96 protein-coding genes and 5 pseudogenes (1 of these 101 running past the window's edge) are annotated in these 115,343 nt (G+C 47.7%); 23 read left to right on the top strand and 78 right to left on the bottom strand.

Features of this window, described 5'->3' with window-relative positions; genetic code table 11:
* The 12 genes from BLU30_RS06655 to BLU30_RS06600 all read right to left on the bottom strand — a co-directional run.
* Positions 1-749, bottom strand: partial view of a trimethylamine methyltransferase family protein gene (locus BLU30_RS06655; RefSeq protein WP_090244737.1) — the 5' portion only. The gene continues 658 nt to the left of window position 1, outside the view; the window shows 749 of its 1,407 coding nt (coding positions 1-749); it begins with the start codon at positions 747-749; the stop codon falls past the left edge of the window.
* A 36-nt stretch (positions 750-785) separates the two neighbouring features.
* Positions 786-2,075 carry an MFS transporter gene (locus BLU30_RS06650; protein ID WP_090244735.1) on the bottom strand — a complete coding sequence of 430 codons (1,290 nt, stop codon included), beginning with the start codon at positions 2,073-2,075 and terminating at the stop codon, positions 786-788.
* Positions 2,076-2,287: 212 nt separating this feature from the next.
* The gene (locus BLU30_RS06645) at positions 2,288-2,971 is read right to left on the bottom strand and encodes a GntR family transcriptional regulator (protein ID WP_090244732.1); all 684 of its coding nucleotides are present in this window, start codon (positions 2,969-2,971) and stop codon (positions 2,288-2,290) included.
* Positions 2,972-2,982: 11 nt separating this feature from the next.
* Positions 2,983-3,708: a GntR family transcriptional regulator gene (locus BLU30_RS06640; protein WP_090244729.1), complete on the bottom strand. Its 726-nt coding sequence runs from the start codon at positions 3,706-3,708 to the stop codon at positions 2,983-2,985.
* Positions 3,695-4,339, bottom strand: coding sequence for a cobalamin B12-binding domain-containing protein (locus BLU30_RS06635; RefSeq protein ID WP_090244727.1), 645 nt, complete (start codon positions 4,337-4,339; stop codon positions 3,695-3,697). The genes BLU30_RS06640 and BLU30_RS06635 overlap by 14 nt, the downstream gene beginning before the upstream one ends.
* Before the next feature lie 137 nt (positions 4,340-4,476).
* Positions 4,477-5,412, bottom strand: a complete 936-nt coding sequence (locus BLU30_RS06630) for a CobW family GTP-binding protein (protein WP_090244724.1) — start codon at positions 5,410-5,412, stop codon at positions 4,477-4,479.
* Between the two features lie 74 nt (positions 5,413-5,486).
* Complete coding sequence (locus BLU30_RS06625; protein ID WP_090244722.1) at positions 5,487-6,842, bottom strand: uroporphyrinogen decarboxylase family protein; 1,356 nt, start codon at positions 6,840-6,842, stop codon at positions 5,487-5,489.
* Positions 6,843-6,879: 37 nt separating this feature from the next.
* A complete protein-coding gene (locus BLU30_RS06620) occupies positions 6,880-7,773 on the bottom strand; it encodes a DMT family transporter (RefSeq protein ID WP_090244719.1) in 894 nt (297 codons plus the stop codon).
* 94 nt (positions 7,774-7,867) lie between these two features.
* Positions 7,868-8,491 (bottom strand): cobalamin B12-binding domain-containing protein, encoded by a 624-nt coding sequence (locus BLU30_RS06615; RefSeq protein WP_090244716.1) that lies wholly within the window; start codon positions 8,489-8,491, stop codon positions 7,868-7,870.
* A 20-nt stretch (positions 8,492-8,511) separates the two neighbouring features.
* The gene (gene panB, locus BLU30_RS06610; protein WP_090244714.1) at positions 8,512-9,363 is read right to left on the bottom strand and encodes a 3-methyl-2-oxobutanoate hydroxymethyltransferase; all 852 of its coding nucleotides are present in this window, start codon (positions 9,361-9,363) and stop codon (positions 8,512-8,514) included.
* A 24-nt stretch (positions 9,364-9,387) separates the two neighbouring features.
* Positions 9,388-10,605 carry an NAD/NADP octopine/nopaline dehydrogenase family protein gene (locus tag BLU30_RS06605; protein WP_090244708.1) on the bottom strand — a complete coding sequence of 406 codons (1,218 nt, stop codon included), beginning with the start codon at positions 10,603-10,605 and terminating at the stop codon, positions 9,388-9,390.
* 373 nt (positions 10,606-10,978) lie between these two features.
* Positions 10,979-12,652: a BCCT family transporter gene (locus BLU30_RS06600; RefSeq protein WP_090244706.1), complete on the bottom strand. Its 1,674-nt coding sequence runs from the start codon at positions 12,650-12,652 to the stop codon at positions 10,979-10,981.
* A gap of 474 nt (positions 12,653-13,126) precedes the next feature.
* On the opposite strand from BLU30_RS06600, the gene BLU30_RS06595 reads away from it, so the two are divergent.
* From BLU30_RS06595 to BLU30_RS06580, 4 genes are all read left to right on the top strand, one after another.
* A complete protein-coding gene (locus BLU30_RS06595; protein ID WP_090244704.1) occupies positions 13,127-13,906 on the top strand; it encodes an aspartate/glutamate racemase family protein in 780 nt (259 codons plus the stop codon).
* 51 nt (positions 13,907-13,957) lie between these two features.
* Positions 13,958-15,388, top strand: coding sequence for a trimethylamine methyltransferase family protein (locus tag BLU30_RS06590; RefSeq protein ID WP_090244700.1), 1,431 nt, complete (start codon positions 13,958-13,960; stop codon positions 15,386-15,388).
* 50 nt (positions 15,389-15,438) lie between these two features.
* Positions 15,439-16,854 carry a trimethylamine methyltransferase family protein gene (locus tag BLU30_RS06585; protein ID WP_090244698.1) on the top strand — a complete coding sequence of 472 codons (1,416 nt, stop codon included), beginning with the start codon at positions 15,439-15,441 and terminating at the stop codon, positions 16,852-16,854.
* A gap of 107 nt (positions 16,855-16,961) precedes the next feature.
* The gene (locus BLU30_RS06580; RefSeq protein ID WP_090244695.1) at positions 16,962-18,404 is read left to right on the top strand and encodes a sigma-54 interaction domain-containing protein; all 1,443 of its coding nucleotides are present in this window, start codon (positions 16,962-16,964) and stop codon (positions 18,402-18,404) included.
* A gap of 4 nt (positions 18,405-18,408) precedes the next feature.
* Here BLU30_RS06580 and BLU30_RS06575 read toward each other — a convergent pair whose 3' ends face one another.
* The 5 genes from BLU30_RS06575 to BLU30_RS06555 form a co-directional block, all read right to left on the bottom strand.
* Positions 18,409-19,059 carry a DUF1638 domain-containing protein gene (locus BLU30_RS06575; RefSeq protein WP_090244692.1) on the bottom strand — a complete coding sequence of 217 codons (651 nt, stop codon included), beginning with the start codon at positions 19,057-19,059 and terminating at the stop codon, positions 18,409-18,411.
* A gap of 15 nt (positions 19,060-19,074) precedes the next feature.
* Positions 19,075-20,796, bottom strand: coding sequence for a vWA domain-containing protein (locus tag BLU30_RS06570; RefSeq protein ID WP_090244690.1), 1,722 nt, complete (start codon positions 20,794-20,796; stop codon positions 19,075-19,077).
* Between the two features lie 9 nt (positions 20,797-20,805).
* The gene (locus BLU30_RS06565; protein ID WP_176770848.1) at positions 20,806-22,047 is read right to left on the bottom strand and encodes an MFS transporter; all 1,242 of its coding nucleotides are present in this window, start codon (positions 22,045-22,047) and stop codon (positions 20,806-20,808) included.
* A 106-nt stretch (positions 22,048-22,153) separates the two neighbouring features.
* The gene (locus BLU30_RS06560) at positions 22,154-22,810 is read right to left on the bottom strand and encodes a hypothetical protein (RefSeq protein ID WP_090244685.1); all 657 of its coding nucleotides are present in this window, start codon (positions 22,808-22,810) and stop codon (positions 22,154-22,156) included.
* A 122-nt stretch (positions 22,811-22,932) separates the two neighbouring features.
* The gene (locus BLU30_RS06555) at positions 22,933-23,586 is read right to left on the bottom strand and encodes a DUF1638 domain-containing protein (protein WP_176770847.1); all 654 of its coding nucleotides are present in this window, start codon (positions 23,584-23,586) and stop codon (positions 22,933-22,935) included.
* Between the two features lie 169 nt (positions 23,587-23,755).
* On the opposite strand from BLU30_RS06555, the gene BLU30_RS06550 reads away from it, so the two are divergent.
* Complete coding sequence (locus BLU30_RS06550) at positions 23,756-25,549, top strand: ASKHA domain-containing protein (RefSeq protein WP_090244678.1); 1,794 nt, start codon at positions 23,756-23,758, stop codon at positions 25,547-25,549.
* 334 nt (positions 25,550-25,883) lie between these two features.
* Here BLU30_RS06550 and BLU30_RS06545 read toward each other — a convergent pair whose 3' ends face one another.
* Positions 25,884-27,287 (bottom strand): sigma-54 interaction domain-containing protein, encoded by a 1,404-nt coding sequence (locus tag BLU30_RS06545; protein ID WP_090244676.1) that lies wholly within the window; start codon positions 27,285-27,287, stop codon positions 25,884-25,886.
* Between the two features lie 245 nt (positions 27,288-27,532).
* Here BLU30_RS06545 and BLU30_RS06540 point away from each other — a divergent pair, with 245 nt between their 5' ends.
* The 3 genes from BLU30_RS06540 to BLU30_RS06530 all read left to right on the top strand — a co-directional run bounded on the left by BLU30_RS06540 (position 27,533) and on the right by BLU30_RS06530 (position 32,040).
* A complete protein-coding gene (locus BLU30_RS06540; protein WP_090244673.1) occupies positions 27,533-28,993 on the top strand; it encodes a trimethylamine methyltransferase family protein in 1,461 nt (486 codons plus the stop codon).
* Positions 28,994-29,097: 104 nt separating this feature from the next.
* Positions 29,098-30,408, top strand: a complete 1,311-nt coding sequence (locus BLU30_RS06535; protein WP_090244670.1) for an MFS transporter — start codon at positions 29,098-29,100, stop codon at positions 30,406-30,408.
* Between the two features lie 96 nt (positions 30,409-30,504).
* A complete protein-coding gene (locus tag BLU30_RS06530; protein WP_090244668.1) occupies positions 30,505-32,040 on the top strand; it encodes a BCCT family transporter in 1,536 nt (511 codons plus the stop codon).
* Positions 32,041-32,129: 89 nt separating this feature from the next.
* Here the strand turns inward: BLU30_RS06530 and BLU30_RS06525 are convergent, their stop codons facing one another.
* A complete protein-coding gene (locus tag BLU30_RS06525) occupies positions 32,130-32,762 on the bottom strand; it encodes a cobalamin B12-binding domain-containing protein (protein ID WP_090244667.1) in 633 nt (210 codons plus the stop codon).
* A gap of 271 nt (positions 32,763-33,033) precedes the next feature.
* Between BLU30_RS06525 and BLU30_RS06520 the strand changes: the two genes are divergently transcribed.
* Positions 33,034-33,837, top strand: a complete 804-nt coding sequence (locus BLU30_RS06520) for a methyltetrahydrofolate cobalamin methyltransferase (protein WP_090244665.1) — start codon at positions 33,034-33,036, stop codon at positions 33,835-33,837.
* A 45-nt stretch (positions 33,838-33,882) separates the two neighbouring features.
* On the opposite strand, the gene BLU30_RS06515 is transcribed toward BLU30_RS06520, so the two are convergent.
* The 7 genes from BLU30_RS06515 to BLU30_RS06485 form a co-directional block, all read right to left on the bottom strand.
* Complete coding sequence (locus BLU30_RS06515) at positions 33,883-34,560, bottom strand: cobalamin B12-binding domain-containing protein (RefSeq protein ID WP_090244663.1); 678 nt, start codon at positions 34,558-34,560, stop codon at positions 33,883-33,885.
* Positions 34,561-34,668: 108 nt separating this feature from the next.
* The gene (locus tag BLU30_RS06510) at positions 34,669-35,364 is read right to left on the bottom strand and encodes a response regulator (RefSeq protein WP_278286241.1); all 696 of its coding nucleotides are present in this window, start codon (positions 35,362-35,364) and stop codon (positions 34,669-34,671) included.
* A complete protein-coding gene (locus BLU30_RS06505; RefSeq protein WP_090244661.1) occupies positions 35,354-38,044 on the bottom strand; it encodes a sensor histidine kinase in 2,691 nt (896 codons plus the stop codon). Before BLU30_RS06505 ends, BLU30_RS06510 begins: the two co-directional genes overlap by 11 nt.
* Positions 38,045-38,107: 63 nt before the next feature.
* Entirely contained in the window at positions 38,108-38,713 is a 606-nt protein-coding gene (locus BLU30_RS06500; protein ID WP_422717893.1) for a potassium-transporting ATPase subunit C, read from the bottom strand.
* A 25-nt stretch (positions 38,714-38,738) separates the two neighbouring features.
* Positions 38,739-40,805 carry a potassium-transporting ATPase subunit KdpB gene (kdpB, locus tag BLU30_RS06495; protein ID WP_090244657.1) on the bottom strand — a complete coding sequence of 689 codons (2,067 nt, stop codon included), beginning with the start codon at positions 40,803-40,805 and terminating at the stop codon, positions 38,739-38,741.
* A gap of 11 nt (positions 40,806-40,816) precedes the next feature.
* Complete coding sequence (gene kdpA / locus BLU30_RS06490; protein ID WP_090244653.1) at positions 40,817-42,628, bottom strand: potassium-transporting ATPase subunit KdpA; 1,812 nt, start codon at positions 42,626-42,628, stop codon at positions 40,817-40,819.
* Between the two features lie 192 nt (positions 42,629-42,820).
* Positions 42,821-43,315, bottom strand: a complete 495-nt coding sequence (locus tag BLU30_RS06485) for an HD domain-containing protein (RefSeq protein WP_090244651.1) — start codon at positions 43,313-43,315, stop codon at positions 42,821-42,823.
* A gap of 368 nt (positions 43,316-43,683) precedes the next feature.
* Between BLU30_RS06485 and hflX the strand changes: the two genes are divergently transcribed.
* Both hflX and BLU30_RS06475 read left to right on the top strand, forming a co-directional pair.
* Entirely contained in the window at positions 43,684-45,525 is a 1,842-nt protein-coding gene (hflX, locus tag BLU30_RS06480; RefSeq protein ID WP_090244649.1) for a GTPase HflX, read from the top strand.
* On the top strand, positions 45,494-46,132 hold the full coding sequence (locus tag BLU30_RS06475; protein WP_090244647.1) for a YigZ family protein: 639 nt from the start codon (positions 45,494-45,496) through the stop codon (positions 46,130-46,132). Before hflX ends, BLU30_RS06475 begins: the two co-directional genes overlap by 32 nt.
* A 3-nt stretch (positions 46,133-46,135) precedes the next feature.
* On the opposite strand, the gene BLU30_RS06470 is transcribed toward BLU30_RS06475, so the two are convergent.
* From BLU30_RS06470 to BLU30_RS06455, 4 genes and pseudogenes are all read right to left on the bottom strand, one after another.
* Positions 46,136-47,296, bottom strand: a complete 1,161-nt coding sequence (locus tag BLU30_RS06470) for a PP-loop family protein (RefSeq protein ID WP_090244645.1) — start codon at positions 47,294-47,296, stop codon at positions 46,136-46,138.
* Positions 47,297-47,357: 61 nt separating this feature from the next.
* On the bottom strand, positions 47,358-48,623 hold the full coding sequence (locus tag BLU30_RS06465; RefSeq protein ID WP_090244643.1) for an MFS transporter: 1,266 nt from the start codon (positions 48,621-48,623) through the stop codon (positions 47,358-47,360).
* A gap of 74 nt (positions 48,624-48,697) precedes the next feature.
* The gene (locus BLU30_RS06460) at positions 48,698-49,345 is read right to left on the bottom strand and encodes a TetR/AcrR family transcriptional regulator (RefSeq protein ID WP_090244641.1); all 648 of its coding nucleotides are present in this window, start codon (positions 49,343-49,345) and stop codon (positions 48,698-48,700) included.
* A gap of 103 nt (positions 49,346-49,448) precedes the next feature.
* Positions 49,449-50,825: pseudogene (locus BLU30_RS06455) on the bottom strand (solute carrier family 23 protein).
* A 470-nt stretch (positions 50,826-51,295) separates the two neighbouring features.
* Here BLU30_RS06455 and BLU30_RS06450 point away from each other — a divergent pair.
* From BLU30_RS06450 to BLU30_RS06440, 3 genes are read left to right on the top strand one after another with little or no spacing between them, the layout of a single operon-like run.
* Entirely contained in the window at positions 51,296-52,171 is an 876-nt protein-coding gene (locus BLU30_RS06450; RefSeq protein WP_090244639.1) for an FAD binding domain-containing protein, read from the top strand.
* Between the two features lie 7 nt (positions 52,172-52,178).
* Positions 52,179-52,652, top strand: coding sequence for a (2Fe-2S)-binding protein (locus BLU30_RS06445; protein WP_090244637.1), 474 nt, complete (start codon positions 52,179-52,181; stop codon positions 52,650-52,652).
* Between the two features lie 7 nt (positions 52,653-52,659).
* A complete protein-coding gene (locus BLU30_RS06440) occupies positions 52,660-54,945 on the top strand; it encodes a xanthine dehydrogenase family protein molybdopterin-binding subunit (protein ID WP_090244635.1) in 2,286 nt (761 codons plus the stop codon).
* A 73-nt stretch (positions 54,946-55,018) separates the two neighbouring features.
* Here BLU30_RS06440 and BLU30_RS06435 read toward each other — a convergent pair whose 3' ends face one another.
* Positions 55,019-56,629: an FAD-dependent oxidoreductase gene (locus tag BLU30_RS06435; RefSeq protein WP_090244633.1), complete on the bottom strand. Its 1,611-nt coding sequence runs from the start codon at positions 56,627-56,629 to the stop codon at positions 55,019-55,021.
* A gap of 4 nt (positions 56,630-56,633) precedes the next feature.
* On the bottom strand, positions 56,634-57,197 hold the full coding sequence (ahpC, locus tag BLU30_RS06430; RefSeq protein ID WP_090244631.1) for an alkyl hydroperoxide reductase subunit C: 564 nt from the start codon (positions 57,195-57,197) through the stop codon (positions 56,634-56,636).
* A 210-nt stretch (positions 57,198-57,407) separates the two neighbouring features.
* Between ahpC and BLU30_RS06425 the strand changes: the two genes are divergently transcribed.
* Positions 57,408-57,932 carry a DUF308 domain-containing protein gene (locus tag BLU30_RS06425; RefSeq protein ID WP_176770846.1) on the top strand — a complete coding sequence of 175 codons (525 nt, stop codon included), beginning with the start codon at positions 57,408-57,410 and terminating at the stop codon, positions 57,930-57,932.
* Positions 57,933-57,971: 39 nt separating this feature from the next.
* Here BLU30_RS06425 and BLU30_RS06420 read toward each other — a convergent pair whose 3' ends face one another.
* The gene (locus BLU30_RS06420) at positions 57,972-60,050 is read right to left on the bottom strand and encodes a helicase-related protein (protein WP_090244627.1); all 2,079 of its coding nucleotides are present in this window, start codon (positions 60,048-60,050) and stop codon (positions 57,972-57,974) included.
* Positions 60,051-60,224: 174 nt separating this feature from the next.
* Here BLU30_RS06420 and BLU30_RS06415 point away from each other — a divergent pair, with 174 nt between their 5' ends.
* Positions 60,225-61,484 (top strand): redoxin domain-containing protein, encoded by a 1,260-nt coding sequence (locus BLU30_RS06415; protein WP_090244625.1) that lies wholly within the window; start codon positions 60,225-60,227, stop codon positions 61,482-61,484.
* Positions 61,485-61,626: 142 nt separating this feature from the next.
* Here BLU30_RS06415 and BLU30_RS06410 read toward each other — a convergent pair whose 3' ends face one another.
* From BLU30_RS06410 to BLU30_RS06380, 7 genes are all read right to left on the bottom strand, one after another.
* Complete coding sequence (locus BLU30_RS06410; RefSeq protein ID WP_176770845.1) at positions 61,627-63,666, bottom strand: PTS sugar transporter subunit IIABC; 2,040 nt, start codon at positions 63,664-63,666, stop codon at positions 61,627-61,629.
* A gap of 34 nt (positions 63,667-63,700) precedes the next feature.
* The gene (locus BLU30_RS06405; RefSeq protein ID WP_090244624.1) at positions 63,701-64,594 is read right to left on the bottom strand and encodes an ROK family protein; all 894 of its coding nucleotides are present in this window, start codon (positions 64,592-64,594) and stop codon (positions 63,701-63,703) included.
* Positions 64,591-65,040: a NanQ anomerase/TabA/YiaL family protein gene (locus tag BLU30_RS06400; protein WP_090244622.1), complete on the bottom strand. Its 450-nt coding sequence runs from the start codon at positions 65,038-65,040 to the stop codon at positions 64,591-64,593. The genes BLU30_RS06405 and BLU30_RS06400 overlap by 4 nt, the downstream gene beginning before the upstream one ends.
* A 2-nt stretch (positions 65,041-65,042) precedes the next feature.
* Entirely contained in the window at positions 65,043-66,584 is a 1,542-nt protein-coding gene (locus BLU30_RS06395) for a sodium:solute symporter family protein (protein ID WP_090244620.1), read from the bottom strand.
* Positions 66,585-66,604: 20 nt separating this feature from the next.
* Positions 66,605-67,474, bottom strand: coding sequence for an N-acetylneuraminate lyase (locus tag BLU30_RS06390; protein ID WP_090244618.1), 870 nt, complete (start codon positions 67,472-67,474; stop codon positions 66,605-66,607).
* A gap of 67 nt (positions 67,475-67,541) precedes the next feature.
* Entirely contained in the window at positions 67,542-68,240 is a 699-nt protein-coding gene (locus tag BLU30_RS06385; protein WP_090244616.1) for an N-acetylmannosamine-6-phosphate 2-epimerase, read from the bottom strand.
* Positions 68,241-68,406: 166 nt separating this feature from the next.
* The gene (locus BLU30_RS06380) at positions 68,407-69,228 is read right to left on the bottom strand and encodes a MurR/RpiR family transcriptional regulator (RefSeq protein WP_090244614.1); all 822 of its coding nucleotides are present in this window, start codon (positions 69,226-69,228) and stop codon (positions 68,407-68,409) included.
* A 169-nt stretch (positions 69,229-69,397) separates the two neighbouring features.
* Here BLU30_RS06380 and nagB point away from each other — a divergent pair, with 169 nt between their 5' ends.
* The gene (gene nagB, locus BLU30_RS06375; protein WP_090244758.1) at positions 69,398-70,144 is read left to right on the top strand and encodes a glucosamine-6-phosphate deaminase; all 747 of its coding nucleotides are present in this window, start codon (positions 69,398-69,400) and stop codon (positions 70,142-70,144) included.
* The gene (gene nagA / locus BLU30_RS06370; protein ID WP_090244612.1) at positions 70,134-71,258 is read left to right on the top strand and encodes an N-acetylglucosamine-6-phosphate deacetylase; all 1,125 of its coding nucleotides are present in this window, start codon (positions 70,134-70,136) and stop codon (positions 71,256-71,258) included. The genes nagB and nagA overlap by 11 nt, the downstream gene beginning before the upstream one ends.
* 56 nt (positions 71,259-71,314) lie before the next feature.
* Here nagA and BLU30_RS06365 read toward each other — a convergent pair whose 3' ends face one another.
* Genes BLU30_RS06365 through BLU30_RS06355 form a run of 3 tightly spaced genes read right to left on the bottom strand, consistent with a single transcriptional unit; the run spans position 71,315 to position 73,700 of the window.
* Complete coding sequence (locus BLU30_RS06365) at positions 71,315-72,049, bottom strand: ABC transporter permease (protein ID WP_090244610.1); 735 nt, start codon at positions 72,047-72,049, stop codon at positions 71,315-71,317.
* A 2-nt stretch (positions 72,050-72,051) separates the two neighbouring features.
* Positions 72,052-72,789: an ABC transporter permease gene (locus BLU30_RS06360; protein WP_090244608.1), complete on the bottom strand. Its 738-nt coding sequence runs from the start codon at positions 72,787-72,789 to the stop codon at positions 72,052-72,054.
* Positions 72,789-73,700 (bottom strand): ABC transporter ATP-binding protein, encoded by a 912-nt coding sequence (locus BLU30_RS06355; protein ID WP_090244606.1) that lies wholly within the window; start codon positions 73,698-73,700, stop codon positions 72,789-72,791. Before BLU30_RS06355 ends, BLU30_RS06360 begins: the two co-directional genes overlap by 1 nt.
* Before the next feature lie 162 nt (positions 73,701-73,862).
* Between BLU30_RS06355 and BLU30_RS06350 the strand changes: the two genes are divergently transcribed.
* Both BLU30_RS06350 and BLU30_RS06345 read left to right on the top strand, forming a co-directional pair.
* Positions 73,863-74,561, top strand: coding sequence for a response regulator transcription factor (locus BLU30_RS06350; protein ID WP_090244605.1), 699 nt, complete (start codon positions 73,863-73,865; stop codon positions 74,559-74,561).
* Entirely contained in the window at positions 74,554-75,786 is a 1,233-nt protein-coding gene (locus tag BLU30_RS06345) for a sensor histidine kinase (RefSeq protein WP_090244603.1), read from the top strand. Before BLU30_RS06350 ends, BLU30_RS06345 begins: the two co-directional genes overlap by 8 nt.
* Here the strand turns inward: BLU30_RS06345 and BLU30_RS06340 are convergent.
* Positions 75,783-76,484: a CpsB/CapC family capsule biosynthesis tyrosine phosphatase gene (locus tag BLU30_RS06340; RefSeq protein ID WP_090244600.1), complete on the bottom strand. Its 702-nt coding sequence runs from the start codon at positions 76,482-76,484 to the stop codon at positions 75,783-75,785. The genes BLU30_RS06345 and BLU30_RS06340 overlap by 4 nt on opposite strands.
* Positions 76,485-76,491: 7 nt before the next feature.
* On the bottom strand, positions 76,492-77,205 hold the full coding sequence (locus BLU30_RS06335) for an alpha/beta fold hydrolase (RefSeq protein ID WP_090244598.1): 714 nt from the start codon (positions 77,203-77,205) through the stop codon (positions 76,492-76,494).
* A 705-nt stretch (positions 77,206-77,910) separates the two neighbouring features.
* Between BLU30_RS06335 and BLU30_RS06330 the strand changes: the two genes are divergently transcribed.
* From BLU30_RS06330 to BLU30_RS06320, 3 genes are read left to right on the top strand one after another with little or no spacing between them, the layout of a single operon-like run.
* The gene (locus tag BLU30_RS06330; protein ID WP_090244756.1) at positions 77,911-79,566 is read left to right on the top strand and encodes a SpaH/EbpB family LPXTG-anchored major pilin; all 1,656 of its coding nucleotides are present in this window, start codon (positions 77,911-77,913) and stop codon (positions 79,564-79,566) included.
* A gap of 35 nt (positions 79,567-79,601) precedes the next feature.
* On the top strand, positions 79,602-80,426 hold the full coding sequence (locus tag BLU30_RS06325) for a class C sortase (RefSeq protein ID WP_090244597.1): 825 nt from the start codon (positions 79,602-79,604) through the stop codon (positions 80,424-80,426).
* A 40-nt stretch (positions 80,427-80,466) separates the two neighbouring features.
* Positions 80,467-84,759, top strand: coding sequence for a SpaA isopeptide-forming pilin-related protein (locus tag BLU30_RS06320; protein WP_090244595.1), 4,293 nt, complete (start codon positions 80,467-80,469; stop codon positions 84,757-84,759).
* An 82-nt stretch (positions 84,760-84,841) separates the two neighbouring features.
* On the opposite strand, the gene BLU30_RS06315 is transcribed toward BLU30_RS06320, so the two are convergent.
* The 33 genes and pseudogenes from BLU30_RS06315 to istA form a co-directional block, all read right to left on the bottom strand.
* A complete protein-coding gene (locus BLU30_RS06315; protein ID WP_090244593.1) occupies positions 84,842-85,657 on the bottom strand; it encodes a MerR family transcriptional regulator in 816 nt (271 codons plus the stop codon).
* A gap of 108 nt (positions 85,658-85,765) precedes the next feature.
* Entirely contained in the window at positions 85,766-86,407 is a 642-nt protein-coding gene (locus tag BLU30_RS06310) for a DedA family protein (protein WP_090244591.1), read from the bottom strand.
* A gap of 84 nt (positions 86,408-86,491) precedes the next feature.
* Positions 86,492-86,908 (bottom strand): YjdF family protein, encoded by a 417-nt coding sequence (locus tag BLU30_RS06305; RefSeq protein WP_090244589.1) that lies wholly within the window; start codon positions 86,906-86,908, stop codon positions 86,492-86,494.
* Between the two features lie 184 nt (positions 86,909-87,092).
* Complete coding sequence (locus BLU30_RS06300) at positions 87,093-87,905, bottom strand: MBL fold metallo-hydrolase (protein ID WP_090244587.1); 813 nt, start codon at positions 87,903-87,905, stop codon at positions 87,093-87,095.
* A 17-nt stretch (positions 87,906-87,922) separates the two neighbouring features.
* Complete coding sequence (locus BLU30_RS06295; RefSeq protein WP_090244585.1) at positions 87,923-89,083, bottom strand: aldo/keto reductase; 1,161 nt, start codon at positions 89,081-89,083, stop codon at positions 87,923-87,925.
* 36 nt (positions 89,084-89,119) lie between these two features.
* Positions 89,120-89,761: a GyrI-like domain-containing protein gene (locus BLU30_RS06290; RefSeq protein WP_090244583.1), complete on the bottom strand. Its 642-nt coding sequence runs from the start codon at positions 89,759-89,761 to the stop codon at positions 89,120-89,122.
* Positions 89,762-89,803: 42 nt separating this feature from the next.
* Complete coding sequence (locus BLU30_RS14675) at positions 89,804-90,697, bottom strand: low molecular weight protein-tyrosine-phosphatase (protein ID WP_090244581.1); 894 nt, start codon at positions 90,695-90,697, stop codon at positions 89,804-89,806.
* A complete protein-coding gene (locus BLU30_RS06280) occupies positions 90,694-92,112 on the bottom strand; it encodes an ATP-binding protein (protein WP_090244579.1) in 1,419 nt (472 codons plus the stop codon). Before BLU30_RS06280 ends, BLU30_RS14675 begins: the two co-directional genes overlap by 4 nt.
* 57 nt (positions 92,113-92,169) lie before the next feature.
* Entirely contained in the window at positions 92,170-93,405 is a 1,236-nt protein-coding gene (locus BLU30_RS06275; RefSeq protein WP_090244577.1) for a Wadjet anti-phage system protein JetD domain-containing protein, read from the bottom strand.
* Between the two features lie 3 nt (positions 93,406-93,408).
* Positions 93,409-96,711: an SbcC/MukB-like Walker B domain-containing protein gene (locus BLU30_RS06270; RefSeq protein ID WP_090244575.1), complete on the bottom strand. Its 3,303-nt coding sequence runs from the start codon at positions 96,709-96,711 to the stop codon at positions 93,409-93,411.
* Entirely contained in the window at positions 96,708-97,352 is a 645-nt protein-coding gene (locus tag BLU30_RS06265; RefSeq protein ID WP_090244573.1) for a DUF4194 domain-containing protein, read from the bottom strand. Before BLU30_RS06265 ends, BLU30_RS06270 begins: the two co-directional genes overlap by 4 nt.
* The gene (locus BLU30_RS06260; RefSeq protein ID WP_090244571.1) at positions 97,353-98,777 is read right to left on the bottom strand and encodes a Wadjet anti-phage system protein JetA family protein; all 1,425 of its coding nucleotides are present in this window, start codon (positions 98,775-98,777) and stop codon (positions 97,353-97,355) included.
* Between the two features lie 91 nt (positions 98,778-98,868).
* Positions 98,869-99,351, bottom strand: coding sequence for a VOC family protein (locus BLU30_RS06255; protein ID WP_090244569.1), 483 nt, complete (start codon positions 99,349-99,351; stop codon positions 98,869-98,871).
* 303 nt (positions 99,352-99,654) lie between these two features.
* A complete protein-coding gene (locus BLU30_RS06250) occupies positions 99,655-100,317 on the bottom strand; it encodes a helix-turn-helix domain-containing protein (RefSeq protein WP_090244567.1) in 663 nt (220 codons plus the stop codon).
* Between the two features lie 204 nt (positions 100,318-100,521).
* Positions 100,522-100,803, bottom strand: a pseudogene (locus tag BLU30_RS14500) (iron chaperone); the annotation flags it as partial.
* 75 nt (positions 100,804-100,878) lie between these two features.
* Positions 100,879-101,142: pseudogene (locus tag BLU30_RS14495) on the bottom strand (DUF1905 domain-containing protein); the annotation flags it as partial.
* A 496-nt stretch (positions 101,143-101,638) separates the two neighbouring features.
* Positions 101,639-102,337 carry a flavodoxin family protein gene (locus BLU30_RS06235; protein ID WP_090244563.1) on the bottom strand — a complete coding sequence of 233 codons (699 nt, stop codon included), beginning with the start codon at positions 102,335-102,337 and terminating at the stop codon, positions 101,639-101,641.
* A gap of 159 nt (positions 102,338-102,496) precedes the next feature.
* Positions 102,497-103,081, bottom strand: a complete 585-nt coding sequence (locus BLU30_RS06230) for a sugar O-acetyltransferase (protein ID WP_090244560.1) — start codon at positions 103,079-103,081, stop codon at positions 102,497-102,499.
* A 353-nt stretch (positions 103,082-103,434) separates the two neighbouring features.
* The gene (locus tag BLU30_RS06225; RefSeq protein WP_090244558.1) at positions 103,435-103,782 is read right to left on the bottom strand and encodes a hypothetical protein; all 348 of its coding nucleotides are present in this window, start codon (positions 103,780-103,782) and stop codon (positions 103,435-103,437) included.
* 105 nt (positions 103,783-103,887) lie between these two features.
* A complete protein-coding gene (rhuM, locus tag BLU30_RS06220; protein ID WP_340148135.1) occupies positions 103,888-104,277 on the bottom strand; it encodes a RhuM family protein in 390 nt (129 codons plus the stop codon).
* Between the two features lie 286 nt (positions 104,278-104,563).
* Positions 104,564-105,103 carry a DUF1697 domain-containing protein gene (locus BLU30_RS06215; protein WP_090244557.1) on the bottom strand — a complete coding sequence of 180 codons (540 nt, stop codon included), beginning with the start codon at positions 105,101-105,103 and terminating at the stop codon, positions 104,564-104,566.
* A gap of 24 nt (positions 105,104-105,127) precedes the next feature.
* Entirely contained in the window at positions 105,128-105,559 is a 432-nt protein-coding gene (locus BLU30_RS06210; RefSeq protein ID WP_090244556.1) for a DUF3795 domain-containing protein, read from the bottom strand.
* Positions 105,560-105,605: 46 nt separating this feature from the next.
* Positions 105,606-105,791, bottom strand: a pseudogene (locus tag BLU30_RS06205) (VOC family protein); the annotation flags it as partial.
* A 26-nt stretch (positions 105,792-105,817) separates the two neighbouring features.
* On the bottom strand, positions 105,818-106,036 hold the full coding sequence (gene rhuM / locus BLU30_RS06200) for a RhuM family protein (RefSeq protein ID WP_340148133.1): 219 nt from the start codon (positions 106,034-106,036) through the stop codon (positions 105,818-105,820).
* Between the two features lie 245 nt (positions 106,037-106,281).
* The gene (locus tag BLU30_RS06195; protein ID WP_090244553.1) at positions 106,282-107,139 is read right to left on the bottom strand and encodes a KilA-N domain-containing protein; all 858 of its coding nucleotides are present in this window, start codon (positions 107,137-107,139) and stop codon (positions 106,282-106,284) included.
* 362 nt (positions 107,140-107,501) lie between these two features.
* On the bottom strand, positions 107,502-107,981 hold the full coding sequence (locus tag BLU30_RS06190) for a hypothetical protein (protein WP_143024210.1): 480 nt from the start codon (positions 107,979-107,981) through the stop codon (positions 107,502-107,504).
* Between the two features lie 53 nt (positions 107,982-108,034).
* Positions 108,035-108,293: pseudogene (rhuM, locus tag BLU30_RS14715) on the bottom strand (RhuM family protein); the annotation flags it as partial.
* A 317-nt stretch (positions 108,294-108,610) separates the two neighbouring features.
* Positions 108,611-110,542 (bottom strand): hypothetical protein, encoded by a 1,932-nt coding sequence (locus BLU30_RS06180; RefSeq protein ID WP_090244549.1) that lies wholly within the window; start codon positions 110,540-110,542, stop codon positions 108,611-108,613.
* A 52-nt stretch (positions 110,543-110,594) separates the two neighbouring features.
* Complete coding sequence (locus tag BLU30_RS06175) at positions 110,595-110,825, bottom strand: 23S rRNA methyltransferase (protein WP_242873530.1); 231 nt, start codon at positions 110,823-110,825, stop codon at positions 110,595-110,597.
* Positions 110,826-111,066: 241 nt separating this feature from the next.
* Positions 111,067-111,735, bottom strand: a complete 669-nt coding sequence (locus BLU30_RS06170) for an alpha/beta fold hydrolase (RefSeq protein WP_278286242.1) — start codon at positions 111,733-111,735, stop codon at positions 111,067-111,069.
* Positions 111,736-111,871: 136 nt separating this feature from the next.
* Positions 111,872-112,360 (bottom strand): GNAT family N-acetyltransferase, encoded by a 489-nt coding sequence (locus tag BLU30_RS06165; protein WP_090244545.1) that lies wholly within the window; start codon positions 112,358-112,360, stop codon positions 111,872-111,874.
* 593 nt (positions 112,361-112,953) lie between these two features.
* The gene (gene istB, locus BLU30_RS06155; RefSeq protein ID WP_090244541.1) at positions 112,954-113,733 is read right to left on the bottom strand and encodes an IS21-like element helper ATPase IstB; all 780 of its coding nucleotides are present in this window, start codon (positions 113,731-113,733) and stop codon (positions 112,954-112,956) included.
* Entirely contained in the window at positions 113,733-115,274 is a 1,542-nt protein-coding gene (gene istA / locus BLU30_RS06150) for an IS21 family transposase (RefSeq protein WP_090244539.1), read from the bottom strand. The genes istB and istA overlap by 1 nt, the downstream gene beginning before the upstream one ends.
* Positions 115,275-115,343 lie beyond the last annotated feature (69 nt).

The raw sequence follows: 115,343 nt of genomic DNA, 5'->3' as shown, positions 1-115,343 counted from the left end.
TCTGCATTATTCTGGATGATGGTTCCAAGAACCGATGCCGGGCTGGTAAGAACCGGCAATGAGCAGGTGGCCAATTGCATGGGTTGATTTAATGCACAATAAGCAAACAGCGCATCCAGGCTATCTTTAACCCATGCCAACGGGGAAATGGGACTAATACATCCCACTGCAACATAACGATCCTGTACGCCTGTGAAATTTTGAATCATTTGGACCACATTGGTTGCCACGGTCCCGGAATCATGAAGCTTCGTCGCCAGTGCCGTCAATGAAATCGGCAATGTGGTGTAGTTCAGCAAAGCTGCCGTCATGTTATAGGAACGTTCTTCCCGGGGCACATCATAGGTATCACACAGCAGTAAATGGGTCATATCAATGCAATCACTGGTTTGTACCAGCTTACAGATATCGATATAATCATGCATCTCAGCAAAGCGGAACTTTCCATCCTCCATGACATAGGGTGGACTTCCCGCCGTTGCCATCGTCCGACTGCCGTCACCCATATGGTAAAGGGTCCCGTCGGGTCTTAAAATATCAAAGGCTGCACTGACTGTCGACAGCCCTTTATGAATCAATTCATCTGTGAAATGGACGGTATAGCCATCCACAGTTGCCCCATTTTGTTTGAAAATCTCAATGGCCCGGTCATCCTCAAACACACACCCGGTTTCCCTTAAGAGCTTAACCGATTGTTCATGGATGAAATCAACATCCCTGGCCTTTAAAAAAAGTTTTTCGAGTTCCATATCATCTCTCCTTCAATTCCTGTATCATATTGACGATTAAGCCTGAATTTCTTCCCCATCGGTTTGAAGGGATGCCCGGATTTTCTTGTTGTAAAGAAGCACCAGCAAGGCACACCCCATGGATAGGATCGCACTAACACCCAGGGCAATAAATATATACGTGTACGCTTGATTCCCATAGGTGTCAAGCCATTTTCCTGCAATCGGCGAAACAAACATATCCGGTAAAAATCCAATCAATGATAGAATCCCTGAAGCCGACCCGAAGATGGCTGCGGGAACTTTCGTCTCTGTAAAAAGAGAGGATTCCACCCCATAGGCACCACTCATAAAGAAAGAGAGAATCATAATCAGGATAATCGCAGGAATCATGAATCCAGCCGTCTGGGGTGCCAGAACAATAACAAACAGGCAAATTGCCGTAATTGCCATGCACAATACAATGGTCTTTGCCGGTGATTTAATCTTCGTCGCCAACGCACCGATAACCGGTGAAGAAAAGAGGGAGGTCCCATACATCCGGATATTCCCCATTAGCGCAGCCATGGTGACACTGGCGCCAAACACGGCTTGAACATAGGGCACCGTATAGCTTAATGATGTATAAACCGTATAGGTAAAGAACATACATAAGGTCGTCAGCCATACCCCCGGATGCTTTACAGCAGCTACCAGCTCAGATAAATCAAAGGCCTTCTTTTTCTTGACAATTTCATCCTTAAATTTAGGGATAAGCAGAAAGGATGCAATGGCAAAGACAATATTTAAACCCGCATAAAACATCAAAACCATATTAAAGCCGGAAGCTGGATCACTAAAGCAGTTGAAAATCCACATCGAAATGAAATTCACAACCAATCCCAACACACCAACAATACCATAACTAATGCCAATATTTCTGGAATAGGTATTATCGGTACTCACCAAGCGAATTCCCTTATAACGGACCCCCCAATAGATGAAGGTTGTACAAACTCCCATCAGTAAGAAAATGACCTTCAAGGTTTCATAGCTTGGCAATGTCGCATACCAGAATGTCAAAACAGCAGAAAGTCCAAATCCGGCTGTCGCCAAATACTTGATTCGTATTTTATCTGCTAAAATTCCCCCGGGAAGATACGAAATCATGGCCGTTGTCCCATAAAGTCCATAGAGCACCCCCAATTGTTCATTATTTAGGGCAAGACTTTGTAAAACCGGCTCATAAAACACATATCGGACTAAAAAAGTCAGAAATACCACCACTGCACCAGAACTAATAATCCCAATCACCGCATTTCGGGTGAAACCACTGATACTTTCATTGGTTACTTCATTTTTATTCATTTTTTCTCTCCATAGAAATTGACAATACATTGATCCGGATCGTTTGTCATATTCAAGTATATAACAACTATAGCATGTGTAACCGTTTCTGTCAAGTAAGTAACCGATTTTTATATATAACAGTATATATATATGTATATATCAATTTTTCTTATTCTTCCTCTTTCGTTCTCTTCAACTAAAAAAAGATGCCCAGGGGCACCTTTTAATCATCAATATTTCATTTTTAACTGGATTTCCTCACAGGGCACGTAGGTTTCGGATACCCCGACCAGCTGCCCGTTCTCTGTCCGATACGTTTGTTTAAATTCAAATACACCATCATCTTCACCAAGGAATAACGTATCGCGAACTGGTGTATTATCGGTCATCATTGTCATTTCGAGCTCTTTATGAATATCATAGTTTCCTAAAACTAAATTCAAAAGCTCTAAAAAGCGCTCTGGATTCCGAATCAGTAAATCACTTCGGGCATTGTGGATGATATACTTCTTATCAATCCCAATGGGCATATCACAATCATAAAGAATCCGGGTAATCCCCAGACACCGGGTATGCTCCGGTACCTCTAAACCAAAACGTTTTTTAATATCTCCACCGTTGGTTTCGTTGATTTCTTCAAGCCGGATATCCGTCACGTGATCAATCCCTTTAATTTCATGGAAAATCATGGTATATGCCTTATGCGTCCCTGAGCTTACAAAAAAACCCTTTCGATCCACCACATAAACATATCCCTCTTCCTCGAGGATTGCCAAACTTTTTTTAACCGTAACCGGTGTTGTCGTGTAAATCTTAGAAAACTCCCGCAGTGATGGCAGCTGTTCTTCCGGTTTATAAATCCCACTTTCAATTTTTGATTGAATATCATTTAAAATAAACTCGTAGGTTTTCATGACCCGCCCCCTTATATAATCGACGTACCGTTGAGGCGGCAGAGATCACTCTCCACATACAACTTGCCGTAGCCCAGGGGAATATCATCAGAATCATAAACCTTCTGTTCAAAAAGCATCATAAATTTCTGTTTTCCAGTCGTTTCTTCTGTCATTTCTTCAAAATAGGCACGAACTGCCGCATCCGTCTTAACCCCAGTAATGGAAATTTCCTCCCAATATCCAAAGCCATAATTCTCTCCAAAGATAATACTCACCATATCCCGATAACTAAAGCTATCCTCTTTGATATTCATTCCTGGAAAATAGGGGATGTATTTCTCATCCAAGGCCACAGGCCGATCATTCTTAAAAAGCATGGAACGGATACATACAATTTTTGTTTGGGGCGCGGTCTGTAAATGATAGACTAATTCGATGGTTGGGGCCATTATTTTAGCATGAATCAGCTTAGCATGGGTGTACCCACCCTGGATGATTTCCTCGATTTTAAAGCCGATTTCAAATTTATTCAGAGAATACTCCCGCACATAGGTCCCCTTTCCTGGGGAAGACATCAGATATCCCTCTCCCACAAGGACCTCAATGGCCTTACGCACGGTCATCCGGCTAACACCGTACTCCTCACTCAAATTATTTTCTGAAGGCAGCAAATCTCCGGGCTTAAAAATCTTACTCAGGATTTTGATTTTAATTGAATCTGCAATCCCCAGATAGCGGGCTTCATTCTTGCTCATCTTTTAACCATCCCTGACAGATTTCAACCCCTTTAATGGCAGATTTTGTATAGGCATCAGCCCCTACAAAGTCACTGACGGTTTTGTTCGCCACACAGCCACCGATGATGATCTTAACCTGATCCCGAATTCCAGCGGCTTTAAAAGCATCGATAACCTCCTTAATGGAGATGATACAATCTGTCAATACGGCACTTAATCCGATAATCTCACACTGATAGCGTACCGCCGCATCCACAAAATCCTGGGCTTTTACATCAACACCCAGATCTTTGACAATGAATCCGCCGGCCTGCATCGCGCCTTTAAAAATTGACTTCCCGATATCATGGAGATCGCCCTCCACTGTACCCAGCAGCATGGTTTTACCAAACGCTTCAGTCTCAATATCATCGTATATATCACACATATTGGTATATTCTAATACATTTTCAAAAATGATCCCGACAACCATCAAATCGGCAATGGAATATTCACCGGTCTCATATCGCATTCCCACCTTTTCAAGCCCTTTGTTCAGCGCCATCCAAATATCCTTGGGTGCGGTACCTGCTGCAACGCACCGCTTTACGATTTTTAACACCTTTTCTTCATCCAACTCTTCGATGGCATTGATCAACATTTCAAGCATCTTCCATTCTCCTCTTCCTTAAACACTTTGATAAAAACACCTCGTCGCTGTTCTATACATGTTTTGGAAAATTATATCACAGAATGGTTTGAAATGGATCAAAAAATTTACCTTATCCTATCGTGTTTAATCCTTTTTTATGGACTGGTCGGCTCCAAATCCATTTTACAGTCAGGTAAAAAATGCTGCCAGGACCCAATGATTCGGCTGATAATCGATACCCCAATGGCTGAGATGATCACCAGCTCATTCCCTTCCACCCTTGTGGCCCATGGCGTACTTTGTATTTCTTTCCCCACTGCGCTAATTGCCATATTCCCCTGCTCGGTCGCTAGAAATCCCTTGATTCTAAAGGTGTATGGTGCTATGTCCACAAGAAAATTCTGCAAGCCTCCTAAGGGTAAAGGGGTTGATTCTACCTTTAAAACAATGGTCTTTGGACGACTTTCCCAGGTATTGGTGGTTTCCGCCTCCACCGCTGGTGTATGCTTGAATTTTTCCAAAAAAATAGTGGGATCCAGCTGGCAATAGGTTGTCTGGATACAGGGCATCTCCGGATGGATGCTTTGAATTTCCCCTTTAATACATTCGAGAGCCGCCTCTGTCTGCCGGTCACATTTATTAATAATGGCCAGATCTGAATGGACAATCTGACGCTGAATCGCCGGCAGCACTTCATACTGATTGAAAAATCCCACTGCATCCACCAGACAAACCGCACCATTATAATCATAGGATTGCCCCGACACCTTAGAGACGGTCCCAAGAATGGTTTGCATATTAGAGGGATCTGAAATACCAGAGGATTCAACGAAAACAATTTCCAAATCCAATTTGAGCAAGTCAATCAGACCTTTTATGAAATCCTGCTTCAGGCATGCACAGAATACAGACCCATTGGTCAGGGAAACCATCCTGGAATCTTTCGTTTGAATCAGCCGGCTGTCAATATCGATAGCCCCTAGTTCGTTCATCAAAATGCCCACACGCATTCCCTGGGTTCCTGTTAAAAGCATATTTAACAACGTCGTCTTTCCGGCCCCTAAAAATCCCGTTAACAGCACCAGCTTCATGGCTTTCTCCCTTCTGCTTCAAAGGCCCGGAGGTTCACCCCGGGCCGTTTTTATTCCTGCAATCTTATTTTTTCCTATTTCAGCAGCGCTTCAATGACCCCGCAGATTTCTTCCTTACTAGGGATAATGGAGGACCATTTCAGCTCCCCATTGATGTACACCGAAGGTAAATGGGCCACACCCATCTTCTGGGTTCTGGCAATGTCTTCCTTGACACAGTATTGATACACGGCAATATCGATGGCATCCCCAAATTCGTCCTTGGCCAGCTGGACGGCCCGTTCCATGTAGGTGCAGGCGGCGCATTGTACCGGATCCAGGGTGAAGGCCTCAATAAAGGGCCGCTTAAGATGGTCGTAATCCGGCAGCTCAACATCCCCAAAGGTATCCACGGCTTCATAGTTTTTAACCATTTCCCGGGCTTCTTCGGGGTGCTTAATGGCCTGGGCGCAGGCGATGGTGTTTTCCATGGGGACCGCATAGGGCATATCGCACCCTGGGCTGACAATGAGGTTATGGTGATCAATGGAATCCAGCATTTCAACAATGTATTTCATATTATCCTGCTGGGTTCCGTAGTACATCACCGTGGTCAGGGGGATATTCCCGCAGATGGTGATATTGTACTCATCCGTTACTTTTTTGGCTTCGACAATGTTGACATTTTCATCCACAGATACGCCGTCGGGTCCGGTCTGGCACATCACATTGATCTGATTGGTGGCATCGCCACAGACAAAGAAGCAGCTCAATGCACCCTTACTGCGGATAAAGTCGTAGACCACCTTGTAGGATTCCAGGAAAAGTTTTTTCTGCATCCGGGGTGAGACCTGGCTGACCAGGGGGTCCACCACTGCGATGACGTCCATTCCAGCCTCAATATAGTAGGATGACATGGCATTGCAGACCTCAACGCAGAAATTAAACAGCCCCTTGGCATATTCCGCATTGGCAATCATATCCGTAAAGAAATCACTCCCTCTAAGATGAGAGGCCAGGGTCAAAGGCCCACAGATCAGCCCGTAGAGGGCAATATCCTCACCAACAGATGCCTTCATACGCCCCATAACATCTAAGATCATGGGGATTCGGCCATCGGTCTTCTTTGGAATCCGGCAGCTGCAGGGAATCTTCAGCTCTTCCCCTGCCAGGGGATGGCTCATAACAGAGGGCGGATTATCCTCTGCCCAAAGCAGGTCACAGCCCAATATTTCGGCTTCCACCTGCAGATCGAACATGATCGGCATCCCATCGGGCATATAGAGCTTGGCTACCTCCATGAGGGATTCATACAGCTTATCCCCGTCGGTGAGCAGCTCCTTGGCCGTGTAGCCCTTAAGAGTCCCGGCGTGTACCCCTGCAAAGGGCACCCATGGCACCTCGCTTGTCCCTTCGTGCCGCAGTGTTTGCTTGATTAATTCCTTACCCATTCTGTCTCCTCCATAATTTTTGAACGCGCAATGCGCCTTATCCATTGACGCCCGGATCATCATTTCCAGACGGCGATATTTTCTCCCGGGTCACCAGGATGACGGCCCCCAGCATAAGGGCTGATCCAATAAGGGTAAAGCCTGTCCAGGCTTCCCCAAAGATCAGGATTCCCAGGACCAGGGAAACCACTGCCTCAAAGGCAATAATCAGTGATGTCCGGGTTGATCCGATGGATTTAGTGGCATAGGCCACCACCACCAGCACAAAGACGGTAATCAGCCCCATTACCATTCCCACTCCCCAAGAGGTGGGTGTCAGGGTCATAAAGTCCGCTACCCCCATGGCCCATCCCTGGATTAAGAACAGGGGCCAGGAAATCCCAGCTAAATAGAAGGTGATGACCATATTATCCAGCTGACAGACACAGCTTTTTTGAATTCCCACCAGGTAGATGCCATAGGTCAGTCCAGCCCCCAGGGCCAACACACTACCCATATTAAAGACTGAAAAATCAAAGCCCATCAGTGCCGCGATGCCCAGGATGGCCAGGGCCAAAGCCACCAGCTTCCGGCCGGTTGGCTTTTCCCGGAACACAAGGGTCATCAGCAGCATGGTGAACAGGGGATAGGTAAAATACAGCATGGTCACCATCCCCACCGGCAAAAAATTCAGGGCGGCCGCCAGCAGATAACAAGCACCGGCATAGCCAAACACCGTTAATAACACCAGGGTAAAAAACTGTCGGCCAGTAATGCGAAGCCCTTGTCCTCTGAACATCAGACCCATTCCTGCAAATAAGAACACCCCCAGATAACGCACCACCATCACCTCGACAGCGGTAACCCCGAGGTTCATCATCACCTTAGTGAAAACCGGCAGCAGGCCCGCCGTCAATGCCGCGGAAACCGCTGCCCAAATCCCCCTTGACACCCACTGACCTCCCCTTTTTAAAAAGCCCTCCCATCGGAATGCTCCGAAATCAGAGGGCTATGCTTCATCTTTTCACGCCAGGCCGCCAGGGGTACTAGCTCACTAATTCCTTGGCATTTTCAACAGCAGCAGAAGCATCTGCGGCATAAACAGCCCCAATCTTTTCACTAAAGATGGTGGATACAGGTGCGCCGCCAATGAGGTATTGCGCTTCGACACCGGCGTCCTTACAGGCCGCCACAACCTTGTCCATCATCTGCATGGTGGTGGTCAGCATGGCAGACATGGCCACAATATCCGCATTATTCTCCACCGCTGCCGCCACGAAATCCTCGGGGGAAGCATCCACACCAACATCCACAATCTTAAAGCCAGCGCTTTCTAACATCATCACAACAAGGTTTTTTCCAATATCGTGGAGGTCGCCCTTCACCGTCCCAATGACGATGGTCCCGAGGGTTGGCATATCCGTATCCGCAATGAGGGGCTTGACCATGTCCATCCCAACATTCATGGCCCGGGCCGCCATGAGTACTTCGGGAACGTACATTTCCCCGTTTTTAAACTCTTCACCAACGATGTTCATCCCCGCCAGCAGGCCATCATTGATGATGGATACCGGATCCACCTTTTCTTCCAATGCCTTATTAACAGCATTTTGAACGGCTTCTTCATTGCCATCGACAACAAATTCGCCCAATTGAATTAAATCAGCCATCGTATTACCCCTTTCAAACTTTACTTTTTCAATGCCGCCTGCAATGCAGCGACCTCTTCATCCGACATGGTATAGGCGTGCTTATCGTTGTTGGGGAAGTTCCCATTTCGGACTTCTTCAGTATAGGTGGTGAAGCCCTTTAACAATTCAGCACCAACATTAGCATATTTTTCGACAAACTTCGGCGTAAAATCATCGTAGTAGCCCACCATATCTGCATAGATAATAAGCTGTCCATCGGTGTAGCTCCCTGCGCCGATGCCATAAACCGGAATGGTCAGCTCATCGACGATGGCCTGACCCACAGCTGCTGGCACACCCTCCACCAGGATAAAGGCAGCCCCGGCGGCTTCGATCCGCTTGGCCTGATCAATGAGGGCCAAAGCGGCATCAGCATTCTTGCCCTGGGCGCGGTAACCACCCATTTGTGCCGCAAACTGGGGGGTCAGACCAATATGACCCATAACCAGGATCCCCACCTCTGAAATCGCACGGATGCGATCACAGACGCTGTCAGTGCCACCTTCAAGCTTAATGGCATCGCAGTCGGCTTCCTTCACAAAACGGCCGGCATTCATGACAGCTTCTTCATTGGAAACCTGGTAGGACATAAAGGGCATATCCCCTACCACAAAGGTATTGGGTGCCCCCCGGCGTACGGACTGGGCATGGGAAATCATATCGTCCATGGTGACTGGATAGGTGGTATCGTAACCCAGGGAAACCATTCCCAGGGAATCCCCCACCAGGATCATATCCACCCCGGCCCGTTCTTCGTATTTTGCGGTTAAATAATCATAGCCGGTGATGTAGACGACCTTTTCGCCGGCAGCCTTCATTTCTCTTAATTTAATAATGCTCTTTCTTGCCATTAATCTGCTCCTTTGTATGTAAACTTAGTTCAATTCACCGGTTCTGAGGTAGGTGTTCAATGCTTCCTTAGACATACCGTCAATACCGAGATAGTCTAAGGTGTACCCATTTTCAGTGAGGTTTCTGCCATGGATGGCATTGGCCAGGTAAATCATGGAGTCCACCACCGGGGTGTCTACGCCAAAAACATCACCCAGCTGTTGGTATACGTAGCAGCCTACAGGAATATCTTCAGTGATGTAGCGGTTGTTCATGTCGAAGGGGCCGGTACCGTACTGGATAGGATCCTGCTTGTCGAAGGGAATGAGATAGTCAAGGCCCATGTATTCCTGACCTAAAACATTTTCCCGGGAGAAGAAGTGTTCCTTTTCATAGGGCTGAATGCCAACACCCAGGGTATCTGCCAGGGTACATTCTTCCTGATAGAAGGTGTACTGCACCTGGGAGATGGAGGGGCAATAGGCGTGGGAGTAAATGGAGAATTTGTATTTGTCTTCCCCAAAGATGGTCCCAAAGTTTTCCATAGTGGATACCCCAAGGATCGCACCAGGGCAATGGAGCACTGGGTTAACATTCGAAAAGCCAGTATCCAATACAGTATCCCCAGCCACTGCACCGTCGCCATAGGTCACAGCGTCCATGGAGGGCAGGTATTTGGAGCTTTCGATGAAGGCATCGGTGTCACAGGCTGGCATCGCCGCCCCACGGAGGGTGATGGCCCGGTAGTAAACGCGAATCTTATGGGTAATCACGCCACCAGGCATTTCTACACGGCTGCCATAGGTAGAGCTGGACCAGCCCCCAATAATAACTTTCGTCGTACAACCTGCTTCCCGCATCATCTTGCGCAGGAGTAACGTACCGTAGTTATCCGGGAAGATATGAATGACCTGGCCTTCTTCCAGGCAGGGAATCAGTTTTTCAAAGAAGGGCTTATGTCCGAAGGTCGGAGTGGCAACAACGATGATCCCAGCTCCTTTAACCGCTTCTGCCACATCGGTGGTGACCTTATCCATCTTTGCAAAGCCTTCCCGTTCAAAGCCGTAGAGGTTCACCTGATCGCCATAAAATTTTATTCCCACACGCTCAATATTCGCCAGGGTCTTTGTGGCGAAGGGTTCCATATCACAAATACGAACCTTAGCGCCACCCAGGGCACAGTCTCCGGCAATTGCCTTACCTACGGCACCAGCACCCAGTACTGCAATCGGTTTGTCCTTCAAATAACTCATGTCTGCCATTATTTTCGTTCTCCTTTGATCTTAAAAGATTAATTTAACTTCTTGGCTGTATATAAAGCAAGGAGCGTGCCAATTTCTGTTAAACTTAAAAATTAATACAGGCCCCCAAAAACCACGGTTCCTTTACCCTTTGTCTATCGATTTCTACTCTACTCCCAAAAGCCTGCATCTTTTTTTGCACCCCTTTAAACCCCTTCTATTTCCTTGGTTTGCCTAATTCACGCCCTTCCTGCACGCTTTAGACAGAAGCAAATCCTTTTGCACCTGCCCAAATTATGGCACCCTTCTGTTATAAAAACTTTTTTGCTTCCCTTCCCTTGTGCCTATAAAAAAATACGCTGCCCCAAGGGGGCCGCGCATTTTAGGGTGAAGATCAATCCTCCGTTGATTCTTTTCCTTCCTTTTCAGCTTTTTTAGCTGCCTTTTTCCGTGCTTTTTCTTCTCTTTTCTTAATGGTTCCAGCCATTTCCTCAGCGTAGGAAGCATCAAGCTCGGCATTTCTTTCCTTTACCAAATCGGCATATTCAACTTCGTCCCGCTTATTCCGTTTTTTTACCATATGGTAGATAAACCCAAGCATCATGATTAATTCGAGGAATACGATGGGGAATCCGGCGATGGTTTTTACAATTTTAATGCCTTCAATTCCTCCACTCAAAACGAAGATCAACGAAACCGCACCAATTAAGATACCCCAGAACAGCTTAACGGCCAGAGGTGCTTCCGCACCATCCTTGGCATGCTTTAAGGACATGGATGACAGGGTCTGGGTCATGGAGTCACAACACGTCACAATAGAGAGAATGATGGTGATAAGCATGACTATTTGGACGATCAATGTTCCCGGTACATAATTAAAGAGGTTCATCATGAAGGCTTCCGGCCCAAATTCATTTAAGAAGGATACCATGTCGGCCACACCGGCAATCTGAAGATGGATCGCAAAGCCGCCAAACACACCAAACCAGATGACCCCGAAAAGAGCTGGCATAAACAAATTGACAACAATGAACTCTCTTATAGTCCGCCCGTGAGCCAGTTTGACAAAGAATAAACCCATCAGCGTTCCAAAGGACATCCAGTCCACCATCCAGTATTCATCCCACCACTGGGCCCACTGGGTTCCGCCCACGACCGGTGACGTAAAGGTGGACAGCTCGATAAAATTACTGATATAATTTCCAAAGGATTGCGTGGTTAAGTTTGCAATGTAGGATGCCGGTCCTACCAAAATCATAAAGACTAAAAGAACCATATAAATCCAGGCATTTTTATCCGCTATCCAGGCAAGCCCCTTATTGAGCCCCGTCGCACTGGAAATTGTATAAAACGCAATGATGCCAACCGCTAGGATCGTCCACATCATGGGACCCGTTCCGAGCCCAAAGACGCTGTCCATACTGGATCCCATCTGCATAACCGTATACCCCAGAGAGCCAGCAACCCCACCTACCAGGGCAAACATGGTGAAACCATCAATGATGTTCTGAAGCTTGGGATTTAAGTCCTTCCCATTATTGAGAAAGACCAAACCAGAGCTAACAGAGTAAGCTTTATGCATATTATAGTAGGCATATCCAATGACCACTCCTGGAACCACGTAGATGGCATAGGGTGACAAGCACCAATGGAGAAAAGATTTGCTCATCCCCCAGACAATGGCCTCGGTTGTCCCCGCCACAACCCCCGCTTCCAAAGGAGGATTAAAGGAGTGCATCAGCGGTTCCGTTGCCCCCCAGAAAACAATTCCCGATCCAATCCCAGCACACAGAGAGATGGCGAACCACATCCATGTTTTATACTTAGGTTTCGCATCCGGGCCACCAAATTTAGTATTACCGATGGGATGCACAAAGAGGACAACCAAAAAGATCACCATTGATAGTACCACCAACAGCACAATCCATCCAAATCCACTCATTAATCCTACAAAGAAGTTCGTCATGATGTCAATAAACTGTTCACCACTAATGAAAGAAATGATTATAATCGCCCCCATAATCACTAGTGGTATTGCCACAGGAACCATTCGAAGTTTTTTAAACATGTTAACTCCTTCAATTTTTATTTCCGGTCCGCCTCTCTCCTTTAGCGATTCCAGATTGTTATCACTTATATAAAGCAATTTTCATGCCATTCTTAACCCTCTCAAAATTCCGCCACTTTGGAAGCTAACATCCCCTTTCCATTGCAAATATATTTGCACCCTCTAGATGATTAACGTTTTCGATTCCCGTTTTCATCCGTTCTTTGCGCAGATATGCCCATATTTTTGCATGGATTATTTTTTGCATTCTTTTCCATACAATTTATATAAAGGTTTTGTACTCCGATTTTTTTATCTTTTAAAAATTCAGCTCTTGCCCCTTTTATATATAGTATACTTCATTATATCGAATAATTTAGACCTTTTGCCGTACTGTCCATTTTGATTCTTAAATTATTCAATTCGTTCAATTTTTGGCACAAAGCTTGCTTTTAATTATCCAATAAAATTAATTTTATCGTGGAGGATAATATTATGCAAAGAGATTTAAACATCAATTACATGACCACCCGGAAGAACCATACCTGCTACGGCATGGGGATCGGCATCATGGTACTGGATGATGCCTATCCAGGATTCCCTGGGGATGTTCGTAACGCCAGTGCCTGGGGCTTCCCGATCCAATATGAAATTGCTAAGGGTGTGGATAACTACACCCTAGTATGGGAACAGGATAAAACCCCCTGCCGTGCCCCCATCGTCCAGGCCGCTAAAAATCTGGAACGCATGGGTTGCCGGGCCATTGCTGCTGAATGTGGCTATTTCGCTTACTTCCAACAAGATGTTGCCGCTGCCGTGGATATCCCCGTATTCATGTCCAGCCTGCTCCAGGTTCCCTTCATCCAGCAGCTCATTGGACCCACCAATGCCGTGGGCATCATCTGTGCTCAGAAACGATTCCTGACGGACACCCATCTGGAAAAGGTCGGCATCGACTTAAAGAGCAACTTCTACATTGCCGGTGCCCAGGATGAATATGGATGCCCACAGTTTGATACCCTTTGGGATCATGAAAAACGTCCGGAAATCCCAGAAAGCTACTATGATGAATCTGAAAAAGATATGATCCGTATTGCCAAGGAATTCATCGCAAAGCATCCGGATATTAAAGCCATTATGTTGGAATGCACCGGCATGCAGCCCTTTGCCCGGGCCATCCAGCGGGAAGTCGATCTGCCCGTATTCAGCTGGGGCACCCTTCTGGATTATGCCTGGTCCTGTGTCGCCCATCGCGATTACTACGGCCATATTTAAGGGTATACTAAACCCATTGTGTAATAAAAGTCAAATGAAAGAGGAGTCATTATGGAATTATATGAACATTATATTTCGAAAGCAGACATCCAAAAAATCCACGAAACCTCACTGAAAATTCTGTCTGAGGTTGGTGTCAATTTTGAAAATGAAGCGGTCCTCGAAATATTCAAGCAGCACGGTGCCCGTGTGGACGGTACCACCGTCTTTATGGACGAAAAAATGGTAATGGCTGCTCTGTCCACCATTCCCCCCAGCTTCACCGTGGAAAATTCCAAGGGTAACCATACCTTTGGCGGCGGAAGCCTGGTTCTCATGCCAGCGGTCGGCAGCATCTATCGCCTTGAAGACGGTCAAATCCACAAAATGACCAATGACGAAACCGTGGATTTATTCAAGCTCTCCGATACCAGCGACGTCATCGACGCCAACTATTTCAATATCTTCCTGGATGATAAAGAACTCAGCCTTGATGAACGGGTCTACAGCCCTGTCGCCATGCTCTTGAAATATTCCCATAAAACGGGTATTCATCTCATGCCCAACACCTTCCCCCTCCAGGGAGATATTCGGGAACCTTTCAAAAAAGGATTGGAGCTCATTAATCAATTTGAAGGCCGCAGCAATGTCTACAATAATATCGTCCATGTGAATTCCTTGTCTCCGCTGTGCTACGATCACGACCCCTTGGTAAAATTCCTGGTGGCTGCGGAAATGAATCAGCCCCTCTGGTTCTCACCCTGCGCCATGCCGGTCCTCACCGGTCCTCCCTCCATTGCCGGACTGGTGGCCATGACCAATGCGGAAATCGTAGCTGGTCTGGTCATGGCCCAGCTGGTACGTCCGGGTATTCCCGTGGTTTACGGTCAAACCTCCGCCTCCACCAACCTGCGTGAAATCCAGCTGTCCATTGGCGCCCCGGAAACCGCCCTCATCGGCTATGCCACCCGGGGACTGGCAGATTTCTACCAGGTGCCCTTCCGGACCTGCGGCGGCCTAAGCGATGCCAAGGATTTCGATGCCCAGGCTGGTTACGAATCGGATATGATGATTCGTTCTACCCTGGAAATCAAGCCTGACCTGGTGCTCCATGCCTGCGGGATCATGGGGAGCTTTAACATCACCAGTTTTGAAAAATTCCTGATGGATGAAGATGTCTACCGGATGCACCGCCGGATGCAGGAAGGGATTCGCGTGGACGATGAAACCCTAAGCTACAAGCTCATCGAAAAAGTTGGGCCCCGGGGTAATTACCTCCAAGGCCGGACCCCCAAGCTCTTTCGCCAGGAATTCTTCGCACCCAAGCACTTCAACAAAGGAGATCCTGGCCAATGGCAGCAAAAGGGCAATCCCGCCATCATCAGTACCCTCAAGAAGGCCGTCGATGAACGTTTGGCCTCCTATACCCCGCCGGAAATCACTGCAGAGCAGGCCGCCATGCTGGATCCCTACATCCCCGCAAAATACCGTGAACGAATTTAGTCTCAGAAGAATATAAAATCCCCTCAAAATAAAAATTAGGAGTATTTTTAATGGAAACCAAAAAAAGAAATATTAACTTTAATGTCTTAGATTCCCAAGGGATCCAACAGATCCATGAAAAAAGCCTGGAGCTTTTATCCGATGTCGGCATGAGAATTTCCGGTGAAAAAATGTTATCTGCCCTGGCTGCCTACGGCTGTGACGTGGATGGCGAAATGGTTAAAATTCCAGAAGCCATCGTCCAGAAAGCCCTGGGCACCATTCCCAAAGAGCTAACCCTCTACAACCGGGACGGCAGTGAAAGCATGGTCATTGACAGCCGAAATAACGTGTACTTCGGCACCCACTCCGACCAATTGGAATACCTGGACTATAAGACCAACACCGCCCGCATTTTCAACAAGGCAGACATTAAAACCATGTGCACCATTGCCGATGCCCTGAAGAACATCAGCTTTGTGCTCTCCGTGGGAATGTGCGGGGATGTAGACCCGGCAGTCCAATCCCAGGTGACCTTTTTAGAAACGGTGAAAAACTTCAATAAGACCATCAACTTCTCTACCAACGATATTGAATCCCTCCAGGAAATCATTGATATCGCTGCGGTGGTGGCGGGTGGCCACGATAAACTGGCAGAAAAGCCCTTTATCTTCAATTACTGCGAACCCATCCCACCACTGACCCACCCCATTGAAAGTACGGAAAAACTGCGCATCTCCGCAGAAAACATGATCCCCGTGGTGTATATGCCCTACTGCATGATGGGTGGCACCGCTCCCATCACCATCGCCGGTGCCCTGGTCCAGAATAATGCAGAAATCCTGACGGGCGTTGTCATGACCCAGGCCATCAAGCCCGGTGCCCCCATGATCTACGGCTCCATGCCCACCGTATTCGATATGAAGACCACCGTCGGCTCCTATGCTGCCCCGGAATTCCACCTTTCCGTGGCCGCCGCCTCCGAAATGTGCGACTACTATCACCTGCCCTTCTTTGGCACCGCCGGTTGTTCCGACGCTAAAACCGTCGACCCCCAATCCGTGGCAGAAGTTCAGATAGAGCTGTTCTCCACCCTGTTGAGTAAGGCCAATATCGTCCACGATATCGGTGTTCTGGATCATTGCAACAGCGTGGCCCCCGCCATGGTGGTTCTGGCCAACGAAATGATCGATCAATTGGAAGCTTACACCAAGGGCGTGGTGGTTAGTGAAGAAACCATGGCCATGGATGTCATCAAGCAGGTGGGACACGGCGGACATTACCTCAACGAAATGCATACCTTATCCAATTTCAAGAGCGTCTGGTATCCCAAGTTTTTCAATCGTCCCATGGTCAATGCCGACGAATCCACCATTATGGATGAGGTTATTGCCAAAATCGACGATATTTTAGACAATCATGTTGTCGCCCCTCTGGATGCGGCAATTCTTCAGCAACTGAACACAATCGAAGAAAAATACAACTAATCCTCTCTTTTATTTCTCTATCCCCCTACAAAGAAAGCGATCCCCAGGGTTGCTTTCTTTTCTTTACCGTTGTAAAATAATGTTATATCTTCAGGAGGTGTTCCATCATGAAGGCAGCAGTTGAAAAGGATTTTGAAAACGTAACGGATGCTTTGCAGCACAATGCCATCCCACTATCCGCTCTGGAAGCTGTGGAAGATGTCTGTATTCATATTAGCGACATTTCAGGAAAAACGATCTGCTATTCAAAGGGATGTGAAGTCATTGACAACATGCAGCGTGAAGACGTTATTGGAAGGACGGATTGGGAGATTAATGAGTATATTGATGAGTCCATGACGAAATATGTTCTCCGAACTGGAAAAAAAGCCCTGGATAAGCATGTCCGTTATCGAACACCATCGGGAAAAATTGCCGATGTTATCAGCAGTACCTATCCCATTTTTGCATCCGATGGCAGTAAAAAAGTTGAGGCCGCCCTCTGTATCTATCGGGATGTCTCAGATTATTTACAGATGTCAAATACCATAAAAAAACTTCAAGCCGATTTAAAACCCATCAACAGCAATGGAACACAATATACCTTTAAAGAAATTATCGGAAAAAGTTCGATTATGCAAGAGTGTATCCGCCATGGCAAAATTGCCGCAGAATCTTTGGCTCCTATTTTGATTGCCGGCCCCACAGGAACGGGGAAGGAGCTCTTTGCCCAGAGCATCCATAACAACAGCCAGCGGGCCGAAAAGCCCTTCGTTGCCATCAACTGCAGTGCTATTCCGGAAAATTTAATGGAGAGCACCCTTTTCGGAACGGTCAAAGGGGCCTATACGGGTGCGGTCAACGCTGACGGTCTTCTGGAGGAAGCCCGGGGCGGAACCCTTTTCCTTGATGAAATCAACTCCATGGACATGGGCCTCCAATCCAAACTGCTTCGAGTCCTTGAAACGAAACACTATCGAAAGGTGGGGAGCAATAAGGAGCTGGTCATGGATGCCCGTATCCTTTCTGCCATGAACCAGGACCCCATGCAGGCCATTGAGCAAGGTCGCATACGATCTGACCTTTATTACCGTCTGGCTGTTTTCTGCATCAGCCTCCCTGGACTTTCTGAACGGAAGGAGGATATTGAGGATCTGGTTTTATCCTTCCTCGCCAGTGAAAGCATCCCCATGGGAAAGGATCTTTATCGCATATCTGACGAAGCCCTGAAGGTTTTAAAAAAACACAATTGGCCCGGCAATATCCGGGAACTCAAACACGCCATCACCCATGCCATCTTTATGGCCCAACGACGGGATACTGTACTGGACGTCAGCTTGCTTCCGGATTATCTAAAGAAGATCAGCAGCTACCACACCATTCAAACGAAGCACCTGACAAACCTCGATGCAAACCAAAGCTTAAAGGACACCCTATCTATTATTGAACGCTCTATTATAAAAGAAACCCTGGAGGACTGCGACTACAACATCAGTAAGAGTGCCCGGAAGCTTGGTCTGTCCCGGCAAAATCTGCAGTATAAGATGAAGCAGTATGGGCTGGGGCGGTAAGCATTTAATCCAGGCGGCGAAACATTTCCTCCACAATCTCCCCATCCGGCAGTACCCTAATAAACCGATCATCCTCCGCCCCGTCTAGCATATCCGTCAGCAAGGTGACGCTGCCAGGAAGCTCAGAAAGCTCAAGGCCCAAAACCGCCGCAATGTGGGCACACTTTTTCCGATCCTCCGGGGTTTCCACCCCGGTTGAAAGAAATTGGATATATTTATAATTTCGATACATGGCCTGCACCATGCGCAGGGCCCGCTTCTCTCCCCGGGCTGCCTTCATCCGGTCGTATTCGTAGCCCAGACCCTCTTCACCCCAGAGCCAGCCCTGGGAAACAAAATAGGAGGTCCGGCGCAAATCTGAAACAGATGGATTGCCATAGAGCATCACGTCAATACAATCCTCCACCCGGGGCAGCACCAGGGGGCAATGCCGGGCCCGCACCCCATTAAGGGCCCGGCCGCAGTGTCCATAAAGCAGGTAGATAACCTCCGCATCCCATGCGGCATCAATGGCGGCCTGAACCTTCTGGTGCAGGGTTTCCGGCACATTGTGAAGCTGGTCCTCCAGCCAAATACAAACAAAGTCTTCCCGGGACCCTAAAGCCACTTCGATTTCTCTACGCAGCACTGAACAGCCAATGATTACTTTTTTCATTTTTCGCCTCCTTGCTTATCCCGCAATCACACGTTTTAAATAAACCGAAACCACATCCGCAAAGCAGCGTTTATCCCGGATGTAGATAAACTGGTTCCCGTAGATCTTCTGCTCCGCCGCCAGGTCCTTTGGCTCTCCGCAATATACCCCCAACACTGAAATGCCCTGCTGCCTGGCTCGGCGTACGGCCTTTGCTGTATCCCCCACAGCCGCCTCTCCGCTATATACGCCCATTCCCCGGAAAGGTCCGGCACGCCCTCCCAGGTGGATATCATTAGGGCGGCCGTCACTTAAAACAATGAGGATCTTATTCTCCTCAAACCGCTTTAAAAGGGCATCGCAGATTCCTGGAATGGCCAGTCCATCCCGATTACTGCCCACACAGTCGTACTCAAAGATATGGTCCGTCTCCGGGATGGGGTCCTCGTAATCCCGAAACCGCTGAAGTACGGTATAATCCAGGAAGCCACAAAAGCTGGTAACCCGACAAGGAATGCCGTTTTCCACCAAGGCCCGGGCAATGATATAGGCCTGTATGGCCGTGACGCTTCGCTTATTCACCTGGGAAAAGCTGCCGTCGATTAAAAGATCCACCACATAATCCCCCTGATCATCTCCCTCCGGCCGACGGAAAAGCCGGGGCGCTGGCACCCTCCCCAGTCGCCACAAACGTCTTACATCGACGCTGCCATAGTCACTTTGAACCTCGTAGCACTCCCGCTTATTCATCAGGGCATTACAAATACTGGCCCTCAGACGCGTGATGATGGCCTCGTACACCTCCCGCTTTTTTTCATAGGCGGTTCGGTTGTGCAGGGTATTCCGTTGCGCCAGGTGCCCCCGGTTCTCCCCTGGGGTGTCGCTGTGTAAGAGGCCTCGGGTGTAGTGCAGATGACAATCCCGATGGGGGCCAATACACCATCGTGTCTCAATGGCCCGAGTCGTGTTCAGGGGCATCCAGGAAGCCCCGTAATGATGTACCACCTGCTGGGCTGCATCCTCTAATGCCCCTTCTTTCTGCTCGCAATGTTCCCTTCCAACTGAATGCCTTTGGGACTCTGCACTATTTTTAGAGCGGCTGGGACCAGGAGCCTTCTGCTTTGGCGCCTCCCACCCAAAAGGGATTATCCCGCTGCCTGAGGGCTTGGTCCAGGCATGAACAGCACTCCGGGAAAATGGAATGGCCCTGAGGCCGAAGAACTCCTGATACAGCCTGTCAATTCCCTCAAGGCAAGCCAGCTGGTCCGTAGTTTTTGCATTTTTTATTAAATCCTCGGCCAAACGACTGTATTCACCGTCCCCTTCCCCTGGCATTCCCGCCAATATGGACCCCATCCTCTGGTCCAGAGCCTCATCGAAACCGCCATTCACTGATGGCACTCGACACTGAATCAGCTCCCGGCAAGCCTTCCCCTGGATATCCACTACTCCCGGACGTATCCGTCTAAACTGATGGATGATGTAGAGATTAAGTCCCCAATGGAGCACTGCCAGAAAGGATTTCCTTTCGAAGCCCTGGGTTAGGCGCCAGCCCGTATACCCCGCCACAAAAGCTCGGTCTAAAAATCGCTGCCGTCCCCCGGCCAGCACTGCCTGGTACAGTGCCATTGCCTCTGAATCCCCGGTTATTTCAGCCTCCTGGGTTTCCATCTGGTAGTCCCCACAGATGGTCCAAAACATATTTTTTATTCGGGTGTCCAGATCCCCGCTCTTTTCTCCTACCACCTTTAAATCCATGATAGCTCCTTAATCGCCCATCAATCCAGGTTTATCCCTCTGCCGATCTGATTTAATAAACACACAAATCAACACTGCCAAAACCGCCATAACCAGCATCAGTTGATAAGACAGAGAAAAACTCCCCGTCTGGCTCTGGATATACCCACCGACATAGTTTCCAATCATCGACCCCACCCCAAGGGAAAGGTTCAGTAGTCCAAAGAATTTCGCCGTTTTTTCCGGAGGCAACACCCGGGAGACATAGGTGGGGTGCAGCCCGAAAATCCCGTTGTAGGTCAACCCAAAGATGGCACAGGCCAGCAGTGCTGCTAGACCCGTATGGAAGAAAACCACGGCCGCGATAGATAGGATGGAAATACCGTAGGTCATGATCATCGCTGCCTTGGCTGAATAACGATCCGCTAAAACTCCAGCAATAAATCCGCTGAAAATACCGATAAAGCCGAAGATGCTCCAAGCAAGTCCGGAAATCTGCTCGCTCAATCCTAAATCCTCCTGCATCAAGGGGACGATATAGCTTTGGAATGGGATTAAGTACAAGCCTGAGAGTACCAGCAGCGCCACCAGCACAATATAGTATTTCAGGTAATGCCCAGAGGAACCATAGACATAACCCTTTTCCTCGTCGTCAACGCTCTCAGCCGTTTTTGTTACCTCAACAACCGGCTCTGTCTGTTTACCACCCATCCGGTAAATCCAAAATACACCCATGGCTCCCAGAGCAAGACTGATGATTCCAAAAATAAACCATACCCCCTGCCAGGTTCCTTGGCTAAGGATTGGAGGAATGAGTAGCCCATTTAAAATCAATCCAAAGGAGGTCCCGCTGGAGATAATGCCCAAGGCCTTGCCTCGATGATCCTCTTCAATGTTTTCTGCTACAAATTCAACCATGGGAATCCAGGAAACCGCCGCAAAGATGCCCTGGAAGGTCACCACCACCAACAGTACCCAGGGGTTGTTCACAAAAGCTAAGGCAAAAACACTCACCCCACACAGGATTACCGAGGATGAAATCAGGAATCGAACACTCAGATAGCTGCAGAATATCCCCCCAAGAAGGGAGAACAGCAGATAGGCCGCCTGATGACAGGCATTGATTCGTCCCACAAACTCATAATCAATATGAAGGCTCGCCACGATGTCTGGGGTAATCATCGAAAAAATATAGCGACCAAAGGCAAAGGTGATGGTAATGAATCCGGTTAAACAAATGATATACATGAGTTCCTGATTTTTTTTCGACATGATTTTCCTCCTAATCCTTCCATTGCTCATAATTTTGCATTTCGATTATTTTTGCACCCTAAAAGCAAGGATTTTAACGCCTTTAAAGAACGTGGGCGCAAAAAATTCAGCGTGCTTCCACTTCTCCCTCCACATCCCGAAAGGGACAGTCCGTCGAATCGCAGGACGGGCAATGGTGCTGGGTGGGGTGTCCGGTAATGCCAGCATCGGCCCCAAAGTAGTAGAGCATGGAGCGCTCCGGCTCCAGCATATAATTCGAGATTAAGTTCACTTCCAACTCAGTCTCCGTCTTAAGAGCATCCAGGATGATCGCCTGGGCGGACAGGGGTACCTCTCCCTCACCGGCGGCATAACGCCTTGTCAGGTGAAGCCCTCTTGCCGAAAGAATATGCTCAAGCTTTGCATTCATTTGATTAGAAGCTTCGAAAAATACCGCATTGGCCATGTGGTTGAGCAAAAATCCATCCAATATTTCACCCTGGCCCAGCATGGTGTCAATCACTGCCTTAATCCTTTGGGTGCAGGAGCAATAGCAGAGGGCCACCTGACGGCAGCATCCCACCCCAGGAAGCCGTTCCCGGAAGTGATTGTCCTGTAAGCTGTAGCAGGTGGTCAGCTCCATGTTTTCCTTTAGCAGTTGGGTCAGCATGGGCAGCACCATTCGGGTGTGCTTCGTTACACTTCGGTTTTCCTTTAAATGGAGCTGCCGAAAGATTTTTTCTTCATTGAAGGAAAAATCAGTTTTAATAAATTTGATCATCATCTCACCTCTTTTGAATAAAATATAACGCATTTTTCATGCCAACTTTTCTTCCTTTGACAAAAATCCAATCACAAATCATTACTTCCTCCAGGGCAAAAAAAAACGACATATCTTTCAATATGTCATTCCCCAATGGGGTATTCCGGTGAAAACTCCCCGGGCTTCACTGTAATAAAAGAATTATCCTCCCGTCCCAGGAGCAGATTTTCCAAGGGAGTCAGGTCTCCGTCGGACTCCACTACCTCCACCTCCATCTCCTGGGCCAGGAGGTTAATGCGGCTGCGGATGGATTCAGGATCGTAGGCGCCGGTGCGGATGAGCATGAGATCGGAATAGTTTTCATACAAGATCTGATTAATTTGCTTCGCCCGTTTTTCGCCGTAGCGTTTTTTATTGTACGCCATCTCCCACTCCAGGCCCTTTTCACTCTCCAGCCATCCCTGGGTTAAAAAATAGGTATTGGTCCGAAGGGTGCTCATATCCTCCCGCTTCCACAAAAGCATGGCAATGCAGTCGGCAAAGGAGGGAATCACCAGGGTGGCCTGGTTCCCTGTCAACCCGGCCAGGCCATTGCCACAATTGCCGTAGGCCAGGCGGATTTCATCCACATCCCTTAGGGTGTCGATGGTTTTCTGAAGGGCCGCTTTGAGCTTCTCAGGGAAAGCATGGAGGGTGTTATCCATCCATTTTATTTCCGGGGTAATTCCCTGATCCCTGCAAATCATTTCGATTTCGTCCTGTAGGGTCTGACATGCAATCACAATACTCTTTTTCATTATCATCCTCTCCGATAGCTCTAAGACTATGCTTTTTACTGGAATTTTTCACTGGAATGGTTTGTCCACGTTTTCTTTCCCGATTTTATGGGCTTTTGCTTCTTTACGTTAATACTTGTCCTCCCATTTATTGTGCCCTATAATGGAGCTATGAAGCAAGGAGGCTATTATGAAAATTCACTTTCCGTATCTATCCCTCTCATCCATTATGGAGGCGGGGATGACCGTTGCCCAGGCTTGTCAGCGCGTCGGCCATCCCCTCAACCTCGTTTGTGGTGGGAACGGAACCTGCAAGAAATGCGAGATCGCCGTCGTCGAAGATGGAACCACATCCCTGGTGATGGCCTGCAGATATCCGATATCTGACAATATGACGATCCTGCTGGAGCCCAGCACCCAGAAGGATAAAATCCTGGAAGATGCCGCCGCCCTCCAGAGCATCCCTTTCAATCCATCGGTGGCGGTTCACAGCATTAGCCTAAAGGCCCTCCAGCCCGATCTTGGAGGCTTTGACTTTAGTGTCCTTTCCCAGGAACTGGACCGTTCCCTTAAGCCCTTATCCTGGCCCCTAATGCAGCGGTTCAATCAGCTTTTACGGGATGGCGATAAAACCGGTAAACTCCGTCTGAATGTCGTCACCCTGGGGGATGAGGTCCTTGATCTCTTTGCCGGGGATACCCCTTCCCGCATTTATGGTCTGGCCTTCGATATCGGAACCACCTCCGTCGTCGGATTCCTTTTCGACATGAATACGGGGCTGCCCCTGGCCCAGGCCTCGGCCCTCAATGGCCAGATTAGCTTTGGGGCCGATGTGATCAGCCGTATTGAGTACGCGGGTGTGGATAGCGGCCATTTGAGCAAAATCCACGACGCCATCCGCCAAACCCTTTCGGATATTATCCACACTCTGTGCGACAAGGCGGGAATCCCCTTCTCCATGATTTATACTGCGACCTATTGTGGCAACAGCACCATGGTCAATCTGCTTCTAAAGCTGGACCCCGCCCGACTGGGCCGGGTGCCCTTCATTAACACCATCCAGAACGGCATCGACCTCCGGGACAACGCGCTGGGACTGCCGGTGGCTGATGGCTGCGTCCACCGGGTGCTGCCGCTCCTGGGGGGCTTTGTCGGAGCAGATACCACGGCGGTGCTCCTGGGACTGCCTACCGATGGTGCTACCCGCCTAATGATTGATCTGGGCACCAATGGGGAAATCGCGGTGGGGGACGGCAGCCGTTATCTGGTGGCCTCCACGGCCTGCGGCCCAGCCCTGGAGGGGGCCGGACTCACCATGGGCATGCGGGGAACCACCGGGGCCATTGAAGCCGTCAAATACCAGGACGGCCGCTTTATCTGCAAGGTTATCGGGGATGGTCCGGCCAAGGGCTTCTGCGGCTCTGGTATTATCGATGCCATTACCCAACTGCTGGTGGCCGGAATCGTAGCGCCCATGGGAAATTTTTACAAGGGTGCAAAGCTTGATGGACATCCCCTGGCCCACCGGATTACCCTCTGTGAGGATGGCCAACGACAGTTCACCCTGTTAACCGCCGAGGAAAATGACGGGATGCTCCCCATTATCATCACCCAAAAGGATATCCGTGCCATCCAACTGGCCAAGGGTGCCATCCACACCGGCTGTGAGCTGCTTCTGAGCCGTTATGGCATTCAGGGAGAGGACCTTTCTGAAATTGTCATCGCCGGAGCCTTCGGCAATTATATCGACATTCAGAATGCCCAGGCCATGGGTCTGCTTCCCACCTTCCCCGGCGTTCCCGTCCGCTCCATTGGCAACGGTGCCGGCATGGGCGTCAAACGCTTCCTCTTGAATAAGGAAGAGGTGGCCCGCTGCACCGCTCTCCCCACCATCACCACCCACGTGGAGCTAGCCTCAGACCCGGATTTTGTCAACACCTATATGATGAACACGCAATTTGAAGATCTGAGCGGTGGGCGATAGCTTTTAGTTTATGGATACCGCCGTAGCAACCTCTTGTTTCCCGTTCATCTCATAAAACTGAGACGGTCCAATTCGCAAATAGAGGGAGGGGCAGCCGTTTAGATACGTGAGCGGAATGAGCCCCTGCGGGCTGGCGCTCGAAGCAAACTGCAAATTAAGACAATAAACCTGCCAACAATCAGATCAAACCCGAAGGGTTTGCGCCTTGCCGAGTGAGTGGTAACGCTCCATTCGTCAGCGCCTGGGGTCTGGAGCGAATCTTCTAAACGACTGCCCCTCCCGCGCCACCAGCAAACACAGCCGTCCCATCGCCACAAACTTTCTCCCCCCTACATCACGTCTCCCCTGGCTTGATGTATTTTTTTATGAGCCGATAGGCCGTGGCTTGACTGACCCCCAGGGCCTCGGAAAATTCTGGAACCTCGGGATAGAGGCCATGGTATTTCTCCACTGTATCCTTTTTATAGCTCTCCACCATATCCTCAAAAATCGTCTGGTGCTTTAAATGCTCTCCATTATTAATGAAACGCAGAATCTGCTCCGGCAACTTATGATCATCAATGATATTGCCGATACTGAGGACCGCCATATACTCCACGGCGTTACGCAGCTCCCGGACGTTCCCTGGCCAGTCGTAATAATTAAAGGCCTCCACCACCTCATTGGAAAACACTTTATCCTTCTTATACTTCGCATTGTACTTATCCAAAAAGAAATTGGCAATGGGAAAAATATCGTTGCGTCGTTCCCGCAGTGGCGGAATGGTCTGGGCAATGCCGTTGATCCGCCAGTACAAATCCTCCCGGAAGGAGCCCTCCTTCACCCGCTCCTCTAAATCCTTGTTCGTGGCCGTGATGATCCGGGTATCCACGGTGGTGGGCTCCAATCCCCCCACGCAGATGAACTGATGGCTTTCCAGAAATTCCAGGAGCTTCACCTGGATATTCATCTGAAGCTCCCCAATTTCATCCAGAAACAGGGTACCGCCGTCAGCCAGCTCGAATAATCCCTTCTTGCCCTTGGGACTGGCTCCGGTGAAGGCATAGGGCACGTATCCGAAGAGCTCACTCTCGATGAGATTATCCGGAATGGAGGCACAGTTCACCGAGATAAAGGGCTTATCGCTCCGGGGACTGCAGTCATGGACATACTTGGCAAAAAGAGTCTTGCCCACACCACTTTCTCCCAAAAGCAGCACCGGGATGTCCGACCGTGCTCCCCGTTTCAATTTTTCCAAAGTTGCATAAATCACGTAGCTTCGTCCGATGATATGGTTATGCACCTTGTTTTTCTCATGGAGGCTTTTGGGAACATCCGATTCCTTCTGCATACAATCCAGATCAAAGGCCGTAATGGGCTTTTCCTTGAAGGAGGTGAAGAGGATCATCTCAAGCTGCTTGTGCTGATCATAAATGGGTGTGGTGATGGTCACATGCACCTCATTGGTCAGTAAATATCGCTGGCGAACAAAAACCGTACGTTTGACCTGCTTGGCATAGTCGATGGACGGCGGTGTCCATAGGCCGTTAAAGGACGTGGCAAAATTAAATTTCGTCATTTCCTCGGGCAGCATATTATGGTATTGTACACTGGCTGGATTAGCGTAAATTACATTGCCCTCGGGGTCCGTCGCTGTGATTTCCACATAAGAGTTTTGGAGAATCTGCATATAGACCTCCTTGGGTAAGGATTCCAGGTAGTGCAAATACGCCTTATTCATTATTTTTCGATTTTCCATAGCCCTCCCCCCTTTTGTTAATGGTTTACCATTATTATAGCGCAATCACACCCTTTCGACTATGATAATTTCTCACCCTTGATTGAGTAAGGTTCATATTCTCAACTTTGATAACCAAAATCCCAGGTTTTTCCTGCTAAAATGGCATAAATCCAGGCTTTTAAGATTCTCATCATCTTGGCACGGTTATTGCTTTTATATTCATACAAAAGCTAGCTATACTATTTTAAAAGGAGAGTAAGAGGATGAGTAATACGTTAAAGGGGAATTTATTTTCAACGTTCTTTTCTAAGGAAGATATCGAATTGATGCACGAAAACGTCCTGCGGGTTTGTGGTGAAGTTGGTGTCAAATTTGAAGATGAAGAAGCTTTAGAAATCTTCCGTGAACATGGTGCAAAAATTGATGGGGATCTCGTATTTTTAGATGAAGCCCTCATCAACAAAGCCCTGTCCACCATTCCAGAATCCTTTGAAATTGTCGGGCCCTCCAGTAAGCTGGAAATCGGCATTGGCAAGGATCTGGTGATTGCCCCTACCAATGGCTGTCCGAAGCTGGAGGATTGGGACCACACCTACCGCCCGGTAAATTCCGATGATTTAGTGGATTTTTACAAAATTATTAACAGCAGCGATGTGTATGGTATTTCCAGCCAGGTGGCTGCAGATATTCCCGGCTTTGAAGATTGCCCCACAGAATCTGCCCTGGCCCAGATGGCCATGATGGCCAAGTATTCCACCAAACCGATGTACAACATCCTGGGCATTACCCCCCACAATTACAAATGCGGTACCGCTAAGGAAGGGGCCCGGGCCTGTATCCAGCTCATTAAACAGTACATGGATAATTTCGACGATTATGTGTGCTACTCCGGTATGTGCGTCCTGCCGCCGCTGACCGTTGGCTGGGATGCCGTCCAGCATTACATGGCCTTCGCCGAAGAAAATCAGCCCATTACCATTACCACTTGCTCTATGACGGCTATGACGGCGCCGCCGTCTCTCATGGGCTCCATCGTCTCGGATTTTGCCAATATGCTGGCCGTGGCGGTGCTCATCCAGTTAAAGAACCCAGGCCTGCCCGTGATTCTCAGTCCCTTCTCATCCATCGCTGACCTCCGAGAGGTCCGCCTGATGACCGGGGCACCGGAATTCCTGCTGATTATGCTGGGACATCTGGCTCTGGGGGATTATTACCGAATTCCAGTCCGCTGTAGTGGCTCCCTGGCCGATGGTAATACCTTCGACTACCAGGCTGGTGTGGAAAGTACCCTGGGTGCCCTTGCCATTGCCTTAACCAACGGCTGTATCCTGCCCCATGCCTCTGGTGATTTGTCCAACTTCAACCTGCTGAGCTTCCCTAAATTCATGATGGATGAAGAAATGCTGCGATACATGAAACGGCTGCGCCAGGGTGTAATGGTTTCTGAAAAGAAGGCCAATTTCGACCTGATTAAAAAGGTGGGCCCCCGTGGTGTCTATTTAACGGGCCGGACACCCAAGGATTATCGCCAGGAAACCTATCTGACGACCCCGGTGTTCAACCGCGGCACTTCCACTCCCGAAGGCATCGCCGCAACCCCTCCCATTGAAGAACGCGCCTACAAGGTCTTTAAGGAACGCATCGAAAACTATCAGCTCCCGGATATGACGAAGACCCAAAGGGATCTCCTGAATAAGCATCTCCCCAAGAAGTATCAGTTCTAGGTTATCCCGTCAATTTATTTTAAAAATGTGGTTAAGCGGCAGAGTGCAGGACGGTTCTGCCGCTTTCTTTCAACTCTGTCGATGAATCGACAAAAGGAATTAATATGAGAAATAAAGAAGAAATAACCTACAAACAACTGAGCAAATTCCAACGCGCCCTGATGATTTTCTTATCCGGTGCCGGAAGCGGGATTATTTACGTTCCGGTTTACCTAAAAAACGTATTTTACGAGCCTCTGCTGGTGGGCCTGAATGTCAGTAATGCCCAGCTGGGCTTCTTAACGGGGATGTATGGCATCATGGCCACCATCTTGTACATTCCCTGTGGTATTGTGGCCGATAAATTTCGCATCCGTACCCTGGCGGCCGGGGGGTTTATCAGCACCGCTGCCGTGGTGCTCTGGTATTCCTTCCTGCCATCCTACGCCATTCTGGTGCTGATTTTCGCCCTTTTAGCGGTGACTACCATCCTCATTTTCTGGGGCTGTCGGTATAAACTCCTTCGGTTTTCCGGCTCAGAGAGGGACTATCCCCTCATCGTGGGGGTCAGTTACGCCCTGTACGGTTTAGGGGGACTGGCCATCAATGCGGCTACCCTCTCGGTGTTCAATTCTACCCCGGATTATCGGACAGGGGTTCAGATTTCCCTGATCTTTTTAGCCATCGTCATTCTGGTACTGGGCATTATTTCCTGGATTGCCATTCCTAAATTTAAAGGGGAAATCGTCACGGATCCCGATAAGAAGTTTAACGTCAACGAATTCCTTCAGGCCCTGAAGACCCCGGGGGTATGGCTGGCCAGCACCACCTTGTTCTTTGTCATGATCGTTTATATGGGCATGAATTACACCACCCCCTATCTGACCGATGTCTTCCTGGCGCCATTGACCCTGGTCAGTATCGTTGGAATGATTCGCTACTACGGCATTGCCATCGTGGCCTCACCCCTTATGGGGAGTGTGGCAAAAAAAGTGGGCTCACCCTCTAAGGTGACCTTCATCGCCATGGCGGCCTCCGCCCTTTGTGTTGGGGGCTATTTAATCCTCCCCACCACAGCGACCTTCCTGACCATGGCCATCATCATTACCCTGCTGTTGGGATTTGTGGCTAACGGTGCCTATGGCGTGGCATCCTCCCTTTTAACCGAAACTCATGTTCCGGCCCATATCTTTGGTGCCGCCACCGGCCTGCTTTCTGTTATTGGATTTTTGCCAGAAAGCTTTATGGCCCAAATTTTCGGGACCTTCATTGATAACTATGCCAACACAGGATATAATTATATTTTCATCTGTCTGTTGGTCAGTGCCCTCATCGCCATGGTTTTCTGTGTAATCACCCTGCGTTATGTCAAGAAACACAAAGGGGAAAACGGTGATCCGGTCCCTGTTGAGGAGAATATCCAGGAATCGTTGTAATTCGACTGCGCTTTATTTTTAAATGATCCAATGGTTTAAAGGAAACACTGATGTCAGCTGTAATCAGTGCTTCCTTATTTTAGACGGGATGTTATTATGAAAAAACAAGTGAATGCTGTCCGTCCCTTTTCCAATGTCGCCAAGGGAACGGTCATCAGTGTATTATGCATCATTACCTTGATTTGTACCCTGCTCCTGATGTTTCCCAGTAAATCCGAAGCCATGATCGTGGATCTTAATGGAATGATCAGCAGCAATCTGGGCTTTGTGTACATCTGGCTGACCTTTTTATCCATCATCGCCTGTGTGGCATTGGGCTGCAGCAAGTATGGCAAGATTAAGCTTGGGGAAGGTAAGAAAGCCTTCTCTGAATTTTCCTGGGCCGCCATGATGTTCTGTGCCTCCATGGCGGCGGGCTTTATCTATTGGGGCAGCATCGAATGGGCCAGCCATTATATGGCGCCCCCCTTCGGAATTGAGCCTGAAAGCTGGCTGGCTGCTGAGTACGCCGCCACTATCCCCATTTTCAATTGGGGGATTTCGGCCTGGAGCCTGTACCTCATTCCTGCGGTAGCCTTTGCCTTCATCCACTTCAATAAAAAGAGTGAGAAATTTGATGTGGGCAATGCCTGCCGCCCAATCTTTGGGGCCCGTGTGGATGGATGGCTGGGCCAGGTCCTCAATGTCTTCTTTATCCTGGGTATCCTGGGTGGGGTGGGAACCGCCCTGGGCATCGGCTCTCCCCTGGTTTCGGCCTGCCTGAATAAATTGTTCAATATCCCGGATACGCCCCTGCTGCGGTTTATTGTCATTATCATCGTGTCCTGCATCTTTACCATCAGCGCCTACAAAGGGATTAATAAGGGGATTAAAATTCTCAGCGATATCAATATTTATCTCATGCTGGGCACCGTCATCTTTTTATTCATCTTTGGACCGACCACTTTTATTCTGAAGATGCAAACCACCTCCATCGGTATTATGTTGGATGAATTCGTCCGTCTGAGTACCTGGCTGGACCCCGTGGGGGTCAGCGCCGGATATCCCGAAAACTGGACGGTGTTTTATTGGGCCTGGTGGATGAGCTACTCCATCTTCATGGGGATCTTCGTCGCCAAAATCTCGGGAGGACGTACGGTGCGGCAGGTCATTTTCGGTGGCTTGGGTTACGGCTTCCTGGGCTCCTTCGTGTTCTTCTCTGTCTTTGGCAATTACTTTATGGGGGTCCAGCTCTTCGGCAGCTTCAATATTCTGGAAAGCCTTCAAACCGCAGGAGGCCCGGCCACTGTGGTGGAGGTTTTCTCCCAGCTTCCTGCCGGGACCATCTTTGTCTTTGTCATTCTACTGACCTCTATGCTGTCCATGGCGACAAACTTTGATTCAGCCTCTTACACCATGGCCATGGTCTCTTCACGAAAGATTCAGCTGGGAGGCCGCCCCAGTAAGACCTTTTGCGTCTTTTGGGCGGTGTGTATCGCTGCTATCCCCATGATTATGATGCTTTTGGGGGGCTCCTTAACCCAGCTCCAAACCCTTAGCGTTGTCATGGCTCTGCCCACCTGTATTCTGTATGTTATTATTTGCCTGGGCTGCTTTAAAATGCTCCGGGAATATTACAACACCCATTACTAATGGGTGTTACCGGGTAACTAAAAAAGCTGGAGCGGATCTTTCCACTCCAGCTTTTTTAGTTGTGTAAGGGATCGGTTTTACTTCAATAACTAAGCGACCCAATTCTGGCAAATTTTAACGCCTTCCGCTGCGTTAGTCGTATACGCATCGGCACCCACCATGTCGCAGGCTTCCTTGGTTACCGGGTTGCCACCGATGATGAATTTCTTCGTGATCCCCGCGGCCTTAAAGGCATCGATGGTATCCTTCATGGAGTCGATGGCCAGGGTTAACACGCCGCTCATTCCAATGATATCCGGATTAAGTTCCTTTGCCTTTTCAACAAAGACTTCAGGAGCCACGTCAATACCGAGATCAATGACTTCCAAACCGGCTGCTTCTGCCATACTCTTAAAGATATTCTTTCCAATGTCATGGAGATCGCCATGGACTGTACCAATGAGGAGCTTTCCGCCAGCGACATCGCCATCGGTGCTCAGGGCCGGTTTAACAATGTTAATGGCATTGGTGAGGAGTTCTCCCGCAAAGATCAAATCACCAACAAAATATTCACCCTGTTCAAACAGGTCCCCGACAATTGCCATCCCCTTTTGGCATGCGGCTACGGCATCCTGTGCTGCCGCTTCGTCAGGATTTTCTGCCATGAAGTCTTCTAAGAGTTCATTGACATCATCCTCTTCCAATTCACCGACGGCCTGGGTTAATTTTTCGAGATCCAACATTTTTAAAATCCTCCTCTTTGTGGCACCTCAGGTGCCTGCTCTTTTGATTCTGATTTAATCTTAGACCCTTTCCTCCCCTTTGTCAAAAGCTTTCCATTATAAGTATTTGTCCCCTTTTTGTGAAAAGGATTACTCCCGCATCAGTGCTTTTTTTCTCCTATCTTTTAATTGACTTCTTTTTGCCCAGAATGCTATGATTTTGATAGAAGATACAGATGCTTTTTTACGGTTAAAACCTTTGTAGGATTTTTGTAGAGAGAGGAGTTTGGTAATGATTATTATTGGTGAAAAGATTAATGGAACCATTCCGGTGGTGAAGGATGCGATTGAAAGACGGGATGCCGATTTTATTGCAGACCGGGCGGTGAAACAAGTGGAAGCAGGTGCAGACTATATCGATGTGTGCGCCAGTACTTCCCCGGACAAAGAGATTGAAGCCCTGCACTGGCTGATGGATGTGGTCCAGAACGTAACGGATGTCCCCCTGTGTGTGGATAGCCCAGACCCGCGGGTTATTGAGGCTTGCCTGCCCTATGCCCAGAAGCCTGGCCTCATTAATTCCATTTCCGGTGAAGGGGATAAATGTGATGTCCTTCTGCCCCTGATGAAGGATACCCAGTGGGGGGTCGTCGGCCTAACCTGCGATAATGACGGTATTCCAAAGGATGTGGCCCGAAAGCTAGCCATTACCCGGGACATGGTCGAACGCGCCGCCACCTACGGTGTTTCCGTTGATCGGATGTACATCGATCCCTGCGTCATGGCACTCTCCGCTGAAAATGCCGCCATGCTCAATCTCACAGAAGAAATCAAGGCGATTTTAGCTGCCTTCCCAGGAATCCACGTACTGGGCGCCATCAGCAATATTTCCTTCGGCGTCCCTGCCCGGAAGTTGATGAACACCAATGCCATGACCCTGGCCATCAGCGCAGGTATGGATGCCGCCGTCATGGATCCCACCAACCGGGATATGATGGGAACCATCTACGCCACCGAAGCTCTCCTTGGGCGGGATCGTCTGTGTCGAAATTACAGTAAGGCCTTCCGGAAAGGAAAAATCGGACCAGAAAAATAAAAGAAAAGACTGTCGTATCTCCTTGGGCGACAGTCTTTTTTTATCCTACATACCATTGGATTTCCGCTGGGATTCCTTTTCCTGCATCCATTTTTTACAAATCTCAACGCCCTCCACCACATCCTGGGTGGCGGCATCTGCCTGAATACACTGGGCCCCTTGATTGGAGACCGCCTCTCCCCCTAGGATAATGCGGTACCGGTTTCGCATTCCTCGTTCTTCAAGGGTATGGATTACCCGATTCATTTCCTCAGCCGTTTCTGAGAGCATTCCGCTCATGCCAATAATATCCGGTCGAAATCGATCGAGCTCATCCAGAACCACCTCCAGGGGCACGTCCTGCCCCAGATCCTTCACATTAAAGCCCGCTGCTTTGGCATAGCTCACAAAGATATTTTTGCCAAGGTTATGGCAGCAGCCATACACCGTGAAGGCCAATATTTTTCCCTCGTATTTTTTTTCTGACGCACTACCCATAGATTGGGCATAAGCCTGGAGCCATTCCGGCAGATTAAGAACCTCATCAAGGAGGATTCCTGCAAAAATCAAGTCTCCAATGAAATATTCCCCATTCTCATATTTCAGACCGACTCTTTCCATCCCCTGCTGCATCCAACGGATAACTTCAATGGCTGGATACCCTCTCTCCAGGGCCATGCACACTAACTCTATGGTCATTTCTTCGTGGAGTGCTTCGACTGAACGCACTATACTATTTTTCATATTACCGCCTCATTTACGCTCTTGTATTCGTTATTATTATAGCACAGTCTGTCATTTTTGTCCGCACTCCACAATACTTTACCCTCATTTTTGAGGTCATAGACAGCACTACTCCGCCCGCATCATCCGATATCCGATGCCCACATGGGTTTGAATGTTGGCCAGGGATGCCTGCAGGGCCAACTTTTTACGCAGCGTCGCCACAGTCACCCGCAGGCTGGCCATATCACTTTTCAGGGTGCTGCCCCAAACATGGTTTAAAATAAAGGTGTGGGTCAGGACCTTTCCTGTATTTTGAGCCAGAAGCACGAGAAGGCGGTATTCATTGGGGGTTAAATGGACCTCCTGGCCCGCCACCAGTACGTTACTGGCAGCGTAATCAATGGTGAGGTTTCCATTGGAGTAGGTCGCATTTTCCAGGGATTGGCCCAAGTTTGTAAGCCGTCGAATGGCGACCCGAATACGAGCCAGAAGTTCTTCCACCGAAAAGGGCTTCGTCAGGTAATCATCCGCACCGGCATCCAGGGCGGTAATTTTATCCCCATCCTCTCCCCGGGCACTAATGACAATGATGGGGACCTCGCTCCAGGTGCGAACCCGTTTGATGACTTCCAGACCATCACCATCGGGCAAACCCAAATCCAGCAATATAACCCCTGGCTCCATTTGGGCCGCTAAGCCTATGCCCTCAGCCACTGTTTGTGCCATTTGATGGAAATATCCACTGGTCTCCAGGGCTGCCGACATCAAATGCTGGAGAGCCGGATCGTCCTCTACCACCAGTATGGAATAATCATGCTTCAATTTTAACCTCCTTCAGGGTGAAATGAAAGACTGTCCCCATGGGCTTATTGGCCCGAACCGTCAATTCCCCGCCATGGGCTTCAATAATATTTTTGCACAGGGGCAAGCCCAATCCAAGGCCCCGGCGGCTATCCCCTGAGCCTCGGCCCGCTGTGTAAAACATTTCAAAAACCTGATCCATCATTTCCGGATCCATTCCCGGGCCATCGTCAGAAATTTCAATCCCGATGGTGCCCTTTCCCTCGGACTGGGCCCCGATGAGAATCGTCGATCCAGGAGCGGTGTACTTAATGGCATTGTCCACCAAGTTGATAATCACCTGTATAATCAGCCGGGCATCCATCTGGGCCATGAGCAGGGGGTCCATGGGCTTGACCTCAATATGGTGCTCCACGGCCAAACGGCTGGTGTGCTGCAGCGCTTCTTTCACAATATCCTCCACCAATTCAGCCTCCATTTTAATGGGCAGACTATTTTCCTCCAGCCGTGTAATGGAGAGCAGGTTTTCAACCAGGTTGATGAGCCAGAGGGAGTCGTCATAAATATCCACAACAAGCTGGTTTCGGCGTTCATCCTCCATTTGAGGGCCGCGGGTCATGAGCATCCGGGCATTTCCACTAATGCTGGTGAGGGGGGTGCGCAAATCGTGGGAAATGGCGCGAAGCAGGGTTCCCCGCAGCTTTTCCTGCTGGGCCTTTAGCTCTGTGGCCTGCTGTTTTTGATTGTACAAATCTTTTTCCAGGGCCAGGGCCGATTCCCCTAGAATCGAGAGAATCAGATTGTTCTCCAATACCTCTAACGCAGAGGAGACCGCAATGCCCACTACCCCAAAGACCTGATGGCCATTGCGAATAGCCAGGTACAGGCATTTCGCCCCAGAGAAGGTTTTCGTTCCCACTCCGGCGTGCTGGTTATTGACATATACCCAATGGGCCACCAGGCGTTCATGCTCAACTAAATAGGGATTACCATCAATGGACCCATCTGCTGCGTAATAGTGGGGCTCCGCCAGTTCCCCATCCGCTATCCCATAAACCACCACCGGTCGCCCCGAAAGCTTCATCAGCTGCTTCGCAGTCGTTTCTAAAATGGCGGCACTATCCGCCGCCTGTTGGAGAAGCTGGTTGGTTTCCAACAGCACCCCTGTCCGCTGGGCGGTTTGGGCCGATGCCTCCGCTTGTTTTTTGATGCTGGTCGCCAGATGACCGCTCACCAATGCCGCAATGAACATCACCACATAGGTCACAACAAAGCCCCGTTCCTGGGTAGCCAATGTGAAAAGGGGATCCACAAAAAGAAAATTGAAGACCACCACTCCCATAATGGCCATGGTCACACTATAAATACGCTCTCGAGTAAACACGGCGGTGACTAAAACCGCCAGCAGAAAAACGGTCACCACATCGGCATCATTAAAGGCCAGGGCCCGAAAAGTGGTACTCAGCAAGACCGCTAAAACAAAAATGGCGGCTGTTTTCGCGCTGTCTTTCAGGGTCAGATCCGGAAACCGGCTTTTCCAGGGGCACCATTTCTCCCGACGGCTGGTTTTCCCCTCCCGATCTGGAATAATATAGATATCCAGATTGGCGTCCATCTCCGACAGCTTTTCCACCAAGGTTCGACGGCTGCCGAAAAGTCCGCTTTTCATATTGGATTTTCCCAGTACGATCTTGGTAATCCCGGCGGATTGTGCATAGGTCATGATTTCCTCAGGCACCTCATCCCCGTAAACTAAATCCAGATGGGCATCCAGCTGCTCTGCTAATTTGAAATTTTCCCGAAGCCGGTTTTTATCCCCTGCCGAGAGTTGGGGAAAATCCGTGGTCTCCACAAAGAGGGCCGTGAGGTTGGCCTGAAAGGCTTTGGCCAGGCGGGCCGCCGCCCGGATGATTCGCGCAGAGGAGGGTGCTGAAGAAACGCAGACCAGGATATGCTCCCCACTAAAGCGTCCTCCCCCCGTCGCCAAAAAAGCTGAGCGATTGGTCTCCCGCTCAGCCATCCTCCGTAGGGCAATTTCCCGAAGGGCCATCAGATTATCGATGGTAAAGAAATTAACCACTGCCCGTTCCGCCTGAATCTTATTGTAGATTTTTCCCGCCTTCAAACGATCGATGAGCTCCCCGGGATCGATGTCAACCAGGGTAACACTATCTGCGGAATCAAAGATTCGATCGGGGATCCGCTCCCGGACCATTACCCCGGTTATCCCCGCCACAATATCGTTGAGACTCTCCACATGCTGAATGTTCACCGTGGTGTACACATTGATGCCCGCCTTTAGGAGCTCTGCAATGTCCTGATACCGCTTGGCATGACGGCAACCTTCTCCATTGGTATGGGCCAGCTCATCCACCAGGATCAGTTCGGGTTTTCTTGCCAGGGCCGCATCCAGATCAAATTCCCGGATACCAACCCCGTGGTGCTCATCCTCCAGGGGCGGCAGGATAACCAGTCCCGCCATTAAAGACTTGGTCTCCGCCCGATCGTGGGGCTCAATGTACCCTGCCACCACGTCGATTCCCTCTGCCATGGCCTGATGGGCCGCCTGGAGCATGGCATAGGTTTTCCCCACACCAGCGGCATAGCCCAGAAATATCTTCAGGCGGCCACGGTTCTCCATGGCTTCCTTGGCTTCAATTTGTTTTAAAAAGGTTTCGGGGGCTGCCCGTCCATCATCCATACCCACACCTCTTCCCTCCCGGATATCCCAGTATTTTTTCAGTATAGCACAATTTCCTTACTTTTATTTAAGAATCCCATCCAGCATGAGATTGACCTTCAGGACATTCACAGTCTTTTCCCCAAAGATCCCCAGGAATTTTCCCCGGGTGCATTTATCAATCATCTCATTAATTTCCGCGGCACTTTTTCCCGTGGTCTGGTTCAGTCGGCCCACCTGATAACGGGCTGCGGCCACCGAGATTTCAGGATCCAGACCGCTGCCTGAGCCTGTGACCAAATCCACAGGTACCGGGTTACTTCCCTGGTCCGGGTGGGCAGCGGCGATCCTTGCCACCCGTTCCTTAATTTCTGCGCCATAGGCATCATCCCCGGGGCTGATGTTAGTGGGTGCGCCGTACAGCTTTAGGGTGCCGTCATCTCCCTGGATGGCGGTCCAGGCCTCGGGCCGTCCCCATAAATGGTTACTGGCGGTAAAGGGCTGTCCGATCAAGGCACTGCCATAGGTCACCCCATCCACGGTTATAACGCTGCCCGTGGTTTGGCTGGGGAAAAGCAGACGGGTTAAGCCCGTCATGACTCCGGTGTACAATACGCCACAGATGATTATCATGATGGCCAGAAGCCCCAATGCCCGGAGCCCTGTCCCTTTTAAACTTGTATTCATCATTTCCTCCAATGTCCTGGGGTCTGGCTTATGCCACACCCAACAGCACTAAGATCATATCGATCAATTTAATACAGATAAACGGGGTAATGATTCCGCCCAAACCGTAGATGAGCAGATTCCGGGAAAGCAGCTCCCCTGCAGGAACCTCCCGGTATGCCACACCCCGTAGAGCCAGGGGAATCAACGCCACAATAACAAGGGCATTGTAGATAATGGCGGAGAGCACCGCGGTCATGGGGGAATGAAGTCCCATAATGTTGAGGGCGGCCAGCCCCGGATACAGAACCATAAACAACGCCGGAATGATGGCAAAATACTTGGCCACATCATTGGCGATGCTAAAGGTGGTCAGGCTTCCCCGGGTCATGAGAAGCTGCTTGCCAATGCGCACAATATCAATGAGCTTGGTGGGGGATGAATCCAAATCCACCATATTCCCCGCCTCTTTAGCCGCCTGGGTCCCGGTGTTCATGGCCACGGCCACATCGGCCTGGGCCAGAGCCGGGGCATCGTTGGTTCCGTCCCCGGTCATGGCCACCAGATGGCCCTTGGCCTGGAGATCCCGGATCATTTCGAGCTTGCCCTCGGGGGTTGCTTCTGCCAGAAAATCATCCACGCCGGCTTCCCCGGCAATGGCAGCTGCGGTCATGGGGTTATCCCCGGTGATCATAATGGTCCGTATCCCCATCTTGCGCAGGTCTGAGAATTTTTCCTTCACCCCATCCTTCACAATATCCTTTAAGTGGATAACGCCCAGGATGCGATGATCCTTGGCTACCACCAGGGGGGTTCCCCCCTGTCCGGCGATATCCTTAACTACCCGGTCGCACGCATCGCTATAACGCCCACCGGCCTCTACTGCATAATCCCGGACGGCCTCTGCCGCTCCCTTGCGGATTTCGATACCATCGTGGTCAACCCCGCTCATCCGGGTTTTTGCCGTAAAGCCAATGAAGGTCATCCCATCCCCGACAATCCGTCCCCGGAGACCATATTTTTCCTTGGCCAGGATCACCACGCTCCGGCCCTCGGGGGTTTCATCGGCTAGGCTGGAGAGCTGGGCTGCATCGGCCAGCTCGGCTTCACTGGCGCCATCCACGGGAATAAAGGCGCAGGCCTGACGGTTCCCCAGGGTGATGGTTCCGGTTTTATCAAGCATCAGGGTATCCACATCCCCGGCGGCTTCAATGGCCCGGCCGCTCATGGCCAGGACATTGGCCTGATTCAGCCGGCTCATCCCTGCAATCCCAATGGCCGACAGCAAAGCCCCAATGGTGGTGGGTGCCAAACAGACCAGCAGTGCCACCAAGGTGGTGACTGAGGTGGGATTATGCACCCCGATGAGCTGAGCTGAAAATGCGGAGTACGCATATAAGGCCATGGTGACTAAAATAAAGATAATGGACAGGGCCACCAGAAAGATTTCCAAGGCCATTTCATTGGGGGTCTTTTTCCGGGAGGCCCCTTCTACCATGGCAATCATCTTATCCAAAAAGCTTTTGCCGTTTTCACTGGTCACCTGGATGACCAGCCAATCCGACAGCACGGTGGTCCCGCCGGTTACTGCGCTGCGGTCCCCGCCGCTTTCCCGGATAACCGGAGCCGATTCCCCGGTAATGGCGGATTCATCCACTGAAGCCGCCCCATCGATGACATCGCCATCGGCGGGGATCTGTTCTCCGGCGGCCACGACCACCAAATCACCCTTTTTAAGCTGGGTTGAAATCACTTCTTCCCATTTTTCCCGGTGAGCCACATCCATTATGCGATGGGCCATGACATTCTGCCTGGCCGCCCGAAGGGACTCGGCCTGGGCCTTTCCCCGCCCTTCGGCAATGGCTTCGGCAAAATTGGCAAAGAGCACCGTCAGCCAGAGGATTATGGCAATGGCCAGGGTATAGCTACTGGGGGCATCTGAAATGCCAAACAACGAGAGGATAAAAAGCCCTGTCGTGAGAATGGCTGAAATATAAACCAGCAGCATCACTGGGTTTTTGGCCTGGGTGCGGGGTGCCAGCTTTGCAAAGGCATCCTTCACCGCTCCCAGAACCATCTGGCGATCCGCCAGAACACTTTTTTCTTGAGTTTTCATCATATTCACCTTTATACGGACAGACTGAAGAATTCAGCCAGGGGTCCCAGGGACAATGCCGGGAAGAAGCTTAATGCCCCGATGAGCAGCACCACAACAATGAGCAGGAAAACAAAGATTGGCCCCGTGGTCGACAGGGTCCCTGCCGTGACGGCCACCTTTTTCTTTGCTGCCAGACTGCCGGCAATGCCCAGAATTCCAAAAATCGGCACAAAGCGGACGCCCAGCATAATGACGCCCAGGCTCAGATTGAAGAAGAGGGTATCGGCTTTAAATCCGGCAAAGGCTGAGCCATTATTGCCCCCTGCGGAGGAATAGGCGTAGAGCATTTCCGACAGACCATGGGGACCGCTGTTATTTAAGCTCGCCATGGTGTCCGGGAGCAGGGCTGCAATCCCACTGCCGATCAAAATGGCTACCGGTGTTGCCAGGCAAACCAGTACCGCCATCTTCATCTCATAGGGCTCAATCTTTTTCCCCAGATATTCCGGAGTTCGCCCCACCATCAGCCCGGCAATAAACACCGTGAGAATGGCAAAGGCCAGCATCCCGTAGAGGCCGCAGCCCACACCGCCGAAGACCACCTCACCCAGCTGCATCAGGAGCATAGTGACCATGCCACCCAAGGGGGTGTAGCTGTCATGCATGGAATTGACCGAACCATTGGAGGCTGCCGTTGTAAAGGCTGCCCAGGTAGCAGAAGACGCAATGCCGAAGCGGGCTTCCTTTCCTTCCATATTGCCCCCAGCCTGGTCGGCTACGGTCAGATTCACCGCACCTCCCGCTGACAGCTGAGGGGTGGCCATCTGTTCACTCACAGCAATGCTGGCCAAAGCCACCATCAAAAGAATGAACATCGCAGCAAAAATAGCCCGTCCCTGCTTCTTATCCTTCACTGCCCGGCCAAAGCTGAAGCACAGGGCCACCGGAATCAGCAAAATAGAGATTACCTCAAGAAAGTTTGAAAAAGGTGTGGGGTTTTCCAAGGGATGGGCAGAATTGACGCCGTAGAATCCCCCACCGTTGGTCCCTAGCTGCTTAATGGCGATCTGGCTGGCCCCTGGTCCTAAGGGGATGGTTTCTTCATTGATCACGGTCGCTCCTGGCACGGGTGCTCCATCCACTGTCACCACACCATCTTTAATGACCCCGCCAGTAATCAGTGTTCCCTGGGCGTCCACAGCCACCGGTTCCACCAGCTTAACACTCTGGCCCGACTGAAAGGTCTGGACCACACCCTGGGAGGCAATGCCCACCGTTAAAATAATAGACAGGGGCAACAGGATATACAGAGTTCCCCGGGTCAGATCCGTCCAGAAATTGCCCAGGCCCTTCTTTTGAACCTTCATAAAACCACGAATCAGGGCAAAAAGCACCGCAATGCCCGTGGCCGCTGAAACAAAATTCTGGACCGTTAGACCCAAGGCCTGGGACAAGTAGCTCAGCTGGAACTCCCCACTATAAGCCTGCCAATTGGTATTGGTCACAAAGCTGATAGCCGTGTTCAGGGCCAGATCCCAGGGCATCCCCGGAACTTCCATGGGATTGCCGGGGAGGATGCCCTGGAGCATCAAAAGCCCCCATAAAAATACCAATCCAAACAGGTTAAAAACCAGTACAGCCAGCAGATATTGCTTCCAGCCCATCTGCTCATCGGGATTGATACGCAGCATCCTGTAGATCAGGTTTTCACAGGGCTTTAACACCTTGGATAAAAACACCCGTTCCCCGGACATCACCTTATTGATATAAATTCCCAGGGGGATGGCTAAGGCCACCAGGACTATTAAGATTAATGCGTATTCCAGAATTAAAGCACTCATCGTTTGTCACCTCGAATCAGTATGACACAATAATAAACAAGCAACCCCAGGGCAACTGCCCCGATAATCGGTATGACAACGGTCATTTTCATGCACCTCTTTCTATTTGATGACAAAATTTTAACACCATCCGTATAAAGATGGTGTTAGGGTTTGGGGATTGGTATTAAAATGGTATAAAAATGCGATTATCTATTCTCCCAGCCCAAACATCATGCGGCAAAGCTTCTTACCGGAATGGGTTTTAAAGATATTATGGTAGGCAGCCATCACACTCTTTTTCTCAGCCCCATCCTCATACAGGTTCACCAGGAAATCGGCCTCCACCAGGATCTGATGGTCCTTTCCCTGGATATCGGTATAGCTGTGGTGGTTGGCTACCAAATTGCTCACCCGGGTAATGATAACATCGTCGTAACCCAATCGGTCAAGCAGCGCCTCGGCTTCAGCTGGTCCCATTTCTTCCTGAATTTTACCGTCACATCGGCCGTATTTTTCTTCCCCTGCCTTTATGCCGATATCGTGGACCAGGGCAGCTACCTCCAAAACGACCTGATCCCCAGGATCGATTTTCTCCATCTGCCCAATGAGGGAAGCCAGGCTGTGTACCTTTAAAAAATGCTGGATGCGCTTGGGGTCACCGTTGTAATATTCCATCATCGCCAGTGTTAATTGATTGGTGTCCATAGGAGTCCTCCTTGAATTCTCTTTTTTGGGTTCTATTATAAGCCTACCATGCTATAATAAAATTAAATGAATAATGGCTTAAGCCATTTTTAGACTGTCGGCAAACCTAGGGAGGGGAGTTGATAAAAATACGAGAACCCCGGTGCCCTTGCGGGTTGGAGTTCTCGGTTTGTGTCAAGTTAAGAAAGCAAACCCGCCTACAACTCGATCAAAACCGTAGGTTTTGCGCCTTGGCGAGTGAGGGGGTATTCTTCATTCGTCAGCGCCTGGGGTCCGGGGTGAATCTTTTTTATCCGCTCCCCAACCGCGATATGGCACTTTTTCTACATTCTGATAATGGCTTAAGCCATTTTAATAAAGGATAAATCATGAGCGAATTAAAAGCCGAGGGTGTCCGTAAAAGCATCCTCAACGAATTAAATAACCTAAAAGGCACCGCCATGGAGGAGGGGCGTCTGCTGGATGAAACCGTCTTAAAGCTCCTTACCGATACCACCCTCAAACTGAACCGGGAGGTCCTCCTCATGCTGGACGACCACAATGTCATCCATAACGTAGCCCTGGGGGATGTGAACACGGTGGCCTTTGGAGATGCCAAGATGGAGACCACCGCCATCGGGCTGAACCGCATCCGGGTTATTCACACCCATCCCGGGGGCAATCCCCACCTCTCCGATGAGGACCTTTCTGCGGCGGTCCGCCAGCGTCTGCAATGCATGGTGGCCGTGGGCGTCGCCCCGGATGGAACCAACCGCTTCGGTATCGGCCTGCCCATGGTAGAGGATGAATCCCTGGTGTACCGCTACGCCCTGGTGGATTCCCTAAGGCGTTTAAACGCTCTGGATGTGGCGGGCTACGCTGCCTTGGCTTCCAGGGAACTGCGCCGCCTTCCGGGGGCGGGCTTCGACACCGTGGATACCGAGGAACGAGCCTTACTCCTGGGGGTAGATTTAGGCACCCGGGGCATCGGCATTGATCTGGCCTCCTCCATGGAGGAGTTGCGCCGCCTGGTGGAAACCGCCGATGGCCGGGTGGTGGATGTGGTCACCCAAAGCCGCAGCCAAATTGATCCCGTCTTTTATCTGGGGAAGGGCAAGCTTCGGGAGATTGTACGCCTCGTCCAAAATGCCGATGCCAACCTCATCGTGGCCAATGACGAGCTCAATTCCAACCAGATTGCCTGTATTGAATCCCTTACCGGGTGTAAAACCATCGACCGCACCACCATCATCCTGGACATCTTCGCCCGTCACGCCAAGACGAGAGAGGGGAAGCTCCAGGTGGAGCTGGCCCAACAAAAATATCGCATGAGCCACCTCAAGGGCCTGGGCATCGTCCTCTCCCGGACCGGTGGGGGCATTGGCACCCGGGGCCCTGGTGAGAAAAAACTGGAACCCGACCGCCGCCATATCCGCCGTCAGATTGACGAGCTTCTGAGCCGTCTGGAACGCATTGATAAGAGCAATGCCCTGGGCGCCAAACAACGAACCCGGAACCAGATCCGCACCGTTGCCCTGGTGGGCTACACCAATTCCGGTAAAAGCACCCTGTTCAACCGTCTCACCGACAGTGATGTGGTCATGCAGGACGGGCTCTTCATCACCCTGGATTCCACCATGCGTCAAATCAACCCGGAATACGGCAATTACCTGCTCTCAGATACTGTCGGTTTTATTGAAAAGCTCCCCCATGACCTGGTCACTGCCTTTCGAACCACCTTAAAGGAGGTGGATGATGCCGATTTACTCCTCCATGTGGTGGATGCCGCCGGGCCCCACGCCCAGGCCCAAATGGCTGTGGTGGACGAGGTCCTGGGGAGTATCGGTGCCGGACACCAGGATATTTTAGTGGTGTACAATAAAATTGATCTCCTGGATGAAGCAAGCGCCCTGGCCTTACAAAACCGGGCTGAACGGGAAGGAGCGGTGTGCATCTCTGCCCGGGAGGGTGAGGGCACCCACACCCTCACCGCTGCCATCTCCGCCCATCTTGGAGGCGGTACCTGCACACGTCAATTCCTTATTCCCTACACCCACAGCAAGGCGCTGGCTGCCCTCCATGAAAAGGCAGAGGTCACCCAGATGGATTATGTGGAGATGGGTACCCAGGTTACGGCCATCACCGACAAGGATTTCCCCAGCCACCGTTTTGAAGCCTATGAAATAACAGAGGAGGACCATGGAACAGGATTACCGGACCATTCTTGCTGAAACCGAATGTGAAATAGAAATAAAAAAATCCCGGTTTATTGGCCGGGTGTACCCTGTGACGGATGAAGCCGCGGTGGAAGAAATTATTTCCCGGGTGAAGAAGGAGCATTACAAGGCCACCCATGTGTGCTCTGCCTACGTCCTCCACACCCTCCCGGAGCGCCAGAAGGCCAATGACGATGGCGAGCCCTCGGGTACCGCAGGCCGACCCATCCTGGAGGTCATCCATAAGCGGGCGCTAAAAAACATCCTCGTCCTCGTCATCCGCTACTTTGGAGGCATTAAGCTGGGCGCCGGGGGACTCATTCGAGCTTACTCCGGCTGTGCCGCCGAGGTCATCGCCCAGTCCCCCATCATTAAAAAGCAATACTCCGACTGCCTTTCCCTGGAAATTGACTATCCCCAATACGGCGGGCTCCTCAACAAACTGACAGAGTGGGGCTACACCCCCATCTCCGAGGACTTTGGGGAAAAGGTTACCCTGGATTTTTACCTCCCCGTTGCCGAAACTGAGGACTTTATCCGTCTGATTCGGGATGCCACCAATGACCGGTTTGACTACGCGGTGCTGGATCGGTGCTTTGTGGATGTGCCACAGGGGGAATAAGGGCTATTCCCCTGCATACCCTTCCAAAAAACGATGCCGGACCCCACCCTGTTTATAGCCAATGACGGCGTCCAGGCAGACATTTTCCACACTTTTAAAGATATTGTTTTCCACATGGGGGTTGGTTTTCTTCAGCTCGGCGATGAGGTGCTTGATTTCCACCCGCTTCGATCCGCCATCCCCCATGCTTTTCCCCTCCAGGGAGCAGGTGTCTGTAAAATGGCAGGCGCACTGGATGAAATGGAGGTCATTGTCATCCCGCCAAGCCTTGATATCCTCCTCCCGAATGAGGTAAAGGGGGCGAATAAGCTCCATTCCCTCAAAATTCGTGCTGTGGAGCTTGGGCATCATGGTCTGGACCTGGCCGCCGTAGAGCATCCCCATGAGGATGGTCTCAATCACATCGTCAAAATGATGACCCAGGGCGATTTTATTGCAGCCCCGCTCCCTGGCGGCATTGTACAGATGGCCCCGGCGCATCCGGGCACAGAGGTAGCAGGGGGATTTTTCAATGTTCACCACTGCATCAAAGATCTGACTGTCAAAGATTTCGATGGGGATGCCCATCAGTCGGGCGTTCCCCTCAATGACCTGGCGGTTGGCCGGGCTATACCCCGGGTCCATCACCAAAAACACCAGCTCAAAGGGAATCTTATTATGACGCTTCAGCTCCTGAAAGAGCTTCGCCATGAGCATAGAGTCCTTCCCCCCGGAGATGCACACGGCAATTTTATCCCCCGGCGCAATGAGTTCGTACTCCACTACGGCCTTGGTAAAACGTCCCAAAAGCTTCTTGTGATATTTCTTTTGGAGGCTTTTTTCGATGGTCTGCTTCCGATCCGCCTTTTCCAAATCCTTCTTCAACGCCCCAAGGAGCCATTCCCGATAGCCCCCCATCAGATTCGCCGCCCGATAGCCCCGGTCCACCAGGGCTTCAACGGTCGCCTCACTCAACAGACCCTGGATACAATAGGGGATGATGCGTTTATCCCGGGGCAGCTCACAGCCCTCTGCCAACAGCTTTCCCTCATCCATACGGATGGCCCCGGGGATGTGCCCCAGAGTGTAGGCGGCCTCATCCCGAATATCGATGAGGATATATTCCTCTGGGGATAATGCTTCAAGTTCCCCCAGGGTAATGGTTGTTTCACTTTTATTGGTCATGGATTCTCCAATCCTTTCCGTGTTTTCATCTGTTTAGAATTTTCGAATACCATCATACCATTTAACCTGCATCGGAACAACGGACATCCCCAAGCTTTCCAAATATCCCTTTGGAGAACCGACAGATGAGGACGGATAGGAGAAAGGCGCCACAATAAATCATCGGCAGATGATCGGCTAATTCTTCAAAAAGTACCCCGTACACGGCCTGTCCCAGGGGTGTCGCACAAAGCACCAAACAGGTAATCAAAGCCATCACCTTGCCAATGAGCGCCTCCGGCGTTACCCGTTGGACATAGGTCAGCATCTGAATGCTGATCAAGGTGGAGAACACCATCATCAACCCACCGGTTAGGGTGATGACGCCGTAGATAACCCAGGAGCCTGCCTTAAGCCATAGGACCAAGCCCACGGGAACCAAGGCCAGGGCACACAGGAACAAAAGGCGATGGGACTGTCGGATATCCAGCCGCTGCCCCAGGCTCCCGGAAAGCAAGGCCCCAAACAGTCCTCCTGCCGCCAGGGCCCCCTGGGCGTAGCCGTACAGGGTGTTCCCCACCCCCTCTGGAAAGCCAAGGTGTCTTGTAATAACCACTGGCAGTCCGATGATGATCAGAGCAGAGAACACCAGGTTAATCACCATCAGCAGCACCCCGACCTGCCCAATTTCTGGACGGGTGTGGCGAATAAATTGCCAGCTTTCTAATAAATCCAGCTTTGCCATGGCCAGAATTCCCTGGTTCTCCCCACGTCTCTGAAAGGGAATATGGATAAAGATCTCCATCATGGCCGAAAACAGAAAGCACAGAACACTTAGGTATAATATGGGTTCCAGGCCGTACAGCCCATACATCAGTCCCCCCAGCACCGGCCCAAGAATGCCCGCCAGTGAGTTAACCCCGTTAATAACCGCATTCCCTGCCATCAAATGGTCCGAGTGCAAAAGCACCGGAAGGGATGCCTGCACCGCTGGCTGATAGGCGCCCTGGATACCATAGAGCAGCATCAGCACCACCACCAGCAGCGGAACCAGCTCCAACCGAAGATAGCTCAAGGCATAAAATCCCACCAGCACCGCTGTAAAGAAATCTAAAAACACCATTACATTGCGCTTATTCACCCGATCGGCAATAATCCCACCCACCGGGGAAAGCAAAAGCATGGGGATAAAGGATAAGCCCAGCACCATCCCGTAAAGGGTGGGGGAACCCGTTTGGTTAAGTAAATACAAGGGCAGGGCGTACCTTAAAATATTATTTCCAAATAAGGAAATAATCTGTCCCACCACCACCAGTGTAAACTCCCGCTGAAATAATTGAGTATTCATCACATTCCTCCTTTAATACCAACCGTTGGTATGTATTATTGTAAAATTTAAATCCCCGAAGGGATTTAAATAACCTACACCTTTCTTTTCTCTTTCATTTGATGCATATGCTCTGCCATGCCCTCCTCCAAGGATGGAAATCCCAGTTTATTCAGAAGGAGATTAAAAAAATCTATTTTTCGATCCACCGCCTCGCCGTCTCCCGGATAAATCAGAGGATTCATCCACACATTGGTCAGGAGCATCAGCACATCTGCCATCTCCTGGGGGTAATCACATTGGATCGATCCATCGGCAATCCCTTCCTTGATGACAGGCAGAATATAATGGGGAACCACATCCTCCATGGTGTTCGCCATGTGAATGGAGAGAAGCTGCGGATTCTGAAGGAGGTTGGGCATGGAGGCAATAAAGTCCCGCTGGGGGGTGTTCTTCCATGAGGATAAAAACATTTTCTGCAATTTTTCAGCACCATTCAACGATGAATCGTGGAGAAGGCGATCCATCTCCCGGGCCGACTCCATCCCTACCCGATCAGTTACTGCCAAAAGAATGGCCTCCTTGGACTTAAAATGATGGTAGATGGCCCCCTTGCTCAATCCTCCCAGACCATCGATAATATCCTGGATGGAGGTTTTGTCATAACCTTTCTCAAGGAACAGGCGCAGGGCCACCTCCAAAATTTTTTCCACTGTCTCCTCGGGGTATTTATTGCGTGCCATTCTTCTTCCTCCTACCATACATACCATTAGTATGTATGGATGATACCACGTCCCTTTCCCCTTGTCAAGAGACTCTAAAAAATGAATATTGCCCCACACACTTTTATTCTGCCAATTGTCCTGCCACCCCTTCACAAGGGGGCAGGCTCTGCCCTTTTTCCCAAAAGCTTTTCCAATTGAAAACAACATTGAGCACCACGGTTACCAAAGCGACCATGAACAGGCCATTGCTAAAGAGCATCGCCGCCACCTCCGGCAAACCGCTAAAGGCATCGGTGGTAAAATGTGCTCCCACCCCGGCGGCCAGACCTGCCCCAAGAATCAGGGTGTTTTTATTATCGGACAAATCCACCTTCGCCAGTATAGAAACCCCTGCCGCAGCGATGGTTCCGAAGAGGGCCACCATCGCCCCACCAATGACCGGAGTGGGAATACAGGTAATAAAGGTGGACAGCTTAGGACACAGACTAAGGATTAACAGCATCACCGCCGCAAAGGCAACGGATTGGCGGCTATCGTTCCCGGAAAGCTTTACCACGCTGACATTTTCATTGAACATCGCCGAGGGAAAAGAATTAAAGACGCCTGCCATCATCTGGGATAGGGACTGGGCCCGCATTCCCCGGGTGATGGTGACCTCATCCGTTGTCGTTCCCCGGACATTGTCCAAGAAAGCAAATACCCCAATGCACTGCACCATATTGATGACGCTAAAGAGGGTCATTATAAGGATGGCATCCAGGCGAAACTCCGGTATTCCAAAATGAAAGGGCAGGTTGAAATCAAAAAGAGCCGCCCCAGCCACCGGAGATAAATCCACCAAACCAAAGGGAATGGCCAAAAGCGTCCCGGTTCCCAGGCCAATGAGCAGAGCGGTGGACCGAAGAAGGGTGTTTCCGAATTGGTTGAGCAGAACGATGAGAAGCAGTACTCCAAAACCCAGAACCAGATTAATGGGGCTGCCGAAATTCACCGCACCGGCACCACCGGCTAAATTTTCAAAGGCCGTAGGAATCAGCGTTACGCCCACCATGGTTAAAAAGGCCCCCAGCACGATGGGCGGGAAAAATTTCAAAATCCGGTTGATCCCCATACACACCACAAAGAGGATAGCCCCAGACGCAATAACCCCACCGAAGACCGCCGGCAGACCATGGGCCTGTCCGATAATAATCATCGGTCCCAGGGGTGCAAAGGCCTAGCCCAGGGCAATGGGCAGCTTCGACCCCACAAATTTACCCACACCCACCACCTGCAATAAGGTAGCCAAAGCCGCTGCAAAAAAATTTGCTGCTATTAAAAAGGCAATGGTCTGATGGTCGAGTCCCATGCCATTACCTAAAATCATCGGGACGGCAATGGCTCCCGGACACATCGTAAGCACATGTTGCAGGCCTGCCAATAGATTCTCTGCAAGCTCCGACTTTGCCGGCACCTCTGCCTTCCCCAAAGCTGTTACCGAGACGATATCGCCATCCATTCCCTGGTAGTTTTCCATTAAAATCCCCCTAATCTTTTTCTTTCCAATTGATAAAATCGGACGCTATTTTTTTATTATAACAAGGAATGGTTTTCGTTTCAATAATTTTTTATTGATATATGATATTTTATTATCACATCGAGCATCTCATGAAAAACACCGAGGATGAAAGATATTGTTTTCCACATAGGAGTTGGTTTTCTTCCGTTCAGCGATGAGGTGCTCGATTTCCCCCCGCTTCGATCCGCTAAGCCTTAATCTCCTCCTTCCGAATGGGGTAACGGGGTCATCCCGATGATTATCCCAAAGAGACTTATATTTTAAAAAAAGTTGTTGCACATTTGTAAAAATGATATAATAATATCGTTATCAGATAACCATTACATTATTCATTCACTCAAATATAAAAGGGTGCAGACATGATAGAAACGACAGAAATTTTTTATTGAAATAAAAACAGGAGGCAATATATGGTGTATTTTCAAGCATTATCAGGGCAAGAGGCTTTAAAATTATTGACCGAGGCCCAGGGCAAGGGAATCATTCTTGCTGGTGGGAGCGATGTCATGGTCGATATCAAAGCCGAAAAAATAAACCCCAGTGCCCTGATCGATATTACAAAGGCGCCGGATTTAATCGGAATTTCAGAAGAAGAGGATTATCTCAGGATTGGTGCAGCAACGACATTGACAGACATTGCCTGCTCACCCCTTGTGCGCAGGTGCCTTCCATCCCTGGCCCAGGGCTGTGGCAGCGTAGGGTCCCTGCAAATTCGCAACTCCGCAACCCTCACCGGCAATGTGGTCAGTGCACAGCCTGCAGGGGACGGGGCCATGGCCCTTGCCGCTTTAGCACCCATATTCGTCGTTTTATCAGAGGATGGGGAACGTCGGCTGACCATGGACGAGATGTACGCTGGCTTTGGTAAAAGCGCCATTGATCCTTCCCGGGAACTCATTACTAAAATCATGATCCCTATGCCCAAGGAGCGGGAAGCGGCATCCTTCATCCGTTTGGAACTGCGAAAATCCCTTTCCCTGCCCATGCTCAATTGCTCTGCAATGCTCCACTGCGAAGGGGATGTGATTACGTGGGCCCGGCTGCGGATGGGACCTGTAGGGGTAGGCCCCGTTCAGGCAAAAGTGGCAGAAGATTACCTGGTGGGTAAAACCTTTAGCACTGCGCTAGCCCAGGAGGCCGGACAACTCGCCCTGGAAGATGCCAATCCCAGGAGCAACCCCCTGCGGGGAAGTAGGGAGTATCGTATGGATGTCCTGCCCATCATCATTTGCCGGGCTTTGGAAGCGTGTTGGGCGCAATTACAGGGAATAGAAGGAAAGAGGTAGGGTTACAATGGCAGAATTACATACAATAATAAACGGAGAACGGATTGTGGCAGAGGTTGATCCCAGCCTTTCTTTGGCGGAATTCCTGCGAAACAATCTTTACCTGACCGGAACCAAAATCGGCTGTGGTCAAGGCGAATGTGGTGCCTGCACCATCATTATGGACGGTAAGGCAGTGACCTCTTGCATTATTCCCGTTCTGCGGGCTGAAGGCGCTGTCATCGAGACCATTGAAGGCTTAAACCAAAGCGGCAAAATGCATCCCCTCCAAGAAGAATTCATCCTTGAGGGGGCCGTACAATGCGGTTTCTGTACCCCTGGGATGATTATGTCGGCAAAGGCCCTGCTGGATAAAACCCCCGAACCTGATTCCTCAGAAATCAAAGAGGCATTGGGGGGCAATATTTGCCGATGCACCGGCTATGTCAATATCGAACGCGCCATTGAAAAGGCGGCGGTTCGTTTAAAGGGAGAGGAGTAAGGCCGCTATGAAATACATTGGACAAGATATTCCACGTAATGATGGAATTGATAAAGTAACCGGACAGGGAAGGTTTACCAGTGATGTCATCCTGCCACGGATGACCTATGCAAAGATACTTCGCAGTCCCTATGCCCATGCCAAGGTACGCACCATCGATACCTCCCAGGCCGAAGCCCTGCCCGGGGTCCGTGCCGTCTGTACCTTTAAAAACACCACTCCAAAATATTGGAACGGTGCCGCACCCATGTTCATCACCCCCCTTCCCCACGTTCCCGTGCTGGACCAGAAGATCTTTACGGATGAACCTCGGTATATTGGGGATGAGGTAGCCGCCGTGGCAGCGGATACCGAAGCCATTGCCGCCCAGGCCCTTAAGCTGATTAACATCGAATGGGAAGAACTGCCGGCTGTTTACGATCCTCTGGAGGCCGTCAAGCCCGATGCCCCAAAGGTACAGCCAGAATTCGCCAATCCCCAGTTTAATAATATCTGCGGCGGCCCCATTGAGCTGGATTTTGGAGGAGATCCTAAAAAGGCCTTTGAAACCTGTGATGTAGTGGTGGATTACGATGTTACCCTCCCCCGTGTCAAACAGGCCCAAATGGAGCCCTGCGGCGCCATTGCAGAATTTTCCCACGATGGCCGCCTGGAAATCACATCCACCACCCAGGCCCCCTATGTCACTAAGATGATCTTAGCCGAAGCCCTGGATTTACCAACCAGCAAGGTCACGGTTAAAAATCCGCCCTATGTGGGCGGTGGCTTCGGGGTACGAATCGGCTTATCCGGTAAGGCTGAAATTTTAGCCGCCGCCCTGGCCATGCAGTGCCACCGCCCCGTTAAGCTAATCTACAGCCGGGAAGAAGACTTTACTTGTACGGATACCCGCCACGGCGGCTATTTGAAGTGTCGTCTGGGGGCGACGAAAGATGGAACCCTCATTGCCATCAATACAGAAGCCTGGCTTAATACCGGTGCCTATGCCACCTTCGGCACCGACCTCGTCGGGGTATGTGGGGCCTGCGGTACCGCCGGTGCCTACAGCATTCCCAACTTCCATTATACGGGCTGGCCGGTGTATACCAATCAGGTCAATTCTGGTGCCATGCGTGGCTTCGGAAGCCCCCAAGGGAATACCGTGGTAGAAAGCGCCATGGACCTTTTAGCCAAAGAGCTTAAGATGGATGCCATCGAGCTGCGGAAGAAAAACGCTACCCGTGAGGATTCTAAGAATTGGTTCCCCTTCCCACCAGGAAGCTGTGGGATGAATGAATGTCTCGACAAGGCGGCTACAGCCATTGACTGGGCCGAAAAGCGGGGCCGGGCTGATGCCCAAACTGGCCGCACCCGACGGGGCGTCGGGATTTCCGGCGGCACCCACGTGAGTAATGCCGCCCCCTTCTGCGTGGATTATAATACGGTCATGGTACGGATTGAAGGGGACGGCACACTATTTGTCAATAGTTCGATCCCTGAAATCGGGCCGGGTTCCACCACCGCGTGCCTCCAGGTGGCCTGTGACCTTATTGGTGCCCCCTTTAAAGATTCAGTGATGAAATTCGGGGATACCGATGCCGCCCCCTTCGATATTGGAAGCCACGCCACAAGGACCCTGTACACGGTCAGCCACGTCCTGACGACAGCCGCCCAAAAACTACGCATCGATATTTTTGAATATGTCAGTCAAAAATTCGATGTGGCCAGCGATGCCCTCGACATGGAAGAAGGCATCATCACCAGCAAAGGCAAGCCCGTCACCACCCTGGCGGAAGCCGCCATGAAGGCACATTTAGATGGACATCAATTTGTGGCTTCGGCCAGCCAGGCCCCCCCTAATTGCCTCCCCTTCTATGCCCAGGCGGCAGAGGTTGAGGTGGATACAGAAACCGGTATGATTAAAGTCCTGAAGATTGCAGCTGCCCACGATGTGGGAAAAGCCGTCAGCCCCAAGCTGTGTAAGGGACAAATCGAAGGCGGCGTTCTCCAGGGTGTTGGTTATGCCCTGCGGGAAGAAATGACCTACGTGGAAAATAAGGGCTTTTATAATAAAAGCTTCCACAGCTACATGCTTCCCACCGGGGATGATCGCCCTGAGATCGAATCCATACTAGTGGAAAATCCAGATCCCTCTGGGGTTTATGGTATTATCGGTATCGGTGAATGTGGGGTGAACCCGACCCTGGCGGCCATTGGCAATGCGGTGGAGGATGCCATCGGGATCCGCTTCCACGAATTCCCCTTAACACCTGGTCGTGTGTTGGCGGCATTAAAAGAAAAAGCCCAGCAATAGGCTAAATTTCTAAGCGGATAAAAATACCCATTCCCTAATAAACAGGAATGGGTATTTTAAAAGCGGTCTGAACCTAGGAAAGCAATCCAATCAACTGATCCAGATTCTTCTTGCCAAACTGGACGTCCTGGCCATCCACCACCATACAGGGGACGCTCATGATGTCATACTTGTTCTTTAGGTCTTCAAAGTGGTTGAGGTCGTAAACATCCACGGTGATGTCGGGGTTTTCTAAGCCCATTCGGGCGGCGGCCATGACCAAATCCGGGCACTGGGTGCAGGAGAGGGAGATGGCAATCTGAAGGTGATGGGATCCGGAAATCGCCTTGATGGCGGCGAATTGTTCCTCTCCCAGGGGCTGTCCTGGGCCAGCGGCGTTGTACAAGGTCACCACGAAGGAGTTGAACTCATGGCCTCCAGGGACGCCATGGAAGGCAAAGCCTAAGGGGACTCCGGCACCATCACAGATTTCAATGGCAGGGCACTCTTCCCCACCCTGGATGATTTCAGCACTCAGCAGGTCGGATAGTGCCGCTACCTCCTGGACGAAGCCGGAGACTTCCTCGGAGATGGCGGTTCCGTCAACGTGTGCCTTTAAAACCACGGGGCGTTCAAAGCGGGCAAAGACACCCGCCAGCTGAGCACGGATTTCTGCGGTAATAAAGCCGCCATCTGCACCAGCATCCGCCGGGGAGGCTTCCTCAGGCTGCTTCATCCCCTTCACCTCAAAGGCCGGAATACCCAGCTTTTCATGGAGAGTGGAGACATGGTGTTCCAGGGAGGTGGCTGCCTTTGCCCCATCGGACACGGCAGTAACCACCTGACGCAGATTTTTAATACAGATATCCCCGGCACCATAGACGCCATCAATCGAGGTCTTTTGGTTTAAATCCGTCACCAGATAGCCTTGGGCATCCAGCTCAACCTGGCCTTTAAACAAGCTATTGGCTGGTGCATATCCTGCAAAGACGAAAACACCAAAGGTGTCCCCAGCCGGAGCGTCGTAACGGGTGATTTCCCCGGTAACATCATTTTTATAAATAATATGACGCAGCTTGGTATCCCCATCCACCTCGACCACCTGGGTATTGTAATGGATGGTAATCTTCTCATGATTTTTGGCTTCATCGGCCACAGCGGCGGCACAGGTAAAGTCTGGTTCTCTGGCCAGGATGGTGACCTGACGGGCATACTTCGTCAAAAATACCGCTTCCTCAGCAGCAGCAAAGCCAGCACCCACCACAAAGACATCCTTCCCGGTGAAGAATTCGCCGTCACAGGTGGCACAGTAGGCCACACCCCGGCCCCGGAAATCCGCTTCTCCCTGGAAGCCAATCATTCGGGGAGAGGCGCCAGTGGCCAAGATCACCCCAAAGGCTTCATAGGTACCCTTATCCGTTTTAACCTTTTTAATATCTGCTTCCAGTGTCAGCTCTGAAACCTCTGCCAGTAAAAATTCTGCCCCGAAGGATTCTGCCTGCTTGCGCATATCCTCAGTAAGCTCCGTACCGCTGGTCTTTCGTACTCCCGGGTAATTCACCACTTCCGAGGTGATGGTAATCTGTCCGCCAAAGTGTTCCTTTTCCACCACCAGGGTCTTGTATTGTGCCCGGGCCATATAAATCGCGGCGGAGAGCCCCGCAGGGCCTCCGCCGACGATAATGACATCATACTGGTTCGACATGGGACTAGATAAGGCCCACTAAATCTAAGCTAGGCTTTAAGGTTTCGGCACCAGGCTGCCATTTGGCGGGGCAAACTTCATCACCGTGTTCAGCCACAAATTGGGATGCCTGAACCCGACGAAGCAGCTCATCTGCATTTCGGCCAACGTTCCCGGCGATAACTTCGTAAGCAACGATTTCCCCTTCAGGATTAACAATGAAGGTCCCACGTTCTGCCATCCCATCGGCTTCAATCATCACATCGAAATCCCGGGCGAGGACACCAGTGGGGTCTGCCAGCATAGTGTACTGAATCTTCTTGATGGTGTCAGAGGCATCATGCCATGCTTTATGGACAAAGTGGGAATCACAGGAAACGGAGTAGATATCGCAGCCAATTTTCTGGAATTCATCATATTTATTGGCTAAATCTTCCAACTCTGTGGGACACACAAAGGTAAAATCTGCAGGATAGAAGAAAAAGATGGACCAACGTCCGAGGATATCTTCTTTTTTAACTTCCTTAAATTCACCACCAACGTAGGCCTGTACTGCAAAATCGCTGACTTGCTTTTTAATTAATGACATGTTAATTTCCTCCTATGTCTAAAAAAATTCTATGAGATACGGGATAAACAATTGTGTTAGCTCTTACTAACTTGACTAAATTATAGCAATGTTAGTTCAGCCTGTCAATTGTTTTTTATAATTATTTTAAACTAAATCAGAAATGTCACAGGAATGTACACATGCTATAATAAAATTAATATTCTCTATTTCAATGAAAGAAGGACTCTGATGAAACAAGAAACTTATAAAAGAACCGATGCACTCCTCATTTTACTCAACGGAATTCTCTGTCTAATTTTCGCCAGGAATGTGACCCATCTCCTTCCCACCTTTTGCGGTGGTATCCTGGTCATCAAGGGTGGACTACAATTTTACAAAGGAATCATTAATCGGGATTACAGGATTTTAGAACAAACTGACCTGGTCAAATCCTTTTCTGCCATTGCCGTGGGCATTGGTATCTTCTTCGCCCAGGAGGATGCCCTTTTTATTATCGCCATTTTCTGGGGGCTGACGGGCCTAACCCAGGCAACGGGCTGCCTCAATACAGCCCTGTTTAAAATGGCCCGGAAGGAAAAGTTCTTTTGGGATCTTTTCAAGGGCCTGGTAGAATTTTCCCTTTCCATGGCCGTGATCTTTAATCCCTTTAACAGTGTGGAACATCATGTCCTCCTTCTGGGGATTGATATGATCTTTGAAGGAGTTATCAGCTTTTTGGCCAGGGCAGAAAAAAGTGCTAAACAATCAGATTGATCTACCGGAAAATAATAAGCAATGCACTTTTGGTGGCGCTTAGTAATCCGACCTTACCATCTCCAGGGCATGGCAGGCACTGCAAATGCCATAGGGATAATTCCAGGGCAGCCGATCCCCGCAGATTTTACATTTTTTATAGGTGTTCTTATTCTGCTTAAGCTTCGCAATGATGGCCCCGGAGAGTTCCAACTTACACTCTAGAATATAAGCCTTCTGGGCTTCTGCCTCTTCCTCATCGGAGCTGAAGCTCCGCAGGATGGAATAGAGTAAATCCAGAATCTTGTACTTACCCTCCAGGGTTTCCAGGGAATCCCCATCCTGGGCGATGACAATGGTTAGCCCATCCAGAATTGGCCTGCCTTTTAAGCGATTGTGCATGGCTTCCTTCCATCGGGAGAGGATATCGTAATTGGTTTCATCAAAGGGGATGGTAATTCCCCGGTACATTTCGTCCTTGGGCAGGGGGCAATGGGTTTCCATCCACTCACATAAATCAATGGCCCGGGTCATGCTGGCCTTTTTATAGGGAGCATGATCCGTCAGACTCTGCCAGTCCCGCATGGTTTGGGAAAGGGAACGGTCCATATTAACTAAGAACCCTGGCATGGTGGTCCGGGCTGCCTCGATGGGAGGATTTTTAGCCTTTAACTTCCATTTAACGCTGCTTTTATCAAAGCAGGCATTCACCAAACCCAGCTCCTCGTAGCCCCGCCTTCCGGCACGGCCTGCCACCTGCTTAATCTCTGCCGGCTCCAAATCCCGCTTTTTCTGACCGTCAAATTTCTGGGTTTCCAAAAAGATAATGCGCTTCACAGGAAGGTTCATCCCCATACCAATGGCATCGGTAGCCACGACCACCTTGGTTTCACCCCGGGCAAATTTCTCGGTTTCCGCCCGGCGGGCCTGATAGGGCAGGGCACCGTAAATCACGCTGACCTGCCGGCCGGCATCCTCTAAGAGGGAGGCCGCCTGGAGAACGCTGCGCCGGGAAAACACCACCAAGGCATCCCCATCCCGAACATCCTCAGGGAACATGAATTCTTCATCGTCCATGCGCAGGGGCGTCGCCCGGCGGTGGCGAACCACTTCCCAGGTATCCCCACACTCTTCAATAAGCGCAATGATCAGGGCCTCCGCCTCCGGGGCCATACAGGCGTGGACGGTCCCCGCCGTTACCCCTAAGATCGCCTGGGTCCAGGCCCAGCCCCGTTCCCGCTCTCCCACCATCTGGCATTCGTCAATGACGGCCACATCATACCAGGAAAAATCCATCATTTCCACCGTGGCCGCCACGTGCTGAGCTCCGGGCAGGATCTGTTCCTCCTCCCCGGTAATCATGCTGCAGGGAACGCCCTCCTTATTGAGACGTTCCGCAATTTCCATGGCTAAAAGCCGCAGTGGCGCTAAGTAGATTCCCCGCTTGGCGGCGGCGCAGTCCTCCACGGCATCGTGGGTCTTTCCGGAGTTAGTGGGCCCCACATGGAGGATAAAGTGCCGGGTCAGCTTTCTGGCTGCTGGAAACAGCTCCGGCATACTCCCGGGAATTTCCTTGAGCATGGCCTCCCGGGCCTCCTTGCGCTTCGTGGTGAAGGGATAATAGCCGTTATCCTCCACACAGTCGAAGATGACATCCTTGGTAAAATAATCTGCGACCTCCTGGGCCAGAACGCTTTGCCAAATACGGTTGAGCCGTCTGGCAATCATCCTGTCCACGGTTTCTACCCGGCCACTTTCTTTTACAACGGATTCAATCCCCCGAAGCTTCGGGTTATCATTATAAAAAATACCCCTGAGGAGCTTCTCGCCCTCATTGTCCGGGGGCCGCCTAAAATAGCGCATGGCCCCCATTTCCGGATGTTTTTCCACAAATTCCGATAAATCGTACTCAAAGGTACTGGTGATTTCCTTCTTCCCTCCCCGCCGGTTGCCACTAAACTGATACAGCCGCTCATGCTTGAAGCGGTTGCTGTAAAAGGTAATGGCGGTATGAGCCGCTTCTTCCCGGGTGGGGTATCGGGCTTCATTGAGCGCCTTGAGTGCGGCCTGGTTTTCCTCACTCAGAAAAGTCTTGCGCAGGCGGGCGCGCCGACTGGCTTGCTGCTTAGATCGTGCCATGGAAACTCCTTCAAATGTGATGTAATACCTTCATTATAGGATGGGCAAGCAGCCTTTGTCAAATTCTGGGGATTCCTTTAGTCCCCTGCCTTTTTCTTGACAACTGTAACTGAGCGTGTTATAAATTACCTATAACTGTAATTTTATAAAATACATTTAGGAGGTCTGACGACTATGTTTTCTCTCGATTTAAGTGTCCCGGTGCTCACCGTCTTTGCCCAGGGGCTCCTTAGCTTTTTCTCTCCCTGCGTTCTCCCCCTGATTCCATTATACATCGGCTATTTTGCTGGCGGTGCCTCGACGATGGATGCTAATGGCAACCCCCAGTATCCCCGGAAAAAGGTCTTTGTCAATACCCTGTTTTTTGTGCTGGGTATCAGTGCGACCTTCTTTATCCTGGGCTTTGGATTTACCGCCTTGGGGCAGTTCTTTAACAATAATCGCCTATGGTTTGTCCGCATCAGCGGAATCGTAATGATTCTCTTCGGCCTCTACCAATTCGGGCTTTTCCACAGTAAAAACAGTGAGCGTGAGTGGCGCCTGCCCTTTAAGCTGGATCAGCTGGCCATGGGTCCTCTGGGTGCCTTTATCCTGGGATTTGCCTTTAGCTTCGCCTGGACCCCCTGTGTGGGGCCCATTCTAGGCAGCGTCCTTCTGATGGCCGGGTCTGCAGGTACAATGGCGGATGGCTTTCTCCTCATCGGTGTGTACACCCTTGGCTTTATTTTGCCCTTCCTCGCCGTGGGACTTTTTACCGCCCAGGTCCTGGCTTTCTTTAAAAAGCATAAAAACATTGTCCGCTATACGGTAAAGGCTGGCGCCATTCTCCTCATCCTCATGGGACTGATGACCCTAACGGGCTTTATGAATGGGCTGACCGGCTATCTCTCCAATGTGGGCACCACCAACTCCACCACCCAGGAGCAAGGGGCCACTACCCCATCCCCACAGACCACCCCTGCACCCAGTCCCAGCACCAAGGCCTTAACCCCCGCCCCGGATTTTACCCTGACCGATCAAAATGGCGTCTCCCACCGTCTTTCGGATTATAAGGGCAAAACGGTTTTCCTGAATTTCTGGGCGACCTGGTGTCCCCCCTGCCGGGGCGAAATGCCGGATATCCAAAAGCTCTATGAGGCCCATGGCAAAAACCAGGGGGACCTCATCGTCCTGGGGGTCGCCTCTCCCAATGTGGGCCAGGAGGGCAGCGCGGAGGACATCAAATCTTTCCTCTCGGATAATGATTATACCTTCCCCGTGGTCATGGACGAAGGGGGGACCGCCGCCGCCATCCCCTATGGCATCAGCGCTTACCCCACCACCTATATGATTGATACCCAGGGGAATATCTACGGCTATGTCAGCAGTGCCCTGACCATGGATATGATGAAAAGCATTGTGGAGCAAACCCAGAACGGGGGAGCCCAGGAATAGTTGGATTCGCTACACTGGAGCCGCCCCCGCAACCACTCTCAACAATAAAAAGCAGGCTGTATCCATTGTTCGCAATGCAAAACCGCTTATAGCAAAAAGCCTACATCCCTGGGAATAACTCCCTCAGATGCAGGCTTTTAATTTACAGTGTAAACAACTCCGTTTTTCCGGCTTCTGCCTCACCCGTTGCCCCGGTGAGGGTAAGGGGGTGTTCCTCGGCATTGCACAAAATGACCGGGGTAATCAGGCAGACGCCCTTTTCCACAAGAAAATCTCGATCGATGGTCATGAGGCAATCCCCAGCCTTCACCTGATCGCCCTTTTTGACCATCGGGCTAAAGCCTTCGCCGCCGAGCGCCACGGTGTCTAGTCCAACATGGATTAGTATTTCTTCGTTATCCTCGGTTGACAGGGCGATGGCATGCTTGGTTTCTGCCACTAGCACTACGGTTCCATCGCAGGGAGCCACCACGGTGTTGCCCTTTAAGTCAATGGCTACCCCAGGTCCCATAATTCCTTTGGAAAATACCTCATCCGGCACCTTTTCGAGGGGCAGAATGCACCCGGACCCCGGAGCCTTGATCTGAGTACCCTTTTCAGTTGGCCAGTCATCCTTTGGTGCCGTTAACAATAACTCTTCAATTTCGTTTTTGATGACGGTGACCTGGGGACCATAAACCACCTGGACGCCGTTACCCTTATGGATGATGCCCTTACTGCCAGTGGCGGCAAAATCCGTATCCCTAACCTTACTGGCGTCTTTCACCGTTACCCGCAGACGGGTGGCGCAGCAATCCACGGTTTCCAAATTGTTTCGACCACCCAGAGCCATAACGATGCGGGTAGCTCGCGCGCTGGCTTTCAGGCCCTTTATGCCGGGTTCCTCGGTGAGTTTTCCTTCTCGGCCTGGTGTCTTTAAGTTGAACTTTTTAATGAGGAAGGTAAAGACAGCATAGTACACCAGACTCCAGGGAATCCCAATGAGTAAGACGTATAGGAAGTTGGTCTTGGCCTGGCCCTGGAGAACCCCAAAGAGAATATAATCGATGAAGCCGCCGCTAAAGGTTTGCCCAATGGTAATGGAAAAAATATGAGCCAGCATAAAGGCCAGTCCATCCAAAATGGCGTGTGCCACATAAAGGACCGGTGCCACGAAAAGAAAGGAAAATTCTAAGGGCTCAGTGATCCCTGTCATAAAGGAGGTCAGAGCAGCCGTCAGCATCAGACCCCCGACAATTTTTTTATTTTCCGGTTTGGCACAGCGGTAGATGGCAAAGGCAGCGCCCATTAAACCAAACATCATGGTAATAAAACGACCGGACATAAAGCGAGAGGTCCCTTCGAAGAATTTAACGGTGCCAGGATCAGCCAACTGGGCAAAGAAAATATTCTGGGTGCCATTATACACCTTGCCAGCGACCTCTAAAGTGCCACCCAAGGCGGTCTGCCAGAAGGGCAGGTAGAAAATATGATGCAGGCCGAAGGGTCCAAGCATCCTTAAAATAAAGCCGTAGAAAAAGGTTCCCACGTACCCCGTAGCGTTGACAATATTTCCCATGCCCATAATCAGACTTTGGAAAAAGGGCCAGACAAAGTACATTGCCACCCCCAGAAAGATGGCGGCAAAGGCAGTAATGATGGGCACAAAACGAGAGCCTCCAAAGAACCCTAAAAACTGAGGAACCTCAATATTGTGAAAGCGGTTATGCAGGACAGAAACCATGAGTCCCACTATGATTCCACCAAACACACCGGATTCCAGGGTTTGGATTCCCAGGGCCATTCCTTGACCAGCAGCCGCCATTCCCTCAGCAGATGCCAGCTCTCCGGTGATTCCCAGGATGGCGTTCATGGTGGCATTCATAACCAAATACCCCAGTAGTGCTGCAATGGCGGCAGTTCCCTTGTCCGACTTGGCCAGCCCAACCGCCACACCTGCGGCAAAGAGAATGGGCAAGTTGGAAAAGACAATGCTTCCCGCTGCGCTCATGATGGTAAAAATTATTTGAAGCCATGCCACGTTGAGTATGGGATAAGCCATTACCGTATTGGGGTTGGACAGTGCCCCACCGATACCCAGTAATAGCCCGGCTGCCGGTAAAACCGCGATGGGCAGCATAAAGGATTTTCCAAATTGCTGAGCTTTCTCAAACACTACCGACGATTTTGCTTTTAGATTCATTTTTTTCCTTTCCTTTCCCTCATTTTACTTCAATTTAAGTTTGGGCACAATGATCCTGAAGCAGCACCAGCGCCCCCAACATACCCGCATCATTGCCGTGCTGGGCCAGGGCGATCTGTGTTTCATTGAATACCACCGGGATGATTCGTTTGGATAAAGCTAACTGAATCCGGGGTTCCATATACTCCTGCTGCTCCATGATGCCGCCGCCAAGGATGACCATCTCTGGATTGAACAGATAAACCATATTGGCCAAACCATCTGCCAGGATATCCACCATTTCATCAATGGCGGTGATGCAATCCTTGGCCCCTGCCCTGGCCTCTTCGAAAATCTGAAAGCCGTTGATAGCCGATGGTGAAATCCCCCGGCCTGCGGCAATCTTTTTAACCAGCTGAATGGTGGAGGCTAAGTCCTGATAAACACCGCCAGGTACCCGGAGATAACCAACCTCGCAGGCACTGTTGCTAAAACCATGAAAGATCTCACCACCACAGATGAAAGATCCCCCAATGCCCGTTCCAACAGTGATGCACAGGCAGCTTCGGGCCTTTTGCCCCGCTCCAATTTTAGCCTCAGCCAATCCCATACAATTCACATCATTTTCTACAATACAGGGTAGGTGGAAGGCGTTCTCCACCGGTGTCTTCATCTTTGTCCCGGTGTAACCCGGCATGACCTCTGAGGCATAAATAATCTCTCCGGCCTTAGGATCGACGATCCCCGCTGTGGAAATGGCAACACCCTCAATTTCTGTTTGGGCCCGCCAATCCTTTATAATGGTGAAAACCTGCTCTAACACACCAGGCTCTGGCGCTGCCGCACTATGGGTCGGCACCTTCTTTTTCGCAATGCATTTAAAATCCTCGGAGAACAGCCCGTGCTTAATGGCTGTCCCCCCAATATCAATACAGAGATAAGGCTTCATATCCGTACCTTGAAAATCGCTTTCTTAATGACCTGGGGCTCGGATACGCAGACCCCAGGCTTATGCCCGTCCTCTGGATAACAAATCAGAAAATCTCCATGCATCATTCTGATGCCACATTGTACCGTCCCTGTCAGAGGGAGATTATCAGCATCGGGGTCGAAAGTCCCCTGTTCCATTTTTGAAATAAAAGCTATTTCAATGGTTTCTGTCCCATCCAGCATCACATGGATATCCAGATACTTCCGGTGGGCCTCCCAACTGCGTTCCTGGGATGCGCCCGTTTCATAGGAGACAATATTGACAAAGATATCCGGATCCTCAATGGGGTAGGAGCCTAAGGCCAAGGCCTTTAAATCTGTGTCCCGGCAATAATCAAAACATCTCTGAATGGCTTTGTCTAAAAAGTCATACTGATGAGCCCCGTCAATTTGTCCAAAGATCATCACTATTCACCTGCCCTTTCCTGATCAAGGGCAACATCCTTTCCCTTGTGATAAAAAATAGTGGTTCGGACATCGCAGATTTGTTGTTCAGGAACCAATTTACGGTGAACCAAGCTTGCCACATAACCCACGATAAGGGATACCAAAATGGAGATAATGGAGTAAGACCAGATGGATACGCCTGCTCCGCTGTATTTTAGGAACACCACCAGGATGGCAGAAACCGCAAAGGCAACATAAGCCCCCACATTGGTGGCTTTTTTGGTAAACGCACCAAGGACAAAGGTGCCGCCCAGAACCCCTAATACCAGTCCCATAAAGCCATTGAACCATTCGTAGGCCGATTTAATTTCCCCGTTGGCCAGGATAATCGCCACAACAATGGAGAGAATCCCCACTCCTAAAGTGATAAATTGAGCAATGCGCGTCTGGGTTTTAAAGCTCAGGGATTTTTTGGAAACCATGGTCTGGATATCCAGAGTCCAGCTGGTGGCCACGGAGTTCAGCCCCGTTGACAATGTGGACTGGGATGCCGCATAAATAGCAGCCAACAAAATCCCGGTAATCCCCACCGGCAGCTGATAGGCAATAAAGGAGCCAAAGATCTGATCCTGCTGGGCCGTTTGAGCCAAGCTTGGATTTTGACCATAGAAAACATAAAGACCGGTTCCAATTAAGTAAAATACTGTGGCAATAAAGATAGACAGTGCCCCATTGGTCAGCATCATCTTATTGAGTTTTTTCACATCCGTAGTCGTTGTAAACCGCTGGACGATATCCTGGCTGGACACATAGGATGAGAAGGTATTGAAACCCGCACCAATTAAGATAATCAAAATGCTGTCCTTCCAAATCTGAGGATCGATGAGGGACTGGGTATCCGATAGGAATTTCCCGTTGGCCAAAGTAGCGGTAATGGCACCCATCCCGCCATCAATACTGGCAACCAGGTAAACGAGTGAAAAAACTACCCCTACGATCAGCACACATCCCTGGATAAAGTCAGTCCATAACACGGATTTAATCCCGCCAGCGTAGGAGTAAATAATGGCGACAACCCCCATGAGTACAATCAAGATGTTAACATCCACATGAATTAAATTCGCCAGTACCATGGAGGGCAGGTACATAATAATGGACATCCGACCCACCTGGTAAATAATAAACATAATCGCCCCGAGGATCCGCAGCCCCTTACTATTAAACCGAAGCTGCAAATACTCATAGGCCGTATCGATATCCAAACGGCTATACATGGGCAGGAAGAAGCGAATGGTCACCGGAATGGCAATGAGCATCCCTAATTGGGCAAACCACAAAATCCAGGTCCCTGCATAGGAATTCCCCACCAGGGAAAGGAAGGAAATGGGACTTAAAAGGGTGGCAAAAATGGAAACCGAGGTGACCCACCAGGGGATGGTGCCATCCCCTCTGAAGAACTCCTTCCCCTCCATATCCTTCTTGGCAAAGGCCAGCCCGATAATGAGCACCGCCGCTAAATACACAATGAGAATGATCAAATCGATCATTGTAAAACCTTGCATAATAATTCCCCCACTTTCCCCTATTTAATATAGGTGTTATAAATTTCCACCGCTTTGGCCCGGGTTTCCTCAGTGGCACTGGCCATTGGTCTTCTGCAATACCCCGCATGGACACCCTGTTCTTCCAGGATGCACTTAATGGTGGGGTACAGACCATTGTCCAGAACAGCGGCAATGAGGTCATTGGTCACATGCTGAATGGCACGGGCTTCATCAATCTTACCCGCCTTAGCCAGCTCAAAGATCTGTCTTGCCCGAATCCCATTAATATTGAAGGTGGAGCCAATGGCACCATCCACATCCAGAACCGCAGCGGACAGCATCATCTCATCAAATCCAGCAAAGATCAGCTTATCCGGGAAGGCCTTCCGCATCCGTTCCAACAGGAAGAAATCGGCGGCGGTAAATTTCACACCAATAATCTTGGGGTTCTCAAAAAGCTCTGCAAATTGTTCCACACTCATGTCCACACCAGTCAGGAAAGGAATGGAATAGATAATCAGCTCATTGTCCACCCCTTCCATAATCATGTTGTAATATTCCTTGATTTCCGCAAAGCTAAACTTATAGTAGAAGGGGGTAACCGCTGAGATGGCATCGTACCCCAGCTTGGTGGCATACTTTGCCAGCTCCATGGATTCATAAACATTGATGGACCCTACCTGGGCGATGAGCTTGACCTGATCCCCGGCTTCATCCTTGGCAATATCGAAAATTTCTTTCTTTTCTTCGGTTGAAAGCATAAAGTTTTCACCCGTGCTCCCCCCGACGTACAGGCCATCGATTTTCATCACATCAATATTGTGCCGAACGATTTCCCGGATCCCCTGGGCGTTAATCTTGCCCTGTTCATCAAAAGAAGCTAATAATGCAGAATAAATACCTTTCATAATAAAACTCTCCTATATTTCTTTATTACTCAAAGCCACAGTTGGCTTAAAAAACGAAAAAATAGTCTCAGTCCCGGTTTTCAATGCGTTCTGAAAACCGCTTTGTAATAAGCTGAGGCCGGGTAATGATGGACCCCACCACCACACTATAGCACCCTAAATCGAGGACCCGCACAGCTTTATCTGTGGTATCAATATTCCCCTCGGCAATCACCGGGTGGGTGACACGTTCTAAGATTTCCCGAATAATCTTAAAATCATCCGCCTCAATGCGATTCCCAATACTTTGGGCGGTATACCCTACCAGGGTTGTCCCGATAAAATCGAAACCTAAACCATCGGCAAAGACCGCTTCCTCTACCGTGGCACAATCGGCCATAAAAAGCTGATTGGGGTAGCGCTGCTTCACTTCTTTAAAAAATGTTTCCAAATCCAATCCACCCGGTCGCCTGGCCGCCGTGGCATCCATGGCGATAATTTCCGCCCCGGCGGATACCAAGGCATCCACCTCGGTCATGGTTGGGGTAATATATACCGGACTATCCGGGTAATCTTTTTTGACAATCCCAATAATGGGCAGTGCCACATTTTTTTTAATTTCTTCGATATCCTCGGGTGTATTTGCCCGAATACCATAAGCCCCGCCTTCTGCAGCCGCCAGGGCCATCCTTCCCATAATAAAAGAAGAATGCAGCGGCTCATTGGGTAACGCCTGACAGGAGACAATCAAATGTCCCTTTATGTTTAAACGGTCTTCTTGACTCATTTCAATGTTCTCCATCTCTGTTTGATTTCTGTTGCACTCAGTATAGCGAAGTTTGTTTTTAATTTCAATGCTTTGGCCTATTACAGAAAGAACTTTCAGACCAGTTAAGAAAACCCGGCATACAAAAAAGCCAGCGCATCTGCACTGACTTTCAATTCTGTTTACTTTAATCTGCCAATTTCTTCAAAGCCCCGACGGTCTCTGTGTGTAGGGCGGTTTTGTTTGTAAAATCGGTATTCAAAAAAAAGGCATAGAAAATATCAACCATGATTTGGATGGGAAACTGGGGAGAAATAATGCTTCCTCCTTCTAAATTTTTAGTGAGGGCAATGGGTAAAAGCTCATCGCAGTACTGATGCTGTCCTGGAGCGGCATTCCCTGTAATCAATACGGTTTTGGCACCATGGGCTTTGGCTTCCTTTAAAGAGCTTAACACCTCCTGGGTTTTTCCTTTGATACTGATTCCGATGACCAGCGTCCGCTCATTCACCAGAACAGAATTCATTCTCATAATATGAGAGTCAACGATGGCCTCCACATCCAGGCCAAGACGCATAAAACGCATTTTCAGCTCCTGGGCTGCTAAGCCTGAGCTCCCCATGCCATAAACAAAGACCCGGGGGCTTTTGCTTAAGCGCAGGGCGATGCGGCGCATCTGGTTTTCATCCACCAGGGCATAGCTTTTATTCAGAAGCTCCTGGTACGTATTGAGAACCCCCTTGGTGAGATCGTCAATGGTCTTCTCATTTTTTGTAAAGGTACTGTCGTAGTGGTATAAAAATTCCCGATACCCTTTAAAACCACATTTTTTAGCAAAACGCGACAGGGATGCCTCTGAAACAAAGAGATGGGCCGCAATATTCTTGGCTGAAAAATCCATTTCTTCATTATTATGGATGAAGAAATCCGCAATATTGCGTTCCACCGCCGTCATCTCCCCATAGGCCTTTTCAATCACCGGAACCACTGTTTTTTTATAATCCTTCATGTGCACACCTCAATCCATGAATCCTGGTTCCATCATAACAAATTTTCTCCCGTCTTTCACCTTTTTTCTTAGCCCAATCTGAAAGTTCTTTCTGTATTGCTAAAACAATTGAAAAGCCACATCTTCTTCGCTATGCTATAGGAAACTGTTATCCATGAAGGGAGCCATTATGGAATTTTATCGTGCAGAAAATTATAAAACCCTCAGCCGCAAGGCTGCTAATATTGTATCCGCCCAGGTCATTATGAAACCGAACTGTATCCTCGGTCTGGCCACAGGATCTACTCCCATCGGTCTCTACGAGCATCTGGTGGAGTGGTATAAGAAGGGCGATTTGGATTTTTCCAGGGTAAAGTCCATCAATTTGGATGAATATAAGGGCCTAAAGGGGGATCATCCCCAAAGTTACCGCTATTTTATGGACACCCATTTATTTAATCATATTAATATTGACAAGGCCAATACCCAGCTGCCCAATGGCATGGCCACTGATGATGCTGCGGAATGCCGTCGGTATAACGCCCTTCTCCACGAATCCGAGGGGATCGATTTACAAATCCTTGGCTTAGGACAGAATGGCCACATCGGTTTTAATGAACCCGGTGAATCCTTTGAGCGGGAAACCCATTGTGTGGCTTTAACCCAAAGTACCATCGCCGCCAATGCCCGGTATTTTGACACCATGGAGGATATGCCAAAATACGCCTTCACCCTTGGAATCAAAGCGATTATGCAGGCCAAGCGCATCCTGCTGGTGGTCAGCGGCGGGTCCAAGGCTGAGGCCTTGTATCAATGCTTGTACGGCCCCATCACCCCCCAGGTCCCGGCTTCCATCCTCCAGCTTCATTCCGGCTTGATGGTTGTGGCCGATGAAGCCGCCATGGCCGTTATTGACAGAGTCCACCATGATCATTAAAAACGCAGCGGTCTTTACCCCGGATAATTGCTTTAAGCAACAGGATCTGGTTATTGACGGACCCATCATTGCCGCTGGCCCGGGGACAGCATCCCATCGCGTGCTGGATGCCCAGGGACTTTATGCCATCCCAGGACTCATTGACCTTCACCTTCATGGGGCCATGGATGCGGATTTTTGTGATGGTACCCCAGAATCCTTAGCGACCATTGCCCAGTATGAAGCCCAAAACGGCATCACCGCCTTTACTCCGGCATCCATGACCCTGCCCGAAGCCCAGCTCACGAATATCTTCTCCAACGCCAGGGACCACAAACCCCAATCCGGCGCCATGCTCCTGGGCATCAATATGGAGGGACCCTTTCTCTCCCAGGAAAAAAAGGGCGCCCAAAACGCCGATTATCTCCAAATGCCTAACTGGGAAATGTACAACCGCCTCATGGCAGCATCTGGCCGGAGCATCCGTTTAATGACCATCGCCCCGGAGCTGCCAGGGGCCATGGATTTCATTCATCACACGGCAGGTCAAACCGTCCTGGCCCTTGGCCACACCACGGCGGATTACGACATGGCCCGGACGGCCTTCGAGGTGGGCGCCTGTCACGTGACCCATCTCTTCAATGCCATGCCCCCCTTTGGCCATCGGGAACCCGGTGTAGTTGGAGCTGCCTTTGACCATCTGGATGCCACGGTGGAGCTGATCTCCGACGGTATTCACGTCAATCCCGCCATGGTTCGGGCGGCCTTTAAGCTTTTCGGCCCAGATCGGGTTATCCTCATTAGCGACACCATGCGGGCTGCCGGGCTGGCCGATGGAGATTACAGCCTGGGGGGACAGCCAGTCAAGGTTGTCCGTGGACGGGCAACCCTTTCGAACGGTACCATTGCCGGCTCCACCACCAACCTCATGGATTGCCTCCGCCAGGCTGTTTCCTTTGGCATTCCCCTGGAACGGGCCGTCCAGGCAGCGACTTTAAACCCTGCCCGCCGAATCGGTGAGACCCAGCTTGGGAAGCTGGCACCAGGATGTCTGGCCAATGTGGTTCTCCTGGACCAGGATTTAAACATCGTCACTGTCATGATTAAAGGAGAAGTCTATCCCCATAGCGCATGATGCCGCAATCCCCCCCTTTCCCCTTCTTTTCCTCCATAAATCCATCGAGGATTTACTTACTCCGACCGCACATCCTGTACCCTGGCGAAGCCCAGGGCAATGGCCCCTGGAATCAGGGTAAAGACCAGGCACAGCAGGACAAAGGGGACCACCGCCAGTTCCAGATTGGGATTATTGGCCCGCATCCCCAGACAGAGTAAGGCCCAGGGCCAGTACAAGCCAAAGCCCTTGGCTGTGATGTACAGCCCCACAATCCCCCCAAAGAGACCCAGGGCCACTGGTACTGCAAAGATGCGGATAACCATGGCCATCAGCTCCTCCCAGGCACAGATGGCCATCATGCCTAGAAATCCGAAAAACAGCCAGCCCGGCAGCTCCGGGGGTAAATCCCCCAGGGGCAGACCGATGAGGACACCACCGGCAATATAAAAAATCCCTGCTGTAACCGCCGTTCCCAGGGCAATCACTCCTGCCCAGCACAGCTTCGCCCACCAGATGGCCCCCAGTCCCAGGGGTGCTGCCATAATCTGGTTCCAGCTATGATCGGTATGCTCTAACCGCCACTGCCAGGCACACAGTACCCCCAGGGCCGCCGGGAGAAACACCGCACAGGAAAAAAGGGTGTGCTGGGTCCACAGACTCACCCACCCCTGGGTGAGGACACCCGTATTTGCTTGGTAGTTAAAGGTCCCCATAAACGCTGAAAGTCCCAACATCACCACGAAGGCCAGCCACACCGGACTGCGCCGAAACTTAACACCTTCAGCCATAAAAGCCTGTTTAAATTCCATTTTTAAACCTCCCTTCGGACAAAGATTGCCCGGAATCCACCAAAGATAGCAATAAACCACAATCCCAGCAGGGCCAGGCCCAGATAATCGTAACTCGCCCAATAATAGTGGATCACCCGGGTTGCCGGGTTCCAATCCATTCCCACCACAGCCAGCACACCGTAATACCCCCAGGGCAAGATCTTTTGGATAACCTGGGGAAAATACAGGGAGAAAAGGCCGATGAAACTGCCCACCACCCCCACTGCCAGGGGAATCATCTGGTTGGGAAAAACCATGGATAGGCCGTATTGCAGGCTGTATATGGTCAGGCTTACCGCCAGAACCGATGCACTGTAGCCAAACAAGGGGCCAAGGGGTACTGGCCGGGGAAAGCCTAAAACCAGGCCCATCACCAAAAGGAACAGGGTTTGCAGGAGAACCACAATCAATACGTGCACCACACCACACAGCCACTTAGCATCGTAGATAGCTCCAGGCTTTGCAGTGGTCTCCAGCCATTTAAAGGTCTGTCCCTTGTGCTCTGCCTCACACAGACGGCTGGCCACCAGGGCCAGGGTTAGGGGTAGGAACATGGCATCGAGAATAGGAACGGTGTAGATCACATCCATCCAGCCATTAATGGGGTCCATTCGTGCCATATCAAAACCAAAGTAAAGAAGAATGGCCAAAAGAAAACATCCCTCCACCAGAAAAAGATGACGCCGCCGGCTTTTATAAAATTCCAGGGTGAACAGCATCACAAGCTCACCGCCCCTCCGGTAATGCGCAGGAAGATATCTTCCAAACTACTCTGGCGTTCCTCCATGCGCAAAAGGCCAATCCCCTTGCTAACCAGGGTCTGACTCAGTCGGGCCACATTGTCGTCCTTTAGAAGATTGAGCAGCAGATAATCCTCAGACCGGTGCCAATCCACCTTCGCCGCTGTCAGAATCTCTTCCGCACCAGGGTTGTCCGTGGTGCGAATGGCCAGGGCCCCTTGGCTAAGGGCATGGAGGACAGAGAGCTTGTCCTCAAAAATGAGCTGTCCCTCGTTAATGACCCCCACTACATCGGCCATTTGATCGATTTCCGACAGCAAGTGGCTGGAAATCAGCACCGTCATCCCGTAGCGCGCCGGCAAACTGATAATCAGTTCCCGGATTTCCTGGATGCCGGCGGGGTCTAAACCATTGGTGGGCTCGTCTAAAATCATCAGCCGGGGCCGCCCCAACAGGGCGATGGCCAGGCCCAGACGCTGCTTCATGCCCAGGCTGTATTCCCGCACCCGACGATCCTTAGCCTCGGACAGGCGCACGGCCCCCAAAGCTTCATGGATTTCTGCCATTCCCAGCCCCCGCATCCGGGCGGCCACCACCATATTCTCAAGGCCCGTTAAATGACCATAATAGCTGGGACTTTCAATTAAGCTGCCCACATCCCGGAGAAGGGACAGTCTGTTTTTCCCATCCATAGGCTGCCCAAAAAGGGTCACCCCGCCATCGCTGGGGTGGATGAGCCCCAATATCATTTTAAGGGTAGTTGTCTTTCCCGCACCATTGGGTCCCAAAAATCCATAGACCTTTTTCTCCGGGACATGGAGGCTTAAGTCACACACCCGGTCCACCTTACCGTAGCGTTTGCGTAAATCCTGGGTTTGTACAATATCCATCGGCATACCTCTTTCTTTTTTCGTTTCTTCGATTTTACCACCTCCGGCTTACACTCCCATGACGGCATCCTGACATTTACATTAAAAACGGCCCTGATACCTTGGTCCAAAGGGATCTATGGATTATAATAGATTTATGCTAACAAATTGGAGGAACGGTAAATGGGACGAAAAATATTATTGGTAGATGATGAACCCGCCCTGGGGCAGATGGTGGCCAAGCACCTTGTCCAGGCCGGTTATGAGGTGGCCACTGCCACCTGCTGTGCCCAGGCCCTGGATCTTTTTAACGCATCCTCCCCGGATGCCGTCCTCTTAGACATCATGCTCCCCGATGGCGATGGTTTTTCCCTCTTCGGTGCACTGCGCCGTGGGCGGCCAGACCTGCCGGTGCTCTTCCTCTCCGCCCGGGACGAGGACGCCGCCCGGCTAAAGGGCCTGGGTCTGGGGGCTGACGACTACATTACCAAACCCTTTCTCTTAAAGGAGCTGGAGCTGCGCATTGCCGCTGTCTTCCGCCGGGTGTACGGGGCTGATACTGACCATCACCTGAGACTGGGGGATATCCTGGTGAATTTTGACAGCGCTACCGTCACCCATGAAGATGGCCGTGGGGAAAGCCTCACTGCCAAGGAGTATGCCCTTTTGAAAAAACTGTGGGAGAACAGCGGCAAAATCGTCACCATCGACGCCCTCTGCGCAACCCTTTGGGATGGCGCGCTCATCGGCTATGAAAATACCCTGATGGTCCACATAAGGCGCCTGCGCAAAAAAATTGAGGCAGACCCTTCCCACCCCACCCGGCTCTTAACCGTCCGGGGGCTGGGCTATAAGCTCGTCGTGGAGGATTGTCATGATTAAGCACCTCCTCCGGGGAATGGGTATCTTTTCTGGTGCTGTCATCCTGTCCCTGGGCCTCTTAATGGTGGCCTTCCTCAGTTTGGCAGGCTACGCCGGCTATCTCGCCCGTCAGGGAATGGGGGATGCCGCAGTCCCCATCCGTCTTTTGTCCCAGGGACTCACCACCGATGAGACCAGTGGCTATGCCCTGTCCCCGGAGGGCCAGGACCTGCTTTTAGAATACGCTGCCTGGGCCATTCTGATCAACGATGAGGGGGAGATTATCTGGTCCCAGAACAAGCCCGGGGATATCCCCAGCCACTACACCCTATCGGACGTCGCCAGTTTTACCCATTGGTATCTGGGGGATTACCCCGTGACAGTGTGGAATCGGGGGGACGGCCTTCTCGTAGCCGGTAGTCCCCCGGGGATGCAGTGGAAATATAATTTCACCATTTCCATTGCCATTATGGATCTGTTAATACGGGGAATTCCAATCTTTTTCTTCACCCTGCTCATCGCAGTCATCCTTCTGGTCATCCTCATTCTCCATTACGGGCAAAAAAAAAGAGACCGCGCACGATCTGAATGGATTGACGGCATCAGCCATGATATTCGCACCCCCCTGGCCATCATTATGGGCAATGCCGAATCCCTCTTTTTAAATCCCAGGCTCCAGGGCTCCGCCGCCCAGGAGGCCAATGCCATCCTGACTGCCAGCCAAAATCTCCGGGACCTGGTCTCCGACCTGAACCTGACCATGCGCCTGGATTATGCCATGGAACCTTTGGGTCTTGAATCTGTGGCGCCAGCCCCCCTTTTACGTGCCCTGGGTGCGGAGGTCCTCAATAGCGGCCTGGCTTCCTCCCTGGAAATCAACATCGCCAATGAAGCCGAGAAGCGCATCCTCCGGGCAGACCCCTCACTCCTCCGCCGGGCACTGCTCAACCTGATCCAAAACGCCCTTCGGCACGGGGCAGAAAACACCCTGACCCTGGGCCTTACCATCCATAGCCGCCAGGTGATCTTCACCGTGACCAACGCCTGGCCCGACCTCACCCCTTCCCAGCTGGCACAGCTGGGTACTGCCCCACCAGCCCAGGGGAAAAGCACCGATGGCCTGGCCCCCCACGGCACCGGCCTCACCCTGGTCCGCCGCATCGCGGCGGTCCATAAGGGGCGGCTGGTCTTTACCTCACCGGAAGCAGGGCGGCTTCAGGCCGAACTGTGGATACCATCCCTTTAGCTAATGGGGTTTCCTCCGAGCAGTCTTCCCGGAACAGTCGTCATCAACGCCTCAAATCCCTGATCTCCCACAATGCTCCGGGCGTGTTGCGCCAGCTCATCAAATTGGGCATAGGCCCCTTCATCCCGGGCACCCGTGGCCAGGCAGTCAATCTCACCCGCCCTTAGGAGCCGGGTCAGGGTCTTTCGGGCGGCACTCCCATAATGGTCTGCTAAACTTAACAGGCTCCCCTGGGCCATCATTCCCAGGCGGCGATAATGAGCCAGCTTTTCCGGGGTGCACTGGATGGTTTCATAACGCTCTGGATTGGCCAGTAGCGGGGTATAGCCACGGTCCAAAAGTGCCATCAGCACAGCATCATCCCTGGGCAGCTCCGTTAGAAAAACCTTTCCCTTCCCCAGAGGGCAGAAGGAACCATCCCCAATGCGATGAAGGAGGGCATTATCAAATAATATTTCATTTCCCGGGTGAAGTTTCAGGTGCAGTCCAGCGGCATTCACCATCTCCTGCAATGTTCTTTGAACCGCTGCATTTTCTGCCACGCTTTGGGTATACCCCAAATGGGGCAGATAGCATACCGACAGCACAATATCCGTAAAGCCCAGGGCTGCAGCACGTTTGAAAATAGACAGGCTTTCGTTGGCGGTGGCCACACAGCCATCCGCACCGGGAAGAAAATGGGTGTGGAGATCAATCATCCTATCCTCATTTCTCTTTCATAAAGTCCACCATGGCCGCCACCGCTGCATTTTGCTGTTCCTCTGGGCTAATGGTGGCCGGAGGATCCCCCTTCTGGGCACCATAATTGCCAAATTGAGCATGGTTTCCACCCTCAATAACCACAATATTTTCCGTGTAGTTAATATTTTTTTCCAGGTTAGCATTAAAGGAGCCATAAACCGTCAGGGTTTTTTCCGGCGGGTAATCGCCATAAATATAGGCCCCTAAGAGAATCAGCCCCTCAACATCCTGGGGATGCCCTGCCGCATAGCTGCTGGCCATGGCCCCGCCCATGGAGTGTCCACCAATATACCACCGGCTGATTTCCGGAACCGCCGCATAGACCCCATCCGCCGCATTGGGATTGAAAATGGCCATATTATAAGGCATTTTCACCAGCACACAGGTAATGCCCTGGTCCTTTAGCTTTTCCAAAAGGGGCAGATAGGCCTTTGCCTCAACCTTGGCTCCGGGGTAAAAGATCAGACCCGTTCCGTTGGGATGCTCCGGATGCAGGATGGTTAAATCATCCGCCACCTCAATGGTTGAATCCGTAGTCATCACTGCCCGGGCGGTGGCATCAGCATGGTAGTAGTCTGAGGTGTACGCATAAAATCCCAGAATACACAGGGCTAAAAAAATGGCAAGTCCTAATCCCAGGCCTTTCAATCTCCGATGTTTTTTAAATTGTGCTTCCATTCTATCCTCCTCTTCAATGTGTTTTTCTGGCCATTATACCCCGTTTTTCTTGAGTCTTTAGCATAAGCTGATCCCCTCTGGTAATTATGAAAATCCATTCGAGCTGCTTCCAAAGGAGAGTAACTGAAAAATTTTTCTGCGAAGTCAATTAAAACCTTATCCCCAACCTGAGTCCCTCTGATTTCATTAATTCCTTTAAGATTACGAATATTCCTATAAACAATCGTATATTGAGTCCCATTATTTGCTTTCAGCCGGTTCTCAACAGAGTATCAAAATCCAGATCAATCCAACAGCCCTGTTAACAGGTCCCGGGTAGTAACCAGGTTACTCATCCAATCCTCACTTTCAATCTTTTTCTTTGGTGTCCTGATTAAAATCATTTTCATACTTCATGGTCTTATTGTCAATCTCTTTTTTTAAGAATAACCTGTGTTTTATCTGTATCCCTCCAACAACATTCCCTTAATGTCATATTAAATTCATTAATAAAGATTGTCCTCGATTGCAAAAGGTTTTATAATGGGCCCTAATCAATCAGATGATTGTCTCTAAACAGAACCATCCTCTCTGGCCAGACTGATGGGATTCCATTGAAAGATCCGATTTTTTCTAGAAAAAGCGGTTTGCTTTCTATTCCTTTGGCTCCCGATATTTTGACGCGTTGCTATCGGGCAAGATTCTAAGTATTTTGAGAGGTCCATTATGGAAAGGAAATTTCGTTTTACCATTATCCCTGTTGCGATTACTTTTTTCATTCTTATTTTACTGTCGTATCTCCCTGTTTTAGGGGCAGCGGCAAGTCCACCAAGCACCATTGACGATTCGATGAAAGGCCGTTGCAGTATGACCATTACTAAATATGGCGGTGATGGCTACACGCCCTCCAATGCAGCGCCCGGCACCTTAACTGGCACCACCGCAGATGCCCCCACAGGGGGAGACCCTCTTGCCAATGTCATTTTCACCACCCAAAAAGTTGCAGATTTAGTCCAGGAAGATAACGCCCTCCAATACAAGGTAACCTCCTCAGATTTTGCCAATTGGGCTGGAGCAGGCATCACCGTTGGTGAGGTCTACCCCAGTGCCACACTCCAGGCTTTAATCAATGGCAAAAAAGCCGGGGATTTGCAAGATATTTCCAACTGGACCGGACACATTGATTCCGAACCCACCAATGCCAATGGACAAACCGCTTTTTCAAATTTAGATTTTGGCTTGTACATCGTCGTTGAAACAGACTATCCCAGTAATGTCACCCAAAATGCTCTTCCCGTCTTAATCTCTCTTCCGATGTCCAATCAAAATGGAGACGGCTGGCTTTATCAAATTAGTCTCTATCCGAAAAACACCACGGCTTTAACAGAACTCGATAAACGAATTCTTACCGATCATGGGATAACGAAGAATTATGCGGTCTCCATCGGAGACACCATCAACTATGAAGTCCCCTTTACCGCGATTGTACCTGCCGAGGGACTAATCAGTCTGACCATCCGGGATACACCCGATATGGCGTTAAATTTAGATCCCCAATCGGTTAAAGTGTATCGTGGCCATGGCGATGGTAAAACCGAACTCACCCGAGATACCGACTATAGTGTTACTTCCGATGGCGGTAAGCTCGCCATCGATTTAAAATCCACCCATCTCAACACGTTAACCGCAGGTACCCAGGATTATACCGTAACGTATACGGGTGTTCTAAATGACCAGGCCGTTATGGGGCAAAAGGGACATACCAATACTGTCGCCTTTGATTATGTCAAAAAGGGAGATCCTCCCACAAAGGTTACAACCGTCAATTTGGATGATGCCCATCCTTCTCCTAAGGTTTATACCTATGGTATCCAGCTATCAAAACTGGGAGATAATGGAGCCAAGCTTCAAGATGTCACGTTCACCTGCCACCGGGATGGTCAGCCAACAATGACCTTTTACCATAATTTATCGGGTGCTTACTCCCCATCTACCGCCGCCGGTGCCCAGGAAAGCCTGTCCACCAACGCAAACGGACAAATCAATATCCGTGGTCTGGCCCCAGGTACCTACTATCTGACAGAAACTAAAACCAATACCGGATATCAACTTTTAAAAAATCCTGTTAAAGTTGAAATTATTCCTGTAGAAAACAGTCTAAGCGGTGCCGTCACGGCTAAAGTTTCCGATAAAGCCGTTACCATGCTGGACGAAGGTGGTGACAACACCACCGCTCTGGTCCCTCTGACTATTCAGAATAATCGTGGTTTCAATATGCCTGCTACTGGCAGCGCAGGGACCATTACCATGGTCCTCCTGGGGATTACCTTAGTCGCCGGAGCCACGATCTTACTGATTATCTGGAAGAAAAAGCAAGTTTAACCCATTGCCGCTGAGTCGGCCGAAGGATACTTGCTATGAAGAAAAAACTTGTTCCAGCACTCCTGTTCATCTGCCTGCTCTCAGGGCTGACCCTCTTGGCTTATCCCGCCATTAGCAACGCACTGAGAGACAGACAGCAGGACCAGGTATGGGGGCAATACGACTTGGCCGTAGCAGCACTTTCTGAAGCAGAACGGCAGGCTGTCCTTTCCGATGCCCGAACCTACAACAGCACCCTGGCCGATAGTGCCGTTCTGACTGACCCCTTCGATCCTGATGTCCTGCGCACTCTGGAAACGCCCTATCGTGATTTGCTCAATCCCAAGGGTAACAGTATTATGGGAATCCTATCCATTCCATCAATCTCCGTATCGGAAGCCATCTATCATGGCACCTCTGATTCCGTGCTGTCAACGGGCGTCGGTCATTTAGAAAACACCTCCCTCCCCGTGGGAGGGAGGGATACCCATGCCGTCATTTCTGGTCACGCCGGACTTCCCGGAGCCAGGATTTTTACGGACCTTGATAGTCTGGAAATCGGGGATGTTTTTTACCTGGATATCATCGGTGAACACCTCATCTATCAGGTTCGCCAAAAGAAAGTTGTCGATCCCCAAGACCTTGGGGATCTCCGTATCCAGCCCGGAGAAGATTTAGTGACCCTGGTGACCTGTACCCCGCCGGGTATCAACTCCCAGCGTCTCCTGGTCCAAGGCAGCCGCCTTTCCGAAAGCCAAAGGATGCCAGAAGCTCAGAAAGAGTCCTTCACCCTCACCTTTTGGCAGCTTTACTCCATGGTTCTCATCCTTGGAACGATTGTATCCATTGGATGTGGAATCCTTCTTTTTCGGCGCAAGTAGTATATTCCAGGGTGACCCCTGAACAGATAAGGAAAAAGCCATGAAATCACTGGAATCTTCTATTTTACTTTCTGTCCACACAAGCGTAACGATCTTAATACTCATGGCGATTTTCTGCCTTTTTCCCGGTTCAGTAAACGCCGGTGTGGATGCCAATGGACGATTAACCGCCGCGGCACCCTCTGATTTATTTGCCATGAGTTATATAAACGTCAGTAGTGGTGATCCCCTCTATACCAAGTATAATGATGAATGGACCCTGGCCCAGCAGGAATTTCTGGACAATACCCAGGGCGCTTTTCCCCAATCCATTTCGGGCATTACCCCCTGGAATGGCCAAGCTGGCACCGTCCCCACACCCGTTTCCGATGGTACCCGCCTGTGGTACAATATCGCCACTCCAGGTGAACTTCAGGCGGTTTTCAACCTGCCTGCTGCTACTTTAAATAACAAGGGGATTCGTTTAACAGCCGATTTAGACTTTAATGGTTATCGTTTTACGGCACTGGCCAATGCCACCAGTGCCAACAATTTCGCTGCCACCAGCATCCAGTTTGACGGCCAGGGCTATACCCTCTATAATTTCTATTCCGATACCGGTTTTATCCGGGCAACCGGAAATAGTACGACCATTAAAAATCTGAAATTTAAGAATGTCGTATTGGCTTCCACCGCCGCCAACGCTGGCATCGGCACCCGCCCCCTCAGCCTCTTTGGCTCCCATGATGCCGCCAACCTTCGCAATCAGGTTTTAAGCAATATCCGAATTGATAATGCCATGACCGTGAATAATACCTATGCCTCGATCTTAACCTTTGGCGGGTACCAAATTGATCGATGTTTTTTAACCAATGCTTATGTCCTGGCTAAAAACCATGGAACTACCGTTTCCCTCCAAACCAGTACGACTGGTCAAACCATCAGTAACACCGGGGTTGTCAATGGTTATGTCATTACTGGGGGGCACTCCGGGGGGTTTGCCAGCTGTTATGGCAATGCCAACGCTATTTCAGCGACCTTTTCAAACTGTTTTGCCAATATCAAAGTATATTGCTCTGCCGATAAAGCCGGGACTTTCTTTGGCTATAAAACAACGGGCAATCTCACCTTCACCGATTGCTTTACCACCGGACGGTGTGAGGGTACCCAGGATGTCGGCGGTTTTTACGCCGGTGCAGATGGCAGCGGTACCGTCAACTTTACCCGTTGTTATACCACCGCTCAGGTCGGTGTCCTTACCGCCGGTGCCAATCTCGGTGGCTTCATTGGCAACACAACCAATTCAACCTATCGCTTTGCCGATTGCTACGCCGCTGGGGAGGTGGGTTCCTTAAAAACCTTGCCCAGTCAAACCGGAACCCAGGGTGGTTTTTCCGGAGATTATAAAAGCGGCTTAGTTTTCACCAACTGTTATTACGATAAACAAACCTCCGCCATGCGGGAAAAAGGTTTTGGGGGGAACAGCTACACCCAATCCACCCAACCCACAACAACCCTGGCCGGTATCCTGACCACAGGGGCCGATGGACAAACCGGTTTGACGGAAGCCCCAGGTACCGCTGGATTTAAAGGCTTTTCAAGCAATAACTCAGGCTGGCGTTATCGCTCGGGTTCCTACCCTCAACTGACGGCCTTCTCTGATGGGGATTCATCCCTTTGGGGTGAGGATGCCGATCTGGTTCAGGCCAACTCCCTGGCCTCGGTCACCACTGTCTATCTTGATACCTGGAACAGCGGGTACAACAACCGAACGCTCCCCACCACTGTGTACGACACCGTCCGGGATATTACGGTCCGTTTTCCCATGGCGACCATGGATAACCTCACCTGGGCTTTAGGGGTCTACACCCGCCTAAGCGACGGTTCCCTGGGCTATCGCCCGGCCCAAACCATCATTGGCAGCGGTGCCGGTGCAGCCTTTAAGCGTACCCTTTCCGTTGTCACGCTGGGACAACTGGGTGGAAAAAACTACGTTGTCGATTCGGCGCCAGGGGTGGAATGGGTCAATGCCCTGGTCACCCAAGGGGATCAAACTGCCCGGCGGGAAATTCGTCTGGTTCCCACCTGTACCCTGTCTCCCGGTGCCGATGTCGTTCAATCCATTGGTTCCACCTATGACCACCGGGGTGTTCCTTCAATAACTACGCCAGTGCTCACCTACAGCACCGCCCCCATTCTGGACACTAATGGCGCCATGGACCCCAATACTGGGGAATTTGATCCTGCCAAAGCGGTGTATACCTTTGATAACACCTACAACAAGGCCACCAATTCCAGCACCCGCCTGAACTATGCCGACGGAGCCTCCCCCCTTACCAGTCATCGGATTCATGCCCTGCTGGCTAAACTCGCACCAGATACCCTGACGGCTGGAACAGTCATCACATCCAGTACCCTCCAGGGCTGGATTCAAAACCCTGTGGATAATGGCAGTTATCTGGCCCTGGATAAAAAATGGACAGCCCAGACCCCATTTGTCAAGGGGGAGGACGGCTATTATTATATGGATTATGTCTGGGAGCTTTCTGATGGCCGTTTCATTCGAAACGGTAAAATTATTTCTTTAAAGGACAATACCCATCAGGTCTCCATTACCGTAGTCAATACTGATGGCACTCCCAATGCAGAAGCTGCCCTTATCGGCGCCTCGGCCACAGGATCCAGCCTGAGTTCTACGCCATTCTCCAATACTCAGGCTACCTTTAACGACGGCACCCCCGTGTACCTGTCCTATCGGCTTGTGCCAGGAAGCGATGGTCTGCCCCGCTATGCCGTGACGAACCTTAGCCTATCCTCGGGCAGCACCACCACCGGATGGACGACAGCCAGCCCTGTTGAATCTCCTGATGGGACCCATTACCAACTGACCAAAGCCGCTTACGATCTCTTTAAGAGCCCCGATGGCTCGGGGTATGTGGTTGAAAAGGGAAGTATCCTCCGGGATTATCTGTTGGCGACCCTATCCGGTGGAACCAAGGTCCTCACCCTGAACTGTAACGCAACCCAGCCTTTGGACAACGGGGAAGTCCTTTCCTATAAGGATTTGGCAGAGGATGCCAAGCTGCAAATTACCGTCGCACGGGTATACAACACCTTCTTCATCGATCCCATTCGAGCCACACCCCAGAATCCTTATGTCAGCATCAATTCAGGGATTCTGTCCGGTAATTCCGTCGGTGCTGCCCCGGCTCAAAATCCCGGTGCTACGGTGAATGCCCAGGGCAACTATCTGGAATTTAAAGAGTGGAACACCAAAGCCGATGGAACCGGAACCCCCTACGCACCGGAGCAAACCATTCAAAACAGCGATGCTAAATATTATGCTGTTTATCGCCCTTTGGCCATGAGCCTTCAAAAACGCTTAGACGGCAGTACCACTGAAGGAGGCACCCGCCTCAGCACCGATATTGGAAAACCTGTGGGTGTCAGCCTCGCCCTGACCATGGAGCGTCCCAGTGCCGGACTGACGGCCCTTGACATCACCGACACGGCGGATGCCGGGCTAAGCCTCCTGCCCAATACCCTGGCCATCTATAGCGGCACCAACGCCCAGGGCACACGCCTTACCCAAGGTGTCGATTATACCCAAAGCCTTGATAAAGGGACATTAACCATTCACTTTTCAAGTGACTTTTTGGCTCAGACAACACCATGGAATCCCAATTTCTATATTCATTACACCATGGTCCCCACGGCGGATGCCCTCCTTGGTCAACAGGGAAATCAAAATACAGCTGCGTTAAATTATCATGCCGGGGATGGATTAACCAGCACCATTAAAGCCCCACCCTGTGTGCTTTACACCTACGGGCTCACCATTGAAAAATTAGGTGAAGGCGCCGCCCTTTTAAGCAGTACCCAACTGGCGGGGGTTCGCTTTACCCTCACCCGGGCCGATGGCACCGTCCTCGAATTCAAACCCATTGTCAGCGGGGCCTATACCGGCAGCATGATCCCCCAAACGGGAGGAAGCCCAGTACTGGAAACCAATGCCCAGGGAAAAATCACCCTTCGGGGTATTGGACCCGGCACCTATTATTTAACCGAAACCCATACCCTCCCAGGGTATCAGCTGCTTAAACGGCCCGTCCTCCTCGTCATCACCACCGTAGATGGCTCAACGGGGAAGGTCCAGGCTACGGTCGATGGTCGAACCGCTTCCCTGGCAAATGATGGATCCAGCACCTCGGCGATTCTCCCCATGACCATTAAAAACTATCCCGGCTTTGCCCTCCCGGCCAGTGGCAGCTTCAGCCTTCTGGGAGCCATCATTGCTGGCAGTGTCCTTTTAGGCGCTTCTGCCCTATTCACCCTTCGGTACTGGCGCCACTAGCCCAATGTTTCTACCTCAACATAACCAAAAGCTCTGCCATCCCATCATCGATCGCAGAGCTTTTGATAACCAATTTTTTTATTTATTGTTTTTTCACCGGATAACACACCTCGGTAACATATTCTTCGGGGTTCTGTGTTTCGTGGGGACTGACATGGTAGATATTAAAGGCCGGACCATCATAGGCATAGCCGTTGGCCTCTACCCATGCCGCCACGGCGGTATTGACCTCATTAATCAAATCATAGGGCCCCTTATACGTTGCACTGGCAAAGGTGACTGCCGGCATTTTCTTAAAGCGTACATTGTCGGTATCGGGGTACTCACCCCGCACCGTCTTTTGGGCCTCTACATCCACATCGGATTCCTTATACTCTCCATCATAAAAGATGACACTGCAATAGCAGGGATCGCCGGGGATTACATTCATCCCGGCTGTTTCCTTCATCATGATCTCCCACAACATTCCCTCCTGGTCGTAACTGGGAATCAGCCGATGCACACTGGCAACCTGACGCTCGGGCAGGGTTTTAATACTGACATTATAGTCCATTTTTTCGTCCTTTCTCAGCCTTTTAATGGCTGTATCCAGGAGTCGCAAACGCTTGTCTGTTTCTTCTTGCAGCACGGACAGCTCCGCCCGCTTAATGTACAGACATTTTTCAAGCTGGGAGCGGTTTTCGTAACAGCCCAATATCTCGTGGATGGCCGCTAATCCAAACCCCATGTCCCGAAGTGCCACGATACGCCCAATAGTGGGGAGCTGAGACTCACTGTAATACCGATATCCCGTAAAGGTATCGGTCATCGCAGGCTTTAGCAGTCCATTATCATCGTAGTAGCGCAGCATCCGAATGCTGACCCTGGATATTTTTGAAAAATCACCAATTTTTAACATTCGATTCCTCCACACGTGTGTTTTGTTGAGCTCACCATTATCATAATGCCTCACACCATGTCAGAGTCAACGGGTTATTTTCATTTTTAATGGACCATCTCTATATCCTTAAGTAAAATCCCCTTTATCTTGACTTCCCTTGTTTTTTCTTTCTTTATGGATAAACCACCCTACCCCCACAAGTACCAGAATAAGGATAACCACCAGCACCACCATCGTATATTGCTCAAAATAGGGGATGACGCTTTCCCAGGCATTGCCCAGACTGGCCCCAATCACCACCAGAACCGTATTCCACACCAGGCTTCCCATCAGGGTAAGGAAAAAGAACCAGGGCAGCCCCATTTTTGCAAATCCCGCAGGGATGGAAATCAGGCTTCGCACAACGGGAATGCAGCGACAGATCAGGACCGCTCTCCCCTCGTAACGGGCAAACCAATGCTCAGCCTGATCCACCGCCTCGGGTTTCAGATGCAGTACCCGGCCAAAGCGACCGGCAAAAAGGCGCCGCAGACGCTCAGCCTGGAGCACATGCCCCAGACCATAAAGTACCGCAGCTCCAGCCAAAGACCCCAGGGTCGCCACTAAAATGACAAAGGGAACAGAAAGACCCGTATGAGCCGTCGCCGCACCGCCAAAGAGCAGGACCACCTCCGATGGAATGGGCGGAAAGATATTTTCTACAAAGATCAACAAAAAAATCCCAAGGTAACCAAATTGGTCAATCCAATCAATAATGTAGGCTTGCATAGCAGGTCTCCGTTCATGTTTTCCATATTATACGTTATGAAACCGGATTGCTTTGCATCGACTTTATTTTTAATTATTTCTTAATCATCGTCCCCGATGCTTGGCCTTCTTTTTTTGCTGCTTTAATTCAAATTTCCGCTGGTTCTCTGCCTCCTGACGCTGCCGTCGCTTCTGCTTCTGCTCTCCCTTGGACCGTTCCCGCTGCCTTTGTAAGGCCTGCTGGGATTTGGTGCCGATCCCCAGGGTCTGTAACTGCCTCTTCACCTCTCGTTGAATGCGTTTGGGATTCTTTCTTTTTTCTCTGACCGGGACGGTCACCGCTGGACTAAAATCCAGGCCCTCATATTGGGATAAAATGAAGGCATAAATTTCACTGTCACTGGGTTCTGCTCCAAAGACAACCTTGGATACCGATAATTCCCCATTTTCAGTGCGTTCAAAAACACCAACCCAAAAGGGTGCTTCAAAAAAAACCGTTAAGCTTCCCGTTACTTTGTCCATGACAATTCCCTCCTTGGATATGTAATGAACAAAGAATGGACGACCCGGAGGGGAAGGTTACTGACACCATCCCAAGGGATGGTACGGCCGGGCTACCTACCGGCTCTGGTACCTGATGGTACGTTGCGTTTTTATCTTTGCAATTCTATTGTAACCCAAACCCTTTCTCCGTCAAGAATTTCTTTTAAGGATCGATTTCAATCACCATGCCCACACCAACCTCCTGTACCGGCAATGCCGCCATCATCTTAGTCTTGGCCAGAAGGGAAACACAATGGCAGGGATACACTGCATCGATGCGGTTCGCCTTCAAATGGGCAATGGTCCCATCCAGCTGAGGTGAATCTTCCAAAAGATGGAAGCCGCCGAGAACACCAAGAATACGCTCCTCCCCACACACTTTTTGAGCGTAATCCACGATATTGCAAATTCCACTGTGGGAGCAGCCCGTCATGATAAAAATCCCCTCCCCGTTCTGGTAGACCAGAGCACTGTCGTCCCGAAGGGTATCAGCTGCCACACATCCATCCACAATCGTCCTTCCAATGGTCGGACAGGCTTCAAAGTCATTCTCCCGGGGAATCTCCCCTAAAAAGATCAGCCTTTCTGAGAGATGACGCACCCCGGATGTCGGAGTATACCGGGTGATCCTTTCGATCTCCGCGGAATTATAGGGTGCCCCTATAAATTCTTCCCCGTCATATTTGGGTAAGAAGCAATGGGGATGGGCACACAGCATCACCCCGGAGAGATCAATATTTTCCTGCAAAAACCGAAGCCCATTGGTATGATCATTATGCCCATGGGATAGGACAATATGGGTCAGGTCCTCCAAATGAATGCCTGCCCGCCGGGCATTTGAAAGCAAAACCTCCGAATAGCCGGTATCGAAGAGCACACGGTTTTCCCCATCCTCGATATAGTAGCTGACCCCTGGCTCCCCGAGGTAATATTCATCAATTAAGGTATGGTTATCCACCAAAATGGTCAGTTTCATTGGCTTGTTCCCCTCTTTCACTTAGAAGGCATCTTCGGGAAAAGATCACTGGATTCAAATTTTTGGGCAACTTCCTTTAGGTATTGTCGCACGGGCAAATGCTGTGGGCAGCTCTTTTCACATTGACCGCAGGCAATACAGTCTTTCGGATTACTCCCGGCAGCAATAGAAATATTGTGATAGTACAACACCTGGGAAGAAGAGCTCCCCGTAGTCCTCTCCAGACTATTGTACAATGCAAAATATGAGGGAATCATAATATTCTTCGGGCATCCGGAAGTGCAATATCCACAGGTGGTACAGCCAATCGCCGTATTTTGGCGAATGATCTCCACTACCTCTTGAATAATTTTCTGTTCTTCTGAATTAAGCGGTTTAAAATCCAGGAAGGTTTCAGTATTTTCTTCTACCTGCTCCATTCTGTTCATTCCGCTCAATACCCGGATCACACCTTCTTGTCCAGCTGCAAAACGCAGGGCCCAGCTCGCAATGGAGGCCTCTGGTGCATACGCTCGCATCCGCTGTTGTGCTGCCTCTGGAATATTGACCAGGGTCCCCCCTTTACATGGCTCCATGACCATAACAGGTTTATGATATTTCCGGGAAATCGCCAGGCAATTTCGCGATTGAATGGTGGGGTCCTCCCAATCGATGTAATTAATCTGCAATTGTACAAAATCAATGATTTTTCCATATTTGGCCAAGACAGTATCGAGTAATTCTGGTTGATCATGAAAGGACATTCCAATATATTTAATCAGCCCGGCATCCTTCTGCGCTTTTACAAAATCAAAGACATGGTATCGCTCACTTTTGGCATAAACATTACTTCCCATGTTGTGAATGAGGTAATAATCAAAGTAGTCTACACCACAGCTGGAAAGCTGCCCCTGGAAAATCCTGGAAAGATCTTCCTCGTCCTTAAAGTCTCTGAGGGGCAGCTTTGTGGCTAACTCATAAGATTCCCTGGGATGTCTTTCCACCAATGCTTTCCGAACCGCCGCCTCCGCCTGATGGTTATGATAGGTATAGGCTGTATCAAAATAAGTGAAGCCCTTTTCCAGGAAGCGGTCGAATAACACGTCTATCTTTTTAAAATCAAAGGAAGTTTGATCCTCTTTTTTCAGCAATGGCAATCGCATGCAGCCAAAACCAAATTTTTTCCCATCTGTCATCATTTATTTTCTCCCTTCCCCTCAATGAAAATAATATCCTCAGCCCTTGACTGCCCCAGTAATGGGATGACGAATCACAGTACGCCATTTTTCCGGGGCAACCCGCCGGGCATCGGAAAGGTATATTTCATGGTGACGGCGCGTTTCTGAAAAGTCACTCACATACCCCTGCTCCGCCACATAAGCATCCATAATGGCGACGGTGGCCGGCTCATCATCGTAAGGACCAACGTGGAGAATCTGGGCGCAGAGCCCTTCCTCCACTCCCAGGTACTCTGCCCTGGAGCAATCCAGCTTTTTCTTCTGCTGGACAGACTGCACCGCCCAGTCAAAATCCTTAGGGGTCACGAAATCCGGCAAGCGAATCATGGAAATCCATTGGAAGGTCGATTTGTCCCCGTAATCCACACCAGCCACGCCGTTCTGCCACCAGAATCCCTCCAGGGGCGGCACCACGTATTCAAAGAATCCCTCAATGTGATAATCACTTTTGTAGCTCATTTTTAAGGTATAGGCTAAGGGATAGAGAATTTCCATGGCCCGCTGGTACTCACCCCCTTCCACATTGGGGTCCCCTGCGCCCCGGACCGCAATGTAATGCATGGGTGGCAGGGTCAAGATTTCTGGTTTCTTTTTTGCCATATAAAATTCTTTGAATTCCTTTTTAAAATCAAAGGTCATGGGTGGATCCTCCTTTATCGATTTCCCTCATCCCGATTTTCATTATCCCTGAATCTGCTCCAACAGCACTCTAACATCCTTAGCGATCAGGGGCTGCATCGTCTCCGGATACCGTGTTCCGTCAATATCTTCGATGGCCTGGCCTACCATCTGCCCCAGTTTAGGCTGGTAGCGCACCACATCCTTAAGGGCCCCTAAGGCCTGACGCACCACTGTGGGCTTTTCATCCAGGAGGATGGACAATGCTGACGGGAGATATTTATCCAACAATCCATCCTGGTCCCATTTCCCCTGCTTGCAGAGCAGCCGAAAACCCCGTACCCGTAAATAGGTGCGTTGGTCCTGTACCATAGCGGCGAATCTTTCGGTGAAGGGATAGAGCATCCCAGATGCATCCGAAAGCTGCTCCAGGGTTTGAAGTGCTCGATAAGCCGTGGTATTATCCTTTCCCTCTAAGCAATCAAGTCCCGCCAGCACCGCCTGAAGCTTGTCCAAAAATGCCCTGCATCCCGTTACAATATCCCCATAGGTTTCATCAAAGCGGCCACTGTACCAGGGGTCCGAAATAGAGGCATCCCTTTCGGCGAAGGATAATAATTTGTAAATCTTTCCCCCGGTGTGGCCGGTGATCCGTTGGATATTTCGGATATTGGCATCATCCATCCCGATTAAATAATCGTAGGCGGCATAATCCGATGCCCTCAGCTGAACCGCCCGTTTCCCCCGACAATCTATCCCATGTTTCTTAAGAACCTCCCGGGCATTTGGATACACCGGGTTGCCCACCCCATTCCAGATTTCTTCCGAGCTGGTCGCTGCCGATTGGATCAAGACACGATCCGACATTCCCAGCCGATCCACCATATCCTTTAAGACGAACTCGGCCATTGGGGAACGGCAGATATTGCCGTGGCAAACGAAGAGTATTTTAATCATAATTCATTCACCTGCCATTTTCCGGAACGGTTATTACCGATACGAATGACACATCCACGGCTCTGTAATTCTGCCATTATTCGCTTCACTGTGCGCAATGACAGACCTGTCTGTTCTTTGATTTGGTTCTGTGTAATCCTAGGGTTGTACCGGATGAGCGCCAGCACCTTTTCCTCATCGGTTTGATTGGTGTCAATGGTGCCAGGAATGGTGTCACTGGCACCATTGACGGTCCCTGTTTCGATTCTTCGGAACATTTTTACCCGAAAATCCCCGTCATAATCAAGAAACTCTGGTTCCGGCAGACCATATTCTCTACATTCCTGAATAATACGGGGAATACCGCTCCCCCATTTTTCAATAATTTTCATGTAAGAAAAGGCATTTGCAACGGCGCGGTTACGTATTTTAGAATAGCCCTCCATCATCTTGGCGATAGAGACCCCGTTCAAGAGCATACCGGGGGAAGTGACCTCCAATCGGTCATCAAACAGTGCAATCTGGATATTGCCTGGTTCCAAGTAGCTGCGATGGGCAATGGAATTAGCAATCAGCTCACGCACACTATCCAGAGGAAGCTCGTACACATCCTGCCGTTGAACGCCCCGTATTATCATTCCACGATTGATTTTCTCTAATACATACTGGAAGGCCGCCTCCATCTGGTCTTGTACAGAATCTCCAAACTCACGCCGGTCTACAAAATAAGTCCGATCCTTACCTTTGAAAATACCACACTGCACGACAGGCTGTGCTTGTGCTATCCCAGTGAGAAGTGCATAAGCATTGGTAGGAACAATAACGCCCTCTTTTTCTGCCAGAACACCCCATGAAAGGAGTATGTTCTTAGTGACATCCCGAACTTTGGTCTTCTCGGACTCAGCTACAGTATTACGAATAGCCATTGTCTTCATATTGTCACATAGTTTCGCAATATCTTTCTCAGTTACGGTCAGACCTTCCACAGGCTCGCAGTCATAATACCGATTCTGTCCTTCGAGAATCAATTCCTGTACCTGATAGCGTTCTGCATGACGTGTGGTACCACTCACACGGATATATGTCCCATCCAGAATGCCTTGGCTCTTGATATAGTAAGGACGTGGCATACCGGGCAAGATTTCCACCTCAATAATTGCCTTGCCCTCCACCTCCTGGACACCAACACTGGGGGTGATTTTCGGCTCACAACTGTCAAAGATCGCATTGGTAATGGCATCCATCTTCTGAAAAATTTCTTCTCTGGTAAAACCCGTGATCTTCCAAGTGTTATTCTCCACACCAAAGATTAGCTTGCCACCCTTACCATTGGCAAAGGCCACAACTGTTTTCATATACTTTTCGCTTTTGACCGGAAGATCTTCTTTAAATTCCACATTATCAGATTCTCCAGCAAAGATTTCTTCTGCTGTCATTGGTCGAACCTCCCATCTTTCCTGAATATTCTATGCTAATTGCAGATATATCACTCGTCAAAAAGCAAAATCAACTTCATCGCTCTTCATTAATGACAAACTTACGATTTCCTGCTCCAACTTCACATTGTTTTCCAGCATGTAATTCACAACATTCATATACATATTCATATTTTTTAGTTCTTTGAGTCGGTTTTTGTCATTCTCTGTCAAACTTTGCAAACAGAATTTATATTTCTCATTTCGCAATTCCCCAGCGGACATACTAAATAATTGAAATACGATACCCGTAATCTCACACAAGTTATGGTGGATCCACAAACCTCCTGCATCAATATCCCCAAAGTGTATGTAATCAATATCTTGATTTGTTTGATGTATCAATTTTATAAAATCCCTTTGATATCGATTTGCATACCCACCAAGATAAAATATGACAGTATCTTTATCGTTATATCTAAGATACGCCGTACGATTCTCGATGGTCATAAACCGATTTGCTCTAATTTTAACCGACTCGATATTGGAAAAATCAGAAACCGTCATTTCAATTCCGTTGGAAAATCCACTTATATCGACGGTTTTACCCAAGACTGTCATTATCATATTACCCTTAACACATAACTTCTGTGGCTCTTTTAAAATATGATAATCCAACAATATTTCATCCATCAATTCTGTATCACAACAACTTTCATTGGCATATTTTTTGAGAATTGTACATACGGATTTCAATGTCTTATTTTCAAGAAACTTTGAGTCTCCATAAACCTTCATGGAGACTTCCCTTATGTACAGCATTTCCTTATTTTTCTCAATGAAAGCTATTGCTTTTAATATATTATCAAGTTCATCAATATTTTTTGCTATCTTTCGATTTTCAATAGACTTCGATAAAATTCTACACTCTTTTTTGCATATTAGTGATACATTTTGATATTGTTTTACAATGGATTTCATTTTCTGAAGCTGCATATCCTTCGATATATATCCGTATTGATCATACAGGTATTGCTCAATGACTGTAATCTTAGCATCCACTAAATAGATACACTTAATTTGTGTTCCAAAGCGCTCTATTTCGCTAGTAACAAAACCTTTCTTAGACAAGCCTTCCACAGTATGGTTAAGTTTTGTTATTTTTTCAAAATCACCATCATTGGCATTGTACTTATTGTAGATTTTTTCGGGATTGATCTGTGTTCTTTTATTGATTCTATTATCACCCGTATCTTTCTTGCTTTTACGGTAATTCTCTACCAAGCATTTAAGTAATTTTTCTTCGTATTCCACACCCTACACCTCTTTATGTATTTCGATAATCCCTATTTCCATAAGATCCGGCTGCGTTCTTAATACAGGTAATACTACTTCACATTCATTCCCTATAAGCTCCGTTTTATCCGGAGCACAGAAAATCATCTGGAGATTTTGTTCTTTCATAAATTTGAGCATGATTTTAACATTGGTTGGATCCATCTTTGCGAAGGGTTCATCAATAAACACAAGTCGCGTCGAACTGTTTTTTTCATTATAAATCATGAGTAATGCCGATAACAATATAAGCATGTATGGAATTTGAACCTCTGCTCCTGAGTTATATCCAGATTGTTTAGAGAGCTTCGCACGTGTAAGGACATCATTGGTCAGGAGAATTTCATACATCATATAATTACGATAGTCAGCATACCGTTTAATCCATTCCTCATCGTTACTTTCCACAATTCGATTAATAATCCCTTTAATCTCTTTTTCCAACACCTCATCCCTATCTTCAGGATTAGATGCGTTTATCCCTCCGATTATTTGTTCAGATGTGATGCCAAGTTTTTCACGTGTTTTTAAATATTTGGCATACTCTAAGATCTTCTCATAATCTGAACCATCTCTTACATATTTTACTTCAAAAGAATAGCTTGATTCAAATGCAAGATTCGCTAATTCTACATTAATTCGTTTTAAATCATCTCTGGCTGACTCACAGGACTTCAAGACGGTGAGTACAAATTCATTCTTAAAAATCGCCTCATATCGGTCGGTCTGTTTCTTCAATTTTGTTTGTATTTCTTGCCTGTCGTCCATCCAAATCCGTGATTTTCTAGCCTGATAGTCCCCGATTGAATGCTCCGTTATCGGCAATTGATTCTCCACTGTTCTAGATGCATTATATGATGCCTGTCCGCTTGTCAGATTATTCGTCGCTTCTTTTAACGTACGCTCTGCACGATTTCGGTCCTTTAAAGGGCCGCCGGTTCCTTTTTTTCCATTGGCGACATAACGATCGTAGTCATCAGTAGCCTTCATATACTCAACATTATTTTGGATTTTAAGCTTTTTTAATTTTTCTTTGTAAATATTAATGTCTTCGGATGCTTTGTCATTTTCCTTCCGGTTGGTCTCATACATTGTGTCCATCTTTGATTTATCATCATAAACATTGGCACGTTCACTATCTAATGCAGCCTGTTCTTTCTCAAGGTCTCCAACCCTCTGGGAAAGCTCCATGTATTCCATGTTGTTCTTTTGGGCCTCTTCCAAAGCATTGAGTTCGGCCTTCCTCGCAGAATATATTTTTTGTGCATTCGTATACTCCTGGCAAGCATCGAAATTATAGCGATGTACATCAAATAGTTCAATGGAACTTCCAAGGTATTCTTGCTTAGATTTCTCCCGAGCTAAGTTTTCCTGGTATTCTTCATATTCTGTGTTTAGTTTTTCAAGGGCTTTAACCGCTTTTATTCGATTTAACTCAATGGTTTCCTGACCTAAGCAGTAGAATCTGATCGTGTCAAAGTGTAAGAAAAAACTATCCATTGCAACCGATACCCGGCCCTCCTTGGACATGGCATTTTCATAATTTCTCACCTGATCCTTTGTGGTTGCATGAATTCTGCCCAACTGATAATCAAAATACTGTTTAGCCACCGGATTTTTTGTCTTAATGAACTGAACGACCGAGTCCTCTTTCAAAGTAATCTTCTTCTTCATCAACAATTTCGTATTGAATAAGTGGGCATATCTATTTTTAGAACGATTCAATACATCATCTGCGATATTATAAAATTCGGGGTCTACAAGGATAGTATACCGTCGTCTTCCAAGGTAGCTTTCAATAGCATCCCGCCAAGTTTCATCATGGAGGCCTATGACATATTCACAGGCAAATCTTGCCTCAGATTGTATCTTTTGCCTTTGAAACTCTCTATTGATTTCATCCTTTAGCGCCACATAATCCGGTATTTGAGAAAACGTCGTTTTTTTTGCGTCACAATCATCAATAATTTTCTGGTAGCGGGTTTGCCCCCTTTGATTTTCTTCTAATGAATCTTGAATCCTTGTAATTGTACCGGTAATTCCATCTCGATATGCCTCTATTCTTTTTGAAAATGCAACAATACTACTTTCCTTTTGAATTTTTGTAAATTGATCTGTTGTCAATGATGCTAAAACACTTTGCTCCAACACCACCTGATCTTCATTACAAAACCAGGCCATCAGCTCACTAGTCTGGGTTTCAAAGAGGATAAGGGCATCCTTTTCTTTTTCTAAACGTTCTTTATCTTCCCTTGCATTTTCCAAGGCTTCCTTTGCCGCTAAAATCGCCTTCGCACAATCCAGTGCATCCCGAGCATCTTTTGCTTCATTAATTTTTTTTCCTAATATTTTATTACGCCTTTCAATGGTCTCAATTTTGCTTTCGTCATCCTTTATCTGTTTTTTTGCCACTTCCATTGCACATTTTGTTTTTTCAATGGTTTCCGCACAACTTAAAGATCGTTGATATGCCTGCTTTACCTCATCTGCAAAAATGGTTCTCTGCGCTCTCTGGTGTTCTTCAAATAATTTGATAATCTTTTCAAGCTCATTAATTTCAGTATCAATATTCTCAAAATTTTCTTTAAGTCGATCGATGTTGTGCTTTGCTTCAACAAGCTTTGAAAAATCTACGATCTTTTTTTCCAGAACACTTTCTCGAATGAATTGGTCGATCTTTGCACTTGGATTGTAGGACATAATACTGCGAAGTTTTCGTCTAAAGGCCACCAACTGCTGTTTGCTCAGTCGGAGTCCCGTTCGCTGCATAAACTTTAAGAGCCCCTCGTTGACATCCATCATTTTAAGGCCATAGATTTTCTGCAATCCCTCTGAATTGTATGGAATAAGCAAACCATTTTCTTGATATGTGTGATTCATCCCCTCTAAAATTTGATTCTCGATAACATATCGACGGGGCGTACAATTATTGCCTGAATCCGTATTAATGACCGTTCCCAGGATAAAATTTTTCCCTAAATCAACCTCTTCCATTTCGAGAACGATATGGGAATAGACATTGGGCACCTTATCCGCAGGCCTCATATATGTATTGGCCGTCGCATCAAGCAATCCTCTGGTATAGGATAAAACCGTTCTTTCTCCGGATTTTTCTGTGGATTTATTGAATACAGTATCTCCATACAGAGCATATTTAATGGCATCCAAAAGAACGGATTTACCATTTCTATTTTTCCCGGCAATCAAAGTAAAGTTCCCAATGGGAACTGTCACCTGATTATAGCCGTACCAGTTGACCAACCGGATTCTTTTCAGTTTGATCATTCCACACTTTCCCCTTCACCATCAGTTTCCACAAAAGCTTCTAAATCATCCCCCATCGAATCACTCTTCAGATACTCTGCTGTTACCGTCTGTAATTGTGCAATATCCCAGCCAAATTGTAGAGATGGATACAGTGTAATAATGGCATCCTCGGTTTCCTCCTTGGGATCATAGTCAATCAGATCGTATTTTTTAAACAGCTTCATAGCTGTGAATAATTTTGCCTTATCCACAGCAACCTCGTAAGCCTTAATCTTGTCAATCAGATCCCCTCGCATGACGACATTCTCTTCTCTAAATCCAAGATTCTCCAAATAGACCTCCCAGAGTACCAAAAGAAGATGATACTGCTCAGTAGTAAAGGAGAGTACATTCGCACGCTTTAATCCCACCGTTTCCTCATCCAATTCATGGGATTTTAACATTGCAATTTTCACATTTGTATCAACAAATACATCGAACCCCATTATTCGTAGATAATCTGAAATATCCTGCCGATTTGATTCTCTCGAAATAAAGGCATAAAGCCGTTCATCCTTATCACCCACAATGAAGGTCGTGTCCAATAGCTTACGAATACAGCGTTTAAACAATATGCTGTTTTCTTCTTTTATAGAAATGTTTAATGTGATGTCGCTCATCTATCTCTTCCTTTTTATTCTTATATTGCTAATCGTTGCAATTTCCGTCTCAATGGTTCCTTCTAAAAACTCCACGTCAAAGGGAAACTCACAGCTTCCTGAATAGATAATACTGGCCGCTACCATCATAGCATCATCCCTGGTTCTGATTATCATTCCATCGGGTATTAAACTTTCCTTGTTAGCAAGCGCCTTTTCAAAGTAATTTGTTGCCTGTTTTATCCCATACCGATCGGGATATTCGTACAAAAGTTCTCTCGTAAGACGTGCCTTATCTTCATCAGATAATCCACTAACGATAATTCCAGCACTTTTTGCATTTGGCCTTCGTTTTTTTCGGCGTTCAATGGATTTTTTACCAATGTACTTATATGATTGTACTTCAAAACAGTTTGAGATTGACTGGAGTATTGTCCACCTCTCATCTTCATCGAAATTTTTAATCAATATGAGCAAGTCATTTAAATAGGTTTGTATATTAACATTGTTGCTTAAGACCATCAGAATTCGCACCGAATAAAGATTATAGTAATTATTTATTTTTTTATCGATATAGTCCATCTCTTTAATATAATGGTAGCTGATAAAACTTTTTATTTCCGCCAACTGGCCATCCACCATTTCTCGAGCTTGTATTTCATCGACAGCTTTGAGGCTATGATACTCCTTAATCATATTTTCATATACTTCTGTATCCTTAATTCTCCTGAGCATTCTCTCAATTTCCTCTATATATCCTGGAATCAATCCTCCCTTTCTTATAAAAAAATAATCATTAAAGAATGATTCCAACATCTCATCCCGAACCAGAAACTGTCCCAATTCATTGGTCTCTGTCATCTTAATAATGATACGCATAATTGATTGAATACTGTCCTTTAAGATAAGAATTTCATTCTTTAAATCCGATACACTGTCCACAACTGGCCGAAGAATATTTGAATATGGCCTGTGTGTTCTGCCATGATCCACAATGAAGGCAGAATTCAGCACATCGTAAATAGAAAAGATATGATTTGTTAGTGCCGAACTATTATCACGATTAAAGATCCGTTCAATGGCATCAATCATTTTTCTACAATAAGGCATAACGGTAGCAATATTATCCCCATTTCGACCAATCTCTTTTTCAGAAATCCATCCACAGCGCCTAAAGTACCTTAGAATCGCACTTGCATTCTCAATTTCAGACTTTTTACTGCTAATATTCTCATCGGGACCGCTGAAATTATCCTCATCCTTCAGGGCATAGGCACAATTTTTAAAATAAAGAATCAAAGCATCCCGAGCATCCGCTTCATATAGTAGTGGAACTGTCCTTGATTTTTCAATGAGCTTCGAAATACATTCGTAGTTTATTCTTTTATTCTTACAGCAAAGCGGTTTAAAAAAATGATCATATACTACATTATCAAAAAGTATCATGCGTTGCTATTTCCTCCAATACAATGTGGTGATCCCTTTCTTACTAGTATTGAATTTCTTTTTCAGATCATCGTATATATTTTGAATGCCATCATTCTATAGCTACACCATCATCCCTGGCACACCCCTCCACAAAACTGACCGGGTGCTGAATGATTTCAGAGACCGCTTCAACGGAAAGCCCCTGGTCCAGATAGCGCCTGGCTATGACCGCCATGGACTCCCCAATCTCAATCATATGGCCATCCGGATCATAAATCCGAAGGACCCGCTGCTGCCATTCGTGTTTTTTAGGGGGATGGACATAGACGATGGACTCCTGCCCTTCTAAGCGTTTTAAAAATGCATCGAAATCCTCAACCTCAAAATACAATTCCATATTATGGGATTTTGACACCACCGACGCCGGATCAATATCCGTCAGCCACGGGAAATCCTCCTGAATGGCAAAGCCCCCGCTAAAGGTGACATTCTTCCCCAAATCCATGACGACATCCTGGTCAAAGAACCTCTGATAGAATTTTTTGGATACGTCAACATTCTGTACCGCTAATAAGGGTAATTTAAATTTCACCGCATATCCCTCCCCATCAATTTTTAGTTTTTTTCATTATAGCACAAAAACAAATCCCCATACCTGTGTTTCAAGCACATTGGTAATGGGGATTTGAATGATTTTTTATGGTGAAATTTCATGGCTGCCGTTAAACCAGCCATTATCAAAATCCGATATCCATACAGAACCATTTGATTGCTATAATCGTAGCATACATATTTAAGTTTAAGGCACTTGCGTGTATACCCCTGGATTGGATCATTGACACCCACATAAAGACATGTTCTCCATAGATATCCAACTGCATCGCCCCTCAAGCAGCTAATGGCGCCAGGAACGTAAAGCTGCAATAAAACACCCGCCTCCACCGAGTATAACGGCAATCCCAAGTATTCCCGTTGAAGTTTCAGCATTGACTGCCAAAAGAATTAAGAAGCCTCCTGTACATAACAGGACCACCCCCAAACAAAGCCCTATGTAAAAGAAGCGCTGACCGCCAGTGGATTTCGATGAATCCGAAAATCCTGAAACGATATTTCGTATTCCTGTAACCAAAAATACGATAAAACCACTGAAAAGGAATAAAAACCCCATTGGCAATAAAAAGAAATTCTCATGTAAAACACCAGCCGCATCAACATACTCAACGGATACCGCCTTAATCCCAATACAGGCAATGCCTAAAAATAATAATGCAGCACCGATACTGATACTGATTAAATTCATCTTTGCCCGGCGATTTTCGCTGCCATCTTTTACTAGCTTTTTTGCCATATTTCCCATACCATCATCTCCTAAAATTAGATAATCAAGGGAAAGGTGGAAAATTTTAGTAATCGAAATTAGAATCTCGATATCGGGCAGGTTTCGATTGTTTTCCCAATTCGAAATCGCTTGTCTGGAAACACCTAACTGTTCCGCAAGTTGTTCCTGTGTCAACTCATTTTCTGTTCGAATCCGTCTGATTTGTTCACTAAACTTCATTGATTCCACCTTTTTCTTGTTGATCCAACATTACAGGATTTTTAAAAAAATGACAAGAAAGCAACACTTGCATCGCATATTTTAATGACATCGTGCCTGTCATCCCCTTTTATTCACTGGATTTTATCACTATTCTATCCTTTATCCATGGCTTTTACACTTCTACGGCCCAGGGGTAGAAAAAAGGGGATATCTTTTAGTGTATTATTTCCGTTTTTGCTCCTGTACCCTGAACTGTGTGATCTGACGGAGTAATTCATAGGGCATGGGCTTATTATAGGGCAGTTGTATGGCCCCCTTGGAATAGTTATAATCCTCCAGGCGATCTTTAAAGGCGTCAATGGCGCTGGGGGTCGGGTAAAAACCCAAGTGTCTTTTTTGACCGGAAAAATGTACCAGATTTCCGTTGAGGACAAAGGTTGCCATTCCCCAGGAAATTTTCTCGGTAATTTCCGGAGAGCACTCTAAAATAATCTGTCGCAGTATTTCCATCCGCTTTTTGATATCCCCGCTGTAGCTTGCGATATATTCCTCCACCGAGGTGAAGGCGGGCTTTGGTTTCTCACGCTCTTCCAGGGTCACATGGATCGAGTCCCCAGGCTGCTTGCCAATCTTTAAGCGGATATCCTTTCGGACCCCGATAAGATGGCTGGGTGTCCCCATCTTCACCACTTGCCCATCGTAGGGCTCTCCGTCAAAGGTTGCGTGTACCAATAGCCGGGATTTCCCAAAGATTGCTTTAATATCAAAGGGTACTTCGACATATGCTGCATCCATCTCTGGTTTTTTCAAGAGAATCGCATCAAATTCAAGGGCTTTCTTCATTTTTTTCTCACCGCCTTCATCTCCCTACACCATACCATTATTTATCTGAAATATCCAGCAAAAAACCCCACTACGCACATCCGATGCGCTCGGCATATAAATCAAAATTAACCGCCCACTTCCCGTCATCCTTTACTGTAACATCCTGTATCGCCATTCCCTCAAGAACCCATAAAAAATGCCATTCACCTTTGATTACGTTGGAATGACTATTGTCAATATAGTCAATTTTCCAAAATAATCAAGGGCTTCGGGTAGTGCTTTACGTTTTCCTTCGCTTGTCAGTGCTTCAAAGAAATATTCCTCATCAACCTCACGCTTAAATTTTTTTATATTCCATAGGAATTTTTCCTTTAACCGTATCCAATAGCGGTAACACCATCAAGACTACAAAATTTCGTCATGATTATCCATAACAAATTCTCCTCGTATCTTCCTGCACCGCATCATGTTCTAACCAATTCGTTTTAGCATTCAAATACCATGGGGGGATTTTTCATTTATGCCATGGTCTTTTCTTTCTGAGCCAGCCGCGTTCCTCCCAATATTCCTTTTCCCGGGGAGAGGAATCCCAACCCTTTTCATGGGTCATTTTCATGATGTTAAACATAAATTTTGTCCTGAGGCTGACACGAGGCGGTTTCGAACAATCAATTTTTCCGGCAAGGCGGGATAAATCATCTTCGATTTTCACTTTTCTTTCCGGTTTCACCATCCCCCAATTTGCTGCCTGTATGGCAAGACCGTAGGTTTTTATATACGGCACCCCCCAATAGAACAGTGAATCCTTAATCGGCCGAATCGCCTTCTTGCAGGATGCACCCGCTGATGCTGTCAGTACAACCGCACGTTTACTGAACATCCACTCCTTTGGACGGTGAACCATCCAACAATCAAACAGTAAATCAAGAAATGACTTCATTGCCCCTGATGGCCCAAGGCAATAATTCGGTGACGTGAAGATGAACAAGTCCGCTTCTTCCATCGCTTCAAGCATAACTATTTTCTTTTTCCAATACGGACATTTTGTTTCATCCTCAATACAGGAGTAGCAACCAATGCAGAAGTGTGGCATATCACGCGGGAGGAAAAATTCTGTGATGTTTGTGTTATCCGTCAGCTTTTCGGCAAGAATTCTTCCCATATGATAGGTACTGCCTTTATGATTTTGTCCATGTATCATTACAATTTTCATAGATCCTTTCCTCCATACATTCATATTTATCCTTTCGATTCCTTTGTTTTCTTTTTTGTTCCAACCGTGTAAACCAGGTTTTAAAAACAGGGTTCTGTTCATAGCGGAACAGGCAAAGACCATATATTCCTTAGATGAGTTGTTGTTGCCAATCTGAAGTTAGACATTTGCTTGAATTATTCTACATGGATTTCCAACAGCTACCACATTATCTGGAATATCCTTTGTAACGACACTTCCTGCTCCGATTACAACATTGTTTCCGATTCTAACTCCAGGTAAAATAACCACGCCACCACCTATCCAAACATTATCACCAATGACTACAGGAGCAGTGATTGTTTTACAAAATGCAAAGGAACCATCTTCCTTAGGCTCTCCAAATCTTGCGATTGCATTTTGGGGATGAAAAGCTGTGTATATCTGGACATTTGGGGCAATGAGAGCATTGTTTCCTATTTTAATACGATTATCATCTAAAAAAGTACAATTCATATTTACTTCGCAATTATCACCAAAAAATATATTCTTTCCATAATCGACATAATAGGGTGGTGTAATCCAAAGATTTTTCCCAAACCCACCTAATAAGTTTCTCAATAATGCCTCTTTATCCTCTAAATTTTCAGAAGGTAAGCGATTATATTCTCTTACCAAATCTTTAGCATTATGCCACATTGCCAGTAATTCTTTATCGCCACAATCATATTCTAACCCTGCAAGCATTTTTTCTTTTTCAGTCATATCTTCACTCCGTAAGCTTCAAATATATAATTTTCCGTTGGAACAATTACTATTTCAAGGGGCATCGTCCATTACACCATACTGACTGGTTGTTGCAATCTCTCCCCCCTTTCTCTACTAGTTTTGCATAAACATGTCAAAGACAAAATTTTTAGAAAATCCTCATATTTCAGTAAATCGGTCAAGGGTAATTCAGGGCATTTTCATACTGTTTTCTGTTCTTCGCTTGGTAATCGGTCAACGGCATTTTCAAAAAAAGGTCTGTTTATAGGGGAACAGGCGATGCCATTTATTGTAATAACGGTCATCACTGTAAATCGGGATTTGGTCGTGTGCCAGTTATGTTCATTTTGTCACACGATATTTTCACCTAATATTATCTTTGGCATAGTGGTTAAACATCTATTCCAACGTTTGTAAAACATCTCCAAACCAAGTTTGGAAACACACGCATGAGTTTCCTCATCTCGTAACGTCCAGTGTAGGACATAAGTTACTTTCCCTATATTACGGGTTAAACGAATAGGCAATTCACCTTCTTTTACCGCGTTAAAATCTGCTTGCCGATGTGTTCTCTTTATATATTTCACTTCAACAACCCCATCTTGAGCCATATAAAAATCAGCAACTTCTTTCATTAACTGTTCGATTTCATCTTGTTTTTCAATCTTGGCTTCATATATACAAATCTCATTAAACATTTATAGTTAACCTCCTTGAGCCTAATACCGATAATCTTGATTGACAACTTCAAATTTATCATTTTCAACCATACAGTTGTTCGGAATTCCCGAACAACTGAAATACTATTTCTTTTTGCCTTTTTTCTCCAACAGCTTTATACTATCCAAATAATCCTGCTCAACACTGCTTAATGCTTTCGCTTTGTATTTTCTATACTCCGTCTGCGCCTTCTCCATCGCCTGTAAGTGGCTGACTGAACCATTCCCAGTGAGAAGATTTTCTCCCGTGGAGGTCAAAATGCCATCGAAGTGCTTTGCCCAATCTTCCATTGTCATAGGCACTTTCCTTTCTGCCTGTCTCTCTGCAAAATCAAGATATCCGGAAACGAGCTGTCCCATTGCACGAAGCTCTTTTTCATCCAGATAATGCTTTGCACCCTTTGCTTCACGGAGTGTTGGCTGGTCTCCTGAAAAAGTCATCAAACCCATAAAATTTTTTTCAGTATCCGCCACCGCCTAATTCTTTCGGGGGGCATCGTCCATTACACCATACTAACTGGTTGTTGCAATCTCTCCCCCTTTCTCTACTGGTTTTGCATAAGCATGTCAAAGACAAAATTTTAGAAAATCCTCATATTTCAGTAAATCAGTCAAGGGCAATTCAGGGCATTTTCATACTGTTTTCTGTTCTTCGCTTGGTAATCGGTCAACGGTATTTTCAAAAAAGGTCTGTTTATAGGGGAACAGGCAATGAGTTTTATTCCCATAAATATCTCGATAAATTGGATGCCCTTAAAAATCACATTCCAACTATTTTTTTAAGCGTATTCGCCGTTCTAATGGTAATCATCTCACCAATTCCTGTGCTTGCTGTTTTTTTCCACCAGTTTGCTTTCGCATAATTCTTTCTATCAAAAGACCAGAAAATAACATTCTTACAGATGCATATCTGTTCCAGCTCTTTTGTTGGCTTACCTATTTTCTCAGCTATTATTTCAGCGACAGCAGGAAACATGACAAAAATCAGGTTATCATATATTGCTTTGTTCTCATCTCCCCACCAAACAGGGGCTTCACTTAATAAGTCCCTCAATTCTTCTTGTGAAATAACAAAGACTGGAATATCCAATTCAAAGCGTTCTTGTATCATTACCTTAATTTTATCTGCAAGAACATTTTCACTTTGTTCGTCAGTCGAAAAAACAACATTTCCACTATTGAGATATGTAAAAACATCTATGTGGCCAAGTTCTATAAAACATGATTTCAATTCTGCCATAGGAATTTTGTTTTTCCCACTTATATTAATACCTCTTAATAAAGCAATATATCTTTTCATAATTCTTCCTCACAACTTCAAATCCTATAAATCAGACGTTTCATCATCCATCTTTTCTTGACACTCGCTGCATTCCCTGTCATGAATTGAAATAATACCGCCACATTTTAAACAGGTATATTTTTCTTTCTGTTGTTCCATAAATGCTTCCAACCCATATTGACGAACAAACTCACTATTTTTCATAAGGCTTGCTTGATATCTTTTATTATAACTTTTTTCAAGATTCTTTATCAGCTTGCATGGATAATCAGAACACTCGAAGCAATAGGATAATCCTTTGTCTTTGATGCAGTCTTTTATCTTGCACTTACGACAATGTTCCGGCTTGCCTTTATCACTGTTCAAGCATCCGGCACATGGCCTTTTATGATCGCAATGTTTATAGCAAACCTTGCAGTTCATTCCACACGGAGCGAACATCATAGTATCCATATTTTCTTTCGGCATTTTCATAGACTATTACCCCTTTCAAAGTTTCGACCTCCTGACAAAGGAAAAGTTAGCTTTTCAAACACCTCTTGACATAATCCGCAGGAACATCCATCCTCTCAGAAACCTGTTCCTCCGTCATTCCATTATTAAAGAACCGTTTTACAACCATTGAAATATCCTCAGCAACCTCAATAATATGATAGTCCGGATCATAAAAACGAACAACTCTTTGTCCCCAATTATGCTCTAACAGCTTTATACTTTTCAAATAGTCCTGTTCTACGCTGCTAAGAGTTTTTCCCCTGTATTTCTGTATTCATTCTGAGCCTTCTCCATCGCCTGAAGATGACTAACTGAACCATTCCCAGTCAATAGATTTTCACCCGTTGATGCCAATATTCCATCGAGGTGCTTTGCCCAATCTTCCATTGTCATAGGCACTTCTCGTTCTGCTTGTCTTTCTGCAAAATCAAGATATCCGGAAACAAGCTGCCCCATCGCTCGCAGTTCATGGGGTCATCGTCCATTACACCATACTGACTGGTTGTTGCAATCTCTGCAACACCCCCTTGCTCTACTGGTTTCGTGACCTCAATGCGATTGTCTCAACATGTGATTGTTAGGCTTTTCTACACTTCTGCAAAATCTGCAAATATCTCCTAGCTTTAAAGGATTTCCCAACAATCTAATCAACTCAGTCAGCGTCATTTTGATTAGTCTATTTTTATTCTGAATCAGCATGGTTATTCATCTTCCTTTTTTGTAAGCATATTCAATCCCGTCATCGTTAAAGATTCCATAGTTTTCATCTGTTTAACTGCCAAATCGCGCAACAATACCAATCGCTCTGATTGTGTTTTTCCTTGTTCAATCAAAACAGAATTATAACTTTCCATGTTTGACAATACCAGCAGCTGATTAAGATTTGCATCATCACGCATATTCCCTTTTCTATCAGGATTTATTTCTCGCCATTGCTTTGCAGTTACTCCAAACAAAGCAACATTCAGCATATCCGCTTCGTTAGCATATGTATAAGCAATCTGCTCTTTTGATAATTCCGGTGGAATCAGATTCTCTTTAATTGCATCTGTATGAATACGATAATTTAATTTTGATATTTCTCTATTCAGATTCCAGTTTAAAGACAACCGACTGTTTTCATCTGTTTTTAACCGTCTGTAATCTTTCATAATGTAGAGTTGGAATTCAGGAGATAACCATGTGGCAAAAGACATGGCAATATCGCTATGTGCATAAGTTCCACCATAGCGCCCGGCTTTTGACACAATTCCGATTGCTCCTGTTTGTTCGATCCATTTTGTTGGTGTCATAACAAAACGATTTAGACCAGCTTCATTTCTAACCGCCTCGAATTGCACACGGTTAAAATCAGAATTATGTAATTCTTCCCATACAGCAAGAAACTCAACTGTATTTCTATTACGCATCCAGTTTTGAATCACAAATCGTGGATCCGCTTCATTTCGATACTTTGCAATATCTGTCAATGAAATAAATTCATTTTCAAAATCATTGGTATAAATACCTATATCAAAACCATTTGCATGAATCGTTTCCTTTATTGGTTTTTTAGCCATATCCGTCCTTCTGTATCCTTTCATCCATCTTATCTACCCGTCATTCATCTTACATTTATTGTATTGATATGTTCTCACACACCCAAAACCGCCATTAAGGTTGAGTAGTTAGTTCTGTTGTCACTCACAACACCAATAAAATTAACCCTTCTGCTTTGTAATCAAACAAACACACTCCACATGGCACGAGCGGGTGCTTTTGATAGCATAATCAGAGCCTATATCCTTATTTCTTGTGGTAATCCGTCCAAAAATACTACTGGTTTTGCATAAGCACGTCAAAGGCAAAATCCTTAGAAAATCCTCGTATTTTAGTAAATAGGTCAAGGGTAATTCAGGGCATTTTCATACTGTTTTCTGTTCTACACTTGAAAATCGGTCTTTGTAAGCTTTATGTACTCTGCAACTAAAAAGTAATTTTTCAAAGCTTCCTCATCCAATCCACGAAAGGCAAATAAATCATCGTGTATTGGCACTACTTTTTCTATATTTTCACTTTCAACATGAAATTCTCCAGAACATAAATCAATGCCGACAAGTACATTTGCCGTCTTGTAACTTTGAATATCGGGAAGTACACCTTTTGGCAACTTATTGGAATAACATTCATTTTCTGTAATATTGAGCGCCACTATTTCTTGAAACCTTGCATTGTCAAATATCTGATACAGATAATTCTCTTTGAAATATTTGTCTACTTCATATCCCGTTTTTCGGTTTGGCTTCATTTCGCAATAATATATTTCAAAAATTCGTTTCCATTCTGCAATCATTTCTGATGTTGGCTCGGATGTTAGCATTTTTTCCTCCTTCAAAACTCCAAATTTACCATCGTCAATCATAAAGTTTTTCTTCAGGATTCATGTGCACGTTCTGCCTTGAATTATTCGGAAATCCCAGTAGGAAGATTTTCACCCGTTGATGTTAAAATTCCATCGAGGTGCTTTGCCCAATCTCCCATTGTCATAGGCACTTCTCGTTCTGCTTGTCTTTCTGCAAAGTCAAGATATCCTGAAACAAGCTGGCCCACTGCGCGCAGTTCTTTTTCATCCAGATAATTCTTTCAGATAATTCTTTGCTACCTTTGCTTCACGGAGTGTTGGCTGGTCTCCCGTAAAAGTCATCAAACCCATAAAATCTTTTTCCGCATCCGCCACCACCCAGTTCTTTCAGGGGGTCATCATCCATTACACCATACCAACTGGTTGTTGCAATCTCTGCAACAACCCCTTTTTCTACTTGTTTCGTGACATCAATATGACCGTTTCTACTTGTGTATCATTGTCCAAACTTATATGTACACCGGTCTATAAAATTTATTTACATTCAATTTTATTAACAAATTCGAAAATCAATATAGTTTTTATTTTTCATTAATCAAGACTATAAGTAACGATTCGAAATGTTAAAAACTAATCATATCCCAAAATACCTTTCTATTAAGTTACAATCAATGACCATAATTAACATTCTATCTTTTAGAGCATTTTAAGCAAAATTCTTCGTTTATCTTTATAACTATAAGAATCATGTTTTGAAGAAAAATAAAATAATCCTGCATATTTTGATTTTCATTTACTCTTTGCGTACCATGAAGGTAGCTATTACGAATATCTAGTCCGTTGTCAAATTCGGACTTGTTAAATAAATAATTATAATAATCCTGTTCTGGTTTCGAAAACAGCGATGATGAAAACTGCACCATTCCTAATTTCTTTAATTCTATAATAATCAATTGATACTTTTTCAAATAATTAAAACACACTACATTGTGTTCATACAACTCATTTAGTATCTTTATCTTTTCCCTATATGGCGTTATTCTTTTTTCGTCATCAATTTTTATAATGTTATGATCAATTAACCAATCAATACTAGATGTTTGATAATCCTGAAACATATCGTAATAAACATTTTCTTTCTCTAGTAAATCATAAAACGAATTGTAAGTTTTTGATAATTTAGGGAGGTAATGAATTATTGATTGATCCGAAAATAATAAATGACTGATCATTTGATAATCATCCCCACATGGATAAATATATTTATCACTTAACATGCTTGGTATATCTTTAATAAACATATGCTCTGTTGACATATGTAATAGTTCATCGTCGATTTCTCCATCTTCGCAATAAATTTTAAATCTCTTTAAAACACTATCAATTTCAGCAGCAATATTCCTGCATTTTTCAAGATATGACGCTGTTCGTGAAGATTTATTGAAATTAAAACCTTTTGCATTGAATTCCTCTTTTAAATAAATGCAAAAGAACCAATTAATAATGTCCTCTAAATAAATATTATATTTTTCTAATTCATTACAATATCCAATCATTTGAAGTTGTGCCAATATCTGAATTTGTTGAAATGCAATTCCAGTATGATATGCTTTTCTGCCTTTAATTCCTAAAGTTTTCTCTAAAATACCCATTTGAGTCTCTCTAGAAACATGAAGAGATCTAAATTGCAAATCTGTATATCCAAATAAATATATAAAATTATTCAATAATGTTGGATAATCCAAATTTTCTTTTATCCATTTTGAACTATACGAAAATGATAGAATTCTATTATTTCCCATTTCACATTTTATTTCTTCATCCTGCTTATCAGAAAAAGCAACTTGTACACCATATTCAAATCCAGTTCTATCTTTGAATAAAATTTCCATTTGTTCATTATATTTTCGTTTCGCTTTTAATCTTAATCGATCTGGCAAACATAAATTATTTATACTATTAGATTCAAAAATAATTTTTAGATAATTACTATTCGGCGAGTTACTTGATATATAATTATCTAATATTATTATTTTTTCATCACTTGATAGTTCGGATGGGAAATATAAAGTTTCTACATCTCTATCATGCTTTTCCAAGTAATAACTTAACAATATTTCTGCACAAATCGGATTTATTTCCATATATGCAACTATTTCTTTTGAAAAATTTTTCGATAGATTTTTACATTTCAAAACATCATTTAAAATAAAATGTTTGTTCAGAATTATATCCCTAAATATCTCAACTGGAATTCTCTCATAAACCTTATATTTTTCTATAAGTTTCCAAAAATCATCTCTGTAATCGCAATTAATAGTATTAAACATGCTTTCCAGTTCATCTATATTAATATCTGAAAAAAATATACCCATTACTTTTGAAAAGCTTTTTACAATTCTACTATAATCATTCAGTTGTTGTTTAGTCCAGTATCTAGGATAGATTTCATTTTGAAAAAAATGTTGTATATTATATAATTCAATAATTTCATTAATATCTGTTATTTTTGCTTCCATCACAAAGTTACAAATAATATCTTCTATTCTCTTTACATAAAATCCTACACTTAAATCATTTACAGAATAGTATTTTACTCTTAAAACATCATTTGCATCCATAACTATCTCTAACCTTTCTTAAATAAACAACTATATTTCAGATGGACATACATTAAATCATCTGAAAATGCCTAAACGCATCTTTGATTGCTTCTTCTTTTTCCATTGGACAAATTGGTTGTTTTGAATCGTCATTTTTAGGTTTGTTATAGTTTTCTCTTTCTTTAATTCCACACTTTTCTTTTACTTGTGCTATATATAAATTTGAAACTTTAAATCCATACTTATTAAAAACATACTGTTTTATGTTGTTGTAAGTAGCTTTACATTCTGAAGAATTCAAACCTAATTCATCAGCATTTAATTCTATGTTGACATGTTTTTTAGTCTTTTTTTAGTCTTAGGTTTGGAAAGCAGTACTACCGTCTCCACATGGCTCGACAGGATAGCATGAATTTCTTTTGCATTCGGTCGTTTGTGGAAACATGTCCAACATCTCCCACCAAACATATCCACCGGAGCATATTTTGAGGGTATATATCCACTACATTATAGCCCAACATATACGGCTCACTTAATCACGTTCAATGTGCATGAAGCATAAAATCTAAAACGATTTCGTTAAATGTATCAGGAACATCCATATTTACGAGATGTCCAGCATCTTTAAAAATGACTACTTTACTGTCAGGTTCTTCTTTGTGCCACATTTCAATAGCTGTCAGCTCCATCGGAATGTCCTTATCACCACAACCAATCATCAGCGGATAGCAACGTATCCCTGTCTGTCTTTTATTAACCAGTTTATTCAGACCCGCAAGGTACATAAATGACCTCTTTGGAAATCGGATATTCATCTGGTAGAATGCTTCCTGCGCTTCTTTCGTATAAGCGGAAATCAGTTTGTTACTTTCGGCAAACCATTTGACAGAGAACATTGCTTTCAGCATCATAAGGCCTTGTGCTTTGCTGTTCTCTTTTTGCAGGGTAGAATCAAAATTGTTTATATCATAGCCGCCAAAGCATGAAAGCGATATCACCATATCGGGGTATTTATTTGCAAAATCCTGAACAAGTACCGCCCCAATGGACACACCAACGAGATGTGCCTTATATATTCCCTCTTCTGACAAAATCTCCTTCAGGTATTCGGCGGTTTTATCTATTGAATTACCTTTTGTTGTTTGCAGTGAACGTCCATGACCAATTAAATCAACAGTTATAACTGTGAAATATTTAGAAAACGATTCTATCTGTGTATCAAACTACGTATGATCAGCAAACGCCGCATGGATAAATACTGCCGCTTGTTCACATCGAGTATCTGAGATATAGTAATGCATTGGCAAATGCCCATTATTTTTGTGTATCATATCGGCTCTCCTTTGTTTAAGTTAATTTGCAAACCATCAGATATTCCGTTTCATCAGCGCCATCTCCGATGATCTCAAATCCTACATTTTTATACATACGTACAGCATAATTTTCCTTATTCACCCCAAGTGATGCCCTCTTGTATCCCTTTTCTTTCAGTAGCTGAAGCATCTTTCTCATCAAGGCCGTGCCAATTCCTTTGTTCCTATATTCTCGATAAAGGGAAATGGAGAATGATGGAGTTTCATCATCCATATGCCCATATTCGTCTGCAATTCCAACCCAAACTGCTCCGATTACTTTGTTGTCAACTTCAGCCACATAGCAATAGTCATCCGGATGGGTTCCAAAATCCTTGATTGCTGCATACATCCGAGGATTAGAATAAATGATATCTCTCGGCACTTCTTTTGTGTACCAATCCGGAATAAAAATGGCTTCATAAAGAAAGTCATCAAGCAAATGTATTTCATCTTTTCTCATTTCTCTAATCATGTAATCCATATATCTTTCTCCTAATGAGTTAATTTCTTTAATGCAAAAGCAATAGAATAATTACATCGCAAAGCCAACAATGAAGTATCTTGTTCTATCCCACCTGCATACCTAGAAATAGTGATACTCCCATTTATTCTTATACTTTGCTTTTAGAAAATCAAATTACTGTAAATTGCTTTTTGCTCTTCAATTCACTTGTAAAACAATCATACGATGCTCCAGTGCTCCACTCACCTGAAACAACAATAATTTTGTCTCGATTGTTAAAAATAGTCTTTTTCACATGGGCAAACAGTTCCTTATCTGGTATCTTTATTTGAAATGTGTATTTCTTGAGTATTCCAACCCAATAGTGCATCCTTTCCGATAATTCAGAGCACCCCTTTCCGGAAAAACAGAGCATGCTTTTCCGGAGGTCGTGCAGTTGCTTTTAGTACTCTGGTAGAACCTCGATTTCGCTATCCTGCAAGAGTTCCTACAGGATAGCGATGTAGTTGCGTAGATGCTGAATCTCTATACAGTCTTCATGACAGAATTCATCAGCTTCCTGGTGAATAGTATCATAATCCTGCCATTTGATGCATTTTTATCTTTGGTAGTTAGTCATTAGCGCCACCTTTCAGACTGGCCTTAAGCCCATGGCGCTCACGCATTGAGACACGCCCCTCAATCATGATTTCATAAGAGTTATGTACTACACGATCAATAATTGCTTCACAAATCATGATATCACCTTCGTTTCCGATACGCGTATACCATCCTTCCGGTTCGAACTGCGTGCAAAAGATAGTTGATCCACCAACGCTTCTGGCTTCACAGATTTCAAGTAACTCTCGTGCCTGATCGCTTGCCAATGGGCTAAGAAGAAACTCATCCAGGATTAAAAGATTGACTTTCTGGTAGAACTTCATCACTTTTGCAAAAGTTCCTTCACCATGAGCGACAGCAAGCTCATTTAACAAATCAGGAAGCCTGATGTAACGAACTTTTATATAATTCTTGCAAGCAGCAACACCCAAGGCACAGGCAATGTAAGTTTTACCATTTCCAGACGCTCCTTTGAGAATGATGTGATGATCCTCAGCGATATACTTGCCGGATGCTAAAGCGGTGATTTGGGATTTGTCCAGCTTCCGGTCGGCATGATACTCAATATCTTCGATGCAGGCATTCGGATAGCGAAATCCTGCATCTCGAATCAATTTTTGCAGTTTGTTACTTTTCCGTTTGTCCCATTCTCGATCGACCAACATACTGAATCGATCATCGAAGGATAAGCCGTCAAATGTTTTGTAATCCCTGCACTGATTTTCAAACGCATCAGCCATTGCCGATAGCCTCATATTATGCAGCTTATCAATGGTAGCCTGTTTCAACATTAGCAATTACCTCCTTTGAAGTAGGACGCTCCACGTGCGATACCATAGGCGCTACTCTTATCAGAGGGTTTTGATTTTACTGCTGGTGCTACCCGATCCTGCCCATTCTTAAGGATTGTAGATATATTCTTCAAACATGGGCTTGGCGTATAACTGAGTGCTTTCTCACATGCCTTTTCCAAACGCTCTGTAGAGTAGTTATCCGCCAACTTCATCAAAGATGCACATAGCTTATAGCCTTGCTGTTCAACCTTGTGCATGTATAAAAAGTTTTTAACAACCATGAGAGTGAATTCTCCAACGCTGGATCCCCATTCCAGAAATGACTCCGTATTGTATGCCAGATATTTTCTGTGAGCTTCTGGCATATGCTCCGGCAAGTAGACCGGTTTCAAAGAGTGGTCTCTTCTTACATGGGATGCGATTCGATTGTTATGGTAAAAGACTTCGATGCATTTTTCAGTCACTCGAATGTCAACTACCTTTCCAATAAATTCATAGGGTACAGAGTACTTGCATTCTCCGACATTTATGAGATAATCAGGTTGTATGGTGGCAGTTGACCAGACAGCCGTTTCATACGGGGTAGCCGGTAATGGCATGAGGAATTCTTTTTCTTCTTCAACAAATGCAGAGTACCGGCTTCCTTTTCGTTTTTGAAAGGGTTTTTCATTGAGTTCCATCAGCTTTTCGCGGATTGCTGCGTTCAGTTCCTCAAACGAAAAGAATTTCCGATTACGAAGTGCTGCCAATATCCAGGTTTCAATGACCTTGACCGTACCTTCCGCTGCTGGCTTATCCTTTGGCTTTACCGGCCTTGCAGGGATAATGGCAGTGCCATAATGCTCAGCCATCTCATGATAAGAACGGTTTAAAACTAGCTCGGTGCGTGTGTTTTTAATCACGCCGGTCTTCAGGTTATCCGGAATCAGAATTCGTGTAACACCTCCAAGGAATGCATAGGCATGTATGTGTGCTTCAATCCAGTGATTAGACTTCATGTCAGGGAATGCTTCAGCATAAACGTACATGCTACAAGGGAGACAAGCAACAAAAACATATGCGTTCAAATCAACACCTGCAGCTACATCGTATATTTTTATTTTATCACCAACCCAGTCTACTTCCATGACCTCACCCGGCTTACGTTTAATGCGAAGGGTTGCCTTCTTTGAAGCAGCGTATGCATGATACTTCTCATTAAACTGCGAGTGCTGATACGGAATCGTATGCTCCTGTTCGCATTTTACACAGTATTCGGCCCACAGAAGCGAAAGTGTGACGCCTGGCTTGGCGAGCTCACGGTAAACGCACTCAAAGTCCGGAAGTTTTCTGCCTTCATTGGTAGCTCGCTCCGGATAGAACAGCTTCTCAAGATCCCTGTTGGTGAGCGCCTCTGGGATTGGCCATTCCAGTTCATGTTCCTCAGCAAGTTTTATTACTTCAGAGACCTTGTTACGTGAACTATGGATGCTGTTTGCAACATCCACGTTGCTGAAGCCCAGGTTTTTAAGCCTGAGAATTTCTCGATAATCAATCATGGTTATCGACCTCCTTAATGAATTTACACAAGAATCTGTGTTTACATCCATTATAGGAGATGCTCTTCC

This window comes from Eubacterium barkeri, assembly GCF_900107125.1.
Lineage (GTDB): Bacteria > Bacillota > Clostridia > Eubacteriales > Eubacteriaceae > Eubacterium_O > Eubacterium_O barkeri.
Note: the sequence above shows the minus strand (reverse complement) of the source record. Positions and strands in the feature narration are given on the sequence as shown.

What these genes read in the sequence shown, in the direction of transcription:
- BLU30_RS06650 (WP_090244735.1), bottom strand. Translation starts at nt 2,075, where the DNA reads ATGAATAAAAATGAAGTAACCAATGAAAGTATCAGTGGTTTCACCCGA.
- BLU30_RS06645 (WP_090244732.1), bottom strand. Translation starts at nt 2,971, where the DNA reads ATGAAAACCTACGAGTTTATTTTAAATGATATTCAATCAAAAATTGAA.
- BLU30_RS06640 (WP_090244729.1), bottom strand. Translation starts at nt 3,708, where the DNA reads ATGAGCAAGAATGAAGCCCGCTATCTGGGGATTGCAGATTCAATTAAA.
- BLU30_RS06635 (WP_090244727.1), bottom strand. Translation starts at nt 4,339, where the DNA reads ATGCTTGAAATGTTGATCAATGCCATCGAAGAGTTGGATGAAGAAAAG.
- BLU30_RS06630 (WP_090244724.1), bottom strand. Translation starts at nt 5,412, where the DNA reads ATGAAGCTGGTGCTGTTAACGGGATTTTTAGGGGCCGGAAAGACGACG.
- BLU30_RS06625 (WP_090244722.1), bottom strand. Translation starts at nt 6,842, where the DNA reads ATGGGTAAGGAATTAATCAAGCAAACACTGCGGCACGAAGGGACAAGC.
- BLU30_RS06615 (WP_090244716.1), bottom strand. Translation starts at nt 8,491, where the DNA reads ATGGCTGATTTAATTCAATTGGGCGAATTTGTTGTCGATGGCAATGAA.
- panB (WP_090244714.1), bottom strand. Translation starts at nt 9,363, where the DNA reads ATGGCAAGAAAGAGCATTATTAAATTAAGAGAAATGAAGGCTGCCGGC.
- BLU30_RS06605 (WP_090244708.1), bottom strand. Translation starts at nt 10,605, where the DNA reads ATGGCAGACATGAGTTATTTGAAGGACAAACCGATTGCAGTACTGGGT.
- BLU30_RS06600 (WP_090244706.1), bottom strand. Translation starts at nt 12,652, where the DNA reads ATGTTTAAAAAACTTCGAATGGTTCCTGTGGCAATACCACTAGTGATT.
- BLU30_RS06595 (WP_090244704.1), top strand. Translation starts at nt 13,127, where the DNA reads ATGCAAAGAGATTTAAACATCAATTACATGACCACCCGGAAGAACCAT.
- BLU30_RS06590 (WP_090244700.1), top strand. Translation starts at nt 13,958, where the DNA reads ATGGAATTATATGAACATTATATTTCGAAAGCAGACATCCAAAAAATC.
- BLU30_RS06585 (WP_090244698.1), top strand. Translation starts at nt 15,439, where the DNA reads ATGGAAACCAAAAAAAGAAATATTAACTTTAATGTCTTAGATTCCCAA.
- BLU30_RS06580 (WP_090244695.1), top strand. Translation starts at nt 16,962, where the DNA reads ATGAAGGCAGCAGTTGAAAAGGATTTTGAAAACGTAACGGATGCTTTG.
- BLU30_RS06575 (WP_090244692.1), bottom strand. Translation starts at nt 19,059, where the DNA reads ATGAAAAAAGTAATCATTGGCTGTTCAGTGCTGCGTAGAGAAATCGAA.
- BLU30_RS06570 (WP_090244690.1), bottom strand. Translation starts at nt 20,796, where the DNA reads ATGGATTTAAAGGTGGTAGGAGAAAAGAGCGGGGATCTGGACACCCGA.
- BLU30_RS06565 (WP_176770848.1), bottom strand. Translation starts at nt 22,047, where the DNA reads ATGTCGAAAAAAAATCAGGAACTCATGTATATCATTTGTTTAACCGGA.
- BLU30_RS06560 (WP_090244685.1), bottom strand. Translation starts at nt 22,810, where the DNA reads ATGATGATCAAATTTATTAAAACTGATTTTTCCTTCAATGAAGAAAAA.
- BLU30_RS06555 (WP_176770847.1), bottom strand. Translation starts at nt 23,586, where the DNA reads ATGAAAAAGAGTATTGTGATTGCATGTCAGACCCTACAGGACGAAATC.
- BLU30_RS06550 (WP_090244678.1), top strand. Translation starts at nt 23,756, where the DNA reads ATGAAAATTCACTTTCCGTATCTATCCCTCTCATCCATTATGGAGGCG.
- BLU30_RS06545 (WP_090244676.1), bottom strand. Translation starts at nt 27,287, where the DNA reads ATGGAAAATCGAAAAATAATGAATAAGGCGTATTTGCACTACCTGGAA.
- BLU30_RS06540 (WP_090244673.1), top strand. Translation starts at nt 27,533, where the DNA reads ATGAGTAATACGTTAAAGGGGAATTTATTTTCAACGTTCTTTTCTAAG.
- BLU30_RS06535 (WP_090244670.1), top strand. Translation starts at nt 29,098, where the DNA reads ATGAGAAATAAAGAAGAAATAACCTACAAACAACTGAGCAAATTCCAA.
- BLU30_RS06530 (WP_090244668.1), top strand. Translation starts at nt 30,505, where the DNA reads ATGAAAAAACAAGTGAATGCTGTCCGTCCCTTTTCCAATGTCGCCAAG.
- BLU30_RS06525 (WP_090244667.1), bottom strand. Translation starts at nt 32,762, where the DNA reads ATGTTGGATCTCGAAAAATTAACCCAGGCCGTCGGTGAATTGGAAGAG.
- BLU30_RS06520 (WP_090244665.1), top strand. Translation starts at nt 33,034, where the DNA reads ATGATTATTATTGGTGAAAAGATTAATGGAACCATTCCGGTGGTGAAG.
- BLU30_RS06515 (WP_090244663.1), bottom strand. Translation starts at nt 34,560, where the DNA reads ATGAAAAATAGTATAGTGCGTTCAGTCGAAGCACTCCACGAAGAAATG.
- BLU30_RS06505 (WP_090244661.1), bottom strand. Translation starts at nt 38,044, where the DNA reads ATGGATGATGGACGGGCAGCCCCCGAAACCTTTTTAAAACAAATTGAA.
- BLU30_RS06500 (WP_422717893.1), bottom strand. Translation starts at nt 38,713, where the DNA reads ATGATGAATACAAGTTTAAAAGGGACAGGGCTCCGGGCATTGGGGCTT.
- kdpB (WP_090244657.1), bottom strand. Translation starts at nt 40,805, where the DNA reads ATGAAAACTCAAGAAAAAAGTGTTCTGGCGGATCGCCAGATGGTTCTG.
- kdpA (WP_090244653.1), bottom strand. Translation starts at nt 42,628, where the DNA reads ATGAGTGCTTTAATTCTGGAATACGCATTAATCTTAATAGTCCTGGTG.
- BLU30_RS06485 (WP_090244651.1), bottom strand. Translation starts at nt 43,315, where the DNA reads ATGGACACCAATCAATTAACACTGGCGATGATGGAATATTACAACGGT.
- hflX (WP_090244649.1), top strand. Translation starts at nt 43,684, where the DNA reads ATGAGCGAATTAAAAGCCGAGGGTGTCCGTAAAAGCATCCTCAACGAA.
- BLU30_RS06475 (WP_090244647.1), top strand. Translation starts at nt 45,494, where the DNA reads ATGGAACAGGATTACCGGACCATTCTTGCTGAAACCGAATGTGAAATA.
- BLU30_RS06470 (WP_090244645.1), bottom strand. Translation starts at nt 47,296, where the DNA reads ATGACCAATAAAAGTGAAACAACCATTACCCTGGGGGAACTTGAAGCA.
- BLU30_RS06465 (WP_090244643.1), bottom strand. Translation starts at nt 48,623, where the DNA reads ATGAATACTCAATTATTTCAGCGGGAGTTTACACTGGTGGTGGTGGGA.
- BLU30_RS06460 (WP_090244641.1), bottom strand. Translation starts at nt 49,345, where the DNA reads ATGGCACGCAATAAATACCCCGAGGAGACAGTGGAAAAAATTTTGGAG.
- BLU30_RS06450 (WP_090244639.1), top strand. Translation starts at nt 51,296, where the DNA reads ATGGTGTATTTTCAAGCATTATCAGGGCAAGAGGCTTTAAAATTATTG.
- BLU30_RS06445 (WP_090244637.1), top strand. Translation starts at nt 52,179, where the DNA reads ATGGCAGAATTACATACAATAATAAACGGAGAACGGATTGTGGCAGAG.
- BLU30_RS06440 (WP_090244635.1), top strand. Translation starts at nt 52,660, where the DNA reads ATGAAATACATTGGACAAGATATTCCACGTAATGATGGAATTGATAAA.
- BLU30_RS06435 (WP_090244633.1), bottom strand. Translation starts at nt 56,629, where the DNA reads ATGTCGAACCAGTATGATGTCATTATCGTCGGCGGAGGCCCTGCGGGG.
- ahpC (WP_090244631.1), bottom strand. Translation starts at nt 57,197, where the DNA reads ATGTCATTAATTAAAAAGCAAGTCAGCGATTTTGCAGTACAGGCCTAC.
- BLU30_RS06425 (WP_176770846.1), top strand. Translation starts at nt 57,408, where the DNA reads ATGAAACAAGAAACTTATAAAAGAACCGATGCACTCCTCATTTTACTC.
- BLU30_RS06420 (WP_090244627.1), bottom strand. Translation starts at nt 60,050, where the DNA reads ATGGCACGATCTAAGCAGCAAGCCAGTCGGCGCGCCCGCCTGCGCAAG.
- BLU30_RS06415 (WP_090244625.1), top strand. Translation starts at nt 60,225, where the DNA reads ATGTTTTCTCTCGATTTAAGTGTCCCGGTGCTCACCGTCTTTGCCCAG.
- BLU30_RS06410 (WP_176770845.1), bottom strand. Translation starts at nt 63,666, where the DNA reads ATGAATCTAAAAGCAAAATCGTCGGTAGTGTTTGAGAAAGCTCAGCAA.
- BLU30_RS06405 (WP_090244624.1), bottom strand. Translation starts at nt 64,594, where the DNA reads ATGAAGCCTTATCTCTGTATTGATATTGGGGGGACAGCCATTAAGCAC.
- BLU30_RS06400 (WP_090244622.1), bottom strand. Translation starts at nt 65,040, where the DNA reads ATGATCTTTGGACAAATTGACGGGGCTCATCAGTATGACTTTTTAGAC.
- BLU30_RS06395 (WP_090244620.1), bottom strand. Translation starts at nt 66,584, where the DNA reads ATGCAAGGTTTTACAATGATCGATTTGATCATTCTCATTGTGTATTTA.
- BLU30_RS06390 (WP_090244618.1), bottom strand. Translation starts at nt 67,474, where the DNA reads ATGAAAGGTATTTATTCTGCATTATTAGCTTCTTTTGATGAACAGGGC.
- BLU30_RS06385 (WP_090244616.1), bottom strand. Translation starts at nt 68,240, where the DNA reads ATGAGTCAAGAAGACCGTTTAAACATAAAGGGACATTTGATTGTCTCC.
- BLU30_RS06380 (WP_090244614.1), bottom strand. Translation starts at nt 69,228, where the DNA reads ATGAAGGATTATAAAAAAACAGTGGTTCCGGTGATTGAAAAGGCCTAT.
- nagB (WP_090244758.1), top strand. Translation starts at nt 69,398, where the DNA reads ATGGAATTTTATCGTGCAGAAAATTATAAAACCCTCAGCCGCAAGGCT.
- nagA (WP_090244612.1), top strand. Translation starts at nt 70,134, where the DNA reads ATGATCATTAAAAACGCAGCGGTCTTTACCCCGGATAATTGCTTTAAG.
- BLU30_RS06365 (WP_090244610.1), bottom strand. Translation starts at nt 72,049, where the DNA reads ATGGAATTTAAACAGGCTTTTATGGCTGAAGGTGTTAAGTTTCGGCGC.
- BLU30_RS06360 (WP_090244608.1), bottom strand. Translation starts at nt 72,789, where the DNA reads ATGCTGTTCACCCTGGAATTTTATAAAAGCCGGCGGCGTCATCTTTTT.
- BLU30_RS06355 (WP_090244606.1), bottom strand. Translation starts at nt 73,700, where the DNA reads ATGGATATTGTACAAACCCAGGATTTACGCAAACGCTACGGTAAGGTG.
- BLU30_RS06350 (WP_090244605.1), top strand. Translation starts at nt 73,863, where the DNA reads ATGGGACGAAAAATATTATTGGTAGATGATGAACCCGCCCTGGGGCAG.
- BLU30_RS06345 (WP_090244603.1), top strand. Translation starts at nt 74,554, where the DNA reads ATGATTAAGCACCTCCTCCGGGGAATGGGTATCTTTTCTGGTGCTGTC.
- BLU30_RS06340 (WP_090244600.1), bottom strand. Translation starts at nt 76,484, where the DNA reads ATGATTGATCTCCACACCCATTTTCTTCCCGGTGCGGATGGCTGTGTG.
- BLU30_RS06335 (WP_090244598.1), bottom strand. Translation starts at nt 77,205, where the DNA reads ATGGAAGCACAATTTAAAAAACATCGGAGATTGAAAGGCCTGGGATTA.
- BLU30_RS06330 (WP_090244756.1), top strand. Translation starts at nt 77,911, where the DNA reads ATGGAAAGGAAATTTCGTTTTACCATTATCCCTGTTGCGATTACTTTT.
- BLU30_RS06325 (WP_090244597.1), top strand. Translation starts at nt 79,602, where the DNA reads ATGAAGAAAAAACTTGTTCCAGCACTCCTGTTCATCTGCCTGCTCTCA.
- BLU30_RS06320 (WP_090244595.1), top strand. Translation starts at nt 80,467, where the DNA reads ATGAAATCACTGGAATCTTCTATTTTACTTTCTGTCCACACAAGCGTA.
- BLU30_RS06315 (WP_090244593.1), bottom strand. Translation starts at nt 85,657, where the DNA reads ATGTTAAAAATTGGTGATTTTTCAAAAATATCCAGGGTCAGCATTCGG.
- BLU30_RS06310 (WP_090244591.1), bottom strand. Translation starts at nt 86,407, where the DNA reads ATGCAAGCCTACATTATTGATTGGATTGACCAATTTGGTTACCTTGGG.
- BLU30_RS06305 (WP_090244589.1), bottom strand. Translation starts at nt 86,908, where the DNA reads ATGGACAAAGTAACGGGAAGCTTAACGGTTTTTTTTGAAGCACCCTTT.
- BLU30_RS06300 (WP_090244587.1), bottom strand. Translation starts at nt 87,905, where the DNA reads ATGAAACTGACCATTTTGGTGGATAACCATACCTTAATTGATGAATAT.
- BLU30_RS06295 (WP_090244585.1), bottom strand. Translation starts at nt 89,083, where the DNA reads ATGATGACAGATGGGAAAAAATTTGGTTTTGGCTGCATGCGATTGCCA.
- BLU30_RS06290 (WP_090244583.1), bottom strand. Translation starts at nt 89,761, where the DNA reads ATGACCTTTGATTTTAAAAAGGAATTCAAAGAATTTTATATGGCAAAA.
- BLU30_RS14675 (WP_090244581.1), bottom strand. Translation starts at nt 90,697, where the DNA reads ATGATTAAAATACTCTTCGTTTGCCACGGCAATATCTGCCGTTCCCCA.
- BLU30_RS06280 (WP_090244579.1), bottom strand. Translation starts at nt 92,112, where the DNA reads ATGACAGCAGAAGAAATCTTTGCTGGAGAATCTGATAATGTGGAATTT.
- BLU30_RS06270 (WP_090244575.1), bottom strand. Translation starts at nt 96,711, where the DNA reads ATGATCAAACTGAAAAGAATCCGGTTGGTCAACTGGTACGGCTATAAT.
- BLU30_RS06265 (WP_090244573.1), bottom strand. Translation starts at nt 97,352, where the DNA reads ATGAGCGACATCACATTAAACATTTCTATAAAAGAAGAAAACAGCATA.
- BLU30_RS06260 (WP_090244571.1), bottom strand. Translation starts at nt 98,777, where the DNA reads ATGATACTTTTTGATAATGTAGTATATGATCATTTTTTTAAACCGCTT.
- BLU30_RS06250 (WP_090244567.1), bottom strand. Translation starts at nt 100,317, where the DNA reads ATGAAGTTTAGTGAACAAATCAGACGGATTCGAACAGAAAATGAGTTG.
- BLU30_RS06235 (WP_090244563.1), bottom strand. Translation starts at nt 102,337, where the DNA reads ATGAAAATTGTAATGATACATGGACAAAATCATAAAGGCAGTACCTAT.
- BLU30_RS06230 (WP_090244560.1), bottom strand. Translation starts at nt 103,081, where the DNA reads ATGACTGAAAAAGAAAAAATGCTTGCAGGGTTAGAATATGATTGTGGC.
- BLU30_RS06225 (WP_090244558.1), bottom strand. Translation starts at nt 103,782, where the DNA reads ATGTTTAATGAGATTTGTATATATGAAGCCAAGATTGAAAAACAAGAT.
- BLU30_RS06215 (WP_090244557.1), bottom strand. Translation starts at nt 105,103, where the DNA reads ATGAAAAGATATATTGCTTTATTAAGAGGTATTAATATAAGTGGGAAA.
- BLU30_RS06210 (WP_090244556.1), bottom strand. Translation starts at nt 105,559, where the DNA reads ATGAAAATGCCGAAAGAAAATATGGATACTATGATGTTCGCTCCGTGT.
- rhuM (WP_340148133.1), bottom strand. Translation starts at nt 106,036, where the DNA reads ATGGGGCAGCTTGTTTCCGGATATCTTGATTTTGCAGAAAGACAAGCA.
- BLU30_RS06195 (WP_090244553.1), bottom strand. Translation starts at nt 107,139, where the DNA reads ATGGCTAAAAAACCAATAAAGGAAACGATTCATGCAAATGGTTTTGAT.
- BLU30_RS06190 (WP_143024210.1), bottom strand. Translation starts at nt 107,981, where the DNA reads ATGATTGACGATGGTAAATTTGGAGTTTTGAAGGAGGAAAAAATGCTA.
- BLU30_RS06180 (WP_090244549.1), bottom strand. Translation starts at nt 110,542, where the DNA reads ATGGATGCAAATGATGTTTTAAGAGTAAAATACTATTCTGTAAATGAT.
- BLU30_RS06165 (WP_090244545.1), bottom strand. Translation starts at nt 112,360, where the DNA reads ATGGATTACATGATTAGAGAAATGAGAAAAGATGAAATACATTTGCTT.
- istB (WP_090244541.1), bottom strand. Translation starts at nt 113,733, where the DNA reads ATGTTGAAACAGGCTACCATTGATAAGCTGCATAATATGAGGCTATCG.
- istA (WP_090244539.1), bottom strand. Translation starts at nt 115,274, where the DNA reads ATGATTGATTATCGAGAAATTCTCAGGCTTAAAAACCTGGGCTTCAGC.